Source organism: Pseudomonas fluorescens (assembly GCF_002022275.1).
In the GTDB taxonomy this organism is placed as follows: domain Bacteria; phylum Pseudomonadota; class Gammaproteobacteria; order Pseudomonadales; family Pseudomonadaceae; genus Aquipseudomonas; species Aquipseudomonas fluorescens_AJ.
Genome location: NZ_MSDF01000059.1, coordinates 1 through 100,601 on the forward strand (window position 1 = coordinate 1; position 100,601 = coordinate 100,601).

Sequence of the window (100,601 nt, forward strand, 5' to 3'; positions counted from 1 at the left end):
CAAGCCCCCTCCCACATTTTTTACCGAGTTAACCGCTACGCCGCTGGATGGGCCATATTCAGCGCCTTGTCGACTAACAACTGCACACCTTCCAGCATCCGGCAGATGCCCAGCGCGACATTGCGATGAGCACCTTCGACTTCAAAGGCCAGATGGTTGGCAATGTCGCTGATGGACGCCAGATCCTGAGAGGCATTGACCAGCAACGTTTCCGTGCCCAGCTCTTCGCGCACGGTAAAGAGCCCATCGGTGGGTTCGGAGATGGGTTTTCCGGGGTTGAGGTAGTGGTTGATTGCTCGGTAGGCCACTTCGTGCAGGGTGCTGGTATCGAAGTCCTGCGGGCCTGGGGGGTTTGGGCTGTCTTTGATCATGGTGAATCTCCGTCGACAAGTGAAGCCGCCAACGCTCGCGGTCAAGCGAGGTAAGGTGGCAGCTGTACGCGGGTTGACCGACCGGTTGTCAACGAACCCGGCATACCCGAAGGTATCCCGCGCACAACTACCGCGACACAATACCTCAGGCATAAAAAAAGCGCCTGAGATTGGTGCAGGGGCGTAGCGATTCATTAACAAAGTCGGACGGTCAAATCCGATCGCTGAATTGGCAGCGACGGCGGTGAGGTTAGTCAGCCGCCTTCCGAGCCACAACCTGAAACCTGTGTGGGAAACGTCCGATCAAGAGCCGCTGCTGAAGCCCTCTGGAGATCAAAAACTGTGGGAGCTGGCTTGCCTGCGATGGCGGTCTGTCAGCCAAAAAGTCGTTGACTGACCCACCGCCATCGCAGGCAAGCCAGCTCCCACATATTTCTCACCGCGTTTAAGGCAGGAAGATGATTTTGTCTGCACTGCCGCTGTTCACTTCCCCGTAACACTGCACCCCATCAGCCAATGCCACTTCGCGCAGCCCCGTCGGCAGCGGCAACAACCCTTCATCAAAGAACCGCCCAAACTGCTCCAGCATCACCGCGCACTGTTCGCAGTTGTAGAGCAACGAATTGATCCCCACCACCGAACCGCCCTTGCGGTACAGGGCCAATGCCGGCAGTTGCACATGCCCATCAACCGGGGCGGCGATGATTGCGATGCGCCCGAACGGGGCCAAACCCGCCACAGCCGCGGGCAACCAGAAACCGGTGGTGTCGAAGATCACATCCGCCCCGCCCTTGAACACGGCATTGACCTGCACGCCGAGTTCTTCCGGTTTGCCCAAGGCAATGGCGTCGAAACCCTGCGCCCGCAGCACGTCGACCTGATCCGCCTTGCGCACCGCGCCCAGCACCTCGGCGCCGCGAATTTTCGCCAGTGCCAGCGCCGCACTGCCCACCGCGCCGTTAGCGCCAATCACCAACAAACGCGTGCATTTACCGACACCGCTGCGCTCCAGCGCATCCCAAGCAGTGGTGTACGGCACGCCAAGGCTGGCGGCCTGCGCAAAGCTCAGGTGAGTGGGTTTGTGCGCCACGCCCTTGGCCGACACGGTCAGAAACTCTGCATGGGAACCGTCGGCGAAAAAGCCGAGGTCGCGCCCCGTGCCCCAGACTTCCTGGCCGACCAGCGCTTGCGGGCCGTCCACCACCACCCCGGCAAAATCACGCCCGGGAATGCGTGGCAGCGTGGTGTAGGGAAAACGGCCCAGCACATTTTTCACGTCGCTGGGATTCAGGCCCGCCGCCTTGACCTGCACCAGCACTTCACCGGCAGCAGGGACGGGAGTGGCAACCTCTACGAAGTTCAGGGAAGCGAGGTCGCCAGTGGCGGAAAATTGCAGTGCTTTCATGGCAGATATCCATCGAAGGGAAAAGTGATCAGGACAACCAACCGCTGACCAACTGCCGGCCCATGGGCCACAGCTGTTCGCCCAGCAACATGCCCATCAGGCCGACCAGGGCGATGGCGGGTGGCGCGGGCGAGCGGAAGTCCAAGGCACCGTAGATCACGCCGACAAACAGGCCGATGGCGAGGGATATGAGGTAGTTCATTGGTGGCGCCTTGTAGGTTGATGGGCTCAGTGTAGAGCGCCCATTCCTGAAGCATCGGCCAAAGGCTTCAGGATTTCGGCCAACCCGTCAGCCGATGTACTGCGAGGGAGCCACGCCCAGTTCCCGGCGGAACATGTCGCTGAAACTGCTCGGCGAATAGCCCAGGGACCGCGCGATGCCGCTCACCGACTGGCCCTGAATCAATTCTGCCACTGCCGTGGCCAGTTGTACCTGGCGGCGCCATTCGGCAAAGCCCATGCCGAGGTTGTTCTGAAACAACCGCGCGAGGGTGCGCACGCTGGCTCCGGCGGCTTCGGCGTGGTGCTCAAACGGGATTTCCAGGGATGGCGCTGCGATCACCGCGTGACACGCATTGATCAGGCGGCGGTCAGCCTCCACCGGCATGGCGATGCGAATCTGTGAGCGGCGCGCGCGTTGCAGCTCCAGCAAGGCCAGCCCCACCACGGCGTCGTAATAGGCTGGGTCGCCCTTGTCACCCTGATCGACCAAGGTAACGATCAATTCACGCAACAGCCCACCCACCTCGATCACTTGCACCTGACTGTCCAGCGTCGCCGCCAGCGCCGGGCGCAAGTAGATGTTGCGCATCTGCAAATCCGACACCACGCGAATCCCGTGCTCCACACCCGGTGGCAGCCAGACGGCGCGTTGCGGTGGTACCACGAGGGCTTCGCGGGGCGTCTCGACCCACATCACGCCGCTCATGGCGTAAAGCAACTGGCCCCAGTCATGGCTGTGGGGTTCGATGTACAGCCCGCGCGGGTACGTGCGCGCCAGGGGTTGCACGGGAACGGCGTGATCACTGAGGTCGGGGGGCGCGGCCAGGGCCATGAAGAGCACATCAATAAGGGTGAGCGGCCATGGTAATGACCGCCACCCGACAAACCGAGGGATTTTTTGCGTTTTTAGCCGTGGGCAGACTTGGTGCACTCGCAGCCCGTCGCCGACGCGCAAGGTTCACCGTGCGCATGGTGTTCGGCGCAGCCGTTGCAGCAATAGCCTTTACCGTCTTTCATCACCGCATCAACGCCCAGCACGCATTTGCAGTGGGGGCACGCACAGGTTTTATCAGCCATGTTCAGACTCCTTTTTCATGGTCGTCCCGGTGCAGCGAGCGCCGCACCTTAAGAGATGACTATAGGAGAGCAATCAGGGTTCAGCGCCGTTAATCGGCCAGACGGCTATTGCTGCGGTACATGAACACCAGCGCCAGCGCCAACAGCAACATCGCCACGATCCGGCTGCCCGACAGCTCGATGGCCGGGTTGCCCAGCCAGCCGAAGTTGTCGATCAGCATGCCCATGCCCAACTGCCCGACAATGACCGCCACCGTCGCCACGGCCGTGCCGACCACAGGCACCGCGCCGACCATCACCATCATGTACACCACGCCAAACAGCGCGCCGGTCAGTTGCCATTTCGGCACGTCCAGCAGGCTGATCGCCTGGGCGGGCTCGAAGAAGAAAATCAGCAAGGCAGTGGTGATGGCACCGACTGCAAACGTCAGCAAGCTGCTGCGCAACACCCCGACCGACTGGCCCAAGCGACCGTTAATCGCGGCTTGCACACTCAACACCGCACCGGCGGCAATCACCAGTACCAATAACAGAATCAGATTCATCGCCTTAGCCTCTCGCAATCAGAACAAGTGCCGCCACAATCAACGCCAGGGCTATCCAGCGCTCGCCATTGACGCGTTTACGCGCGGTACCGAACCAGCCGAAATGGTCAATCAGCACGCTCTTGCCGACCTGGCCCGACAAAATCGCGATCATGGTCATGGCAATCCCGATATGCGGCGTGGCCAGGGTCAGCACCACCACGTACATCGGCCCCAGAAAGCCGCCGATCAGTTGCCAGCGTGGCAAGTCGGTCAGCGCCGGGCCCTTCTGCGGGCCGCTGAACAGCAACATCAAAAACAGAATGGCCGTACCCACACCGAAGATGCTCAAGGTTGCCCACAAGTGGCCCACCTGAACCCCCAACGGCCCGAGCAAACCCGCCTCCACCGACAGGCCCATGCCCGCCAGGATCACCAGTGGCAGCAACAGCAGCCGCAGAAAGCTTTTTTTCGGCGTGGCCTGCGCCACTCCCTCGGTAGAACTTGCTTGCATACATCACCCGCACTTCAAGAAAGGAAACATGGCGCGCATTATCCGGTGGCCGTCCTGTGCGATAAATGGGAGCATGCGGATAACACCTTTGCGCATTACGCACAGCATGGAGCCACGATGCAGGGTTTGAATGAATTGAGTTTCAAGGCGCTGCGCCTGTTCGTCGCCGTGCTCGACCATGGCAGTTTTTCTGAAGTGGCGCGCCGTGAGGGCTTGGCGCCCTCCTCTATGGTCCAGTTAATGGAGCAGGCGCTGGGCCAACAGCTGCTCTACCGCCATACCCGCGCGGTCAGCCCGACCGAAGCCGGGCGACTGCTTGGCCATCACGCACGCCTGATGCTGCAACAACTGGAAACCGCGGGTCAGGCCTTGCAGGAACAGGAAGCCGAACCGAGCGGCCTGGTGCGCATCAATGCGCCGATGGTATTCGGCCAGCGCCACCTGTCACCGTGGCTCGGCGAATTGTGCCGGCGCTACCCGAAATTGCAGCTGGATATCCAGCAAACCGACACCTACGTCGACCCCCTGCAAGATGGCACCGACCTGCTGTTTCGCATCGGTGTGCTCAACGACTCCGGCATGCAGGCGCGCATCTTCGCGCCCCAGCGCTTTCGCCTAGCCGCCAGCCCCGCCTACCTCGCGCAGCACGGAGCGCCCAGCCACCCCGACGAGCTGGTCAACCACCAATGCCTGGCCTACAAAGGCATCACCGGCCAGCAACGCTGGTTCTTCCGCCGTGACGGCAGCGAATGGACGCCATACAGCGTCAAGGGTCCCATCACCGGCAACCACGCCGACACCCTCACCCACGCCGCCGAACAAGGCCTGGGGCTGGTGGTGTTTCCATCCTGGCTGATCGGCGAAGGCTTGCGCGCGGGGACGTTAAAGGCGGTGCTGACGGAGTATGAGGTGGCAACCACACTGGAGCCGCAACAGATAGCCGCGCTGTGGCCGGGAAGCCGGCGGTTGTCGCTGAAGGTGCGTACGGTGATTGATTATTTTGTGGAGTGTTTTGGGGGGGTGCCGTATTGGGATCGGTGAGGGGGTTGGGTCACGGCAGACGGTGCTGTTGAGGAAATTTCCCAAGTAAAAAAGTAGTCCCGTTCTGATTTTTCGGGCCACTATTTCATGACTACCTACGCTGCGGCAGACTTTTGCGACTTACCTCCAAGAGAGATGCCATGAACGCGAATGCCACGATGAACACCGTTTCACTGGGACAGCGAATCGGCGCAATGAAGGGAAAACTCATCATTCCTGATGACTTCGACGCTCCACTATCCGACGACGTACTGGCTACCTTTGAGCGCAAGAGGCACATGGCGGCCGGGTCTGGATCTCCGGTCAAAACAACCACTGCCAAATCAACCAGGCATTCGCCCCACTGATCACTGCAAACAAAAACCACGCCAGCAAGCGCGTAGGCAAACGGTTCACAAACGGCCCCATCAACTGCTTGTCGTCGGTCATGCGGATCAGCGGGTACAGCGCGAACGGCAACTGCAGACTGAGGATTACCTGGCTGAGAATCAGCAGCTTGCCAATGGCATCGTCGCCCATCAGCCATACGCCCAAAAACGCAGGGATCAGCGCGAGGCCACGGGTGATCAGGCGGCGTTGCCAGCAAGGAATGCGCAGGTTGAGGTAGCCCTCCATGATCACTTGCCCGGCGATTGTGCCGGTGAAGGTCGAACTCTGCCCGGAGGCCAGCAAGGCCACGCCGAACAGGATGCTGGCGAAAGCACCGCCTACCAGCGGGTCGAGCAGGTGATAGGCGTCCTGGATCTCGACCACATCGGTGTGGCCGGTTTTGTAGAACGCCGCTGCGGCCAGCACCAGGATCGCCGCATTGACGAGCAGCGCCAGGGCCAGGGAGCCGATGGTGTCGATACGCGCCAGCTTGACCGCGTCCTGTTTGCTGGCGAGGTCCTTGCCGATCAGGCGGGTCTGCACAATCGAGGTGTGCAGGTAGAGGTTATGCGGCATCACCGTGGCGCCGAGGATGCCGATGGCCAGATACAAAGGCGCTGCGTCGCTGATGGCTGACAGGGATGGCGTAAAACCACTGAACACGTCAGGCCAATAGGGTTTGATCAGCACCAGTTCGATAAAGAAGCACACGCCGATGGTTGCTACCAGCGCCAGCATGATCGCTTCCAGGCGGCGGAAACCGCGGTTTTGCAGGGCGAGAATCAACAGGGTGTCGAAGGCGGTAATGACAATGCCGGTAGTCAGCGATACGCCGAGCAACAGGTGAAATGCGAGGGCACAGCCGAGCACTTCGGCGAGGTCGGTGGCAATGATGGAGATTTCCGCCAGCACCCATTGCGTACGTGCGGAACGCTTGCTGTAGCGCTCGCGGCACAATTGCGCCAAGTCCTTGCCGGTGGCGATGCCCAACCGCGAACACAGGCACTGCACCGCCATGCCCGCCAGGCTCGCCAGCAATACGACAAACAACAGGCTGTAGCCGTAGCGCGACCCGGCTTCGATGGCCGTGGCCCAGTTGCCCGGGTCCATGTAGCCGATGGAAATCAGCAGGCCGGGCCCGGCGAACATCAGCGCGCGCTTGAAGAACGAGGCCTTGGGGTCAACGATCACGGAGCCGGCCACTTCCGGCGGGCAGAACGGGGCGGTGGCGATTTTCGGCAGGCTGAATTTCACGCGGTATCCCAGGCAAACACACAAGAAAGACCGCAGCTTATCAGTCGGATGCGACCGTGCGCATCACCGTCTCCCGAGGCAGGTCAAAGGTTTCCACCACTTGCACCACCAGGTCCATCTCCTGATTCAGCGCCTCACGCTCCATGCGCTGGCGAATCAGGCCGACCACCAGCACCGCCAAGGTGGTGATTGAATAGGCCGGGCCGGAGAACGCACGTACCCCAGTGACCAGCAGCATCGCCGCCGCCAGCGCCTGGCCCACCACCGGGATGGCCGTGGCAGCACCCCGGCGCAGGATAAACCCGGTGAGCCCCGCCAGCGCCGTGCCGCTGAGCGCGGTGGTTGCCGAGCGGCCGACGTCGATGCGGTTGAACAAGCCCTGTTCCTTTTGTGCAGCGGCCTTGAGCTCAGCGTCGAAGGCCCGGCGGTCGGCGTTGCTGAGTTTGTCCTTGTACTGCTCGATGAGTTTTTCCGCGACCTGCGCCTCAATGTCTGCCAGTGCGACGCTGGCAACCGGCTCATCGAACTTGATCCCAAGACGCTGGGCTACATCTTCAGCGATCTGGCGATAACTCACGCCATGCCCACGGGCCAGGTTCATAAAACTGTCGCCACCCATGCGCTGCAACTCGATGGCCAGTTTCAAGGGTTCACGCACACCCGCGTCAATCGACGCGCTGCGTTTTTGCGCCATCAATTCGGCAAGGAACTTAAGCTCGTCGGGCCGCGCCTGCACCAGGGCCGGGAACAACTCCACGTCTTCCTCGGCAAAACGCACTTCGGTGCTGCGCTGATCGGCGCGAATCATGCCGCGCCGCTCGTGCAACAGGTCGGTGTACTGCACCACCGTCTTCAGTTGCGGCCAGTACGCGGCGTGATCGAAGGTGGTCAGGTGCACATTGGTGACTTTTCCCTTGAGCGCGGGCGTGAGCGCAATCGCATAACGTCCAATGCAGCGCTCGGCATCCGGCTTCATCGCCAGCGCCCAGTCCTTGCTGGAATGGCAGTTGATCACCCTCCCCTTCAGCGGCGCCGACACTTCATCCCAAGGGCTGGACGTGCAGATCGCTCCGCCCATCAGTAACAAATTGTTCAACGGTAATTCGCGCGCGACCTCGGGGCTGGCCAACACACTCTTGACCAGAATGCGCGCGCCGAGGGAATGGCCGATCAGGTTGATACGCCGCACCGGCAGCGCCTCGGCGTGCAGGTAGTCCGCCAACTCAGGCAACAAGGTCCGGGCCACTTCATCCACCCGTGCCTCGACACTTTTGTAATGGTCGAGGAAATAGGCAATCGCCTTGCCCACGCCTACGGTCGCCGCGCCCAGCCCCCCACCGCCGAGCATGGAGGTGATCACGTCCTTGAACGGTGCAAACAGGTTTTCCAGAAAATGCCCCGCCGGCCAGAACAACATCAGGTTGGTCGAGCCTTCGATGCTCGCCAGTTGTTCCTTGAAGTTGCCCAGTTGCTGGCGGTTGAAGAACGCGGAGTAACCGTGAACATAGAGATTGAGCACATCGCCCTGGGGCTCGCCGCACAGTACGAATGTGGGCTTGCGGGTGCGGTGCATTTCCTCCCACTGGTGCTGCATGGGCCGGTGACTCCTGGTGACGATGGACGGCGATAGTAACAAAGCATGGCGACAAGAACGGTGAATCCTGACCGGCGTGGTTCAGAACAGGGAGCCGGCTTTGGATTTGGCCAAATAGCGCGTCGGTGAATCCCCAAGGTTGCGGCGGAACACCGCTGTGAAGGCGCTGGAACTGCTGAATCCCAAATCGAGCGCCACTTCAGTAATCGACACTCCGTGGCTGAGCCGCGCCGTCGCTTCCAACAGGCACACCTGCTGGCGCCAGGCCACGAACGTCATGCCAGTACTTTCATGAAAATGCCGGGTGAAGGTGCGTCGACTCATGTTCGACCATTGAGCCATTTCGTCGAGGGAGATGGTTTGCGTGGGCGCGTCCAGAAAGCGCTGGCATGCCCCCGCCAGGCGTGGCTCGGCGGGCAACGGTGCGTTGAGCGGCAACTCGTGCATGGCACCGATTTCGTCGATCAACAGCGTCAACACACAGCGCCGTCGAACGTCGGAGGTTGCCGTCAGCGCCGCTTCCAGCAGATGCCTGAGCAGCGGCGACACTTCAAATACCTGGCAATGAGCCTGCAAACCAGCGCGTTCGACTGCTTCGCCGTCAAGGTAGGTGTTGAGCATGACCACATCGCCACGCATGTGCATTTCGTGGGGCACGCCCGCGGGCACCCAGATCGCCCGTTGGGGCGGCACCACCCAGTTGCCGAGGTCGGTGAACATTTTCAGGGCGCCCGTTGAGGCGTAGGCGAACTGACCACGTGGGTGGGTATGCCGAGCGAATACGGTGCCGGACGGATATTCCCGCAAGGTCACCACCGCTAAAGGGTCGTTCGAATCAAAGGTAACAATCATGGCCCGATAGTGTCAAATCATGGCCTGACATGGCAAGCGGGCCATTCACTGGCGCCCTAGCATGCACACCTGCAAACCCGCTCAGGAACCACCATGCTGAAGAAACACATCGCCCTTGCCCTGCTGGTCACGCTGGTTTGGGGCCTGAACTTTCCCGTCACGAAACTTGGGTTACGCGGGATCGACCCGTTTGTGCTGACCGGTATCCGCTTCTCCCTCGCCGCCCTGCCCTGGGTGTTTTTTATCAGGCGTCCTGCCGTCAGGTTCCAGTATGTCGCCGCCTACGGCGTGATCTTCGGATTGGGCATGTGGGGCGTGATCAACTATGGCATCCAGTTGGGCGTCAGCCCCGGCATCGCCTCGTTGATCATTCAGCTCAGCGTGTTTTTCACCCTGGGTTGGGGCTGCGTGCTGTTCAAGGAGAAAATCCGCCGCGCCCAATGGGTCGGCGCAGGTTTGGCGCTGAGCGGTTTGGCGGCGATCATCGCTACCCAGCAGGGCAACGCGGCAGTGCTGGGCGTACTGATGATCGTACTGAGCGCCCTGGCCTGGAGCGTCGGCAACGTCATCATCAAAGCGTCGGGGGTCAAGGAAATCCTCTCGTTTATGGTGTGGGCCAGCCTGTTCCCGCCGATTCCACTGTTCCTCATGGCTTGGTGGCTGCACGGCGCGGCAGCATTCGAAGGGTTGCCAGCGGGCCTCGACCTTACAGCGGTTTTGTCGATCCTGTTCCAGGTCTACCTGGCCACGCACTTTGCCTACTGGGGCTGGAATTCGCTGCTCAAAACCTACCCCGTATCCACCGTGGCGCCGCTGTCGTTGTTGATTCCAGTGTTCGGCATTGGCAGTTCGATGTTGATACTCGGCGAGCGCATTTCCACGCCGACGCTGACGTTCATCGCAGTCATCATCCTTGGCTTGGCGGTTGGGCTGTGTCGCCCGCAAATTGTGCACACCCATAGATAGTCATGGCATAAATCCGGGATTTTGTTCGACGATTCAGTCCATTAGCCTTTGCCGGGTCTACTACTGAACCGAGGAAACACCATGAGCAAGCCCGAATTTTTTGTCACCCCAGGCTATGGCGAACAGATGCGCGAACGCCTGCACTATTCCCAAGCGGTAAAAGTCGGAAATCGCGTGGAAACCTCAGGCCAGGGCGGCTGGGACAACGACTTTCAGATTCCCACGGACATCGCGGAAGAAATCGCTCAGGCGTTCGATAACCTCGATCGCACCCTGGCGACCGCCGGTGCGCGCTGGGAGCACGTGATTCACGTCAACTCCTACCACGTCGGCGGTTTCCCACCGGAGGTCAATGAGGCAATGGTCAAGCAATACCGGCGCTACATGCCAGACCATGCGCCGATCTGGACGGAAGTCGGCGTCGAGTCACTCGGTTTGCCGACCATGCGCGTCGAAATCCGTGTGACAGCGATTATTCCCTGACACCGAACGTGCGGATGACCCAATCGGTAAACACCTTGAGTCGCGCACTCTGATGGCGATTGGGTGGGTAAAGGATATGCAGTGGTGAGGCCGGCCGTGACCAGTCCGGCAGCACGCTGACCAACTGGCCGCGGTCGATGTAGTACTGCACGATCGACGTCAGGTGCTGCCCCACGCCAAGGCCGGCGAGCAGCATTTCCTTGAGGCCATTGCCTTCGTTGGTGGAGAAGGCACAGTCGCCCACCTCAATGCGCTGGCCACCCTTCTCGAACACCAACGGCTCCGGCTTGCCCGACCAGGCGAAGAAATAACCGGCTTTCAGGTGGTTATTCTGCAAATCCTCGGGCGAGCCCGGCACGCCCCAACGCTCCAGGTAACTGGGTGCTGCGCACGTCAGGTACTCAAGGTCAGCCACCTTGCGCCCGATCATCGCCATGTCATCGAGCTTGCCCACGCGAATCACACAATCCACACCCTCCCCAACGATGTTCACCGCACGGTCGCTGATGCCCAGGGCGACCGTGATATCGGGGAACTCGCGATGGAAATCCACCAGCGCCGGGATCAACAAGCAATTGGCAAACGACGCCGGTGCATCCACCCGCAGATGCCCGCCGGGCTTGAGGGTTTGCCCGCGTAAGGCGCTGTCCACTTCATCAAGCTCAGCCACCAGGCGCCGGGCATGACTGTAATAATCCAGCCCTTCGGATGTGGGCGCCAACGCTCGCGTGGTGCGGTGCATCAGCTTGATGCCCAAGTGTTTTTCCAGGTCGGTGATCAGCTTGCTGACCGTCGAACGCGGCAGCGCCAACTGGTCGGATGCGCGGCTGAAGGAGCCAGTGTCGACGACGCGCACAAAGGCGCGCATGGCGAGAAGTTGGTTCATAAGGTGTTCCAATACGCCATCAGGAGGCGAAGTTGTCGACTCATATTTATACTGCTGAACCGCCCATTGTGGCGAGCGGGCTTGCCCGCGTTGGGCGCGAAGCGGCCCTGAGAGGATACGCTGCGGTGCATCAGGAGTATGGCGGCGCTCTTATTGGGGCTGCTTCGCAGCCCAACGCGGGCAAGCCCGCTCGCCACAACAAACCCACTTGCCACAACAAGCCCGCTAGCCACAAAGCCTGCTCTCCTCAGAAAGCCTATCCAGATTAACAGTCTGAAAAAAAACCGCCCTTTCGGGCGGTTCAAAGGTGCTCGGCTTTGATCAGAAACCGAGGGAGAAACTGATGGTCATCGCGTGGTCCTTATCGTTGCGCGAGAGTTGGCCCGAGTAGCCCAGGCCCAGCTTGCCGTTCTGGCTGATCTGGTAGTCCACGCCGGCTTCCACCACCGCGCTGTCTTTGGCGATCGGTACGCCTTGGGTGCTGAACGAAGCGCCGCCGTTGATGAAGCTCAAGTCGGCGTCAGGCTTGGTGTCACCGAACGCATGACGCCAGCCGATGCTGCCGCGTGGGGTGATTTTCGAGCCGTTACCCAGGGTGATGGTCTGGCCGATGCGCACGCCCAGGGTAGAGAAGGTCACGTCTTGATGGGCATCGCCGCGCAGGGCGGCGGACCCGCCTTTCTCCTTGAGCGTGTCGCTGTCGTAGTTGACATACGCCAGGCCGGCGAACGGTTCCAGGGCCACACCGCCGGTCTCGAGGGTGTAACCGACTTCACCGAACACTTGTGCGCTGCGCGCCTTGTAGTCGGCTTTGAGGCGTTGGCCTACGCCACCGACGGCCACGTCACGTTTGCTTTCAATGTCATGCCAGCTGTACGCCACGCCCATGCGAGCGGCGAAGGCTTCTTGCTGGTACGCGGTGTAGGCCATCAAGTGGTAGCTGTCGACGTCGGCGCTTGAGTTGCGGCGCTTGGCGTCTAAGTCGCTGCGGGTGTAGCCGGCGGCTACGCCGACGCGCCAGGCGTCATCCACTTGTTTGTCGGTGCCGAGCAGGAAGCCGCCGAGGTTGCGATCCAGTTTGGCGGTGTTGCTGTCGCCGCCCATGTGGCCCCAGGTACCCAGTACGCGCATCCAGCCGACCATTTCACCATGGCAACCGGCGCTGCTCAGGCGGTTTTCGCTGGGTGCAAGGCTGTTGCGCGGGTCATCTTCACGGTAGCAGCCGGGTTGGCGCAGACGCTCGTTGACCGCGTCACGGATGTAACGCGAATCTTCAAGCATCGCGCTGGCGGTGCTGGCGTGGATTTCACCGGACAAGCTGTCAAAGGCTGCACGTGCCCCGGCTGCGTCAGAATTGAGCAGCGCATTCTGCACCGCTGCACCGCCCACTGCCGCACCGCTGCCCAACGCTGTCGCAACACCGCGCTGGTTACGGGTGGCTGCCACGCTGGCGAAGCTGACGTTGTTACGGCTCACCGCCAACGCCACTTGAGTCGGGCTGTAGTTGAGCGAGGTATTGAGGAACGCCAGGTTCTCCAGGTTGGTGGTGCTGAACGTGCCGTTGACCGCGCCGGCCGTCAGCAACGTGTAGGTGGTCGGGCCGGCATAGGGTGCCAGGTTGACCACATTCAAGGTGCCAGCCAGGTTCGCCGTACCGCCGACAGCCAGTGAACTGGCCACCGATGGCGTGATCACCAGATTAAGCGCGCCATCGCTGGCGTTGGTGAAGTTACCCGCCACCGTCAGCTTGCCGTTGTCGGGCGTGACCGCACCATGGTTGACGACAGAGCCGACGCTGCCATTGCCGGTCAGGCCGGCGCCGTTGGCGACAGTGACCTGCCCGCCCAGCACGGCGCCCGGGTTGGCCGCGTTACCCACCTGCAACACGCCTTGATCCACTGCAACGGTACCGCTGAAGGACTGGTTGCCGGTCAGCAACAGCGCGCCAGCACCTTGTTTGACGATGGCACCGGTGCCGGTCAGGTTGCCGTTGAACTGGCCATTGTTGGCCTGCACGAACAGCAAGCGCGCGTTGTTAAAGATCGAGCCGCGCAGGCTGGTGGTGTTACCCGCCAGCGTACCGCCACTGACGGTGGTGCCGCCGGTGTAGGTGTTGGCGCCGGTCAGCAATAAGGTGCCCGCATCGAGTTTGTTGATTGCGCCTGTGCCCACGATCGGCGCCGACACTTCGGTGGTGACCCCCGAATTGACGCGCACCGCCGCCGTGCCGGTGGGCGACAGCGTACCGCCGGCACCTGCGGTCAGGGTGTAGCCGGCGTCGAGGAATTGCAGGCCGGTAAAGCCTTGATTGCCAACCACCGTCACGGAGCCGCCCTGCCCGCCAAATACGGCGAACTGGTTGTTCGTCGCCTGGCCTTGAGTACCGGTCGGGTCGGTCCAGTTGGTACCCGGGCCCCACGTGCCGCTGCCGCCGGTAATGGTGCCGTCCGGGTTGGTGGTGCCGCCGTTCCAGAACTGAATTTGCCCAGGGGTGGTTTGCACCAGCAAGTTGAGTTGATTGGCCAGCGAGGTTTGCAGTGCCAGGCTGCCAAAGCCCGCAGGCAATGAACCCAGCGCGAGACCGTTATCAGTCAAGGTGCCGCCGTAGCGGAACAGTTGATACACGCCGATCCCGAAGCCGCCGGTATCGGTGACATTGAGCGTGCCATCCAGCGTGAGATTGCCCGCCACGTTCACTGCCGTGGTGGACGCACCCGGTGCCCCGAGCGCGAAGTCCAGGGCGGTGCCCGACGACAACGCCAGCGAGCCTACCGACAGGGGCGTCGCCGCTCCCGCCTTGAGGGTCGAACCATCAGCCATGCTCACCGCACCGCCCAGGGTGCCGCTGCCGCCGAGGGTCGCACCGTTGGCAACCTGCACCGCGCCACTGTTCAAGGTGCCGTTGACCAACAGGCTGCCGGCATTCACGTTGGTGTTGCCGGTGAAGGTGTTGTTGCCGCTCAACAGCAAGGCACCGGTGCCGGTTTTGTTCAGCACCCCGGCCCCGGTGAGGTTGCCGGTGTAAGTGCCATCAGCCGCCTGTTCGAAGGTCAGGGTCGCGTTGTTGGCGATTGCTCCTTGCAGGCTGGTAGTGGTGCCGGTGGTGGTGCCGCCATTAAGAGTGGTGCCGCCGGTGTAGGTGTTGGCGCCGGTCAACAACAGCGCGCCGTTGCCATTTTTGACCAGGCTGCCATTGCCGCTGACGACGCCGTTGAGGGCCAGGTCATGGCTGCCGGCCAGGGTCAGCGGGCCGCTCAGGTTGATGGCATTGGCCAGTTGCAGGTCGGTGCCGCCGTCCAGTTGCGCGGCGCCACCCACGCTGAGTGCGCCGGTGCCCAGTGCGGAATTGTTGCCGAGGATCAGTTGCCCGGCGTTCAAGCCGGTGCTGCCGCTGTAGGTATTGGCGCCGTTGAGGGTCAGTGTCGCCGCGCCGTTTTTCAGCAGGCTGCCGGCGCCGCTGATGTCGCCGTTGAGGGTCAGCGCCTGGCTGCCGCCAATCGCCAGGGCGCCATTGAGTAGCGCTGCGTTGCCCAGGGTAACGGCCGCATTGCTGTCCAGCGTGGTGCCGTTGGCGGCGGTCAGTGTGCCAGTGCCCAGCGCGCTGTTGTTGCCGACGACCAACGTGCCGCCGTTGAGCGCAGTGCCACCGGTGTAGGTGTTGGCGCCGTTAAGCACCAGGGTGCCGGTGTCGAGCTTGGCGAGGGTGCCGGCGCCCGCCAGGGTCACGCCAAGGGTGGCGGTGGCATTCGGGTCGACGCGAATCGCCGTATTGCCGGTGCTGCCATTCACCAGATTCAGCACGCCCGCAGTGCCCGACGCGAGGTTGTAGCCGTCAGTGACGAACTGTAGGCCGGTGAGGCTGTGTGTGCCATCCACCGTTACATTGCCCGCCGCGCCCTGGAACACAGCGAAGCTGTTACCCCAGGCCTGATTAAGGGAGCCGTCGACGTTGGTCCAATTGGTGGTGCCAGTGCCCCAGGTGCCGGTGCCGCCATCGATCGCGCCGTTGCCAATCAGGTTGGCGCCATCCCAGAACTGCACAGTGGTGTTGGGCGCTGTCACCAACAGGTTGACCTTGTTGGTGACAGCCGTCTGCACCTGCAGATCGCCCGGTACCACACTGCCCGGCAACGTGCCGAGCGTCAGGCCGTTATCGGTCAGCGCCCCGGTGTAGTTGATGAGGTTGTAGACGCCGCTGCCGAAGCCGCCGATATCGGTGACATTCAGGTTGCCGTCCAGGGTCAGGTTGCCGCCCACATTCAGCAGCGCATTACCACCGCCCACCACCGGCACGCCAAGGCCTACGTCCAGGTTGGCATTGCCGCCCAGCACCAGCGAGCCTACCGACAGCGTGCTGCCGGTGTTCAAGCCGATATGGCCACCGTCGGCCACGGTCACGGCGCCTGCCAGCGAACCGGTGCCGGTCAGTGTCGCGCCGCTATTGACGGCCACTGTAGCGCTGGCCAGCGAGCCACTGACATTCAAGGTGCCGCCGTTGACGTTGGCAGCGCCGGTGATGCCATTGGTTCCAGTCAGGTTGAGCGCGCCCGTGCCGTTTTTGTCGAGGTTGCCGGCGCCGTTCAGCGCACCGGCGAAGGTGTTGTCCAGGTTACTGCCACCCACCGCCAGCGTGCTGCCGCCTGCGACGTGAACCACACCGCTGCCGGCCAGTGTATTGAGGCTGGCATTGCCCCCCAGGTTGAGGCTGGCACCCGCGCCAACGGTGACACCGAACGTATTGCCCAGCGCGCCATTTCCGGCGGTGGTCAGACTACCGCCGGCCACATTCAATGGGCCGGTGAAAGTGTTGTTGCCGCTGAGCAGCAGGTCCGCCGCGCCGTTTTTGATCAGTGCCGCGTTGCCCGCCAGCACACCGGCGAGAGTCAGGTTGTTGTTGCCGGCCACCGTCAGGTCGGCGTTGAGGTTAACGGCATTGGCCAGCACCAGCGGTGCGCTGTTGTCCAGCGTGGCTGCGCCACCCACGGTCAAGGCGCTTGCACCCAATGCCGTGGCATCGCCAACCGTCAGCGTACCGGCGTTGAGAGTTGTACCGCCGCTGTAGGTGTTGGCCCCATTCAGGGTCAGGTTGGCGCCACCGTTTTTGGTCAGGGACCCCGTGCCACTCAACACGCCACCCAGCATCAAGTCGTTGTTGCCGGCAACCGCCAGGCTGGCGTTCAGCACCGCGTTGTTCGCCACACTCAGTGCCGCGTTGTTGTCCAGGGTCGACGCGCCGCCAACGGTCAGGCTACCCAGGCCCAGCGCGCCGCCATTGCCCAGGGTCAGGGTGCCCGCATTCAACGCCACCCCGCCGAGAAAGGCGTTGGCACTGTTGAGGATCAGGTTGGCTGCGCCATTTTTGGTCAGGCTGCCGGCGCCATTCACCGCGCCACCCAGGGTCAGGTCGGCGCTGCCGCCAATGCCCAGGTTGCCCGCAAGGTTGACCGCATTGGTCACACTGATCGCGGTACTGGCGTCCAGCGTAGTGCCGTTTGCCGCGTTCAAGGCAGCGCTGCCCAGCGCCGAGTTGCTGGCCAGAATCAGCCCGCCTGCGTTCAGCGCGACCGGGCCCAGGAAGGTGTTGTTACCGCCAAGCGTGAGGTTGGCTGCGCCACTTTTGATCAGCCCGCCTGGGCCATCGATCACACCATTGAGGGCCAGCGCATTGCTGCCTGCGACGGTCAGGTTGCCATTCAAGGTGACGTTATTGCCCAGCGCGACCGCCGCGTTGCTGTCCAGCGTAGTGCCGGCCGCAGCTGTCAGCTGGCCCGTGCCCAGGGCGGTGTTGCTGCCCACGACCAGGGTCCCGCCGTTGAGCAGCGTGCCGCCGGTGAAGGTATTCGTGCCACCCAGCACCAGGGTCCCGGTGTCCAGCTTGGCCAGGGTGCCCGCACCGTCGATGTTCACGCCAATGGTTGCCGTGGCGCCCGGATCAACCCGCAGCGCCACGTTGCCGCCGGTACCATTGACCGCGTTCAATTGCCCGGCCGCGCCGTTGACCAGGTTGTAGCCATCGGTGACGAATTGCATGCCGGTAAAGCTCTGTGGCCCGTCCACCGTGACGGTACCCGCCGTGCCCTGGAATACTGCGAAATCACTGGCCCAGGTCTGGTTGAGCGTGCCGTTGGCATTCGTCCAGTTGGTACCGACGCTGGTCCAGGTGCCGCTGCCGCCGTCGACGCTGCCGTTGGGGATAGTCTGGCTGCCGTCCCAGTAACGGATAACCGTGTTGGGTGCCGACACTTCGACGTTGATCTGATTGGCCACGCCGGTCTGCACGATCAGATCGCCCAAGCCATAGCCCACCGGCACACCGGTCACGCTCAGGCCCAAATCTGTCAGTGCGCCGGTGTAGTTGATGAGGCGATACACGCCGACCCCGAACCCGCCGGCGTCGGTCACATTCAGGTTGCCGTCCAGGGTTACGTTGCCACCGACATTGAGCAAGGACGTCGTAGACGGCGCGCCCAGCGCCACATCCAGATTGGCCCCCGAGCCGAGCGTCAGGGAACCGGCCGACAAGGTGCTGCCGCTGCTCAGCGCCAGGTGCCCGCCATTGTTGACATTCAGATTACCCAGCAGCGAACCACTGCCGGTCAGGGTGCCGCCGGTGTTGACGTTGACCACAGCGCTGCCCAGGGAACCACTCAGGTTCAGAGTGCCTGCGTTGATCGCCGTATTGCCGATGAGGCTATTGATACCGGTGAGGTTGAGGGTGCCGGTGCCGATTTTGATCAAACCGCCGCCACCACTCAGGTCGCCGTCAAAGGTACTGGTGGTGTTGACCCCGCCGACCGTGAGGTTGGTACCGCCGGCCAGTTGCACGCCACCGGCCCCGCTCAGGCCGGCCAGGCTGGCGTCGACACCCAGGTTCAGGGAAGCACCGGCACTGACGTTCGCACCCGAGCTGTTGCCGAGTGCATTGGCATTCAACAACGAGACGCTGCCGGAAAGGATATCCAGCGCACCGGTGAAGGTGTTGTTGCCACTCAAGGCCAGGTCAGCCAGGCCGTTTTTGATCAGCCCGCCCGTGCCGCTGACCACGCCGCCCAGGTTCAGGTCGTTGTTGCCGGCAAGGGACAGGTTGGCATTCAGCGCAATGTCATTGCCCAGGGTAAAGGCCGCGCTGTTATCCAGGGTGGCCGCGCCGCCGACCGTCAATGCACCGCTGCCCAGCGCGCCTGCCGTACCCAGGGTCAAGCCGCCGGCATTGAGCGTGGTGCCCGCGCTGAAGGTGTTGACGCCATTGAGGGTGAGGTTGCCCAGGCCGTTTTTGATCAACGGGCCGGTACCGCTGACCACGCCGCTGAGGGTCAAACCGTTGGTGCCGCCAAGGGTCAGGCCGGCGTTGAGGTTGATGTTATTGCCCAGCGTGACAGGCGCATTGCTGTCCAGCGTGGCAGCGCCGCCGACGGTCAGGTTGCCCAGGCCCAAGGCCGAGTTGCTGCCGGCAGTCAGAGTGCCCGCGTTGAGTGTGATGCCGCCCAGAAAGTTATTGCCGCCATTGAGGGTCAGGTTTGCCGCGCCGTTTTTGGTCAGGCTGCCAGCGCCATTCACCGCGCCGCCCAGGGTCAGGTCGGCCGTGCCGCCAATACCCAGGTTGCCGGCCAGGTTGACCGCGTTGGTTAACGTGGCCGCCGTGCTGGCATCCAGGGTGGTGCCACCCGCCGCGTTCAACGAGCCGAGACCGAGCGCGCCCGTGGCACCGATCACCAGCTTGCCGGCGTTCAGTGTGGTGGCGCCCAGGTAGGTGTTCGCGTTGTTGAGGATCAGGTCGGCCGCGCCGCTCTTGATCAATCCGCCAGCGCCGGCAATGGCCCCGTCCAGGGTCAGCGCATTGCTGCCGCCGAGGGTCAGGTTGCCAGCCAGGTTGATAGTGTTGCCCAGGCTGACCGCTGCACTCGCGTCCAGCGTGGTACCGGCCGATGCGTTCAGCGCGCCGGTGCCCAGCGCCGTATTGGAGCCGACGATCAACGTACCGGCATTCAGCGCGGTGGCGCCGGTGTAAAGGTTGGCGCCGCTCAGGTTGAGGGTCGATGCGCCGTTTTTGATCAGGCCGCTGGCGCCACTGATCACGCCGCCGAGTGTCAGGGGGCTGGCGCCGCCTGCCGTCAGGTTGGCATTGAGCGTGATCGCGTTGTTGACCGTTAATGCCGTGTTGGTGTTCAGGCTACCCGCGCCCGCCACGGTCAGGGTTCCGGTGCCCAGCGCTGCCGCATTGCCGAGGGTGAGCGTACCGGCATTCAACGTAGTGCCGCCCTGGAAGGTATTGGCACCGTTGAGGGTCACGGCCGCAACACCGTTTTTGATCAGTGCCGATGCACCGTCGATCACACCGCCGAGGGTCAGCGGGTTGGTGCCGATCAGGGTCAGGTCGGCGCCCAGGTTAATGGCATTGGCCAGGTTGATAGCCGCGCTGTTGTCCAGCGCTGCTGCGCCGGTCACGCTCAGCGCACCGGTGCCCAAGGCCAGGTTATTGCCGACACTCAAGGTGCCGCCGTTGAGCGTCGTACCCGCGAGGAAGCTGTTGGCGCCGCTGAGCACCAGCGCGGATGCGCCGTTCTTGGTCAGCCCGCCACTGCCCGTGATGACCCCGGTCAGGCCAAGGTTGTGGGCGCCGCCGATGTTGAGGGTGCCGGCCAGGTTCAGCCCGTTGTTGACGATCAGTGCTGCGCTGGTGTCCAGGGTGGTACCGGCCGCGGCGTTCAAGCTGCCGGTGCCCAGGGCGGTGTTATTGCCGAGGATCAGAGAGCCCGCGTTCAGGTCCGTATTGCCGGCGAAGGTGTTGGCGCCACCCAGCGTCAAGGCGGCGACGCCGTTTTTGATCAGCCCGCCCGCCCCGGAAATGACGCCGCCCAAGCCGAGCGCCTGGGAGCCGCCGAGGGTCAAGTTGCCGGTCAGGTTGACCGCGTTGCCGAGGGTGATAGCGGTGCTGGCATCCAGCGAGGTGCCCGCCGCCGTATTCAGTGCGCCCGTGCCCAGCGCGGTGCCGGAACCGAGCAACAGGCCGCCGGTGTTGAGCGTGGTCTGGCCCGTGCGGGCAGCATTGTTGCCGGTCAGCGTCAACACGCCCGCGCCGCTCTTGATCAGGCTGTTGGCGCCAGACATCACGCCGCTCAGGGTCAGCGGGTTAGTGCCGGTCAACGTGAGGTCGCCCCCCAGGATTACGTTATTGCTCAGGGCCGACGCGCCGCTGGCGTCCAGACTGGCTGCCCCTGTCACAGTCAAGCCGCCGGTGCCCAGGGCGTTGTTATTGCCCAGCAGTAACGTCCCGGCGACCAGGCTGGTCGGGCCGGTATAGCCAGTGTTAATGCCACTGAGCGCCAGGCTGCCGGTTCCGGTTTTGCTGATGCCCGAGGCGCCGGTAATCAGGCCCGACAGGGTCAGGGCCCCCGTGCCGGAGGCCGTCAGGCCACCGTTGAGCGTGATCGCGTTGCCCAGGTTGATGGTACCGGGCGCCGAGAGTGACGTCGCGCCCGTGAAGGTGACCGTGCTTGTACCGAAGGCCGAGTTGTTGCCCAACTGCACCGCGCCGCCGTTGAGGCTGGTATTACCGGCGTAGGTGTTGGCCGCACCGAGAGACAATTGGCCAACGCCAATCTTGGTCAGGCCACCGCCGCCGGAAATGACCCCGGACAAGGTCGTGGCGTTCGAGCCCTGGACAGTGAGACCGCCAGCGCCCAGCGTGACCAGGTTGGCAACGTTCAAACCCGCGTTGCTGGCCTGCAAAATCCCGCCGTTGGAGGTCAGTACCCCGCTGCCGAACGCCTGATTGTTATTGAACAACGCCACACCGCCATTGATCGTGGTGCTGCCACTGACCAGCGGCCCTTGCAGGGTCCACGTACCGCTGTTGATCGCCAGATTGTTGAAGTTGACGTAGTTGGCACTCGATGCCGTGCCGACGCCCGTGGTGCCTCCGCCAAGACCGATCGGGTTTTGCAGGATCAACGTATTGGCACCGCCTGCCCCACCATCGACCGTGCCTGTCGGCCCGAACGTCAGGTTGATGCCGATCAACCCGCCAAGGCCGACGGACACCTGGATACCATCACCGACACTGACGGTCGACCCGGTAATCGCGGTAAAGGTGTTGGTGCTGCCAGCCCCCATCGAAACGCCGCCGGTGATGGCACCTGCGTTGGTAAACGTGTTGCCCGCTGCAGAGGTTTCGAACGCCACGCGCCCGTTAATGACACCGGTGCTGCTGTTCGTCATGTTCACCTGCGAACCGCCATACACGCCCACCACCGGCGTGTCAGCCAGGGTAATCCCCCCGATGGACAGGCCGGTTGAGGTGATGGTGCCGTTGTTGGTGATGCTGGTGGTGCCGGAGGTAGAGTTGTTTACCGCGATGCCCAGGCCGTCGACGCTGGTCAGGTTAAGCCCGAGCAACATCCCGGTGCCCCGAATGATCCCGCTGGCGTTGTTGAGCACGCTGACGGTGCTGGTCGCGCCGGTGCCGATAAACATACCGCCGCTCAACACTGAAACCAGGCCCAGCAGTGCCGGGTCCAGCGTTCCGGAGTTGTTCACCGAAATGTTGGCCCCGGTGAGATCCATCACGTGGCCCCCCAGCGTCGCATTCATCTGCGTACCGCTGTTCACGTTGACGGTGAGGCCGCTGGTAGCACTGGAGAAGTTATTGAGAAACAGCGGCAGGCTCGGCACACCGGTACAGGTCACGGTGGAACCTGCCGTTGAACAGGTGGCCATGGCCTGCGGACTCGCCAGGCCGACCATCAACCCCACAATGCCCAGGCGAATGGCCGTATTCAGAGGGGAAATACGAGAAATTTCGGCAGTAGCAAGTCTTCTTTCCACGTTCAACTCCTTCGTGGTTCAAGCCTTTCATCCATGAATGCGCGAAAGCTCTGCTTATTGTTCTACACGCATCGAATTCGAAATACCTGACCGTGGTGACAACTGATCCAGTTTGTCGAAACGGTAGTAGACCCACGAAAAAGTCATTGAATTAAATGGTATTAATACTTTCGTAAACACCCTGTAAGAATGGGATTACAGCCAACATCCATTGACTGTCGCGGCAAAAATACAAGTTTCCAAATGTTAAAAAGCGCTCTAATGGCGCCCTGTTGATTCGCTTTGAAGATTCTGGAGTTCGCAATGCCCCATGAAGGCAACCTGTTACAAGCAGCCGTGGTTTTCCTGCTCGCGGCGGTACTGACTGTGCCCTTGGCCAAGCGCCTGCAACTGGGCGCCGTGCTGGGCTACCTGTTCGCCGGCGTGATCATCGGCCCGTCGGTGTTGGGCCTGGTGGGTAACCCGCAAAGCGTCGCGCAGTTCTCTGAACTCGGTGTGGTGTTGCTGCTGTTCATCATCGGCCTGGAGCTGTCGCCCAAACGTTTATGGGTGATGCGCAAGGCGGTGTTTGGCGTCGGCCTGGCGCAAGTGCTGCTGACTGGTTCAGTGATGGGCGTGGTTGCGTTATGGCTGTTTGGCCAGTCCTGGAACAGCGCAATTGTGCTCGGCCTGGGCCTGGCGCTCTCCTCCACCGCGTTCGGCTTGCAGAGCCTGGCCGAACGTAAGGAACTCAACCAGCCCCATGGGCGTCTGGCCTTTGCGATTTTGCTGTTTCAGGATATCGCCGCCATCCCGCTGATCGCCATGGTGCCGTTGCTCGCCGGCAGTGATCACCCGGCCAACGAAGCGCAGGGCCTGCAGCACGTGTTGCAAATCCTCGGCAGCATTGCCGTGGTGATCATCGGCGGGCGCTACCTGTTGCGACCGGTGTTTCGCATCGTTGCCAAGACCGGCCTGCGCGAAGTGTCGACCGCCACCGCCTTGCTGGTGGTGATCGGTACGGCGTGGTTGATGGAGCTGGTGGGCGTGTCCATGGCCCTCGGCGCGTTTCTCGCCGGGTTGCTGCTGGCCGACTCGGAATACCGCCACGAGCTGGAGTCCCAGATCGAGCCGTTTAAAGGTTTGCTGCTCGGGCTGTTTTTTATCAGCGTAGGCATGGGCGCCAACCTCAGCCTGTTGCTCAGCTCACCCTTGGTGGTGATCGGGCTGACCCTGCTGTTGATCGGCTTGAAACTGCCCATTCTGTATGCTGTGGGCCGATGGGTGGGCGACCTCAATCGCGAAAGCGCCCTGCGCCTGGGCGTGGTGCTGGCGGCAGGCGGCGAGTTCGCCTTTGTGGTGTTTAAAATCGGCCGCGACCAGGGCCTGTTCGAACCCCACCTCTACGACGTCCTGGTGCTGACCATCACCCTGTCCATGGCCGTGACCCCGCTGCTGCTGTTGGTGTGCCCGAAGCTGTTCAAGCCCAAGGTCAAACCCGTGGAAGTGCCCGAGGAATACCGCACCATCGAAAGCGACGCACCGCGCGTGGTGATTGCGGGCATGGGCCGTATGGGCCAGATCGTCGCGCGAATATTGCGCGCGCAGAACATCTCGTTTATCGCCCTCGACACCTCGGTGGAAACCATCGAACTCACCCGCAGTTTCGGTGGCATGCCGGTGTTCTACGGCGACCCCCAACGCCCGGAGATCCTCCACGCGGCCAAGGTTGATCAGGCGGAGTTTTTTGTGATCGCCATGGACGACCCGGAGATCAACATCAAGACCGCCGAGCTGGTACGCAACCTTTACCCGCACATGAAAATCATCGCGCGCGCGCGTAACCGTCAGCACGTTCATCGCCTGGTAGACGTGGACGCCTCGCCCGTGCGCGAGACCTTCTACTCGAGCCTGGAAATGAGCCGTCGCACCCTCGTCGGCCTTGGCCTGACCCAGGCTCAGGCTGACGCACGCATCACCCGTTTCAAGAACCACGACCTGCAAGTACTCGCGGCCCAGCATGCGGTGTACGACGACGCGGCCAAGGTGATGCAAACCGCCCAGGAAGCACGGACGGAACTGTCGCGGCTGTTTGAGATGGACCGGCTCGAGGAAGAGTCCGACAAGGTGTAAGGCTGCGGATGAACGAGATTGCGAATTTTCTGACAGAATACGCCGCAATCTCGTTCATCACTGGAGCGCTCCATGGCTACTTTCACCAAGACCGCCGTCCTGCTGGCCTTCGCGCTCACCGCCGGCAGCGTGTTTGCAGCGAGCAAACCCGCGACCACCCAGACCATCTCCACCCTGGACGGCAAGTTCACCTTCAGCCTGCCCAAGGCGTACACCGCCGACACCCTGCCCACCGGCAAGACGGAGGATGGCACCGCCAACACCCAAGGCACCCTGTACGCCAACTCAACCACGAAGAGTGTGGTGATCGTCGCCGAAACCGAGCGCAACGACGGGGCCACCATCAAAGACAACGACCCGCAATTTCTGGATGGCGCCGTGGCGGATTTCGTCAAGGACCAGAGCGCTGCGCTGCCGGACTTCAAGAAACAGGGCGAGAAAAAACTGACCTTCAAGGGGCTGGGTTTGCGCCAGGTCGACAGCACCGCGACACAGGGCGGCGGCAAGACCTTGAACTCCACCTTTTTGGGCGGCTCGGGCAATCACTTGCTGGTGATCCAGGCAATTTCCCGGGCGGATGATGTGAAGGGGCATGCGGAGCTGGTGAAGTTGATCACTGGCGGCAAGTAACCCGACCTCTCAATTTCAACTGCCTGGAACACGGATTACCACTGTGTTGATCGTTCCCACGCTCCGCGTGGGAATGCCGCCTTGGACGCTCCGCGTCCCGAACTCGGCGGGTAGTTAAGGTCTTGCGCCAGGTGACGCAGAGCGTCACAGCATGCATTCCCACGCAGAGCGTGGGAACGATCGGCAACGGTGGCGTTAGTGGCATTTCGTCATGGTTTTTAAAGGGCCAGCAAGCCGTGTCCCTTTAAATTGCAGGACGTTTCCGAGACAATCCCTGCCGCCTTGTGCCCGCTGGAATCGATGGCTAGTCTGCGGCCCGTCACTACTCATCAGTGATCGGGATTAGTCGCCCGACCTTCCAGCGCGTGCATGGTCCTCCGTGAGATTTCATGGTGGCTGTGCGCAGGGCACCTTCGGGTGCGCCGGATTTTGCGTGTTGGGCCGGTCGACTAACCTGCGTACAGCCGCCACCCTCGTTTAGTCGCGATGGGTGTCGACCCTAATCCAACGCGAAGGTACACCATGAATAAAATCGTCCCCGACCCACCTCTCAACTCCCTCAAAGACCGCGCCGCCTTCAACCGCGCCATCGACCATTACCTGCCCACCCAAGGTGTTCAAACCGAAGACCTGAGCTTCGAAGACGCCCTTCTCTACACCGCCAGCTTGCTCGACAGTGCTTCGGCCACTGCATTGGATTGCGGCGAGTTACTGCCGCCGCCTGAGCGGGCCAAGGTGCTGGCAGTGTGGCACTTGCTGGTGATGGCGAAGAGCACGGTGGATCGCTCGATAGAATGCCTCAAACCAGAAGCACGGTAAAAAATGTGGGAGCTGGCTTGCCTGCGATAGCGGTGTATCAGTACCAGAAAGGTGACTGATACACCCTCATCGCAGCATAAGTATCTACATAACTTGAGCTAGACGCTTAAACCCCAGTAGACAAGGCTTTCGTGGCGAGCGGGCTTGCCCCGCGTTGGGCTGCGAAGCAGCCCCAGTAAAGAAGAATACGGTGTATCAGACACTTCGTAGTGGCTGGTTCTGGGGCTGCTACGCAGCCCAACGCGGGGCAAGCCCGCTCGCCACAGAGAGATTCGCCAGCCTCTAAAAGTTGTGTAGATACCTATGCTTATCGCAGGCAAGCCATCCCCCATGAGATTGCCTGCTGCCTTGAGTTATTTGGACACTGGCATCGCAAACTCGGCGCCCTGCTCGATGCTCTCCGACCAGCGCTGCATGATCGACTTCTGCTTGGTGTAGAAGCGCACACCCTCCGTGCCATAGGCATGCATGTCGCCAAACAGGCTCTTCTTCCAGCCGCCAAAACCGTGCCAGGCCATTGGCACCGGGATCGGTACGTTGATGCCGACCATGCCCACTTCGATACGCCGCGCGAATTCGCGGGCGATGTTGCCGTCGCGGGTAAAGCAGCTGACGCCGTTGCCAAACTCGTGGTCGTTGACCAGTTTGATCGCCTCGCCGAAGTCATTCACACGCACGCAGGCCAGTACCGGGCCGAAGATCTCTTCGCGGTAGATGCTCATGTCCCGGGTCACGTGGTCGAACAGCGTCGCGCCGAGCCAGAACCCGTTCTCCAGGCCTGCTTCGGTCGGCACGTAATCACGCCCGTCGAGCAGCAATTGCGCGCCGGCTTGCACGCCTTGTTCGATGTAGCCGCTGATGCGTTCAAGCGCAGCACGCGACACAATCGGGCCCATCTCGGCCTTCAAATCGCGGCCATCGGTGATGCGCAGCAGCTTGGCGCGCTCGGTCAGGGCGGCGATGACTTTATCGCCGACATCGCCCACCAATACGGCCACCGAGATCGCCATGCAACGCTCGCCGGCACTGCCGTAAGCAGCACCCATCAGCGCATCCACGGTTTTTTCGATGTCGGCGTCAGGCATCACCACCATGTGGTTTTTCGCGCCGCCCAGGCCTTGCACGCGTTTGCCATTGCGCGCGCCGGTTTCGTAGATGTATTGCGCGATCGGCGTCGAACCGACAAAGCTCAGCGCCTTGACGTCCGGGTGTTCGATCAGCGCGTCCACCGATTCCTTGTCGCCTTGCACCACGTTGAACACGCCTTTGGGCAAACCGGCTTCACGCAGCAACTCGGCCATGAACAGGGACGCGCTTGGGTCAGTCGGGCTTGGCTTGAGGATGAAGGTGTTGCCCGCCGCGATGGCGATCGGGTACATCCACATCGGCACCATCACCGGGAAGTTGAACGGCGTGACACCGGCCACGACGCCCAGCGGCTGACGCATCGTCCAGTTGTCCATGCCTCGGGACACCTGGTCGGAATGTTCGCCCTTGAGCAGGTTGGGAATGCCGCAGGCGAATTCGAGAATGTCGATGCCGCGGTCCACTTCGCCCTGGGCGTCGGTGAAGACCTTGCCGTGTTCAGCGACGATGATGCGCGCCAGGTCGTCTTTGCGTTCACGCAGCAGGTGCAGGTATTCGAACAGCACACGGGCGCGGCGGATCGGCGGCGTGTCGGCCCAGCTGGCGAAGGCAGCCTGGGCAGCGGCCACGGCTTCGGCCACGGTCTGGCGGCTGGCCAGCGCGACGCGCCCGGTGACTTCACCGGTGGCCGGGTTGTAGACGTCCTGATAGCGGTCGTCGCGGCTCACGCGCTGGTCGTTGATGTAATGCTCGATGGTTGTGGTCATGGCAGATGATCCCGGGTCGGTAGCGGTGGAACACACGATAGGCTTTCGGTTTGTTCCAAACCAGAGCAGAATCCAGAACTGATTGTCCTCACAGGCGAACAATAGAACCATGGAAAAGGCAGAAATCGAGGGGCTCTGGACCCACATTCACTGGCTGTCGGTGCTGGAAGAACACGGCACCTACACCGCCGCTGCGGCGCGCCTGGGCGTGAGCAAATCCGCCGTGAGCCAGCGCATCTCGGACCTCGAAAAAGCCACCGGCACGCGGCTGGTCACGCGCACGACGCGCAGCGTGCGGCTGACCGACGCGGGGCAATCCCTGACCCGTGAAGTGCGCAGTGCCTACGCGCATATCGCGCGCAGTTTCTCGTCGGTGCGCGACTCGGCCGGAGAGATTCGCGGCCTGGTGCGCTTGACCGCGCCGGTGGCGTTTGCCAGGCAACAGCTGGTGCCCCATCTGTCGGCGTTTTTGCAGCAATACCCGCAGGTGCGTATTCAGCTGGATGTGTCGGATGCCTTGAGTTCGCTGGCGGCCGAAGGCTACGACCTGGCGGTGCGCCATGGTTTCCAGGTACCGGAAACCCACGTGGCCTGGAAGCTGTGCGACACCGCCTCGGTGCTGGTGGCCACCCGCGAATACCTGCAACGCCACGGTGAACCGCGCAAGCCCGACGACCTCAGCGCCCACAATTGCCTGTTCTACCCGCGCGGCGCCGACCAGCCTGCCTGGACCTTCGAACGCGGCAGCAAAAAAATCGAACGCCTCACCGTGCCCATCGCCGGCAGCTTCGCCACCAACAACAGCGAGGCCCTGCGCGACTCGGCGCTCAACCACCTGGGCATCGCCCTGCTCCCGGACTTCAGCGCCCATGCCGCGCTGGCCAGCGGCACGCTGGTGCAGGTGCTGGAAGACTGGACGCTCAAAGGCGTGTTTGCCGATGAGATTTACTTGATTCGGCCCTATTCGCCCCATGTGCCGAAGTCGGTGAGTGCACTGGTGGGGTTTCTGAAGGAGAAACTGTCGCAAGGGTTTCGCTACACCGCCGGTTGAACCCGCCTCATGCCTGGTGCCCCAACAAACCCAGGCGCACCAGGCTTTCGGCGGTGGCGACAATGGCGTCCTCCTGCGAACGCGGCGCCCAGCCGAGCAAATGTATGGCCTTGTCGCTGCTGGCGTTGAGCTTCACGCCCAGCAACGGCACCATATTGGCGAGGTTCGGGTTACCCCGGGCGAGCAGGCGTATCAACCAGTTGGGCAACACCCGCGTCGACACCTTGTCGGCGGCATGCGTCAGGCGACGCTTGAGCACGCTGGCCACGTCCTTCATCCATAAGCTTTCACCCGCCGAGGCCAGAAATCGTTCGCCCCTTGCCGCCGGATGGGTCATGGCGCGCACGTGCAGGTCGGCGACATCGCGCACATCGACAAAGCAGGAGTTGATCTTCGGGCAACCGCGCTGGCCGTCCATGAGCCGCTGGATAATGCGGATGGAGTGCGAGTAATCCGCGCCCAGCGCCGGACCCAACACTGCCACCGGGTTGATCGCCGACAGCTCAAGCCCACGCCCTTCCCTGGCGATGAAATCCCAGGCCGCGCGCTCCGACAGGGTTTTCGACTTTTGATAGGGCGCCAGGCCTGCCGCCAGGTTGCTCCAGTCTGTCTCGTTGAAGGGTCGGTGCATGGGTGGGTGGCCGACGCCGATGGCACCGAAAGCCGACGTCAATACCACGCGTTTGACCCCCGCCTGCCGCGCGGCGCGCAGTACCCGCAAGTTGCCTTCCACTGCGGGTTTTATCCATTGCTCTTCGCTGGCCTGATCGCCCGACGGCGTGGGCGAGGCGCCGTGCAACACAAACGTGCAGCCTGCAACAGCCTCGTCCCAGCCGCGGTCTTCAGTCAAATCGGCGCGTACTGCAACCAGTCGATCCCCCGCCTCCACGCCGCCGGTTCTGAGATGAGCGCGCACTTCGGCCTCACGCGCTAGCGAGCGCAGCGTGGTGCGCACGCAATAGCCCTGATTCAACAGCGCAATGATGCAGTGTTGCGCAATAAAACCGGTGCCGCCGGTGACAAGCACCCACGTGGGTTTGTCGTGCATGGTGACCTCCTGGGTCGAGTTTCAGCGAATCGGGAAGTGCCCATGATAGAGTCGCGATGCCGGACGTTGAATGCGCCAGCGTGCAGATAACCATCGCGAGAGTACGAACGTGAGCAGTGATCCTTTTTCCGACATCCTGAGGTTGACCCACGCCGAATCGCTGATGACCGGCGGCTTCTGCGCCGGTGGCCCTTGGGCGATCCGCTTTCCACCGCCCACCTCCATCAAGTTCTTTGCGGTGATCAAAGGGCATTGCTTTGTCAGCATTGACGGCGAACCCAAACCGGTGCGGTTTGACACCGGGGACGTCGGCCTGCTGACGGCGGCGCGCGGCTTTGTGCTCTCCAGCGAGCCGACGGTGGAACCCGTGGACGCCATGCAGCTTTTCTCCGGCTCCGGCAAGAACTCCGCGCAACTGGGTGACGGTGAGGATTTCACCTATATCGGCGGCCATGTGCTGCTTGACCCTGTCAGCGGGCGCCTGTTGGCGCAGGTCCTGCCGCCGTGGATTCAAGTGTCGGCAGCGTCGCCCCAGGCCACGGCGTTTCGTTGGTTGCTGGATCAATTGGTGGCGGAACAACAGGCTGGGCTACCCGGCGTGCAACTCGCGTCCGCGCAGTTGTCGCAGCTGTTGTTCATTCAGATCATGCGGGCGCATTTGAGTACGTCCAGCACGTTGCCCGCCGGCTGGCTGCGCACGTTGAGCGATCCGCGTCTGGCCCCGGCCCTGCGCCTGATGCACGAGCAACCCGCGCGCGCCTGGCCGCTTGAAGAATTGGCCGGCGCCTGTGCCATGTCGCGCACCACGTTCGCGTTTCATTTCAAGGCCGTCGCTGGCGTGGCACCGCTGACCTATCTGACTGAATGGCGCATGCACCTGGCCGAGCGGGCTTTGCGTGAAGAAAACACGCCCATCACCGTACTGGCCCACTCCTTGGGCTATGGCTCGGACAGCGCGTTCAGCAACGCTTTCAAACGCGTCACCGGTCGGTCGCCCACCGCGTACCGCAACAGCATGCGCCGCTAGCGCCTCCATCGACTCTCCACACAGCCTCACGGGAACCTCCACCGAGGGCGGGTAACCTGATCAGCCTCCCGTTTAAAGGCGATCGACATGTTGGGCCTCACACCGCGCGTGCTGTTTATGCTTCTGTTGTTGCCCATAGCGCTCTGGACGCAGGACTGCGCCGCCGCACGCGTGAAGAACGACATCCCGCCACGCCTGCAATGGACGGCGAACCACGGTTACTGCGGTGAAGTAGCCTTCATCAGCGCCGGGCTCTATTACGGCCAGTACGTGTCCCAATATGACGCCCGCGCCCTGGCGAGCCCGGGTGTCGACCAATCCAGCGCCAACAGCCAGTTGCTGCCCGGGGTGAACGATGCGGCCGCCGCTGCCCGCATGCACTTGCAGGCGCAGCCATGGAACAGCACCAGCACGCCAAACGCCAACGCCTTCCTGACGTGGGTAAAAGGTAATGTGCTGGCCGGTTACCCGGTGATCATCGGCGTGTATGAAAACATGCACGCCTTCGAAGGCACGGATGACGCCGAGGCTGGCGACCCGCAGTACGACCATATCGTGCCGGTAATCGGCGTCTCGTCGAAATACCCGCTCACATCGCCGCCGCATTATTACGCCGACGACGTGCTGACGCTGAGTGACAACGGCCTCTGGTCCCCCGACGGCGCGCCCGTTTACCGCTACAACTTTCCTTTTGGCGAATTCCAGGCCGACCGCCGGGAAGCGAATGCGCCGGCACGGTCGGTGTATTCCCTGCCGCGCGGCAAGCAGTTCGGCGTGGCCATCACCGGCATTATCGATCACGACGGTGAAACACTGCCGGTGCGGCTCTGGACCGATATAAACGCCGAGGAACCGGCAATGGCGCAACACGCCAATAAACGCCCAACGGCTGCCCCGTTGAAACTGACCGTAACGCTCTCCGGCTTGAAGCCGAACATTGCCTACACCCTGTACCGCTACGACAACTTCACAGCGGTGCCGGACGCCGCCTTCAACGCCAATGCTTCCCGTGCGACGCGGCAATGGAAGATAACGATCAAAACCGGTTCGACCTACACGTTGAAAGAAACCATTCGCTCGGACGAGGTTGCGGTTTATCGCGCCGTTCCAGACTCGGCGCCTTAAACACTCAACGGCTTAAGCGGAATCATTCTCGACAACTAAGCAGTGTTTAAATCGCATATAGCCAGTGGCAATAATCCACGCCAGTGATGCTCGCACTTTGACATTAATTGGTAACTTGCAAAGTCGCTCTTTAACGGGTTATTGACGCGCCCAAATAGTCCATACAACTTGTTGTAAAAGCTCGACAAACATTGATGTTTAAAACCCGCCAAATAGCCTATTTAAAACTCCTTTCCCCGCCGAACTTGCAAAAAAACCACAACCGTCTACGTTCATGAATACCTTCACCGCCGTAGTCAATCGCCCGTTCTACCAGCCCTCCAGGCAGGGTGCTCTGTTGCTCTGAAATAGCGTCGACGACTGAAACGGAACTTGGTCTTTACACTTGAAAAGGGATGCTTTGATGAAGCGCAGCCAGTGGCGTCGTGCGTTTTCGAAAAAGGGGCCGGTCGATCATTTCTGGCTGTCATTGGTTATTTTTTCTGCACTGGTCATCGCCAGCTTTGTGTTATTCGAACAACAGATTCAGCACTTTCTGATCCAACTCAATCAGTTCCAACCCACGTCCTTCAACGGAGCAATGGCGCTCGCACTCTTGCTGATCGCCCTGCTCTCGCTCGACGTAGTGTTGCCGGTGCCATCCAGCATGGTCGCGTTGCTGGCGGTGGCCATTCTCGGCAGCCTCGGCGGCTATCTGGCGATCTTTGTCGGCCTGTGCCTGGGCGCCGGGTTGGGTTATGCGCTGGGGGCCGGTTATTTTCGGCTGCTGTCAGGGCGCCTGGGCCTGCATCAACGCCAACCGGGGCAGTTGGCGTACCGACTCAACACGCTGTCGTTGATCTGCCTGCGCGGGGTGCCGGTGCTGGCGGAAACCTCGGTGGTGGCCGCTGGCATGCAACGCTACCCGCTGCGCGCGTTTTTACTCATCACCACCCTGGCCAACGCGGGCCTGGCACTGGCCTACACCGCCATCGGCACCTTGCTGATCGAGCAGAACGCGCTGCTGGTGGCGGTCCTGGCGAGCATGGTCTTGCCGCTGCTGTTCATGGCCGGGTACAGCCTGTTCAAGACCTTGCGCAAACCGGATGCCGAGAGGCCGTTGCACGGCCGTTTCGAGGTCAGTTACGACTACCCGGTGGTGTTCACCGATCACCTGTTCGACCCGCTTAACCCCTGTCTGCATCAGCAATTCTTGGCCCGGCACAACAGCCCGGTCACGGTGATGGTGTTTGCCGATGAACAACTGCTGGTCAGCGCCCCTCAGTTGCTCGAGCAGATCGACGCCTACTTTAGCCACCACGCCACGGACCTGCATTTGCTCACCGCCCCCATCGCAGTGCCCGCCGGTGAACTGAGCAAAAACGCGCAAGTGCTGGAACAGCTTTACACCGACATGCTGCAGCACGGCCTCGACCGGCATTGCTACGTGCTGGCCCTGGGCGGCGGCGCGGTGCTGGATTCGGTGGGCTACGCCTGTGCAACCTTCCACCGGGGCATCCGGTTGATCCGCATCCCCAGCACCGTGCTGGCGCAGAACGACGCCGGTATCGGCGTGAAAAACGGCATCAATGCCTTCGGCCAGAAAAACCTGCTCGGCGCCTTCTACCCCGCCACGGCGGTGATCAACGATTTCCAATTACTCACCAGCCTCACCCATCGCGACCAGATCGCCGGCCTGGCCGAAGCGGTCAAGGTGGCGTTGATCAAGGACCAGGCGTTTTTCGAGTGGATGGAACACCACGCCGACGCCCTCGCCCGCTTCGATCACCCGGCCAGCCGCTACGCGATTCGCCGCTGCGCCGAGCTGCACCTGGGGCACATCACCGGTGCCGGCGACCCGTTTGAACGCGGCAATGGCCGCCCCCTGGATTACGGGCACTGGGCCGCGCACAAGCTGGAAAACCTCAGCCACCACCGGTTGCGCCACGGCGAGGCAGTGGCGGTGGGCATGGCGCTGGACGGGCTGTACGCGAATGCCTTGGGCTTGCTGAGCGATGCCGACACGCAACGGGTGATGAACCTGTTGCAAACGTTGGGCTTCAATTTGTGCCCGCCGGAATTGAGTTTGAAAGATGCACAGGGGCGCTCGCGGGTATTGCTCGGTCTGGAAGAGTTTCGTCAGCATTTGGGCGGGCAGCTGTCGATCCCGATGCTCAACCGGATCGGCCAGTCGGTAGACCTGCATGAAATCGATGACGCGCAGATGGAGTGGGCGCTGCACCAACTGGCGACCCGCAGCGACATGGCCCTGCGCCTGGGCTACGCACAATGAGCCAGACAGACGTAAAGACCTGGCTGACCCTGGGCCGCGTGTCCAACCTGCCCACGGTGTGGACCAACACCCTGGCTGCCGCCCTGCTCGCCAGCAGCGCCGGCGCGCTGGCGCCACCGTCGTCGCTGGTGTGGGGGCTGCTGCTGATCACGCTGTCGCTGCTGTACCTGGCGGGCATGCTGTTGAACGATTGGCTCGATGCCGACTGGGACCTTCAACACCACAACCCGCGCCCGATCACCCTGGGCCTTGCAAGCCGTCAACAGGTCGGCCTTGCCACGGCACTGTTGCTGATCCTCGCCGCCGCCACCGTGCTGGGCCTGAGCCGCCTGATCGACCAGCCCCACTGGCTGCTCGGCGGCGTGGTGCTGCTGGTGGGCTGCATCTTCGGCTACAACCTGCTGCACAAGAAATACGCCCACAGCGTGTGGCTGATGGGCGCCTGCCGCTCGGCGCTGTACCTCACCGCGGCCGCCAGCCTCGCGGTGCCGCCGGAGCCGATCTGGCTCTGCGCGATTCTGCTCGGCGTGTACATCAGCGGCCTGACTTACCTCGCGCGCCAGGAACATCGCAACCAGTTGATCAGCCGCCTGCCGTTGGTGCTCATGCTCAGCCCGCTGGCCTTGGCGATCTACTCCAACAACCTGTGGTTCTGGCCGGTGCTGGTGCTGTGGCTCGGCTGGCTGGGCCGGCATTACTGGAAACACCTCGCCAACCCGCAACAACGCAACGTGCGCGCGTTTATCGGTGCGGGTCTGGCGGCGCTGCCGCTGTTCGATGCGTTGGTGCTGGCGGTGGCTGACCAACCCTTGGGCAGCTTGCTCTGCGTGCTGGTGTTCTTTGTGCTCCCCCACTTTCAGCGCTGGATCAAACCTACATGAACATGCGCCAGGAATGCCTCGCCGACTATCGCCAAGCCCTCGCCCAACAGCTGGACGCTACGGAACTGCAGTGGTGGCAACAGGCGCAGGCGCAACTCACTCAACAACCGGGCGCCACCACCACGGCGCTGTTGAGCGGCCAATTCAAGCGTCATCTCAGGCGGCCAGTGGCTGAGCTGGCGCGCGCCTTGTTGCTGGCCCAAACGTTGGAACACACCCCGGACGCCGAGCACGTCTCGACCGTGCGCCAGTTGTTCCTGTGGGGCGACGACCACGAGAAAACCGCCCTCCTCAAGGCCCTCGACTGGCTCGACAGCGACGGCCTGTGCCTTGAGCTGGCCTTGCAGGCCGGGCGCACCAGCAACCCGCAAGTGTTCGCCGCCCTCGCCCTCGACAGCGCCTACCCGTCGCGTCATTACCCGGAGCGCGCCTTTCACCAGTTAGTGCTCAAAGCGCTGGGCATGGGCCTGGATATCGGCCGTGTCGTCGGCCTGCCGCAACGCCACGGCGTCACGCTCAATCAGCTGGCCCTGGACTTGCTGGACGAACAACTCGCTGCCAAACGCCCCGTGTCCCCCGGCCTGCCAGACGCTATCGCGTTCTCCCTGCTCAGCCCCGCGCAACGCCAGCGCCTCGGCGGCCTGCGCCTGCCGCCGGAATGGCACGCACACCTGAACTGAACCGCTCACCGCCTGCGCCCTTTCCTTGACGAGGATTCACCATGCTCAAGTACTTCGATCCGCATATTCACATGGTCAGCCGCACCACCGACGACTACCAGAACATGGCCGCCGCCGGCATCACCGGGGTGATCGAACCGGCGTTCTGGCAAGGTCAGGCGCGCACCAGCGTCGGCAGTTTCGTGGACTACTTCGACACCCTGCTGGGCTGGGAGCGCTTTCGCGCCAGCATGTTCGGCATCCACCATTACTGCACCATCGGCCTGAACCCCAAGGAAGCCAATGACCTGTCGATCGCCAACGAAGTGCTGGAGATTCTGCCGCGCTATCTGGTGAAAGACGGCGTGGTGGCCGTGGGCGAAATCGGTTACGACGACATCACCCCCGAAGAAGACCGCTTTCTTGCCGCGCAGCTGGAGCTAGCCAAACAATTCAACCTGCCGGTGCTGGTGCACACGCCGCACCGCGACAAGATCGGTGGCACCAAACGCACCCTCGCCGTGATTCGTGAAGTGGGGATTGCCGAGCACCTGGTGATCATCGACCACCTCAACGAACTGACCCTGCCGCTGGTGCTCGACAGCGACTGCTGGCGCGGCCATTCGATCTACCCCAACACCAAAATGTCCGAGCAGCGCATGGTCGCGTTGCTGCAGGAATACGGCACCGAAAAAATGGTGGTTAACAGCGCCGCCGACTGGGGCATCAGCGACCCGCTCAAGGTGCCGAAGACCGGCCAGGCGATGTTGGCGGCAGGCTTCAGCGAAGCTCAGGTCGAGCAGGTGCTGTTCCACAACCCGGTGGACTTCTTCGCCCAAAGCGGCCAACTCGACAAAGCCCTGGTCAGTACCCCGCTGCCCATCGACCAGCGCAAGCAATGGCAGGAAAACTCGGCCCTGCGCGGCCAGGACCCGGTGGTCAAATGAGTGCCGTCAGCGGCTGGGCCGCCTCCCAGGTCGGCTATTGCAGCAACGTGCACCCCACCCGCGACCTGGCCGGGTTGCGCGCCTCCATCGAGCAGCATTTTCAAGGTGTGCGCTGCCTGCGCGGGCTGGACGAACAGGACAGTGGCCTATGGATCTGTGCCCGCGCAGCCGCCGAATTGCAGCATGAATCGGCGCGCGCGCACTTTCTGAAACTGCTGCACACCAGCGGGCTGCGCCTGACTTCGCTGAATGGCTTTCCGTACGGCGAGTTCCATGAGGGCGCGGTGAAAGCCGAGGTCTACCTGCCCGACTGGGCCGACCCGCAACGGCTGGCCTACAGCCTCGATCTGGCGCGCATCCTCGCCCACGCCTTGCCCGCCGACTGTCGTCAGGGGGTGATTTCCACGGTGCCGCTGGGCTACGCCGCGACCTGGACACCTGCCTTGCAGGCACGCGCCGACGAGCAGCTCAGCCAGCTCACGGCAGCCTTGGCCAGCCTGCACCGGGAAACCGGCAACAAAATCGTGTTTTGCCTGGAGATGGAACCCGACTGCGTGCTGGAAAACACCGAGCAGACCATCGCCTTCTTTCAGCGTCGGCAAGCCATCGACCCCAACCACGGATACCTGGCGCTGTGTTTTGACGTGTGCCATCAGGCCGTGATGTTTGAAGACTGCTACCAATCCCTCGACCGGCTGCGCCACGCACGGGTGCCAGTGGGCAAGATCCAGCTGTCCAACGCGATGATTTGTCGCTTGCCGGCCGACGATGAGCGCCGCCGCGAACAGGTGTTGAAGACGTTGGCCACCTTCGCCGAAGCCACCTACCTGCACCAGGTCAAAGCCCTCGACTTCCATGGCCGTCGCGTGGCGTGGCCCGACCTGCCTGCCGCCCTGGAAAACTGCGCAGGTTTCACCGAGCTGCGCATTCATTTCCACGTTCCGCTGTTCAGCGAACACCTGCTGTTACCCGAACTGAGCGGCAGCCATGTCGCCCTGGCGCAGACCTTCGACTATCTGGCGGCCCATGGCGATTTCCGCCCGGTACTGGAAGTGGAGACTTACAGCTGGGGCGTGCTGCCCGCGCAACTGCGCCCCTCCAGCGAGCTTGCACAACTGGAAGGCATCGCTGCCGAATTGCGTTGGGTCGAAGACCAACTGCGCCGGCGCAACCTGCTGCAAACGCTGGTACGCGAGGCCTACGCCGATGCCCTCTGAGCAACCGCTACTGTTGATCAATGTGGTGGGGCTCACCCCGTCGCTGTTGGGTGAAGCCACGCCGCATATCAACGCGCTGCTGAAGACCGCGAAAATGGCCACGCTGCAACCGGTGTTCCCGGCGGTGACCTCGACGGTGCAAGCATCGATTCTCACCGGCGCGCCACCGTCGCAACACGGCATCGTCGGTAACGGCTGGTACTTTCGCGAGCAGGCCGAGGTGCGTTTCTGGCTGCAACCCAATGCGTTGATCGAGGGTGAAAAGGTCTGGCACACGCTCAAGCGCGAGATGCCGGGCTTTCGCTGCAGCCAGTTGTTCTGGTGGTACAACATGTACGCCGACGTCGACGCCTCCATCACCCCGCGCCCGCATTACCCGGCGGATGGGCGCAAGCAGTTTGGCTTGTACTCGTCGCCACCCGGGTTGCATGAACAGATTGAACAGCAGATTGGCGCGTTTCCGTTCCCGGGTTTCTGGGGGCCGGCGGCGGGCATTGCCTCGAGCCGCTGGATCGTTGATTGCGCCATGGCCGAGTTCAAGATCAGCCGGCCGCATTTGCAACTGATCTACCTGCCCCACCTCGACTACAGCCTGCAACGCGTGGGGCCGGACCACCCTTCGATACCTGATGAAGTGCGCGCAATCGACAGTGAAGTCGGGCGCCTGCTGGCCTTTGCCGAGGCGCAAGGCGCGGCAGTGATGCTGCTCTCCGAATACGGCATCGAAGCCGTCGAGCAATCGGTGTCGATCAACCGCGTATTGCGTGCCGAAGGCCTGTTGCAGGTGCGCGAATCCCTGAGCTGGGAATTGCTCGACCCCGGCGCCAGCGCAGCGTTTGCGGTGGCCGACCATCAAATCGCACATGTCTACGTGAAACGCGCCGAGGACATCCCGCGCGTCAAAGCCTTGTTGCAATTCCAGCCGGGCATCGAGCAGGTGCTGGACAAGGCCGAGCAACGCGCCTGGCAGCTCGACCATCCGCGCAGCGGCGAGCTGGTGGCCGTGGCCGCCAAGGGGTTCTGGTTCGATTACTACTACTGGCTGGATGATCGCAAGGCGCCGGATTTTGCGCGCACCGTGGACATCCACCGCAAGCCCGGCTACGACCCGGTGGAGCTGTTTATCGACCCGGCGATCCGTTTCCCCCTGCTGAAAGTCGCGCGGCGCCTGCTGCAAAAGAAACTCGGCTTTCGCTACTACATGGACCTGATCCCGCTGGACACCGCGCTGGTCCGTGGCAGCCATGGCCGCCTGCCGGCCAGCACACAGACCGGCCCGCTGCTAATCACCAATTGTGATCTGCCGTTACCGCACCACCTTGCGGCCACGGCAGTGAAACAACTGCTCCTGGAACACTTCCTGGGGCGCCCTGACACCGAACTGGCCACAGCCAAGGAGCTTCCATGCGGCGAGCCTTATCTATAACGGTACTGAGTGCACTGGCCGGATTGGCCCAGGCCCAGACCACCAGCCCCTTCGATTGCAGCAATTTCATGCGGTTTGGAGGCGACATCGACAAAACGCGAACCACCTTCACCCAGAGCCCCGAGACCCTGGCCTGGAACTGGTTCGCCTGCCTGAACCAACCCGCGGCGGCGCAGAGCCCGGACCTGGTCTGGGAAACCCTGAAGCCGTCCGACCAGGTCTACCTGGCCAAAGGCGCCGCACCCCTGCCCTACGCCCAGCGCACGCCGGTGCCTGCCGCGGTGCTGAGCCAGGCCCAGGCGATGGGCATGAACACCAGCCGTATGTTCCACAACCTCAACGCCACGCAACAGGTGGACGGGCTGATCCTGGAAATGGGCGGCCAGGTGCCGCAGGCCGAGCAAGGTCAGGCGGTGCGCTTCCAGCTGCTGATGGGCGAAGACACCTTCAACTACATCGTGCAGCAGAAGGTCTACAACGTGAACGGCCAGGCCGCCTTGACAGGCGACCTCAACTTCCCCTTCACCGCCTGGGAACTCAAGGCCGCGTGGCTGTGGATCGGCAACAACCCGACCTATCAGCAGCAACTGGCCAAAGACGGCTACTACATCGCCCAGACCTACTACCAGCAAGGCACGCAATACGTGGTGGGCTATGCCGCGCTGAGCGGCCTGCATGTGATCAACAAACTCAACCCGGATTGGGTGTGGACCACCTTCGAGAATCGCAACAACGGCAAATACACCGTGACCAATGCGATCCCGCCCACGCCGATGACCAACAGCACCGGGCCGACGGCAGCGGCGCAACCGGTTAACACGGCGTTTCAAGCGCAGTTTCCGGCGCTGGCCCAGTACGAGCTGATCGGCGTGCAGTCCAACACCAACCCGACGCTGTTGGCCAACTCCCAGCTGGAGTCGGCGTTCCAGAGCCAGTCCTCATGCTTCGCCTGCCACGGCACGGCCGCGTACTCGGCGAAGAAGGGCTACTTCAATTTCGCCCTCAATAAAGGCGGCGGTATTGAATACCCCACCGCAGCGCTGCCGGCCTCCGACTTTGTCGGCTATCACAAACTGGACTTTGTCTGGTCGCTCAAACGCGCCCAGTGGCAACGCTAAGGAGCCTGACATGAGCGTATTGAATTTTCCGCGTATCTACGTCGGTGGCCATATGTTCTGGAACCCGCCGACCGGTAACAACAACGATATGTACCCGCTGTACGACGCGGTGAAGATGGAGATGAACTGGCGGTTTCTCAAGTACTACAACATCACGCCCGAGAATGCCGCCAGCAACCTTCTACCCTGGGCGATCACACCGCGGGTGTTGCACGAAGCCCCCGATTACGTCACGCAGGTGCCGGGCAACGTTGTGCAGAACCCGCCGATAATGATTCCCGGAGAATGGAACCTGTTTGGCGACAATGCTTGCGGCAACGTCAGCTATAACCAGACCCAATCCGTGATCACCGGCGGCGAACTCCCGGCTGGTGGCTACGTGGGTCAAGACGCCCTGATCAACCAGAGCTACAACCTGCTCGGCAACCCGTTCGGCGGCCCGGGCCCGACCCCGGCGCGCTTTGTCGACGTTAGCCCGTGGCAGAACACCTTCACGGCGTTGTACTTCGACAAACTGGTACTGGGCAGCGATCAATGCGGCCTGACACTCAAGCGCCAACACCGGATGCTGGACCGTTTTCTGAACTTCAACTGGGCCAATCTGGGTGGCCTGATTTATGTGACCACGACCTGGCAAACCTGCTTTCCGAAAGAACACCTGACGTGGGCGACCGGCAATTCAGCCTTGCTGAAAAACCTTCAGGAACAGATGGACCAACAAAACGCCCAAGGCTTGATGTTCCGGTTCTCCACCTACCTGACCTGCTACGACAAGAACGGCATTTTCAACGACTACCCGCCCATCAACACACGCTCCACGGCCCCGCTGGACATGGCCAAAGTGCAGGATATGTATCAGAAGGGCCTGACCAATGTCGGCAGTATCTTCTTTAACCCGGCCTACAGCCGTACCGTCGGTACGTTGGGCCTGTGGCTCAAGGACGAATTTCCCACTGCCCCGGCGGGACGGCGTCTGGTACCCGTCAACAACGTATCGCTTGTAAAACCGGGCGCCGCCCCCACCGACATGACGCTGGGTGTCGTCTCGGCCCAAGCCCATGGCGATACCTTGTCGCTGGATTTGGGCAACACCTTTCCGTGCTACCCGATCGACAAGACCGCGGCTATCCCGGTGGCGGAAAAATTTGATGCCGGCAACTACGAGTTGGGTGTACGCCAGGACGGGCAATTCACACCGTTGGCCAGTTTCGGCTTCGCGGACTACCAGCAGGCGGCGTTCGACAAACGCTCCGGCATCCTTGACCTGCCCCTCAGTGCCGAGGCAAAAAAACAGCTCCAAAGCGGCGCACTGGAACTGCAATGCGTGGGCACGCCCGCGGTGCAGGCCGCAACCCAGCAAATGTGGACCGCTGAAGTGGTTGAGAGCGCCAGTTTCATCGACGTGGGCGACAGCAAGACGCTGCAGATCATGGTGCAGTACGACGGCCTGCGCGCCCCGGCGGGCACGACGCTGTGGGTGGCGGAATATGGCAACGCCTACATGATGTGCACCACCGATTACTACCTGGCGTTCAGCAACCCAGCCGACTTTACGCTGTTCTTCGACGACCCCGACAACCGTGCGAATAACCATTCCAACCTGCTGCAATTCATCAATACCCCGGCATTGGCCCGCGAGGTGACCGAGGGAACTGGCCGTCGGCTGACGGCAACCCGTGCGGCCGCCCCATCCGACTCGTCGGTGCCTGTGAGCTATCTTCAGTACCTGCCCACACCGGGCTCGGTGGCCCTGAGCCCTTGCCTGACGTTCGAGAATGCCGAGCAGAGGGAAGGCACCCTGCAAGACCCGCAGAACAGCACCGTGCACTACAGCGTGGCGCAGATCCGGACCGACGCCAACGGCATCGCGTTACTCAACGTCAGGGCCACCGCGCCAGGTTTCCCGACCTTGCGTTTCTTCGTACAGCCAGGCGAACAGGCCCCCGCCATCCCCTTCAGCTTCAAGCTCGCGGAGGCTTACAACGACTTCCTCGCCCCCCTGCGCGTCCTGCCACAGGAACCACAAATGCAGCAGGATTTCGTCAATGCCTGGAACCTGATCTACCAGCGCGATGACGCGGGGCAAGTAATCTGGGAGACCTTCATCTACCCCTTCATCCTCCAGCCGTTCTATTACCTGTACCCGATCATGAGCAAGTACATGCCGCTCAATAACCTCACGCGCATCGAAGGTGCCGTCGACCAGTTGATCGTGCTGATCAGCAAGGCGTACCAGGAAGAAAGCACCCTCGCGATGCCCATCACCCGCGACATGCCGCAAAGCCGTCGCGCCGTGCTGGAGCTGTGGGCGCAGGCGCTGGTCAAGCGCAATTACCCACCCGTCCTGCTCAGCATGAGTGACTACACCTAACGCCACACACAGGACCACCGGGTGACGCCTGTCACCCGGCTTTCAAAGGAGTGTCTTATGAACGCCAGCCTCTTGAGTCGACTGCTGTTGCTGATGCTGCTTCTTAGCCCCGCCGCATTTGCTGCGGATGACAGCGGCGCCGTGTACTTCACCAACGGGGTGCACAACACCGAAGGGTGCAACGCGCAAAACGGCAATTGCATCGCCACGCGCCTGCCCGGCGAACCGTCCGATCCGTTCTTCCCCGCGCAGTGGATCAGCAACTGGACCATGTACCGGGTGATGACGAACTACGAGAAAAACCCGCCGCCTTACAGCAGCCCGCCGTCCACTTTGAAGCCGTCTGACTACACGGTGTCCAGGGGCACCAGTTACTACGACAGCACCTACATCCCGGCGGATGGCGACGGCTTCGGCGCGATGCTGGAGCACTACGAGAAATACTGCCTGCCGATCTTCCCGATCAAGAACAACAACTACAGTTGCTCGTTTGTGTCCCTGGGCAACAAGGCCTACTTCCTGACCTACCCCGAGGACCGCCCGAAAGACATGCCGGCGTGCTGCATGTTCTCGCCGATGAACCACCCGCCGCGCCAGGATTTCGTTCAGCACCTGCCTTATAGCGTTGAGCGCAGCAAAAACCTCGGTGGCAGCGTGCAGGCCTATGCGCTGGACCTGCAATCACCGTCCGGGCCGATTCTGTTCGGCTACGCGTTCAACAAACAACAGACGGGCAAACCGCCCTACCGGCTGCCGCAGTCGTTCTTCTTTTCCGGTGACACCAGCGTGGCCAACGCGCCGATTGTCAGCCAGAACTACACGAACTTTCGCATCGCCAAACCCGACCCCGCCCAGACCTGGGCGCAAGTGGCCGCCATGTGCCCGACGAACCCGCCGCAATGCCAGTTGTTTGAGCCGCCAGCGTCCCAGAGCAATGGACGCAAGGCCCAGTGGAACCAGCTCATGCCGCGCAAACCCTGACGGGTGAGGAAGGATCGCGATGAAAAATCTACTCAGTTTTTGCCTGATGGCCCTCGGGCTGATCGGCCTGTCGGTGCAAGCGCGCGAAGAGCCGCAACCGGCCACTCTGGCCACCCAATTGAACTGCCAACCGCCCAGCAGCGCACCCGCCGCCAACGCCAGCCAGGACCAGTTCGATCAATACAGCTGGCAAATGTTTATTGCCATGAACTGGCCCGCGCAGGACGGCCAGCGCGGCGCGCCCAATTGCAGCAAACAGCCGGGCGACTCCGGCTACACCGTGTGGCAAACCTACAAGACCGTCAGCGAAATCTTCCTGCCGGGGGCTGCCAACCCGGGGCCGTGGAACAGCCCGCTGAGGGCCAAAAGCCTGGGCATCATTAACATTGCCGCGCTGAAGAACAGCACGCTGGTCAACTCCATCGACCAGGCGGTCGGCGGCTGGCTGATCGACCAGGCGGGCAACCCGACCTACTACGATATTTCAGCTAACCAGGCGTCCTACAACTACATCGTCGGCAACACGTTCTACAACGCGAATGTGGTGTCCAAAGCCAACAACATCAACTTCCCCAACGGCGTGATCGAAATCAAATCCAGCTGGCGCATCCTGACGCCGCGTGACAACGCCAGCCATTACCTGACCCAGTTTGCGCGCGTGGCGCGGTTCAACAGCCAGGGCCAGAAAATTGGTGTCAGCGAGGCCTATTTAGGCCTGGTGGGGCTGCATATCATCACCAAGGTCAACGGCTACCCGCAGTGGATCTGGTCGACCTTCGAGCAAATCGAAAACGTGCCGCCCAAGGCCAAGGTCAACGGCCAGTGGGTCGACCAACCGGTGCCGGGTACGGCGTATTCCTACTTCAACGCTGCGGCCCCCGCCGCCGCGCTGAACCAGTCGCCGTGCAACTGGCGAACCCAGGGCACACAACTGGTCTGCGTACCCAAACCTGGCACTACGTTCCAGACGCCAAACCCGTTGAACCGCGTAACGCCGATTGCTGACGTCACCAACTGGGTCAACAACAACTACCGCGCCAACCCCGGCCTGCAGCGCAGCGTGATGAAGTACTACCAGCTCGTCACCACCCAACGCCCGCTGATGCCGAACAACCCGAGCAACCCGCTGGGCCAGCCGACGCCCGCCCTGTCGGCCAACGTGACGATGGAAAGCTACATCCAGCCCAACAGCAGTTGCATGAACTGCCACTCCATGGCGACGCCGGTGAAGAGCCCGTTCAAGTCGGACTTCTCCTACCTGTTCAAATTCGCCAACCCGCCTCTCGCCCCTCACGCCACGGACAAGGAATAGACCATGAGCATCCTCAATGGACCACGACTGAATTTCTGGGGCGGCATTCGCACGGACGTGAGCTTGCCGAACAACTCGCCGACCATTCCTTTCAACGGCCAGAAGAATTGGCCGCTGTTTGACCTGACCACCTCGACTCTGGCGCCGGGCGCGCAGTCCTATACCGACGACCAACTCAACAACATGATCAACGCGCCCGCCGGCAACTACTATACCGCCGGCGGCTGGAACCACTACGGGCAGCATGTGGTGGACATGCAGAACGCCTTGATCAGCTCGCAAGGCACCCCCGGCAACATCGGCACCACCGGTGACCTGATCGGCCAGCCGGTGTACCTGCTCGGCTCGGTCGACCCGGTGACCGGCCAGGGCCCGGTGTCCGGGCCGATGATGGTCGACCTCGACCCGACCTCCTCGGTGACCACGCAGATCTTTGTCGGCGGCCTGCAAATTGGCGACAACAACAATGTTCAGTTGCTGATTCGCAGCAATGCGGTGTGCAGCAGCTTTGACGTGACTGGCCGCGTACTTGACCCGCCGAAGATGGACGCACCGGGTTCGTTCCATGCCAGCGGCACGTTCCAGCTCACCTTCCCGTTGAGCAGCATCGTCAGCTGGAACAAGAACAGTGCTGGCTTGGCGTCGATCATCAACGCACCTGGCGCCACGGGGATTGTGTTGCGCTTTGTGATGTTCGAGATGTGCCCGCAGATGACCACACCGCAGTTGGATGCCGATTATGCGGCGGGAAAATACACACCCAACCCGAGCATCGGCCGGGTGATCGGCACGCTGGCCCCGGCCTTTGCCGGCGAGCCACTGAGCTGCCAGCCGGGCCGACAAATCGTCAACCTGACCACGGGCAACGCCGCCTATGCAGCGCTGGGTAACAACGGTTTGCTGAGCCTGGACATGGTGAACGTCATTCCCAAACAGACCTTCCGCACCGTGCGAGACGACATCACCAGCCCCATCGGGCCGAATGCCAATTACGGCCCGGTAACGATCGCGGCCGGCAGCACCGTGCTGACCACCCTGAACCCGACGGCCAGCCCTTTGGTCAATTACTACGTGTACGGCGGCATCGTCGATGTGCCTTTAAGCACCAGCCAACAGCAAGTCGTGCGGACCACCGCACTGGCCATCACGGGCCCAACGCCGGTGGGCGGCAAGACGCTTAACGCCATCGAATCGACCTATCGGGTGTATGCCGATCAACGCAACGTGTACCTGGAGGATTACCCCAACGGCCTGACGATCAATGTGCAGGTCCGCTACTTGGGTGGCCCGGTTCCCAATGCCACGAAAATCAGCGTGGCGGCCAGCGCACCGGGGACTTACGAGGGCAAGCCATACACTGACTTTCTCAACTTTCCGACGTCAATGACGCTGAACGCGGGCCAACAGACGCTGAGCTTTCCCGTCACGCTGAAAGCCGGCAGCGCCGCTCAGGCGGGCTTTGTCTCGCTGACCTGCACGGCCAACGGCGTGGACAACGGCGCGTTTTTCACCAACTTCCGCAAATATGCACAGACCGACTTCGGCATCGCCAAGGGCAGCATCATCACTTGGCAACAGGTGTACCCCAACGTCCTGCGTTTTCACTACCTGGCCTTCCCGGCCATGTCGCGCTACGTGCCGCTGAACCAGCCCGATGCAATCATGGCCGCGAAAAACGCCATCCTCGCGCGCACCGCAGACGCCTACAAAGGCACCACGCTGTTCATGCCGGTGGTGCGCTCGATGTCACCTGCGCAGCGTGCATTGCTGCGGGCCTACCTCACCGGCAGCCCATGGCAGCCGCCGCAATAGGAGCCAAACCCCATGACCTTGCATATTCCTGCGCAGCCCATTGAAAACCTGCGCCCGAGTACCTTGATTGCCGAAGGCCTGCTCAACCCGCGCGGCCTGTGCCTGCAAGACGATGGCAGCCTGTTGCTGGCGGAGGCCGGCTCGGGGTTGCCGGACCAGCCGTTCAGTGGCCGCATCAGCCGATTGATTTCCGACCCGGAGCGGCCCGGCGCTTACCTGCCCAGCGAAACCGTTGCCAGAGGTTTTCGCGCAATGAACATGCAGGCGCGCATGTTGCGCGATGAAATCATGGGGGTGTCGGACATTGCCTGCGGTGACGGGGTTTGCCTCGTCAGCCAGACCGATTATGTCGGTGGCTCCAAATTGCTCAATCTGCAATACAGCCCGCCGGAGCCGGTTTTTCACAGTCGCGGCAACCTGAACGCACTCTGCTTCCACCCGACGCGGCACAGTTGGCTGGCGGTCAAACCCGACACCAACCAGTTGGTGGAATTTCGCGGCGGTGAAGAGGAATGCGTGCTCGCGCAGCTCCCCGAACTGGACCAGGATCAAGAAGCCGTGCCTGTCACCCTGGTGTACGAACCCGAGACCGACGCGGTGCTGATCAGCCTGTTTTCCGGGGAGCTGCACGCTGACCCGGCGCGCAAGGGCATCGACTTTGCCGACTTTGCCGGTCAGGTGATCCGCGTTCACCCGGCCACTGCGCAGATCGAGGTGGTTATCCGCGGCCTGCAATTGCCCACCGGACTGGCGCTGTGCCCCGACGGCAACCTGCTGGTGCTGGAGCTGTGCAGCCACCTGCAGCAACCCCTGGCAGCGGACTGGAATGGCGAGCCGCTGCATGGCGGCTTCACCCGGTTCAGCGGGCGCCTGTTGCGTTGCAACCTGCACAGTGGACGGGTCGAAATACTCGCGCGCGGGCTGGATACGCCGTCCAACCTGTGCCTGGTGCCGGGGGCCGTAGTGGTGAGTGAGGGCATGGGGTTGACGGGGCGGCAGGTGCCCGCGCCCGACAACAAAGTGGTGCCGTTGAGTGGCAGATTGCGGCGGGTGGAACTGTAAAGTCGGCTGGATTCAGGCCGACAACACCGCAGCGTCCAGCAGCAAAACGCTCGCCGGCCCGGTGCGGAAAGACGGGTTGTGCCTGGCCGCTTCCACCATATGCGCCGCCACGTGATGGGCATCCAGGGCCGCTTTGGATGCCCACTTTTCGATCAGTACAAAGCTGTCCGGGTTGCCAACCACCGGATGCAAATCGTATTGCAGGCAGCCGTCTTCGGCTCGAACCTGAGGCGCCAGCCTCCCAAACGCCGCCAGCTGTTGCGGCCCTTTGCCGGGCTGGGTAGTGATAATGACGACAAGCCGAACTTCATCTGACATGAAAACCCCGTTGCACAGAATGGATGAGAGGAAAGCACACTACGTCAGCGCCTGGCCCCGATGCAAAAAACATTGTGGGCACATTAATTTCACGTGGTTTTCACAGTTGGGCGCCTAGTCTGAACTCAGCTCCTAAGTGAACACCTTTTAAGCCCGCGCCCCCATCGTGGGCTTTTCTTTGTCTGTGGTTTGGCTGTCCACTCTGTGCTCCCCCCAAGCGCTTTTGCGCAAGAGATCTTTTGGAAAGGTTTCAGGGGGGGTAACCAATCAAACGTTCAAAACGCGGGAACGAGAGTGAACGTTGAGTGCCAGACAGGCCACGCGCAGGAAGGTAAATCGAGCCCATGAAAAACCCGACGCGGCGGCCGGGTCAGTTGAGAGGCAATCCATCAGTTATCGGGATGCTCGCTGGCCACCGAATCGGCAGCGTCCACGTCCGACATATCTTCTTCAAGAGGCGCCTCGTCGTCCGGCGGCAAAGGGGCGGCGTCCTCGTCACGCTTCGGATCGTGCCCTGTCTCGTTGTCTGTGCCGCGGGTTACGGCCTGCTGTGAAATATTGCCTGGGGCATTTTCATTGATTTCCATGCTGGCACTCCGTTCTTTCGCTCGGGTTATCCGCGCTTAAACATGTGAGGCAGCGGATGGCAGCGAGTGCCAGACAGTGGACGAACGGTGAGCACAAACAAGCCCGGCACACTGCCAGGCTTGTTTGGCGCTTTGCGACCTCACTGTGAAGCCGCCTGCGCTTTCTCGATTCTGCCTTATGGCGAAGCGAGCCTTTCACCAAAGATGGAAGTCCTGTTTAAAGCTTCCCTGACTGGCAAAAGACGCAGCCTGACGTGGAATCATTATTTGGCTTGGCGAAGCACCAGCTCCGACAGACGGGTCTTAACCCGGAAGCAGAACTCACGAATTTGAAATTGATAAGCGGGCATGACCATGTAGTTTAAATCAGGACCCAATGAGTCTTTGATTTCCATGTATTTAGCAGTCTTGGCAGCAATGCCCTGGTATTCCGCCTCATATTTGTTGTAAGACACTTTGTTGTAAACCTTTAAAACATCCAGCTCTTTACGGCACTGCTCAGCGCGATTCTGATTCAAGTTTGTTTCTGATTCTGACTGAGCGGCATCTGACGAGGCAGGGTTCGAGGCATCAGCATGGGCGTTCGCAGGTGCAGCCTCATAACGCACAGTCCAGTTTTCGGGTGTCGGATGAGCGGCTTCAGGGGGGGCTTCCTGGACGACGGCAGGAGGTGGAGCCACGTTAGGTTTTTCTGGAGTTTTCGTAGCGCATCCCGAAAGGGCCAGTCCTACCACTACAACGATGCCACACATTTTATCCATCGGTTCCACCAAGAGGTCGTTACGGTTGGCTGAGTCGTTAGGTTCTGGGTAAAAAGCAATAACTCACTCAATGTTCGAGTGTAAATTTTCTACCAGCCTCAAGGTGCTCAGTCGCTCTTCCTTGAGTACGCAGATGGGCAATAGTAGTAAAAAAACAAAAAGATGACGAGGAAAAGCTCGTCAGAAAAGACACAAATTTAATTGGATAATGATTGCGGGACCACGCTGCGCATGCACCCTGATGGTCTCGCGTGCGAATCGCACAGCATTACCGGATGCCAGAAATACGAAAGCCCCGCTTTCGCGAGGTGATATAGCTCGGCCTTCTGTCGTGATAGCAGGGTGGCCACCTTGTCCCGAGCCTGAGCGGATTTTGTCGCGAGTAGACGGGCAACACTCGGGGGGATTCGAGCTATATCCGGTGTGGATTCAGCGGGTTTAAGACAGCGAGATTACTTTCGCAGATAAGCAAACATGTGCTGTACATAATCGGCTTTCCCGAGAGGTACACCGTTATTGCGCAAGATGTTGTAAGCCGTAACCAGGTGGAAGTAAAACTGTGGAGTAGCCCAGTTCACGGCGTATTCGCTGCCGGTCATATCGAACGCCATGCCATTTGGTAATTCGATAGCGATTTCGCGCTCCGCCCCTTCCTCTATCTGAGCGCGGTCCGCTGATTCAAGAACTACCAAAGTGCGTTCGATTAGCTCCTTCGCTGCCGCCATATTTTCCGGAGGGGCGAGCGAACTAACCGGCCGTAGTGTAAGTCGCTGCACCGCCTCCTGAGCTTGAGTGCAGGCGTACTGAATTTGTCGGGCCAGATCGTGCATATCAGGTGCTAGTCGAGCGCCAAGCAGAATTTGCGGGTCATAACCGCGTTCCAGAGCTGCGGTCTCACCCTTAGACAAAAGAGCCGATAACGATCGCAGCATTTGCGCGAAACACGGGATGGTAACTGAGTAAACCGACATATCTTTTCCCTAAGTAGTCATTCATAGCGGGCAGAAAGGATCAGCCTTTCTCCCGAATACCGCCTTGAATCCTAGCAGACTGTTGACCTTCCTCTGCGAACATTCCCGCAACCCCTTCCCCGTCTTTATTACGTCAGCACTCCTCCCCCGCGCCCATCGGCAACCAGCGGGAGGAATGAGTGTTTACGAATACAGGTGAACCAAATCCACGGAGCAAATTATGAGTAAAGAAATCACGTTCAACGCTGAGGGCTTCCATTGCGGCCCTGCTGGCCGAAATGCAGTAGAGATCACGGCTTATGTCGAGCCTGCTTCGGTCATCGCCTGCTTCGATATTGAAGAAATCACCGAAGACAAAACGGCTGACTCGCTTCTCATGCATATCGGTATTGAGCAAGTGCGCAAATGGCTTGAAGCTAACGAGTATTTGACCGGCCAGCGTCCAGCGGGCGTGATCATTATGCGCAGCGATGATACAGAGGGAGATTACTTCCTGGTCACGCAGGGCAAGACCGGTCTAAAGCTGCGGATCTTTATGCGCACAGAGGCGGTGGAAAACAGTCTTGGGCGGTTAATTGGGGAAATTACAGAGAGGAATGCGCACCACTCTTCGAAATACCTGCTGATCAACAAGCACGGCAAGTGGATGACGAAGGGGATGTTGCGCTTGCGCTGGGATAAAGCGCGGGAGAAGGCGCAGCAGAAAGCAATTGACCAGGGCGACCCTTTGCTCGCGGCGAAGATAGGCGGGTTTCAGTTTCGTGACATCCGGCCTAAAGCGGCCTCGGAAATCCTCGACATCGGTGATGCAAGCCTCCTGCTCGGGCACAGCAAACAGGAGATCACGAAGAGGGTCTACAGGAGGATCGGCGCGACCGCCAAGCCATCCAAATAGGAAAAATTTCGGAACCCCTGCCAGAAAGTTTCGGAACGCCTGCCGTTCGGGCCACTCTCAAGACGAAGCCTCAGAAACACAAAAGCCCCGCTTTCGCGAGGCTTTCGTTTGAATCTTGGCGGGAAACCAGGGATTCGAACCCTGGAGACGCTATTAACGTCCGCCGGTTTTCAAGACCGGTGCATTCAACCACTCTGCCAATTTCCCTTGTGCATCACAGGATTATAGTAGCCCATCCTGTCTCAGCGGGCGCCATAATACCCGAATGAAACACACTGTCAAACTCTCGCCATGGCTTGTTACAGAGCGTCTGTTATGATCTTTGCGACTGAACGTTTCAAAACTGAAGGAGTGTCGCCATGCGCGAACAGAATTACGCAGTGAATGGTAACGCGCAGGCTGAGCAGCTTGAAGTCAGCCGCGTGTTGCGCAATACCTATGGCTTGCTCGCCCTGACCCTCGCATTCAGCGGCGTGATGGCGTTCATGGCTCAGCAGATGCACGTGCGCTACCCGAATATCTTTGTGGTGCTGATCGGCTTCTACGGTCTGTTCTTCCTGACCAACAAGCTGCGTGACTCGGCGTGGGGCCTGGTGTCGGCGTTCGCCTTGACCGGTTTCATGGGCTTTATCCTCGGCCCTATCCTCAACCGTTACCTCGGCATGGCCGGTGGCGCGGAAGTGGTCAGCTCGGCATTCGCCATGACGGCGTTGGTGTTTGGTGGTCTGTCGGCCTACGTGCTGATTACCCGCAAGGACATGAGCTTCCTGGGCGGCTTCATCACCGCAGGTTTCTTCGTGTTGCTGGGCGCTGTGGTTGCCAGCATGTTCTTCCAGATCAGCGGCCTGCAGTTGGCGATCAGCGCCGGTTTCGTGCTGTTTTCCTCCGTGTGCATCCTGTTCCAGACCAGCGCCATCATCCACGGCGGTGAGCGTAACTACATCATGGCGACCATCAGCCTGTATGTATCGATCTACAACCTGTTCATCAGTCTGTTGCAGATCTTCGGCATCATGAGCCGTGATGACTGATCTCTAGCGGCATAAAAAATGCCCCGTATCGAAAGATGCGGGGCATTTTTATTGGCTGACGTTTAGTACTTAGTACTTGTTGGGTTCCATTTCCAGATCAACCTTAAAGCGCCTGGCGATATCCTGCTGGATACGCAACGCGAGGTTCGCAATGTCGTGCCCGGTGGCAGCGCCATAGTTGACCAGCACCAGCGCCTGCAGCTTATGCACGCCTGCGTCACCGTCACGAAAGCCCTTCCAGCCCGCCTTATCGATCAGCCAGCCGGCCGCGAGCTTCATCTGCCCGTCGGGCTGCGGGTAGGCCACCAGGTCCGGATACAGCGCTTGCAGCTCGGCCGCCAGCGCCTGGGAGACCAATGGGTTCTTGAAGAAGCTTCCGGCGTTCCCCAGCTCGGCAGGGTCCGGCAGTTTTTCGCGACGAATGCTGCAAATCGCTCGGCTGACGTCACTCGGCGTCGCCTCGGTGATCCCCTGTGCAGCCAGCCGCTGTTGGACGGGGCCATAGTCGAGCTTCAGGTGGTTGGCACGGCTCAAGGCAAAACGCACGCGCAGAATCAACCAGCGCCCGGTTTCGTGTTTGAACAGGCTGTCACGGTAGGCGAAGTTACATTCTTCCAGGCTGAAGTTCCGCAGCTCGCCGGTTTGACGATCCAGGGCCGTGAGGCCAGAAAACACATCCTTGATCTCGACACCATACGCACCGATGTTCTGCATTGGCGCCGCACCGACGGTGCCGGGTATGAGGCTGAGGTTTTCCAGGCCGCAGAAGCCGTGTTCCAGGGTCCATAGCACAAACGGGTGCCAGGCCTCGCCCGCTTCAGCCTCGACCACGACGTGCACGCCATCATCGTGCAGCACCCGTATGCCTTGGGTTGCCATGCGCAGTACCAGCGCAGGAATGTCCTGTGTCAGCAGCAGGTTGCTGCCACCGCCGATAACAAGCAGCGGCAGCGCCTGTGCTTCTGCATACACCAGCGCTTCACGCACATCGGCGTCGCTGTGAGCCTCGGCGAACAGGCGGGCGCGTACGTCGATGCCAAAGCTATTGAATGGCTTGAGCGATACCTGCGAGAGCACTTGCAAGGTCATAACCGGCCCTTCAATTCGATCACCAATAAATCACAGGCGCTTTCGATCAGGTCCAGGACCCGCTCAAAGCCTTGTTCACCTTCATAGTAAGGATCCGGCACCTCGTCCACTTCAGCGTCGTAGCGACGCAGGAACAAATCCAGCTGCGCCTTGCCCTGCCCCGGCTGCATGGCCTTGAGGTTGCGAAGGTTGCTGTGGTCCATGGCCAGGATCAGGTCATAACGCGAGAAATCTGCGCGGGAAACCTGCTGGGCACGCTGGGCCGACAAATCATAACCGCGCGCCAGCGCTGCCTGCTGGCTGCGCCGGTCAGGCGGGTTACCGATATGCCATTCGCCGGTCCCGGCAGAAGCTACTTCGATCTGGCCAGCCAGGCCCGCCTCGCGCAACTTATGGCGCAAAACACCTTCAGCGGTGGGCGAGCGGCAGATATTGCCCAGGCAGACAAACAGAACCTCCATCAAGCCCCCAGCAGGCGACGGACGCGCTCAAGGTCTTCCGGGGTGTCGACGCCCGCCGGCGGTGCTTCCAGAGCGTCGCCTACATGAATGCGCACGCCGTGCCACAGGGCACGCAGTTGCTCCAGGGACTCCGTGTTTTCCAGCCAGCATGGGCCCCAGCTGACGAAGTCGTGCAGGAAACCGGCGCGATAGGCGTAGATACCGATGTGGCGGCGATACGGCACGCCTTCCGGCAACACATCGCGGCTTTTGGCAAAAGCATCACGCGCCCAAGGCAAGGTGGAGCGACTGAAGGTCAGCGCCAGGCCGTTGATGTCGGTGACCACTTTCACCACGTTCGGGTTGAACAGGGTGTCGATGTCTTCGATGGGTTCGGCCAGGGTCGCCATGCGCGCTTCGCCGTGGGCGGCCAGGTTGGCGGCGACCTGGTCAATCACGCTAGGCGGGATCAGCGGCTCATCACCCTGCACGTTGACCACGATGGCATCAGGCGCCAGGCCCAGGTGCGTGGCGACTTCGGCGAGTCGGTCGGTACCGGAGTTGTGGTCTTCGCGGGTCAACACCGCTTCAGCGCCAAAGCCTTTGCAGGCCTCGATGATGCGCGGGTCATCGGTAGCGACCACTACTCGTTCGGCGCTGCTTTTGCAGGCCTGCTCCCACACCAGCTGGATCATCGGCTTGTTGCCGATCATTTGCAGCGGTTTGCCCGGCAGGCGGGTCGATGCGAAGCGCGAGGGAATGACAACGGTAAAGGCGGTGGTCATTTATCCAGACGCTCATCGGTGGTCAGGGTACGGGCTTCGCTTTCCAGCATCACCGGAATGCCATCACGGATCGGGTAAGCCAGGCCAGCACCTTTACTGATCAGCTCGGTTTTGTCGGCGCTGAGCTTGAGCGGGCCTTTGCAGATCGGGCAAGCAAGGATGTCGAGCAGTTTGGTGTCCATGAGTATTTCCTGGAAAAAAGCGGTTTAAGGCAAAAGACGGGCGGGCAACAGGCGCATCAGCTGTGTGTCGAACCAGGCGACAAACGCTGGCGACGGCACCGCATCCACTGCAAGGTACCACCAGTCGGGCCGGGCAAAAGCGCGGCACTTCACCGCATCTTTTTCGGTCATGACCAGTGGCAATGACGGCGTGAAGCTCAAGACCTCAGCACTGTAAGGCGCGTGGTCGGCAAAAGCATGGGGTATTGGCTGCCAGTGTAGCGTTTCAAGGGTATTGAAGAAACGTTGCGGGTTACCAATGCCGGCGACCGCGTGCACCTGCTGGCCGGCCGGGAAATAATCGATCGGCTGGCGTTCAGCGGTTTTCAGATTAACCAATGCGCCAGGCACCAGGCGAAAGGCGAAGCCATCCTCACGATCAGCCACCGCGCCGTTGTAGAGCAGCGCATCGACATTCTGCAAGCGCTCAACCGGCTCCCGCAGCGGCCCCGCAGGCAGGCAACGGCGGTTGCCGAGGCCGCGCGCAGCGTCGATCAGCACCAGTTCAAGGTCGCGGGCCAGGCGATAATGCTGCAACCCGTCATCGGAGAGGATCAGATCTAGCGGCTCACTGGCCAGCAGCGCTTTGACCGCGCGACTGCGATCGGGATCAATCATCAGTGGTACGCCGCAACGTTGCACGATCAGCAATGGCTCATCACCGGCCACTTGCGCGCTGTGATCGGCCTCGACCCGCCACGGCAGTTGCGGCGGCTTGGCACCGTAGCCACGACTGACCACCCCGACACGCAAGCCACTGCGGCGACAGTGCTCGATCAGCCACAGAATCAACGGCGTCTTGCCGGTACCGCCCACCGTAATGTTGCCTACCACCACTACCGGCACCGGCGATTGATAGATATCGCCCTCGCCCGCCAGGAAACGCGCGCGCTTGCGCTGCACTACGCGGCGATACAAGGACTCCAACGGCCGCAGGAGCGTGAGGGCTGGATGGCCTTCGTACCAGGCCTTGAGCAATTGATCGGACATGGCCATCAGGGTGGGCTCGCCGCCTCGACGGTGGTCATGCGCAGATGGCTGAAACCGAGCTTGCCGGCAGCGTCCATTGCGGTGATCACAGCTTGATGCTGGGTTTTTCCATCAGCACTGATAGACAGTGGCAGGTTGGTATCGCCGCCGGACTCTTTCTGCAGGGCTTCCATCAGGCTGGCGAGGTCGTTTTTCTCCAGCAACTGGTTATTCACCGAAAACACCCCGTCGGCGCTGATGGCGATATCCAGTTGTTTGGTTTCCTGATCCTCGGCCGGCGAGCCGCTTACCGCTTCCGGCAAGTCGACACGCAGCTGGGTTTGCCGGGTAAACGTGGTGGTGACGACAAAAAACAGCAGCAGGATAAACACCACGTCGATCAGCGACGCGAGGTTGATATCAACGTTTTCCCGTCTCTTGCGGCGAAACTTCACACTCGGCCCTCGACGAAATCCACATCACGGTCGCCCTGCACCACTTCCACCAGTTTGATGGCTTCCTGCTCCATGCCAACCACCAGTTCATCGATGCGTCGTTGCAGGAAACGGTGGAAGAACACTGAAGGAATACCGACCATCAGGCCCGCCGCCGTAGTGATCAACGCCTTGGAGATACCCCCCGCCAGCACGGCGGCGTTGGTGGTCATGCCCGAGCCCATGAACGAGCTGAAAATGTCGATCATCCCCAACACCGTGCCCAGCAAACCCAGCAGCGGCGCCATGGCCGCGATGGTGCCGAGCGCATTGATGTAGCGCTCCATCTCATGGATGACCCGGGCGGCGGCCTCTTCAATGCACTCTTTCATGATCTCGCGGCCATGCTTGGAGTTCGCCAGGCCCGCAGCGAGGATTTCACCCAGGGGTGAATTGGCGCGCAGCTCCTTGAGCTTTTCCTTGTCCAGCTGCTTGTTCTTGATCCAGCCCCAGACTTGCCCCAATAGATGGTCAGGCGTGATACGGCTGGCGCGCAGGGTCCACAGGCGTTCGGCAACGATGCCGAGTGCGGCGATGGAGCTCAAGATGATCGGCAGCATCATCCAGCCGCCGGATTTGACCAATTCCCACACAGTGAATGTCCCCTCGAAAAAGTGCGCCACTTTACCATATAGGTTCAGTCACGGGGCTCGTCCGCCATCGACCCGCCCGTCACAGGCTCGGGTCTTTGGTAACGCTGGATTACGGTAACGCTTCGCGCCAGAAACGGCGTTGACTGCGCGCAACAACGGGGGGGTTGAAAGGCACCCAATTGCACGCGTACGGCCCCCTGCTCGGCACTGTCATACACTCGGCTGCCCAATGCCTGATAACGCGCCATCACTTGCGGATGAGGATGGCCGAATGCATTGCCCCGGCCACGGGAAACCAGCACCGAACCCGGCGCCAGACGCTGCACAAAAGCCGCAGAGGAAGAACTGCGGCTGCCGTGGTGGGGCGCTTGCAGCCAGTCAGTTCGGACAGCCAGGGGGGACGCCAGGAAAGCCTGTTCAGCAGCGCGATCAATGTCTCCAGTCAACAGCAGGCGTTCACCGTTGGCTTGAACCCGCAACACGCAGGATTTGGGATTGCTACTAGTGGCGCCAGGCCACTGCCACAATTCGAAGGACACACCGTCCCACGTCCATCGCTCATTACTGACACACGCTTGAATGTCGAGAGACGCCGGCAAGCCTTCGGTTTCTCCGCCGACTACCCGCATAACCCGCACCCCGCGAGCAACGGCCGCCGCACCGCCTGCATGGTCCGCGTGGCCATGGCTGAGCACCATTATGTCCAACGCCGATACGCCCAGTTTCTGCAACGATGGCAGCACCACACGTGCACCCAGGTCAATCGCACCCGAGCGCGGCCCAGCGTCGTAGAGCAACGTGTGATGGCGGGTGCGCAAGATCACTGCCTGGCCCTGCCCGACATCGAGTTGCACCACCTCCACCTGCCCATGGGGCACCTGCTCCTTGGGAGGAAAGATCGCCAACAACAGCATCGGCCAGCCCAGCAACCGAAACGGTACACCGTTGGGCAACAGCAATAACGTCGCGCCCGCCAGGCTAATAAGCCAATACCCCAAGGGCACCTCGGCGGGTATCCAGGCCGGTCGTTGCCCGGCTAAAAGTTTCAACCCGCCGAACAACCCCTCCAGCGCCCCGCCGGCCAACCAAAGCAGGCCCTCGCCTACCAGAGGCACCGCCAACAGCGCAGTCCCCAGCAGTGCCAAAGGCAACGCCACCAGGCTAATCCACGGCACGGCAAACAGATTGGCCAGGGGCGCGCTCAGACTGATCGGCAGCCCCAGCACCAGCAATACCGGGAACATCCCGAGGGCAATCAACCACTGTGCACGGGTCCAGATCTGCCAGAAACGCCAAGGCCCCAGGCGCCCGCCAAAGGCCAGAACCAGTATTGCCACCGCCTCGAACGATAGCCAGAACCCCGGCTGCAAACTCGCCAATGGCTCCAGCACCAACACACCATTGAATGCCAGCAACAGCGGCAGCCAGGCGCCCAAGTGCCGAAAACGCAAACGCCAGAGCAACACCAGCCCGACCATCACGCACGCCCGCTGCACCGGAACACCTGCCCCCGCCAGCAAGCCGTAACCCAACGCCGCCGCAAATGCGAGGCCGCAGGCCCACGGTAGCCAGGGCAAGGTGCGAGGCCAGCAACCATAACGTGCCAGCCCCGCGACCAAACCGTAGATCAGCCCGGCCAGTAAACCGATGTGCTGGCCGGATATAACCAGCAAATGCACAGTGCCGGTGTCTTGCAGGACCTGCCAGTCTTCAGTGCTCAGCCCGGAACCGTCCCCGAGTACCAGCGCCGCGACCGCCGCTTCGCGGCCTTGGGCATCGGTTGCCATCACCCTCTGTCGAACCGGGTCGCGCCAGGCATTGCGAGCCGGCGCCAGACGCTCACCATCCTTCACCGACGCAGTGGCACCAACGCGCTGGGCCAGCAACCACGCTTGATAGTCAAAGCCATGAAAGTTGAGCAGCCCGGACGGCCGCTTGAGCGTCAGCGCCAGACGCCAGCGCTCGCCGCTGTTCACCGGCGGCCCGCCATGCCAGGACACGCGAATCTGTTTGGGCAACCGAGCATGACGCGACCGGTTGTCGGCCAGTACGAAGCGCACGCCGGTTTCCGTCTGCTGCGGCAACCCGATGACACGCCCCTCCACCCAGCGTGTCTGCCCGTCCAGCGCCGGGTTGAGACGATCATCCAGCGCCGACTGCGCACTCAGGCACGCCCAGCTCAAACCCAGCAGGAAAAACGCCAACGGGTACGTGCGAAACGGCAGCAGCATCAATGCGACCACCGGCATGGCCAGCAACCCACCGGTCGGCGGCAAAGAGGGTAAAAATCGCAGTGACAGCAAGCCAAGTCCGAGCGCGAACATTGCTGTTCTCATGAATCATCCTTTTCAAGTGATCCACTCAGTCTTAGACGGGCACGGCGCACGGCCTATGATGTTTTGTCACAAAGTCTGAATTTTCTGTTTATAGAATGCGGGCATACTTGGCCCTCGAACTGACCTGGACCCCTTATGCCCCGGCGCTTATTCAAACGGTACATGCCCGACCCCAGCAGTATCCGGGAACACAAGTCATTACAGTTTCTCGGCACACTGCTGCACGACCCCAACCTCTGGCACCTGAACCGGCACTCTGTCGCGCGCGCCATGGCAGTGGGTTTGTTCGCGGCATTTATTCCGATTCCGCTGCAGATGCTGTTGGCGGCCATCCTCGCGATCATCGTGCGCGGCAATATGCCAATTGCCGTCAGCCTGGTGTGGCTGACCAACCCGATCACCATGCCGGTGGTGTTTATTTGCACTTACATGACCGGGGCGTGGCTGATGAATGTGCCGCCACGCAGTTTGCCCGACAACCTGACCTGGGAGTGGATCAGCGGCCAGTTGAGCACTCTGTGGCAGCCGTTCCTGTTGGGTTCTGTGGTGTTGGGGCTGGTGCTGGGTGCGCTGGCCTACCTCCTGACCATGGGCTATTGGCGCTGGTGGGTGGCGCACCAATGGAAAAAGCGCAAAAAGCGCCGTGCCGGAAGCTAACGGGCCAGCAGCTGCAGATGCACCCGCAGGCCCAGCTCGGTATTTTCCGCCCACACGCGGCCACCCTGACGCTTCACGGCGTTGCGGGCAATGCTCAAGCCAAGGCCGAAACCGCCATCCCCGGGGCGTGATCCTTCCAGGCGGGTAAACGGCGCGAAGATCCGCTCCAAATCCTGCTCATCAATACCCCCGCCCTGATCTTCCAGCCAGAGATGCCAATAATCACCGTCGCGGCAGCCGTCCAGCTTGACCAGCCCGTGAGCGGGAGAGTGCCGTATGGCATTGCGCAGGATATTTTCCAGCGCCTGAGCCAGCGCGTTCAGGTTACCGCGCACCCAGCAGTCGGACGGCAACAGGCAAGGCAAACGCGACGCTGGCCAGCCACTTTCAAAGCAGGCGTTTTCTCGCAGCATGTCCCACAGCGCCTGTAGCTGAATGTCTTCATCTGGCAGCGGCGCGCGCTCGCTGTCGAGCCAGGCCAGTTGCAAACTGTCTTCTACCAAACGCTGCATGGCGTCGATTTCACGCCCCAACCGCTCACGCAATTGCCAGAGGTCATTCTCACTGTCGCAGGCCACCCGCAAACGGCTCAGCGGCGTGCGCAGCTCATGGGACATGTCACGCAGCAATTGTTGCTGCAGCACCACGGTGCCTTGTAAGCGCTCGGACATGTGGTCAAACGCCCGGCTCAGCTCGCCCAACTCGTCCTTGCGACTGGTGGCTTCGCGGGACATGCGCGTATGCAACTGGTCGGCACGCCAGGCATTGGCCTGCTCGCGCAGTTGGTTGAGAGGCATGATGAGCAGCCGATAAAGACCGATGCATAAAAACAAGGTGAACACGCCGGGAATCACCCCATTGGTCACCATTCGCCAGAACAGCTGATAACGCCCCGGCATAAAGCGCTTCGGCAGTTCGATTACCAGGGAACCCGCGTCAGGGTCCACCGGAAACGGGATTTTCAACCACGGCAGGCCTTTGACATGCCGGCTGACCGGCCACTCCAACCCCCGCAAAAAAGTCAGACGCTGGCTTTCCTTATCACTCAACGGCGCACTGCTGAGCGATTGCAGATCATTGCCGATCACGCCGATCCAGGTCTTTTCGCGCGTGGCCATCACCTGCAGCCAGGCGTCCACCCCGGCGCTGCCCTGGGTCGTCCACGCCAGCTCGGCACCCGCGGCATAGCCGCGCAGAATCTCGCGAGACTCTTCGGCCACGTAGGCATTCTGCTCTTCCATGTACCGGCCCCAGGACCAACTGAGCCAGATCATCAACAAACAGAAGGCAATCAGCAGGCAGGCCAGCTTCCAGAATAACGAGTGCTTGCCGGGCAGCCGTTTAAAGCCCTTCATCTTGGCCGCTCAGTACGTACCCTTTGCCCCACACCGTGCGCACCTCGCGCTCGTTGTAGCCGATGGCTTTGAGCTTGCGGCGAATCTGGCTGATATGCATGTCGAGGCTGCGGTCATGGGGGGCATAACCGCGCTGCAACACATGCTGATAAAGAAAGGCTTTGCTGAGGACTTCCTCCGTCTGGCGGTGCAAGGTCTCCAGCAGGCGGTATTCGCTGCGGGTCAGCCCGGCCCAGTGGTCCTGGTGGAATACATCGCACTGCTCATCATCAAAACGCAGCGCGCGAGCATCATCGCGCGCGGGTAAACGGGCAGGCAGTGGGCGCCGGTCCAGGGCCACTCGGCGCAGGATGGCCTCGATGCGGACTCGCAGCTCGATCATGCTGAAGGGCTTGGGCAAGTAGTCGTCGGCGCCAAGGCGAAAACCACTGACACGGTCCGCTTCGGCGCCCAGGGCCGACATCAGGATCACCGGGATCGAATGGCTCTGACGCAAATGGGTCAGGATCGACAGCCCGTCCAGCCCCGGCAGCAGAATGTCCATCAACACTACATCGAAGGCCTGGTCACGCGCCATTTGCAAACCCTGCTGGCCATTCTGGCACCAGGTGACCTGAAAACCACAGCGCCCCAAGTGCTCATGGACATAGGCGCCCAGCACGGGGTCATCTTCGATGGTCAGGATGCTGGGTAGGCCAATTGCTGCGGGATTCATTAGCGTCTGCAAGTCATTCTCAATGGCTGATTATTCAAGATTAAACGGCCGCAGGCAATCGCCAGCCGGCGGCCAATGGCCGGAAGATTGCGGCACGTCATCAATTTGCAAGATTCTGAAGCCAGCAAATGGCTACACTGCGCAGGTGGCGCGGGCCGGATGCCCGTGCGGATAATTGATAACAGTGTGGTAGCAGGAGAGTGGCGTGCTTAGAAGAATGGGGATAAAAGGCCGCGTACTGTTGCTGACCTTATTACCGACCAGCCTGATGGCCTTGTTGTTGGGGGGCTATTTCACCTGGATGCAGCTGTCGGAGTTGCAGACCCAGTTGCTGCAACGCGGCGAAATGATTGCCGAGCAATTGGCGCCGCTGGTAGCGCCTGCCCTGAGCGTCAAAAATACCGACTTGCTTGAGCGTATCGCCACCCAGTCCCTGGAGCAGCCGGACGTGCGCGCCGTGTCGTTCCTCGCGCCGGACCGCTCGCCCCTGGCCCACGCCGGCCCGACCATGCTCAACCAGGCGCCCGTGGGCAACAGCTCGCACCTGCTGCAGCGCACTGGCAATGACGCCACGCGCTACCTGCTGCCGGTATTCGGACGCCATCGCAACCTCGCCGGTGAACTGATTCCCGACGAAGCCGACCGCCTGCTGGGCTGGGTCGAGGTGGAACTGTCCCACAACGGCATGCTGCTGCGCGGCTACCGCAGCCTGTTCGCCAGTCTGCTGTTGATCGCCATCGGCCTGATCTGCACCGCCGCGCTGGCGCTGCGCATCAGCCGCACGATCAATTCGCCGATCGGCCAGATCAAGCAAGCCGTCGCCCAGCTCAAGGACGGCAACCTCGAAACCCGCCTGCCGCCCTTGGGTAGCCAGGAGCTGGACCAGTTGGCCTCGGGCATCAACCGCATGGCCGAAACCCTGCAAAATGCCCAGGAAGAATTGCAGCACAGCATCGACCAGGCCACCGAAGACGTGCGCCAGAACCTGGAAACCATCGAAATCCAGAACATCGAGCTGGACCTGGCGCGCAAGGAAGCCCTGGAGGCCAGCCGCATCAAGTCCGAGTTCCTGGCCAACATGAGCCATGAAATCCGCACCCCGCTCAACGGCATCCTCGGTTTCACCCACCTGCTGCAAAAAAGCGAGCTGTCGCCGCGTCAGCTGGATTACCTGGGCACCATCGAAAAGTCCGCCGACAACTTGCTGGGCATCATCAACGAGATCCTCGACTTCTCGAAAATCGAGGCCGGCAAGCTGGTGCTCGATAGCGTGCCGTTCAACCTGCGCGATTTGCTGCAAGACACCCTGACCATCCTCGCCCCCGCCGCCCATGCCAAGCAGCTCGAACTGGTCAGCCTGGTGTACCGCGACACCCCGCTGGCGCTGGTGGGCGACCCGCTGCGCCTCAAACAGATCCTGACCAACCTGATCAGCAACGCGATCAAGTTCACCCGCGAAGGCACTATCGTCGCCCGGGCGATGGTTGAGGACGAGGAGGAAGACAGCGTTCAACTGCGCATCAGCGTGCAAGACACCGGCATCGGCTTGTCCAACCAGGACGTGCGCGCACTGTTCCAAGCGTTCAGCCAGGCAGACAATTCGCTGTCGCGCCAACCCGGCGGCACCGGGTTGGGGCTGGTCATATCCAAACGCTTGATCGAGCAGATGGGCGGCGAGATCGGCGTGGACAGCACGCCGGGCGAAGGCTCGGAATTCTGGATCAGCCTGAGCCTGCCCAAAACCCGCGACGACGTTGACGACCTGCCCTCCGCGCCGCTGCTCGGCCGTCGCGTGGCAGTACTGGAAAACCACGAACTGGCGCGCCAGGCCCTGCAACATCAGTTGGAAGACTGCGGCCTGGAAGTCACCCCGTTCAATACCCTCGAAAGCCTGACCAATGGCATCACCAGCGCCCATCAGACCGAACAGGCGATTGACCTGGCGGTACTCGGCGTCACCGCCAATGACATACCGCCCGAACGCCTCAACCAACACCTGTGGGACCTCGAACACCTGGGCTGCAAGGTGCTGGTGCTGTGCCCGACCACCGAGCAGATGCTGTTCAACCAATCGGTGCCCAACCCTAACAGCCAGTTGCAGGCCAAACCTGCGTGTACACGCAAGTTGCGCCGCGCCCTCGCCGACCTGATCAGCCCGCGCCCGCTGCGCAACGAGCCTGGCGAGCCCCTGTCCAGCCGGGCACCGCGCGTGTTGTGCGTGGACGATAACCCGGCCAACCTGCTGCTGGTGCAAACCCTGCTTGAAGACATGGGCGCCAAGGTGCATGCCGTGGAAAGTGGCTATGCCGCCATTGATGCGGTCAAGCAGGAAACCTTCGACCTGGTGCTGATGGACGTGCAGATGCCCGGCATGGACGGTCGCCAAAGCACCGAAGCGATCCGCCAATGGGAAAGCGAGCGCCACGGCACACCGCTACCGGTGGTGGCCCTCACCGCCCACGCCATGGCGAACGAGAAACGCGCATTGCTGCAAAGCGGCATGGACGATTACCTGACCAAACCGATCAGCGAGCGGCAATTGGCTCAGGTGGTACTGAAATGGACCGGCCTGGCCCTGCGCAATCAAGGCCCGGAGCGCAACACCGATAATCTGGGGCCTGGCGTGAAACTGTTGGTGCTGGACCACGAAGAAGGTCTGCGCCTGGCTGCCAACAAGTCCGACCTGGCCGCCGATATGCTCGCCATGTTGCTGGCCTCGCTGGAAGCTGACCGTCAGGCCATCACCATCGCCCGCGAAGCCAAGGACAACAACGCGCTGATCGAACGCGTACACCGCCTGCACGGCGCCACCCGCTACTGTGGCGTGCCGCAATTGCGCGCCGCCTGCCAACGCGCCGAGACGCTGCTCAAGCAGGACGACGCCAAGGCCATGGCGGCGCTGGATGAACTGGACATGGCGATAGCCCGGCTGGCCAGTGAGGCACGGGTCAACGCGTAGACTTTCTGTAGGGAATGGTTTTCTGTAGGGAATGGGCTTTTTCTGTGGGAGCTGGCTTGCCTGCGATGCAGACGACTCGGTATGCCTGTCAAACCGAGGCGAGGCTATCGCAGGCAAGCCAGCTCCCACAGGGTGATGGGTTTATTTCAGTGAGTGCAGGGAGCTTTTTGATGCGCGTCATTCTTTTCAGCAGTCAGACCTACGACCGCGACAGCTTTCTCGGCGAGCCGCTACCGGCGGGTGTGGAGCTGCACTTCCAGCCCGCCCGCCTCAACCTCGACACCGCGGCCCTGGCCGAACACCACGAGGTGGTCTGCGCGTTTATCAACGACGACCTCAGCGCCCCGGTGCTGGAACAGCTGGCGAAAGGCGGTACCCGCCTGATTGCCTTGCGCTCGGCCGGTTACAACCATGTCGACCTGGCCGCCGCCAAACGTCTGGGCCTGAGTATCGTGCGTGTTCCGGCTTACTCGCCCCACGCCGTCGCCGAACATGCCGTCGCACTGATCCTCGCCCTCAACCGCCGCCTGCACCGCGCCTACAACCGCACCCGTGACGGCGATTTCAGCCTGCATGGCCTCACCGGCTTCGACCTGGTGGGCAAGACCGTCGGCGTAGTCGGCACCGGGCAGATCGGCGCGACGTTCGCCAACATCATGGCCGGTTTCGGCTGCCGGTTGCTCGCACATGACCCCTTTCCCAACCCGCAGGTCGAGGCGCTTGGCGGCCGCTACGTGGGCCTGCCCGAGCTGCTGGCCCAGGCGCAGATCATCAGCCTGCACTGCCCGCTGACTGACGACAGCAAACACCTGATCAACGCCGAGTCTCTGGCCCATATGCAGCCCGGCGCGATGTTGATCAATACCGGGCGCGGCGGGTTGGTCGACACGCCCGCGCTGATCGAAGCCCTCAAGAACGGCCAGCTCGGCTATCTGGGGCTGGATGTGTATGAGGAAGAAGCGCAGCTGTTTTTCGAGGACCGTTCCGACCTGCCCCTGCAGGATGACGTGCTCGCGCGCCTGCTGACCTTCCCCAACGTGATCATCACCGCGCACCAGGCCTTCCTCACCCGCGAGGCCCTGGCAGCGATTGCCGGCACCACCCTGGCGAACATTGCCGCGTGGGCAGAGGGCCAGCCGCACAACCTCGTCGAAGGATGATCAGCGGTCACATACAGCGCTCATGATGAGCCGGCACCCGTGATAGGATGCCGCGCCTATTTGGAGGATCCATGGCCGAACACGATTTCCGCTTCAGCTTGCTGAGCCCGCAACACACCCTCATCGAATGCCGCGCCCTGGTGCCGGGCCGTTACCAGATCACCGGCAATGGGGGTTCGATCAAGCATGGCGACGTACTGATCGTCACTCTGCGCGGCAGTAAAACCCTGTCGATGCGCCTGACCGTCGAAGGTGATGCGCGCTACTCCATCCGCCCGGCGGGCCAGTGGGTCGCCATGGCCCAGGGGCCGAAGTTCGGCGAGTTGGAGATTCACACCTGGAAAGTTAACTGCGACAGCTGCGACACCGTGCTCGACTTTGAATTTGCGGTGGAAACCAAGCTGAGCAAAGAGCCGCTGCAACCGGCCGCCAATGCGCGCATCAAGGAATTGGGCTGGGCCACCGCAGGCGACAAGCACCGCTGCCCGAAATGCCAGCAGGCCGGGCAATGAAAGGCCTGCTCGTGCTGGCCACCGTCGGGGTTGGCCTGACTGGTTGTGCGGGCGATGCGGTGAAGCTGGAGCAGGATCACAGCTACGTGGTGGAATGGATTGGCGAGCGACCGCTGATGGATTACGCGCACCTGACCGTCACCCTCGGCGCTGACGGCCGTGCCTACGGCAATGGCGGTTGCAACCACTGGTTTGCGCCCTACACCGTCGAGGGCGACAAGCTCAGCTTCGGCAAGGTCGGCAGCACCCGCAAACTCTGCGCCGAGGCCCTGATGGAGCAGGAACAGCGCTTCTTCCAGGCCCTGCAAGGTGTCGAGCGTTGGGACATTTCGCCGATTGAGCAGGCGCGCTTCTGGCCGGCCGAAGGCAAGCCGATTCGCCTGTGGCTTGAAGAAGGCTGACAGTACCAACTTCAGGATTGAGCGAGGTCAAAATGTGGGAGCGGGCTTGCTCGCGAATGCGGTGGATCAGTCATAGATGTGTTGTCTGATCCGGCGCTTTCGCGAGCAAGTCGAATCGTCGCACCGCCGCTCCCACATTGGTTTTGTGTTGTTGCTTTAACCGCGCAAGGCCTTGAGCTTGGCCAGCACGCCTTCCGCCGTCTGCTCACCCATCAACTGCTCACGCACCTTGCCCTTGTCATCAATGATGTAGGTCACCGGCAGCGCCTCACTGCGCGGAATATCGAAAATCTCTTCCGGGTTCTGCGCCAGCACAGTGAACTTGATCCCCAGTTTCTCACTGGCGGCCTTGAGTTCTTCACCCTGCACATTATCGAAGTTGACCCCGAACACGCCCACATTCTGCCCTTTCAGCTGTTCGGCCAGCGCATTCAGCTCGGGAATCTCCGTGCGGCACGGGCCACACCATTCGGCCCAGTAATTGACCACCACCCACTGTTTGTCCAAGCGCTCGGCCTCTACTTTCTTGCCATTTTGGTCAACGCCGTAATCGTTACCGCAGCCGCTGAGCAGCAGGGTTGTGATGATCGCCAATGCACCGATCAGTCGACTTGTCATGGGGTAATCCTTCGTAAAAATGAACGTTGGCTGCGACCTGTCGCCTCTTACGGTTTAAGGACGGGGCGCAGCCCGGGTAGAATACCCGCCACCTTACGCAAGATGCGACCCGCACATGACCGATCTGACGCTTTATCACAACCCGCGCTGCTCGAAATCCCGCGGTGCGCTCGAACTGCTCGAAGCCCGCGGCCTCACGCCAACCGTGGTGCGCTACCTGGAAACCCCGCTGACCGCCGCGCAGTTAAAGGCCCTGCTCGGCAAACTCGGCATCAGCGCGCGCCAACTGTTGCGCACCGGTGAAGACGAATACAAAGCCCTCAACCTGGCGGACGCCAGCCTCAGCGAAGCGCAACTCATCGCTGCCATTGCTGAACATCCCAAGCTGATGGAGCGCCCGATCCTGGAAACTGCCAGCAAAGCCATCATCGGCCGCCCGCCGGAAAACGTGCTGGAGATTCTGCCGTGAGTACGCCCTATGTGCTGGTGTTGTATTACAGCCGCAACGGCTCGGTGAGCGAAATGGCGCGTCAGATTGCGCGCGGCATCGAGCAGGCCGGACTGGAAGCGCGCCTGCGCACGGTGCCGGCGATTTCCACCGAGTGCGAGGCCGTGGCGCCGAGCATCCCGGACGAAGGGGCGCTGTACGCCAGCCTCGACGACCTGAAAAACTGCTCGGCCCTGGCGCTCGGCAGCCCGACGCGCTTCGGCAACATGGCCGCGCCGCTCAAGTACTTTATCGACGGCACCAGCAACCTGTGGCTCACGGGCGCCCTCGTTGGCAAGCCGGCCGGGGTGTTCACCTCGACTGCCAGCCTGCACGGCGGCCAGGAAACCACGCTGATGTCGATGCTGCTGCCACTGCTGCACCACGGCATGCTGATCACCGGCCTGCCTTACAGCGAACAGGCCTTGCTCGACACCCAAGGCGGCGGCACGCCGTATGGCGCCAGCCACCACGCGGGGCCGGATGGCAAGCGCATGCTGGATCAACATGAAATCGCCCTGTGCCGGGCCCTGGGCCTGCGCCTGGCGAAAACCGCGATCCTGCTGGAGAACGGCCGTGGCCAGGAAGCCTAAGGTCCTGCCCTCCCAGGCGTGGCTGGCGCCACGGGTGAAGGTCGCGCGAGTGCTGAGCCTGCTGGCGTTTTTGAGCCTGGTGGGGTTGTTGTGCGGGTACTACCTGTTTGTCGCCGACCTGCACGGTGCGCGCCCGTGGGTGATCCTGCTGATCGAGCTGGTGCCGCTGCTGGTGTTGGCGCCAGGGATGTTGCTCGGCAGCGCACGCGGGCATTCGTGGATGTGTTTTGTGGTGAATTTGTATTTCATCAAAGGCGCGCTGGCGGCGTATGACCCGAACCGGCAGTGGTTTGGCGTGTTGGAAATGCTGGCGAGTCTGGCGGTGTTTTGTACGGCGCTGTTGTATGTGCGCTGGCGGCATCAGTTGAATCGGCGCTTGGCTGAACCTGTGGTGGCCTGAAAATCGCTATCGCAGGCAAGCCAGCTCCCACATTGGAATGCATTCCCCTGTGGGAGCTGGCTTGCCTGCGATAGGTCCACCTCGGTCTCAATGATTCACTGTATAGGCCAGCATCATCGACAACTGACACATCGGCCGCCCACTCTCGGCATGCCATTGATTGAAAGCTGCCTGCACCGTCGCCAAATCCCGCAGGCTGGTCGGCGCCTTGTCGACGATCTTCTGCGCATTCAACGCCGCCACCACGTCATCACTTGGCACAAACGTATCCTTGCCCACCATCCGCAGGAAACGCGGGGCTGACAGACCGCCCAGCTGGTGGCCGTGTTTGCTCAGGTATTTCCATAACCCGACGATATCGGTGACCGGCCAATCAGCGATAAACGCGCCGAAACTGCCTTTTTCCTGCTCGATATCCAGAATCATCTGCGCATTGCGCGGCACACTCTTGAGTTTGCCCAGGTGACGGATGATGCGCGTGTCCTGCATCAGGCGTTCGAGGTGCTCGGCGCCCATCAACACCACTTTTTCAGGGTCGAAACCGAAGAATACCTGCTCAAACGCCGGCCACTTGGCATCCACCACGCTGTGTTTCAAACCGGCGCGAAATACCCGCAGCGCCAGGGTCGACAGGTAACGGTCATCGCTGATCTTGCGCAACTGCGCCGGGGTCTTGGGCACAGCGAGGTGGGCGTCCAGCTTGGCGGCTGAGCCGAAGCGGTTCAGACAATATTCGTGCAGCCACTTGTAATCGCGCATGCCCTCTCCCGGGAATTGAATTGAAAACGGCGCCCGCAAGCGCCGTGTGTCAGAGCATTGAAATGGCTTAGAGGTTCACTACATTGACGAAGCGCGAGGCGGCGCTCTCGTCGATCTTGAGGCCTGTGAAGTCGAACAGGTTGCGGTCAGCCAGTTGCGACGGCTGCACGTTCTGCAGGCTGCGGAAGATGCTTTCGGTACGGCCCGGGGTCTTGCGCTCCCAGTCCAGCAGCATGTCCTTGACCACCTGGCGCTGCAGGTTTTCCTGAGAGCCGCACAGGTTGCACGGGATGATCGGAAACTGCTTGAGGTCGGAGTAGGCCTGGATGTCCTTCTCGTTGCAATACGCCAGCGGGCGGATCACCACGTTGCGCCCGTCGTCTGCGCGCAGCTTGGGCGGCATGGCCTTGAGGGAGCCGTTGAAGAACATGTTGAGGAAGAAGGTTTCAACGATGTCGTCGCGGTGATGACCGAGGGCCATCTTGGTTGCGCCAATCTCATCGGCGAAGGTGTAGAGCGTGCCGCGACGCAGGCGCGAGCACAGCGAACAGGTGGTCTTGCCTTCCGGGATCAGTTCCTTGACCACCGAATAGGTGTCTTTTTCAACGATGTGGTAGTCCACGCCCAGTTCTTTGAGGTAGGCCGGCAGCACCTGTTCGGGAAAGCCCGGTTGTTTCTGGTCCATGTTGACGGCAACGATCTCGAATTTGATCGGCGCGACCTTTTGCAGGTGCAGCAGCACATCGAGCATCGTGTAGCTGTCTTTGCCGCCGGAGAGGCACACCATGACCTTGTCGCCGTCTTCGATCATGTTGAAATCGGCGACCGCTTCACCGGCCAGGCGACGCAGGCGTTTTTGCAGTTTGTTCTGGTTGACCGTAAGAGTGCCCATGGCGCTTGGATCCGCTAAAGGTGTGTGACGAAAAGCCGGGCATTTTAGCGTTATGAGCGACCGAGTTCCAATCTGGGAGCTGGCAAGCCAGCTCCCACCCCAATCGAGGTGACCTCTGACAGACCCCACCGCGATTAAGCCCAGTGTTTACAGCGCGATTTGCTCTAAAGGCCCTACAGTTTTTCCGGGCATCACTTCCTATACTGCGACTTGAGGTCGCACATATATCCAGACCTTTCAGGCCATCTGGCCGGTGGGCGCTCCGATGGGGGGCGATGGTAATAACGACAGGAGTGACTGGCATGATCCATCACGTCGTGGGGCTGTTTACCCATCCCGACAGGGAATGGCGGGAAATTCGTGGCGATAAGGAAGAAAGCATCAGCCACATGTACCTCACCCATACGCTGATTCTTGCGGCGATCCCCGCCGTATCCGCCTTTATCGGTACCACCCAGGTGGGCTGGGTCATCGGCAGCCGTGCCCCGGTGATGCTGACCGTGGAAAGTGCGTTGTGGATGACCCTTATGTCGTATGTCGCCATGCTCGGCGGCGTGGCGGTGATGGGCGCGTTTATTCACTGGATGGCCCGCACCTACGATGCCAACCCCAGCATGGCGCGTTGCGTGGCGTTTGCCACCTACACGGCTACTCCCTTGTTTATCGGCGGACTGTCAGCGCTCTACCCGCATATGTGGCTGGGAATGGTCGTGGGCACGGCCGCCATCTGTTACACGGTGTACCTGCTGTATGTGGGGCTGCCGACCTTCATGAACATCGACCCGGACGAGGGTTTCCTGTTTTCCAGCTCGGTGCTGGCGGTGGGGCTTGTGGTTCTGGTGGCGATCATGGCGTTTACCGTGATCGTCTGGGGCCTGGGCGTAGGCCCGATCTACACCAACTGAGTCATTAAAAACCGCAGCCAAAGCCACCGAAAGGTGGCTTTGTGCATTCGACATGACCATTCGGCGCCTGACAGATTCGGAAACACTCAGCTTTGCGGCATACTCGGGGTCTCTGGAGATATGGTCAGCATGCCCGAGCAACTCAATACCCGCGTCGAAGATTGTTTCCTGCAAGCCGAATCCTTTTTTAAACGAAGCTTCAAACGCCCCCAGGTCAGCCTCAAGCTGCGGGGCCAGAAGGCCGGTGTCGCGCATTTGCACGAGAACCTGCTGCGTTTCAACCCCCAGTTGTACCGTGAAAACAGCCAACACTTCCTGAAACAGACCGTGGCTCACGAAGTGGCGCACCTGATCGCCCACCAGTTATTTGGCGAGCGTATCCAGCCCCATGGCGAGGAATGGCAATTGATCATGCGCGGAGTCTACGAACTGCCGCCGGATCGCTGCCATACCTATGAGATCAAGCGACGGCAGGTGACCCGGTACATCTACCGATGCCCGTGTGCGGACAGTGATTTTCCGTTTTCGTCGCAGCGCCATGCGCTGGTGAGTCAGGGCAGGCGGTATTTGTGCCGGCGGTGTCGGCATACCTTGGTGTTTACCGGGGAAACCCGGGTGGAGTGAGGGCCTCATCGCAGGCAAGCCAGCTCCCACAGTTGACCGGTGATCGGCCGGACAACACAGTCCAATGTGGGAGCGGGCTTGCCTGCGATGGCGCCCGCTCAGTCACCCCACCACTCTGGCCTGCCGCAACTCGGCTATCCGCTGAGCACTCATCCCCAACTCCGCCAACACCTCATCACTGTGCGCCCCCACCGCAGCCCCAATATGCCGAGGCGCCGGCAAACCCTTTGAAAACTTCAGCGGGCAGGCAATCTGCGCCTGCGTCGAGCCATCCCCCCTGGGCACCTGGCTAACCAGTTCCCGCGCTTTCAACTGCGGATGCTCCACCGCTTCACTCAGGCTCAGAACCGGCTCAACACACGCATCCACCCCGGCAAACAGCGCACGCAGTTCCGCAAAGCTGCGCTTTTCAAACTCCACCTGCAGCGCCAGTTTGAGGGCCTTCTGATGCTCGGGCTTGAGGCTTTGCGCGGCCAACTCAGGCCTTCCCAGCGCTTCACACAATGGCTGCATAAACGCGGGTTCCAGGCTGCCGACCGACATCCAGCGTCCATCGCGGGAACGGTAATAATCGTAAAAACTGCCACCATTAAGCACATGGGTTTCCCGATCCGGTTCCACGCCACAGGCCAGATAACCCGCGCCGGCCATGGCGTTCAGGCTGAACGAGCAATCGGTCATGCTCACATCCAGGGATTGCCCGACCCCGCTGTGCTGGCGCGCGATCACTGCCGCAAGTAATCCCACCACCGCATGCAGCGAACCGCCAGCAACGTCAGCCAACTGCACGCCCAGCGGCAGAGGCCCGCTGTCCCGGCGCCCGGTATGACTGGCCACGCCCGCCAGCGCCAGGTAATTGATATCGTGCCCGGCGCGGTCCTTGTAGGGCCCGGTCTGGCCGTAACCGGTGATCGACACATAAATCAGCCGGGGATTGATCGCCTTCAGCGCCTCATAACCCAGGCCCAGGCGCTCCATCACGCCGGGGCGAAACTGCTCGAGGACAATGTCATAGTCCTTCACCAACTCGCGCACGATCTCCAGCGCCTCGTTCTTTTTGAGATCCAGCGCCAGGCTGCGTTTATTGCGATTGAGATAGGCGTGGCTCGCCGAGGTCCCCTGATCATGGGGCGGCAACACCCGCAGCAGGTCCATGCGCGTGGGTGACTCGATGCGCAGCACCTCGGCGCCCATGTCCGCGAGCATCAGGGACGCAAACGGGCCGGGCAGCAAGGTGGAAAAATCCAGCACTTTGAGGGACGCCAAGGGACCTGACATGGGGGCTCCGTTTCCGTTTTGAATGCCCACAGACTAGGCACGCTTTGACCTGCGGGCAATCGTCAGAACGATCAACCACAGTGACCGTTTTGATCACGGCGGGCTTTTTCGCGGCGGCGGCTTTATCATTGGCCCACGTTTGCGCTCAGAGTGTTCCATGAAGTTTGCGATTGCCGTGTTTTCCGCCGCCCATGCGCCCTCCTCGCGCCGCGCCCTGCTGTTCGCCCAGGCAGCGTTGGCCGGCGGGCATGAGATTGTGCGGCTGTTTTTTTATCAGGACGGCGTGTACAGCGCCGCCAATAACCTCGTTACGCCGCAGGATGAGCAGGACATTGCCCGCCAGTGGCGCGAGTTTGTCAGCGCGCACCAGCTAGACGGCGTGGTGTGCATCGCCGCCGCCTTGCGCCGTGGCGTGCTTAACGGCGAAGAAGCCACGCGCTATCAGCGCACTGCGGTCAACCTTGACGCGCCGTGGGCGCTGTCGGGTCTGGGTCAATTGCACGACGCCGTGCAGACCGCCGACCGCCTGATCTGTTTTGGAGGGCCGTGACATGTCCAAATCCTTGTTAGTCATCAGCCGCCAAGCCCCGTGGTCCGGGCCGGGCGCGCGGGAAGCGCTGGATATCGTGCTGGCCGGTGGCGCGTTCGACCTGCCGATTGGCCTGCTGTTTATGGACGACGGCGTGTTCCAGCTGGCACCCCATCAGGACGCCAAAGCCCTGCAGCAAAAAGACCTCAGCGCCAACTTGCAGGCGCTGGGCCTGTTCGGCGTCGATGACGTGTTCGCCTGCAGCCATAGCCTGGCCGAGCGCGGTCTCGCCTCGCCCGCCAGCGCTCAACCCCTGAACAGCGCAGAAATCTCCACGCTGATTGACCGTTACGACCAGGTGATGACCCTCTGATGTCGACTTTACATGTGGTGTCCCACTCCCCGTTTACCGACAGCCGTCTGGCCAGTTGCCTGCGTGTTTGCGCCAGTCAAGACGCAATACTGCTGTGCGGCGACGGCGCCTACGGCCTGCACAACCCGGCCCTGCAAACCAGAGGCGTGAAGGTCTTTGTGCTGGCCGAGGACATGCAGGCGCGCGACCTGCCCCTGCCGGACTGGGCCGACAGCGTGGACTATCCAGGTTTTGTGCAACTGTCGATCGACTACGACAAGGTCAATACCTGGCTATGAACACCCTGACCGTAGGCGAACACACCCTTGAGCTGGACAAGGACGGCTACCTCGTCGACCTGAACCAATGGTCCACCGACGTAGCCAATGCCCTGGCCGCCGCCGAACCCTTGGAGTTGACCCCGGCCCATTGGGAAATCCTTGAGCTGCTGCGCCAGTTCTACACCGAATTCCAGCTGTCCCCCGCCACGCGCCCGCTGATCAAGTACACCGCCTTGAAGCTGGGCGCGGAAAAGGGCAACAGCCTGCACCTCAATAAACTGTTCAACGGCACTCCCGCCAAACTCGCCGCCAAGCTGGCGGGCCTGCCCAGGCCGACGAATTGCTTATGACCGACTTTGCCCCGCTGACCCTTGAAACCCCTGCCGAGCACCCGTTTGCGCAGTTCGTGCGCATCCTGGGCAAAGGCAAACGCGGCGCGCGTAACCTCACTCGCGAGGAAGCCCGCGAAGCCATGGGCATGTTGCTCGACGAAAAAGTCGAAGACACCCAGCTCGGCGCCTTCCTGATGTTGCTGCGCCACAAAGAAGAAAGCCCGGAAGAGCTGGCCGGTTTCACCGAAGCCGTGCGCGAACGCCTGCACGCCCCGGCGCTGAACGTGGACATCGACTGGCCGACCTACGCCGGCAAAAAACGCCACCTGCCGTGGTACCTGCTGGCCGCCAAGTGCCTGGCGCAAAACGGCGTGCGCATCCTCATGCACGGCGGCGGCGCGCACACGGCCGGGCGGTTGTACACAGAGCAACTGCTGGAAGGTTTGCAGATCCCGCTGTGCCGCAACTGGCAGCAGGTCGAAGCGGCCTATGAACACGCTAACCTGGCCTTTATCCCGCTGGGCGACTGGGCGCCGCAACTGCAACGCATGATCGACTTGCGCAATACTCTGGGCCTGCGCTCGCCGATTCACTCGCTCGCGCGCCTGCTTAACCCGCTCAACGCACGACTTGGCCTGCAAAGCATTTTCCATCCGGGCTACCAGGGCGTGCACCGCGATGCCAGCGGCCTGCTCGGCGACAATGTGATTGTGGTGAAGGGCGATGGCGGCGAGATCGAGATCAACCCCGATTCCGTGAGCCACCTGTACGGCACCACCGGCGGCGAAAGCTGGGACGAAGAGTGGCCCGCCCTCTCCGCCCAGCGCCACGTCAAACCGGCCAGCCTGGAGCCCGAACACTTGAAGGCCCTGTGGCGCGGTGATGTGCAAGACAGCTACCCGCAACTGGCGCTGATCGCCACCATGGCGTTGGCCTTGCGCGGCCTCGGCCACGCGCGGGAGCAGGCATTTGAATTGGCCAAGCAGTATTGGGACGCGCGGGATAAATCGATTTAATCGATGATTGAGCCCCGCTCTTTGCGCTTTTAGTTCGAACTCATCCCTTTAGACTGGGCTCCAACGCTTATTAGCCGAGGAGCCAGTCATGGGTTTGCTGATCGAAGGACACTGGAAAGACCAGTGGTACGAAAGTAGCGCAGATGGCGCATTCCAGCGCGAACAGGCCCAGCGCCGCCATTGGGTGACTGCCGATGGCGCGCCCGGGCCGAGCGGCGAAGGCGGCTTCAAGGCCGAGGCCGGGCGCTATCACCTCTATGTGTCCCTCGCCTGCCCGTGGGCCCATCGCACCTTGATTATGCGCAAACTCAAAGGGCTGGAAGGCCTGATCGACGTGTCCGTGGTCAGCTGGCTGATGCTGGAAAACGGCTGGACCTTCGACAAGGCCCACGGCTCAACCGGCGACAAGCTGGATCATTTCGACTTCATGCACCAGCGCTACACCGCCGACACTGCCGACTACACCGGCCGCGTAACCGTGCCGGTGCTGTGGGATAAAAAGCTGAAGCGCATTGTGAGTAATGAGTCAGCGGAGATTATCCGCATGTTCAACAGCGCGTTTAACGCGTTGACCGGCAATACACTGGATTTCTACCCCGAGGCGCTGCGTCCGGCTATCGACGCCTTGAACGATCGCATCTATCCCGCCGTGAACAATGGGGTTTATCGCGCAGGCTTCGCCACTTCGCAGCAGGCGTATGAAAGTGCGTTTGATGATGTGTTTGCTGAGCTGGATCACCTGGAACAGCATTTGGCTGACCATCGTTACCTGGCCGGCGAGTACCTGACCGAAGCCGATGTGCGCCTGTTTACCACGCTGATTCGCTTTGATGCGGTGTATTACAGTCACTTCAAGTGCAACTTACGCAGGATTGCCGATTATCCGAACTTGTCGAACTGGCTAAGGGAGTTGTATCAGTGGCCGAGGGTAGCCGAGACGGTGGATTTTGCGCATATCAAGGGGCATTACTATGCGAGTCACCGCACGATCAACCCGACGGGGATTGTGCCCAAAGGCCCGATGCAAGCGTTTGATGCCGAACATGATCGGGAGCGATTGAGCGGTAAAGGCGTCTGGAACTGATACCACCCTATCCCTGTGGCGAGCGGGCTTTCTGTGGCGAGCGGGCTTGCCCCGCGTTGGGCTGCGTAGCAGCCCCAATAAAAACACCGCGTTCTGTCTGGCAGAACGCGGTGTCTGGTTTTAGGGCTGCTACGCAGCCCAACGCGGGGCAAGCCCGCTCGCCACAGGAAGCCCGATCGCCACAACAGGCGCTCTCGTCATACCAGCAGTGTTAAACCTCAGACTGAGCGCCTTCAAACCACTTCAGCTTCTCACGCAACACCACCACTTCACCCACGATCACCAGTGTCGGCGCATGCACTTCATGCTCCGCCACCATGCGCGGCAAGTCCGCCAGGGTGCCGGTGAACACGCGTTGGTTTGACGTGGTGCCCTGCTGGATCAACGCCGCCGGGGTATCTGCGGCACGTCCATGCTTGATCAGCTGTTCGCAGATGATCGGCAAACCGATCAAACCCATGTAGAACACCAGGGTCTGCGAAGGCCCAACCAGGTCATTCCAAGGCAGGTCCGAGGTCCCGTCCTTCAAGTGCCCGGTGATAAACCGCACGGATTGCGCATAGTCACGGTGGGTCAGCGGTATCCCGGCATACGCCGCGCAACCACTGGCCGCCGTAATGCCCGGCACCACCTGGAATGGAATACCGTGGGCTGCCAATTCCTCAATTTCTTCACCACCGCGCCCGAAGATAAACGGGTCACCGCCCTTGAGGCGCAGCACGCGCTTGCCTTGTTTGGCCAGGTCCACCAATTGCTGATTGATCTGGTCTTGCGGCACCGCATGATCGGCGCGGCGCTTGCCGACATACACACGCTCGGCGTCGCGACGGCATAGCTCAAGAATCGCAGGCGCCACCAAGCGGTCATACAGCACCACGTCGGCTTGCTGCATCAAGCGCAGGGCACGAAAGGTCAGCAGGTCCGGATCACCCGGGCCTGCGCCCACCAGGTAAACTTCACCTGGCGCATGCGGCGGCTTGCCGTTGACCTTTTCGATCAACAGACGCTCGGCTTCATGACCCTGCCCGGCCAACTGGCGGTCAGCAATCGGGCCTTGAAACACCTCTTCCCAGAACGCGCGGCGTTGCTGCACATCCGGGTACAACCCTTTGACCTGGGCACGAAAACGCGCCGCCAACCCGGCCAATTGGCCGTAGGTGGACGGAATCCAGGTTTCCAGCTTGGCCCGAATCAAGCGTGCCAGCACCGGCGCATCGCCGCCGCTGGACACAGCAATCACCAAGGGTGAACGGTCGACAATTGCCGGGAAGATCACGCTGCACAAGGCGGGCGCGTCCACCACATTGACCGGCACGCAACGGCGCTTGGCATCACCAGAGACTTGCGCGTTCAGTGGCTCGTCGTCGGTGGCCGCGATGATCAGGGTGCAACCGTCGAGGTCGGCCTCCTGATAACCGCGCATCATCAATTCCCCGCCACTGCCCAGCACCAGTTCACGCAACTGGTCTTCAATCTGGGGAGCAACCACCCGCAGCAACGCACCGGCGTCGGCCAGCAGCCGGGATTTGCGCAAGGCAATCTCCCCGCCACCGACGACCAACACACGACTGCCGCGCAGGTTATGAAACAGCGGCAGAAATTCCATTTAGCCGATGACCTCAACGCCCGCCATGTAAGGCTTGAGCACCTCAGGTACGCGGATCGAACCGTCAGCCTGCTGGTAGTTTTCCAGCACGGCCACCAGGGTACGGCCTACGGCCAAACCGGAACCGTTAAGGGTGTGCACCAGCTCCGGCTTGCCGGTTTCCGGATTACGGAAACGCGCCTGCATGCGACGCGCCTGGAAATCACCACAGTTGGAGCACGACGAAATTTCGCGGTACTTGTCTTGGCTCGGCACCCACACTTCGAGGTCGTAGGTCTTCACAGCGCTGAAACCCATGTCGCCGGTGCACAGCGCCAATACGCGGTACGGCAGCTCCAGCAGTTGCAGGACGCGTTCGGCGTTGGCGGTCAGGCCTTCCAGGGCTTCCATCGAGGTCGACGGCTCAACCACTTGCACCATCTCGACCTTGTCGAACTGGTGCTGGCGGATCATGCCACGGGTGTCGCGACCCGACGCGCCAGCTTCACTACGGAAGCACGGGCTATGGGCCACAAATTTGATCGGCAGTTGCTTGGCGTCGAGGATCTCGCCGGCCACGATATTGGTCAGCGAGACTTCGGCCGTCGGGATCAGGTACAGGTCAGCTTCACCGTCGCGGCTGATCTTGAACAGGTCTTCTTCGAATTTCGGCAACTGGCTGGTGCCCATCAGTGCCGGGGCCTGCACCAGGTACGGCGTGTAGGCTTCTTCGTAGCCATGTTCGGCGGTGTGCAGGTTGATCATGAACTGCGCCAGGGCACGGTGCATGCGCGCGATCGGGCCTCGTAGCAAGGCAAAGCGTGCGCCGGACATTTTTGCCGCGGTTTCGAAATCCAGGCCACCGGTCAATTCGCCCAGGGCGACGTGGTCCTTGATCTCGAAATCAAAGGCTTTCGGCGTGCCCCAGCGGCGCACTTCGACGTTGCCGTCTTCGTCTGCACCAACCGGCACGGAGTCGTGCGGGATGTTAGGGATGCCCAGCAAGATCGAGTCCAGCTCGGTCTGGATCTTGTCCAGCTCGACCTTACCCTCGGACAGCTCGGTGCCCATGCGCTCGACGTCAGCCATCAGCGGCGCGATGTCTTCGCCGCGCTGCTTGGCCTGACCGATGGATTTGGAACGTGCATTGCGCTCAGCCTGCAGTGCTTCGGTGCGGGTCTGGACGGTCTTGCGCTGTTCTTCCAGCGCTTCGATGCGCGCGACATCCAGGGCAAAGCCACGGGAAGCCAGGCGGTCCGCTACGTCCTGAAGGTTGCTACGTAACAGTTTGGAATCGAGCATGTCGGTCTCTCGTTTATCAAAGTTTGGTCAAGGACAGGCCAGCCCAGGTGGCGAGCAGCCCGCCGAACACGCTGATGCCCAGGTAACCGAAAGCTACCAGGGCTTGCCCGCTTTCGAGCAGGCGCAGCGTGTCCAGTGAAAAGGATGAAAAGGTCGTCAGACCGCCTACAAAGCCGACAATCAAGCCGGCGCGAATTTCAATCGGCACTTCCGGGCGCAACAGGAACCAGCCGTACAGCAAGCCGATGATCAAACAGCCCACCAGGTTGACCGCCAGGGTCGCCGCATAAAAATGCTTCGGCCAATTGGCGCTGACCCACGTACCGGTGGCGAAACGCAATAATGTACCAGCGATGCCGGCTACGGACACGGCAAGAATCGTCTTGAGCACTACTTTCTCCGCTGTTTGGGACTGAGTCGATCGAGTTGCGCGAGATGGTTGAGCTTTTCACCGATCTTCAGCTCCAGGCCACGGGGCACTGGCTGGTAGAACGGCTGCGGCTCAAGGTCATCGGGGAAGTAGTCTTCACCGGCGGCATAGGCGTCCGGTTCATCGTGGGCATAACGGTATTCGTCGCCGTAGCCCAACTGTTTCATCAGCTTGGTCGGCGCGTTGCGCAGGTGCAGCGGCACTTCCAGCGAACCGTGTTCGGCCGCCGCGCGCAGTGCGGATTTGAAGCCCATGTACACCGCGTTGCTTTTCGGCGCGCAGGCCAGATACGTAATGGCCTGGGCCACCGCCAGCTCGCCTTCCGGGCTGCCGAGGCGCTCCTGCACTTCCCAGGCGGCCAGGCACAAACTCAGGGCGCGCGGGTCGGCGTTGCCGATGTCTTCGCTGGCCATACGTACTACGCGGCGCGCGAGGTACAGCGGGTCGCAGCCGCCGTCGATCATGCGTGCAAACCAGTACAGCGCGCCGTCGGGGTTGGAACCGCGCACGGATTTGTGCAGTGCAGAAATCTGGTCGTAAAAGGCTTCGCCGCCCTTGTCGAAGCGCCGGCGCGTGTCGCCGAGCAAGCTTTGCAGGAGGTCGACGCCAATCTCGCTGTTGTCTTCGGCCAGGTCGGAGGCGTTCTCCAGCAGATTCAGAAAGCGGCGCCCATCGCCATCGGCGGCGCTCATCAGAATCTTGAAGCCTTCGTCGCTCAGGCTCAGTTGGCGCTTGCCCAAGCCCTTGTCTTCGCTCAACGCGCGCTGCAACAGCTTGCGCATCGCCGCTTCGTCCAGGCTCTTGAGCACATAGACCCGCGCCCGCGACAGCAAGGCGTTATTGAGTTCAAACGAAGGGTTTTCAGTGGTGGCGCCGATAAAAATCAGCGTGCCGTCTTCCACATAAGGCAAAAACGCATCCTGCTGCGACTTGTTGAAGCGGTGCACTTCGTCGACGAACAGGATGGTGCGCTTGCCGTATTGCCCGGCCTGCTGCTTGGCCACCTCAACGGCTTGGCGAATCTCTTTGACACCGGCGAGTACGGCCGAGACGGTTTCGAAGTGCGCATCCGAGACTTTCGCCAGCAGCCGCGCCAGGGTGGTCTTGCCCACGCCCGGCGGCCCCCAGAAAATCATCGAGTGCAGCGCACCCTGCTCCAGGGCTTCGCGCAGAGGTTTGCCGCGAGCGAGCAGGTGTTCTTGCCCGACGTACTCGTCCAGGTTGGTCGAGCGCAAGCGCGCGGCCAAAGGTTGAGAGATCGGGTCAGTTCGAAACAGGTCCATGGGCAGCGTTTGAAACCTCTGAGCGGGTTATTCCTGGATCACGTCGGCACCCTTGGGGATGACGAACTTGAACTTGGAGGCATCGACAACACCATTGGCCTTGACCCCGGAGAACAGGATATCGGTGCGCTGGCCGACGCTGTCGATCAGGCGCATGTTGTTGATCACACCGTTGCTGAATGACAGGTTCAGGCTGTCAAACAGCGTGTCCTTGGATTTGGGCTTGAGGGTGAACTCAATCACGTTGCTGGTTTGCTTGGCGGTGATGTCAAAGCTGTCGCTGATCTTCGACACATCGCCCGACAGCAGCAGCGCCGGGGTCTGGTTCAGGCGCGGGTCAAGCTTCTTGATGGTTGCCTGCTCCAGGTCCGGGTCCCACAGAGTGACTTTCTGGCCGTCGGAGACGATGGTCTGCTCGTTTGGCGCGTCGGTTTTCCAGTAGAACAAACCCGGGCGCTGTACGGCCATTTCACCGGCCGTTTGCTGCAACTGAGTGCCGCCGCCGTCCAGGGTGAGCTGGGAGAAGCGCGCCGTCAGGGTCTTGGATTTGTCCAGCAGGTTGGTCAGGCTGGCGACGGAGGCCGGGTCGGCGTGCGCCGAAACAGCGGTCAGGGCCAGTGCCGGCAACAACAGCATGCGGATAAGACGCATGGGAGTCCTCATTGAGTGGTCAAGGCACGCCGCGTGCTGCCACGCGGCGCGGGATCAGTCGCGCATCTGCCCGGGGGCGATGACTTCACGCGAGCCGTTGGTGTTCATGGCGGTTACGACGCCCGCGTTTTCCATCGATTCAATCATGCGGGCGGCGCGGTTGTAGCCGATCTTCAGCTTGCGTTGCACCGCAGAAATGGACGCACGACGACTTTCGAGCACGAAGGCCACGGCCTCGTCGTACAGCGCGTCGGTTTCAGCATCGTCGTCACCACCACTGCCGCCGTCGAAGCCGCTGCCGGCCTCTTCAACACCGGCGAGGATGTCGTCGTTGTATTCAGGCGCGCCGCGCAGTTTCCAGGCTTCCACCACACGGTGAACTTCGTCATCGGACACGAAAGCGCCGTGTACACGGATCGGAAGGCTGGTGCCGGGTGGCATGTAGAGCATGTCACCGTGGCCCAGCAATTGCTCGGCGCCGCCCTGGTCGATGATGGTCCGCGAGTCGATCTTGCTCGACACCTGGAACGCCATACGCGTCGGAATGTTGGCCTTGATCAGACCGGTGATGACATCTACCGACGGACGCTGGGTCGCGAGAATCAAGTGAATACCGGCGGCACGCGCCTTTTGCGCGATACGGGCGATCAGCTCTTCAACCTTCTTGCCGACGATCATCATCATGTCTGCAAATTCGTCGACCACCACCACGATGGTCGGCAGCTTGGTCAGCAGCGGCGCTTCGTCGTGAATGCTTTCGCGCTTGTACAACGGGTCGCTCAGCGGCGTGCCAGCGTCCTGGGCTTCCTTGACCTTGGCGTTGAAGCCGGACAGGTTTCGTACGCCCATCTTCGCCATCAATTTGTAGCGCCGCTCCATCTCGGCCACGCTCCAGCGCAGGGCGTTGGCGGCGTCTTTCATGTCTGTCACAACCGGGCACAACAGGTGCGGAATGCCTTCGTAGATCGACAATTCAAGCATCTTCGGGTCGATCATGATCAGCTTGGCGTCATCCGGGCCGGATTTGAACAGGATCGACAGGATCATCGCGTTCACACCCACCGACTTACCGGAACCGGTGGTACCGGCGACCAGCAAGTGCGGCATTTTCGCCAGGTCGGTGATCACCGGCTTGCCGCCGATGTCGTGACCCAGGGCCAGGGTGACCGGCGATTTGAAGTTGTCGTATTCCGGGGTCGACAGCACTTCGGAAAAGCGCACGATCTGGCGGTCTTCGTTGGGAATCTCGATACCCACGGTGGTCTTGCCAGGAATGACTTCCACCACACGCACGCTGGTCACGGCCAGGGAACGCGCCAGGTCTTTTGCCAGGTTGGAAATGCGGCTGACCTTGACGCCGGCGGCTGGCTGGATTTCGTAACGGGTGATCACCGGGCCGGGGTGGATCGAATCCACCGTGACTTCAACACCAAACTCCTTGAGTTTGATTTCCAGCAGGTGGCCTACGGCCGCCAGGGATTCCGGGGAATAGTTGAGCTGTTTCTTTTCGGCCGGGTCGAGGATCGAGATTGGCGGCAAGGTGCCTTCGACGGCGCTGTCGACAAACAGCGGCGCCTGTTTCTCTTTCTGCACGCGGGCACTCGGCTCGGGGGCCTTGGTTGGTGCCGGGGCGATGACTGGCGGCACCTGCTTCTCGCGGTCCGACATGTGCTTGCTCAGGGCCTGCTCGCGCTCGATCAAGCGTTCCTTGACCTTGGCCTGCTCGCGCCGGTCCGGCGTACTCGGGGCCACCACTTCGTTGACGCGGGTATCGACCTCGCGCAATTGCGCAACCATACGCTTACGGTCGACCCGGGCCGACCACCAGCGGTTGGCTGCGCCCTGAAACAATTCCAGCAGGTCGAGGGTGATCTTGCCGGTCACGTCCATCACCTTGAACCACGACAGGTCGGTGAACACCGTGAGGCCGAACAGGAACAGCGCAATAAACATCAGCGTGCTGCCCTGGATATTCAGGGTTCTGCGCGCCAGGTCGCCGAGGCTTTCGCCCAGGGCGCCACCCGCGCCGGCAGGCAGGCCGGTGGGTGCGTGGAAATGGATATGTGCCAGGGCCGCGCCGGACAACACCAGGAACACCAGGCCGATCAGGCGCCAGGAGAACAGCCAGCCGCTCCACTGCCACGGCTCGTGACGCTGGCGGAAGATCTGCCAGGTCTTGATCGCCAGCAACAGCGGGAAGATGTAAGCGAAGTAACCCAGCACCATAAACAGGATGTCGGCGCTGTAGGAGCCGGCAGGCCCGCCGAAGTTCTGCACGTCTTCGATCTTGCTGTTGTGGCTCCAGCCCGGATCGTCCTTGCCATAGGTGAGCAAGGCCATCATCAGGAACAGGCACAGGGCGCCGATGGCGATCAGCGCGCCTTCCTTGAGTCGGTAATGCAGGTGCTGGCGCCAGGCCGGCACAACTGCTGCTTTAGGTGTTGCGGCGGATTTCTTCAAAACGGGTCTATTCCTGCGCCTTTAGCGCGTCCATCTGTTGAATGACTGCAAATACTGCCCACTCCGGGCAGGTGAAAAATGAACGAGCGTCGTTGAAACTACTTTTAACACCGGGTGATGAATCGGTGAAATGGCGATAACGCCACAATGGCCGCATTGTACGGGTTTGCGTCGGCGATGCCACGTACTTGCCCCTCACCCGGCAGCATAGACAATCAAGCTGTCACAGCCTGTTCAATTTGAGCATGCATTGTCTTTGCTGACAAAGGCTTATGAGCTGTTTTTAGCAATCAAGGCCAGCTTGGCAAATAGCCTGCACCCCGCGGACCCGATTACGACCACGCCTCAGGCACAGAGTTGCAGAAACACCCGTTCACGCTAATCCTCGCCGATACCCGATTCGGGCTGGCCCCAGAGCGCTGCGTCGACAATAATCCCCCCCACGGCGGCAGGTGAGAGTGCTGCCACTCCCCTCCCCTACCGTAAGCCTGGATGCCATGCTGACCTGGTTGCAACGCGACTCCCTGACATTTCCGCCGCTGGCCAAGGCCATGCGCGAACCCAATGGCCTGCTGGCCGCCGGCGGCGACCTGTCGGCCGAGCGGCTGATCCAGGCCTACCGCCATGGCTGCTTTCCGTGGTTTTCGGAGGGCCAGCCGATTCTGTGGTGGTCGCCCGACCCACGCACAGTGATATTCCCCGACGAACTGCATGTGTCGCGCAGCCTTGGCAAATTATTGCGCCAGCAGCGTTACACCGTGACGTTCGACCAGGACTTCGCAGCCGTCATCCAGGCCTGCGCGGCGCCGCGCGCGTATGCCGATGGCACCTGGATCACCGAAAGCATCCAGAACGCCTACCTGGAGCTGCACCGGCGCGGCTATGCGCACTCGGTTGAGGTGTGGGACAACGACGAACTGGTGGGCGGCCTCTACGGCCTGGCAATGGGCCAATTGTTCTTTGGCGAATCCATGTTCAGCCGCGCCGACAACGCCTCCAAATTCGGCTTCGCTACCCTCACCCGGCAATTGCAGGCGTGGGGCTTTGTGCTGATTGACTGCCAGATGCCCAATGATCACTTGCATAGCCTCGGTGCCCGCGCCATACCACGGGATGACTTCGTGGGCTTTTTACACGACCATCTGGATCAACCCAGCTCTGGACCGTGGGTTTCCTAGGCGACTTCCCCGCACCTGGCTTACACTTATTTCAAAGCTTATCCCGAGGGTTGATCATGACCGAGCTGGCGCGCTTGAAGTTCTATGCCACTCAAGCCCACTCTTGCAGCTATCTGCCCGACGAGCAGGCCACCACGTTGTTCCTGGACCCCAGCCAGCCCATGGACGTGCACGTGTACGCCGACCTTTCGGAAATGGGTTTTCGGCGCAGCGGTGATCACCTGTACCGCCCACACTGCCAAAACTGCAATGCCTGCGTTCCTGCGCGCATCCCTGTCGCGCAGTTTTTGCCGGACCGGAATCAGAAGCGCATTCTCAAGCGCAATGCCGACCTGACGGTGACTGCGACCAAACCGCACTTCAGCGAAGAATATTTCGACCTTTACCAACGCTACATCGAACAGCGCCACGCCGACGGCGATATGTTCCCGCCCAGCCGCGACCAGTTTTCGACATTCCTGGTGCGTGACCTGCCGTTTTCACGCTTCTATGAATTTCGCCTCGACGGCCGCTTGGTCGCTGTCGCTGTGACCGATTTGCTGCCCAACGGCCTCTCGGCGGTCTACACCTTCTACGAGCCTGCCGAAGAACGCCGCAGCCTGGGGCGCTTTGCCATCCTGTGGCAAATTGGCGAAGCACTGCGTCTGGAACTGGAGGCGGTGTACCTCGGTTACTGGATCAAAAACTGCAAAAAGATGAACTACAAGACCCAATATCGCCCCATAGAACTGCTGATTAATCAAAGATGGGTCACGCTTAACTAGAACCCCTTGGCTTGAACACCCTTTTTCGGGCACAATGCACGCCGCTTTTGCCTGGCGCAGTTGCACCGGGCCATTCACTGGATACCGAGGGCTTTACTGCATGTCGAAAGAAGACAGCTTCGAAATGGAAGGCACTGTCGTCGACACCCTGCCCAACACCATGTTTCGTGTGGAGTTGGAAAATGGGCACGTCGTAACCGCGCATATCTCCGGCAAGATGCGCAAGAACTACATTCGTATTCTTACCGGTGACAAAGTGCGCGTCGAGCTGACGCCCTATGACTTGAGCAAAGGGCGCATCACTTACCGCGCTCGCTAAGCAAGTCAATACAAAACGCCCGGTTATGCCGGGCGTTTTTGTGTGCGTGGGATTTATCAGACACCAAATGACCCATGTGGGAGCTGGCTTGCCTGCGATAGCGGTGTGTCAGCCAAATAGTTCTTCTCTGACCGACCGCCATCGCAGGCAAGCCAGCTCCCACATTTAGTCTCTATTGTCTTGAGGGCCACACTCCAAAATATAGAGGCAGCAAAAAGGCGCCTTTCGGCGCCTTTGCTTTTTCAGCTATCGATCAGGCCATCTCAGCCGTGGTTTCGAATTCGAAGGTCAGCTCGCCGTCCTTCAAGTCGATATGCACCACGCCACCATGGTCCGAAAGCTCGCCAAACAGGATCTCTTCGGCCAATGGCCGTTTGATCTTGTCCTGGATCAGACGTGCCATTGGGCGTGCGCCCATTGCCGCGTCGTAGCCACCTTCGGCGATCCAGCTGCGCGCCGCTTCCGTCACATCCAGCTGCACGCGCTTGTCTTCCAGCTGCGCTTGAAGCTCGGTGAGGAACTTGTCCACCACGCTTTTGATGACCTCATGGCTGAGGCGACCAAACTGGATAATGGTGTCCAGACGGTTGCGGAATTCCGGCGTAAAGCTCTTCTTGATCACTTCCATGGCATCGGAAGAGTGATCTTGATGAGTAAAGCCGATGGAAGCCCGCGCGGCCGTTTCGGCACCGGCGTTGGTGGTCATGATCACGATCACGTTGCGGAAGTCCGCTTTGCGCCCGTTGTTGTCGGTCAGCGTGCCGTGGTCCATCACCTGCAGCAGCAGGTTGAAGACTTCCGGGTGCGCCTTCTCGATTTCATCGAGGAGCAATACGCAATGCGGCTGCTTGGTGATCGCCTCGGTCAACAAACCGCCCTGATCAAACCCGACATAGCCCGGAGGTGCACCGATCAGGCGCGACACGGTATGGCGCTCCATGTACTCGGACATGTCGAAACGCACCAATTCAATGCCCATGGCCTTGGCCAACTGACGCGCCGCTTCGGTCTTGCCGACGCCGGTCGGGCCTGCGAACAGGAACGAACCCACGGGTTTGTCTGGCGACTTGAGGCCCGCACGCGACAGCTTGATCGCGGTGGACAACGCGTCGATGGCCGCATCCTGACCAAACACGGTCAGCTTGAGGTCACGTTCCAGGTTACGCAGCAGTTCTTTATCGGAACTGTTGACGTGTTTAGGCGGAATACGCGCGATCTTCGCCACGATGTCCTCGACCTGAGGCACGTCGATGCGTTTCACACGTTTCTCGACCGGCTGCAGACGCTGGTAAGCACCCGCCTCGTCGATCACGTCGATGGCTTTGTCGGGCATATGGCGATCGTTGATGTAGCGCGACGCCAGCTCAGCCGCTGCACGCAGCGCTTCATCGGTGTATTCGATGCCATGGTGCGCTTCGAAACGCCCCTTGAGCCCACGCAGGATACTGATGGTGTCTTCAACCGAAGGCTCGGACACGTCGACTTTCTGGAAGCGACGCGCCAGGGCACGGTCTTTCTCGAAGATGCCGCGGAATTCCTGGAACGTGGTCGAACCGATGCAGCGGATATCACCCGACGACAGCAGCGGTTTGAGCAGGTTGGAGGCATCCATCACGCCACCGGACGCCGCACCGGCGCCAATAATGGTGTGAATCTCGTCGATAAACAGGATCGCCTGCGGGCGTTTTTTCAGTTCGCCGAGCAGCGCCTTGAAGCGCTTCTCGAAATCGCCACGGTACTTGGTCCCGGCGAGCAAGGCGCCCAGGTCCAGGGAGTAGACGACACTGTTGGCCAACAGGTCAGGCACCTGGTTGTCGACAATGCGCTTGGCCAGGCCTTCGGCAATCGCGGTTTTACCCACGCCCGCCTCACCCACCAGCAACGGATTGTTCTTGCGACGACGCGCGAGGATCTGCGCTACGCGCTCAACCTCAAGCTCACGCCCCACCAGCGGATCAATCCGCCCCTGGCGCGCCAGCTCATTGAGGTTGCTGGCATAGGCATCCAGCGGGTTGCTTGAAGAAGAAGACTCACCGCCCTCGTCGTCCTGCATATCCTGCTCACCCTCGGAGTGATCGCCGTGCCCAGGCACTTTGGAGATACCGTGGGCGATGTAGTTGACGACATCGATCCGGGCAACGCTCTGCTGTTTAAGCAGGAACACTGCCTGGCTTTCCTGTTCGCTGAAAATCGCCACAAGCACGTTGGCGCCTGTGACTTCTCGCTTACCGGAGCTCTGCACATGGAACACGGCACGCTGAAGCACGCGCTGGAAGCCCAGGGTTGGCTGGGTTTCACGGTCTTCATCGTGGACGGGAATAAGTGGCGTAGTGGAGTCGATAAACTCCTGCAGGTCATGCTTGAGTTTGTCGAGGTTGGCGCCGCACGCACGCAAAACGGTGGCGGCAGCTTCATTATCCAAAAGTGCCAGCAGCAGGTGCTCGACGGTCATGAATTCATGACGCTTCGAACGGGCCTCCTTGAAGGCAAGATTGAGGGTGACTTCGAGCTCGCGGTTTAACATAGCTTCACCTCATACCCAAGTGGTCGGCGTTAACCGTCCTTCTCGATTTCACAGAGTAGCGGATGCTGGCTTTCCCTGGCGTACTGGTTGACCTGCATGGCCTTTGTCTCGGCGATGTCGCGGGTAAACACTCCACATACTGCCCGTCCTTCTGTGTGAACGGCCAGCATTACCTTGGTCGCCAACTCGCGGTTCAGGTTAAAAAACACCTCGAGCACTTCGACGACGAAATCCATCGGTGTGTAGTCATCGTTGAACAAAACCACCTTGTACATAGGCGGCGCCTGTAAAGCAGGTTTGGCCTCCTGAACAGCAATGCCTGCAGAACCGTCGTCATCGTGTTCCTGATCCGGGCGATCCTGATTGAATGTTAGTCGAATCTGGCTGTTTGCATGCATGGAAAGAATGGTTCGTCAGTGGTTCAAATACGGTGATGGGGGCGACCTGTCAGAATTTCAACTCTGACCGTCTGGTCGCCTTGACTATCGGTGAAACGGTGTTACAACCAATAGAACCCACAGTGGGTAAAAAAGGTCCGCGCAGTCAACCTTAATTTATTCGGGTTAGGACGGATAAACTGGATGATACTCCAGTGATGGAGTCTGGTGCAGAGGGATATGGCTATGGCTAGCGGTAAGGTCAAGTGGTTCAACAACGCCAAGGGTTACGGCTTCATCAACGAAGACGGCAAAGAAAGCGAAGACTTGTTTGCGCATTACTCGGCGATCAAATTGGAAGGATATAAAACGCTAAAAGCCGGCCAAGCGGTTTCATTTGAGATTACTCAAGGGCCGAAGGGCTTGCACGCTGTGAATATCCAGGCGCTCATCTCCACCGGCGCCTCCCTGGAAGGCCACGCTCAAAAATCAGAAAAGCAACTGGCTTGATCAGCCACTGAGCGAGCACCCATTAAAAAGCCAGCCACTCCATTTCACAGGGGTGGCTGGCTTTTTATGCTCTTACATTACATATGCGAAATCAGCGCATCCCCGAAGCCCGACGACGACACCAACTTGGCGCCGTCCATCAGACGCTCGAAGTCATAGGTCACCGTCTTGGCCGAAATCGCGCCATTGGTGCCCTTGATAATCAAATCAGCCGCTTCGGTCCAGCCCATGTGCCGCAGCATCATTTCTGCCGACAAAATCAGCGAACCCGGATTTACTTGGTCCTTGCCCGCGTATTTCGGCGCAGTGCCGTGGGTAGCTTCGAACATCGCCACGGTATCGGACAAGTTAGCGCCCGGCGCAATACCGATACCACCCACTTCTGCCGCCAGCGCATCGGACAGGTAGTCGCCATTGAGGTTAAGGGTCGCAATCACGTCATATTCGGCCGGGCGCAGCAGGATCTGCTGGAGCATCGCATCGGCAATGGCGTCCTTGACCACCACATTCTTGCCGGTTTTCGGGTTCTTGAACTGCATCCACGGGCCGCCATCGAGCAGGGTCGCGCCGAATTCCTTCTCGGCAATACCGTAGGCCCATTCTTTAAAGGCACCCTCGGTAAACTTCATGATGTTGCCTTTGTGCACGATGGTCAGCGAATCGCGGTCGTTATCCACTACATATTGAAGGGCTTTACGCGCCAGGCGCTCGGTACCCTCTTTGGAAACCGGCTTCACGCCAATCCCGCAGTCCTGATCGAAGCGGATCTTGGTCACGCCCATCTCTTCTTTCAGGAACTTGATGACCTTGATCGCTTCCGGTGAACCGGCTTTCCACTCGATCCCCGCGTAAATGTCTTCGGAGTTTTCACGGAAGATGGTCATGTCCACATCGCCCGGCTTCTTGACCGGGCTGGGCACACCTTCAAACCAGCGCACCGGGCGCAGGCACACATACAGGTCGAGCTGCTGACGCAGAGCCACGTTCAGCGAACGGATACCGCCCCCGACCGGCGTGGTTAGCGGGCCCTTGATGGACACCACGTAATCCTTGACCGCATCCAGGGTTTCCTGGGGCAGCCACGTATCCTGGTCGTAAACTTGCGTAGCCTTTTCGCCCGCGTAAACCTCCATCCAGGAGATTTTGCGCTTGCCGCCGTAAGCCTTTTCAACGGCTGCGTCGACCACCTTGATCATCACCGGACTGATGTCGACGCCAATACCGTCGCCCTCTATATAAGGGATGATCGGCGTGTCAGGAACATTGAGAGAATGGTCTGCATTGACGGTGATCTTCTCGCCGACTGCCGGAACCTGAATCTTCTTGTATCCCATGTTGGACTCCATCTATGGATTGAACATCTGGCTGCGTTCGAGCCTACTCCAGATAAATGGCGACTGAAACCTCACGCCAGGCTCATTTGCATCGAAAACAGCACGTTTAGTCGCCTACAAGCCTGAGTCAGAGGGCAAAATCGCCAATCTTGAGCACATCGTGCTCTCGCGAGCACCAGCACCTGCCTGCGACCTTTAGACCAATGGACGACACACCTTTTGTATGAAGGCTCGGCGTAAGCATAGTGACCTATGTATAATGCCGCCGCTGACCCAAGAGTCACGACGGCGGACCGCTCTAAATCGAAGCCTTCCGCCAGAAAGCAGGACTATTACAATAGTCCACCCGCTTGACGCTCGACTGATGCAACCCAACATCACCGCGAAGAAACCTCGACATTTCGCTCATGGATGACTTTGAACGAACGCGCTCCACCCGGCGCATCTCGAGTTTCTGCGCACGCTTTCAGCAAAGAAGAGAGTTAATCCGAATATGCCCACCCGCTCGAAGATCATCTACACCTTCACTGACGAAGCCCCAGCCCTCGCCACCTATTCACTGCTGCCTATCGTAGAGGCCTTCACCGCTTCAGCTGATATTGCTGTGGAAACCCGCGACATCTCCCTTGCCGGGCGCATCCTCTCAAGCTTCCCCGAGCAACTGGGTGCCAAAGCCGTACCGGACCACCTCGCCGAACTGGGCGACCTGGCCGTGACGCCTGAAGCCAACATCATCAAGCTGCCTAACATCAGTGCCTCGACCCCTCAGCTGCAAGCTGCGATCAAGGAACTGCAGGCCCTGGGCTACGCCCTGCCGGACTACCCGGAAACCGTAACCACCGACGCGGAAAAAGAAACCCGCGCACGTTACGACAAGGTCAAGGGCAGCGCCGTGAACCCGGTACTGCGCGAAGGCAACTCCGACCGCCGCGCACCGCTGTCGGTCAAAAACTACGCACGCAAGCACCCGCACAAAATGGGCGCCTGGGCTGCAGACTCCAAGTCGCACATCGCGCACATGAGCAACGGCGACTTCTACGGCAGCGAAAAAGCCGTGCAGATCGACGCCGCTGATGCTGTCAAAATCGAGCTGATCGCTCAGGACGGCACCGCGACCGTTCTGAAAGAAAAGACCTCGGTACAAGCCGGCGAGATCATCGACACCGCCGTATTGAGCAAGAAAGCCCTGCGCGCATTCATCGCCGCTGAAATCGACGACGCCAAGAAACAAGGCGTACTGCTGTCGGTTCACCTGAAAGCCACCATGATGAAGGTCTCCGACCCAATCATGTTCGGCCAGATCGTTGCCGAGTTCTATAAAGACGCCCTGGCCAAGCACGCTGACGTGCTGGCCCAGATCGGCTTTAACCTGAACAACGGCATCGGCGACCTGTACGCTCGCATTAAAGCCTTGCCGGCCGAGCAACAAGCGCAGATCGAAGCTGACATTCAGGCGGTCTACGCCGCTCGCCCATCGCTGGCGATGGTCAACTCCGACAAAGGCATCACCAACCTGCACGTGCCGAGCGACGTGATCGTTGACGCCTCGATGCCGGCCATGATCCGTGACTCCGGCAAAATGTGGGGCACCGACGGCCAGCTGCACGACACCAAGGCCGTGATCCCGGATCGCTGCTACGCCACCATTTACCAAGCGGTCATCGAAGACTGCAAGGCTAATGGCGCTTTCGACCCGACCACAATGGGCAGCGTGCCAAACGTTGGCCTGATGGCGAAGAAAGCCGAAGAGTACGGCTCGCACGACAAGACCTTCCAGATCAAGGCTGACGGCGTAGTCCGCGTCACCGACAGCAAGGGCACCGTGCTGATGGAACAGGCTGTTGAAGCCGGCGACATCTTCCGCATGTGCCAGACCAAAGACGCGCCGATCCAGGATTGGGTCAAACTGGCCGTCAACCGTGCCCGCGCCAGCAACACCCCGGCCATTTTCTGGCTGGACCCACAGCGCGCACACGATGGCGTCGTGGTCGAAAAAGTTCAGGCTTACCTGAAAGACCACAACACCGAAGGCCTGGACATCCGCATCATGTCGCCGGTCGACGCGATGAAGTTCACCCTGGAACGCACCCGCAAGGGCCTGGACACCATCTCGGTGACCGGTAACGTGCTGCGTGACTACCTGACCGACCTGTTCCCGATCATGGAACTGGGCACCAGCGCCAAGATGCTGTCGATCGTGCCGCTGATGAATGGCGGTGGCCTGTTCGAAACCGGCGCCGGTGGTTCGGCGCCGAAACACGTGCAGCAGCTGGTGGAAGAGAACTTCCTGCGCTGGGATTCCCTGGGCGAGTTCCTGGCCCTGGCCGCCTCCCTTGAGCATTTGGGCGTGACGTACAACAACCCGAAAGCCCTGGTACTGTCCAAGACCCTGGACCAGGCCACCGGCCAGTTCCTCGACAACAACAAGTCGCCATCGCGTAAAGTCGGCAACATCGACAACCGCGGCAGCCACTTCTACCTGGCGCTGTACTGGGCTCAAGCCCTGGCTGCCCAGACCGAAGACACTGCACTGCAAGCGCAGTTTGCCGAGCTGGCCGAAACCTTGACCGCGAACGAAGCAACCATCGTTGCCGAGCTCAACGCGGTACAGGGCAAGCCAGTGGACATCGGCGGTTACTACTCGCCGAACCCTGAGCTGACAAGCAAAGCCATGCGCCCAAGCAACACCCTCAACGCGGCCATTGCCAAGTTGAAGTAAGGTTGTAAGGATGCAAAGAAGCCCCGGCCCCGTGCCGGGGTTTCTGTTTCCGGACACTGCAGTCTCACTGAATAAACCGGTTCAAAATGTGGGAGCGGGCTTGCTCGCGAATGCGGTGGATCAGTCAACATTTGCAGTGACTGACACTCCGCCTTCGCGAGCAAGCCCGCTCCCACACTGACTGCAATCCAACCCAAAGACTGCATCACATCTTGAACCGAGGTTTTAAATGATCTGGCAACCCCACATCACCGTCGCCACCATCGTCGAAGACAACGGCCGCTTCCTCATGGTCGAAGAACTCAAGGGCGGCCGCGCCGTACTCAACCAGCCCGCCGGCCACCTCGACCCGAACGAAACCCTGACCGACGCCGCCGTACGCGAAACCCTCGAAGAAACCGGCTGGGACGTCGAAGCCACCGGCATCGTCGGCATCTACCTGTATACCGCCCCCAGCAACGGCGTGACCTACCAGCGCGTGTGCTTCATCGCCAAAGCCCTGAAACACCACCCGGATTATCAACTCGACGAAGGCATCCTGCGCGCCCGCTGGCTGACCCGCGACGAGCTCATGGCCTTGCGCAGCGACTGGCGCAGTGAACTGATCATCCGCTGCATCGATGATTATTTGGCTGGCCAGCGCCACAGCCTCGAATTGATCCGCCCTTCTCTTTAGCCTTGAAGGCCTGAGCCTGATAGAATCGCGTCCTTTTTCAAGACACCCGTTGAAACCCTATGCGTGATCCAGCCCCTTCTGACATACAAAAGAAGCGCGTCATCGTCGGCATGTCCGGCGGCGTGGATTCTTCCGTTTCCGCCGTTCTGCTCATGGAGCAGGGTTATGAGGTGGAAGGCCTGTTCATGAAGAACTGGGAAGAAGACGATGGAACGGAATATTGCACCGCCATGGACGACCTGGCAGACGCCCAGGCCGTGTGCGACAAGATCGGCATCAAGCTGCACACCGCCAACTTCGCCGCTGAATACTGGGACAACGTGTTCGAGCACTTCCTGGCCGAATACAAGGCTGGCCGTACGCCGAACCCGGACATCCTGTGTAACCGCGAAATCAAGTTCAAGGCGTTCCTCGACTACGCCATGATCCTTGGCGCCGACCTGATTGCCACTGGCCACTACGTGCGCCGCCGCGACATCGATGGCCGCACCGAGCTGCTCAAAGGCCTGGACCCGAACAAGGATCAGAGCTACTTCCTGCACGCCGTCGGTGGCGAACAGATCGCCAAGACGCTGTTCCCGGTCGGCGAGCTGGAAAAGCCCGAAGTGCGCAAGATCGCCGAACAACACGGCCTGGCCACTGCCAAGAAAAAGGATTCCACCGGGATCTGCTTTATCGGCGAGCGCCGTTTCAGCGATTTCCTCAAGCAATACCTGCCGGCGCAACCGGGCGAAATCAAAACCACCGAGGGCGACGTTATCGGCCGCCACCATGGCCTGATGTACCACACCATCGGCCAGCGCCAGGGCCTGGGCATCGGCGGCTTGAAAGACGCCGGTGAAGAGCCGTGGTACGTGCTGGTCAAGGACCTGGAACACAACGAGCTGATCGTTGGCCAGGGCAACGAGCACCCGCTGTTGTTCTCCGGCGCCCTGCTCGCTTCGGACATCTACTGGGTCAACCCGATCGACCTGAGCACGCCGCGTCGCCTGACGGCCAAAGTGCGCTATCGCCAGAGCGACCAGCCGTGCACCCTGGAAAAAACCGCCAGCGGCTACCGCGCCACGTTCGATGACCCGCAACGCGCGGTCACCCCTGGCCAGTCCGTGGTGTTCTACGACGGCGAAATCTGCCTGGGCGGCGGCGTGATTGAAATCGCTGAAGCCTGGAGCAACCCGGCATGAGCCCGACCCAGGAGCAGTTGACGGCACTCGGCGGGGTTTTCCTCGCCGCCGTGCTGGTGGACAAGATCGCCAAGACCGGCCAGGTTACGGAAGCTGGCCTGACGTGCATGCTCGGCAGCCTGCTGATCCGCGACCCCAAGGACACCCTGGAAGTCTACGGCGGTGATGACCTGGCGCTGCGCGAAGGTTACCGCGCGCTGGTCGGCGCCCTGGAGCGCGACCCCAGCACCCTGCAGCGCGAACCATTGCGCTACGCCCTGTCGATGCTGGGCCTTGAGCGCCAGCTGGCAAAACGTGATGACCTGCTCGAAACCATCGGCAAGCGCCTGCCGCAGATCCAGTCACAGGTGGAACACTTCGGCCCGGCCCACGAAAACGTGGTCGCAGCCTGCGGTGCGCTGTACCAGGACACCTTGAGCACCCTGCGCCAGCGCATTCAGGTGCATGGCGACATGCGCAACCTGCAGCAACCGAACAACGCCTCGAAAATCCGCGCCCTGCTCCTGGCCGGTATTCGTTCGGCACGGTTGTGGCGCCAGTTGGGCGGTCATCGCTGGCAGCTGGTGATCAGCCGACGCAAATTGCTTAAAGAGCTTTACCCGTTGATGCGCAACGAATAAGTCGCACCGACAGAACATTTCAAGCCGTTACGCGTAATACGCCGGTCAGTTGGCAACGGACCGGCGGATTTTTTCATGTATGATACGCGCCCCATTTCGTTGCCCGACTGTCCGAGAACACCCCATGCAGCTCTCTTCGCTCACTGCGGTTTCCCCTGTTGACGGCCGCTACGCCGGCAAAACCCAGGCCCTGCGCCCTATTTTCAGCGAATACGGCTTGATCCGTGCTCGTGTTCTGGTTGAAGTGCGCTGGCTCCAGCGCCTGGCCGCTCACCCTGCCATCAGTGAAGTGCCGGCGTTTTCCGCCGAAGCCAACGCTGTATTGAACACCCTGGCAGAAAACTTCTCCCTGGAGCACGCCGAGCGTGTGAAAGAGATCGAGCGCACCACCAACCACGACGTAAAAGCCATTGAGTACCTGCTCAAAGAACAAGCGGCCAAACTGCCGGAACTGGCCCAGGTCAGCGAGTTCATCCACTTTGCCTGCACCAGCGAGGACATCAACAACCTGTCCCACGCCTTGATGCTGCGCGAAGGCCGTGATGACGTGATGCTGCCGCTGATGCGCCAGACCGCCAATGCCATCCGCGAACTGGCTATCCGCTTTGCCGACGTGCCAATGCTGTCGCGCACCCACGGCCAACCGGCTTCGCCGACCACCCTGGGCAAAGAGCTGGCCAACGTGGTGTACCGCCTGGAGCGTCAGATCGCTCAAGTCGCCGCCGTGCCACTGCTGGGCAAGATCAATGGCGCCGTGGGCAACTACAACGCCCACCTGTCGGCCTACCCGGAGATCAACTGGGAAGAAAACGCCCGCGCCTTCATCGAAGACGAGCTGGGCCTTGGTTTCAACCCTTACACCACGCAGATCGAGCCGCACGACTACATCGCCGAGCTGTTCGACGCGATTGCGCGCTTCAACACCATCCTGATCGACTTCGATCGCGATATCTGGGGTTACATCTCCCTGGGCTACTTCAAGCAGCGCACCATTGCCGGTGAAATCGGTTCGTCGACCATGCCGCACAAGGTCAACCCGATCGACTTCGAAAACTCCGAAGGCAACCTCGGCATCGCCAATGCCCTGTTCCAGCACCTGGCCAGCAAGTTGCCGATCTCCCGCTGGCAGCGCGACCTGACCGACTCCACCGTCCTGCGCAACCTCGGTGTGGGCTTCGCTCACAGCGTGATCGCGTACGAAGCCAGCCTCAAAGGCATCAGCAAGCTGGAGCTCAACGCACAGAAAATCGCCGCTGACCTGGACGCGTGCTGGGAAGTCTTGGCCGAGCCGATCCAGACCGTGATGCGCCGCTACAACATCGAAAACCCGTACGAAAAGCTGAAAGAATTGACGCGCGGCAAGGGCATTACCTCTGAAGCGCTGCAAACTTTCATCGATGGCCTGGACATGCCAGCCGCGGCCAAGGCCGAGTTGAAACTGCTCACCCCGGCCAACTACATCGGCAACGCTGTAGAGCAAGCCAAGCGCATCTGATCATCGCAAGACCCTTTGAGACGCCCGGCCGCGCCGGGCGTTTTTATTCCAGTCTGAAAAGTGCTCTCTTTCAATAGGTTACACATGAATCCTGATATCCCTCTTCAACTTCTGGGCGGCATCACGGCGCGGGAATTCCTGCGCGACTACTGGCAGAAAAAACCGCTGCTGATCCGCCAGGCCATCCCGGATTTCGAAAGCCCGATCGACGCCGACGAACTGGCAGGTTTAGCCCTGGAAGAAGAAGTCGAATCGCGCATGGTGATCGAGCACGGCGAGCGTCCTTGGGAGCTGCGCCGTGGCCCGTTTGCTGAAGACGCATTCAGCACCCTGCCCGAGCGCGAGTGGACCCTGCTGGTGCAGGCCGTCGACCAGTTCGTACCGGAAGTGGCCGAACTGCTGGAGCAGTTCCGCTTCCTGCCAAGCTGGCGCATTGACGATGTAATGATCAGCTTCGCCGCACCCGGCGGCAGCGTGGGCCCGCACTTCGACAACTACGACGTGTTCCTGCTGCAAGCCCAGGGCAAGCGCAACTGGAAGATTGGCCAGATGTGCAGCTCCGAAAGCCCGCTGCTGCAGCATGCCGACCTGCGCATCCTCGCCGACTTCGAAGAAAGCGCCGAATGGGTGCTGGAACCGGGCGACATGCTCTACCTGCCGCCGCGCCTGGCGCACTTCGGGATTGCCGAAGACGACTGCATGACCTACTCGGTGGGCTTTCGCGCACCGAGCGCCGCTGAAGTACTGACCCACTTCACCGACTTCCTCAGCCAGTACCTGACGGACGAAGAGCGCTACACTGATGCTGACGCACAGCCTGTCAGCGACCCGCACCAGATTCAGAGCGATGCCCTGGACCGCCTCAAAGGCCTGCTGGCCGAGCACATGAGCGACGAGCGCATGTTGCTGACCTGGTTCGGCCAGTTCATGACCGAGCCGCGCTACCCGGAAATGGTGGCAGGCGAGGAACTGGGCGAAGACGAGTTCATCAGCGCCCTGCAAGACGGCGCCATCCTGGTGCGCAACCCAAGTGCACGCATGGCCTGGTCGGAAGTCGACGATGACGTGCTGCTGTTCGCCAGCGGCCAGAGCCGTTACCTGCCAGGCAAGTTGCGCGAACTGCTGAAAATGATTTGCGCCGCCGACGCCCTGCATGCCGAAAACCTCGGCCCGTGGCTCGCGGATGAAGATGGCCGTGATTTGCTGTGCGAACTGGTCAAGCAAGGAAGCCTGGGTTTTGCCGATGAATAGACTTCACGTAAGTGTCGCGGACTGGCGAAAGGATATCGACGAGATTCGGCGCATTCGTGAGGCGGTGTTTATCGCCGAACAATCGGTTCCACCGGAGCTGGAATGGGACGCCGAAGACGCGGGTGCGGTGCACTTCCTCGCGTTTGAAGGCGACTTTCCGATAGGCACGGCGCGCTTGCTGCCCACCGGCGAAATTGGCCGCGTGTCGGTCCTCAAGGATTGGCGCGGGCTGAATGTCGGCGACAAGCTGATGGACGCGGTGATCGGCGTGGCCGAGAAACGCGGGCAAACCACGCAGTTCCTCAGTGCGCAGGTGTATGCGGCGCCGTTCTATGAGCGGCTGGGTTTCAAGATTGTCAGTGATGAGTTTCTTGAAGTCGGCATTCCGCATGTGGATATGGTGCGCGAGGGCTGACCTGACTCCCTGTGGCGAGC

Annotated in this window: 90 protein-coding genes, 1 tRNA gene and 2 pseudogenes; 51 read left to right on the forward strand and 42 right to left on the reverse strand. The window is 61.1% G+C overall.

Annotation, left to right across the window (positions count from 1 at the left end; all coding sequences use genetic code 11):
- Window positions 1-35: 35 nt before the first annotated feature.
- From BFW87_RS29360 to BFW87_RS29390, 7 genes are all read right to left on the reverse strand, one after another.
- Window positions 36-371, reverse strand: a complete 336-nt coding sequence (locus BFW87_RS29360; protein ID WP_078743219.1) for a DUF6124 family protein — start codon at window positions 369-371, stop codon at window positions 36-38.
- A gap of 445 nt (window positions 372-816) precedes the next feature.
- A complete protein-coding gene (locus tag BFW87_RS29365; protein WP_078743220.1) occupies window positions 817-1,776 on the reverse strand; it encodes a quinone oxidoreductase family protein in 960 nt (319 codons plus the stop codon).
- A 28-nt stretch (window positions 1,777-1,804) separates the two neighbouring features.
- The gene (locus tag BFW87_RS29370; RefSeq protein WP_074851542.1) at window positions 1,805-1,978 is read right to left on the reverse strand and encodes a DUF1427 family protein; all 174 of its coding nucleotides are present in this window, start codon (window positions 1,976-1,978) and stop codon (window positions 1,805-1,807) included.
- Between the two features lie 87 nt (window positions 1,979-2,065).
- Window positions 2,066-2,830, reverse strand: coding sequence for an AraC family transcriptional regulator (locus tag BFW87_RS29375; RefSeq protein ID WP_078743221.1), 765 nt, complete (start codon window positions 2,828-2,830; stop codon window positions 2,066-2,068).
- Window positions 2,831-2,904: 74 nt separating this feature from the next.
- Complete coding sequence (locus BFW87_RS29380; protein ID WP_078743222.1) at window positions 2,905-3,075, reverse strand: metallothionein; 171 nt, start codon at window positions 3,073-3,075, stop codon at window positions 2,905-2,907.
- An 89-nt stretch (window positions 3,076-3,164) separates the two neighbouring features.
- On the reverse strand, window positions 3,165-3,620 hold the full coding sequence (locus tag BFW87_RS29385) for a DMT family transporter (protein WP_078743223.1): 456 nt from the start codon (window positions 3,618-3,620) through the stop codon (window positions 3,165-3,167).
- A gap of 4 nt (window positions 3,621-3,624) precedes the next feature.
- Entirely contained in the window at window positions 3,625-4,113 is a 489-nt protein-coding gene (locus tag BFW87_RS29390) for a DMT family transporter (protein WP_078743224.1), read from the reverse strand.
- A 117-nt stretch (window positions 4,114-4,230) separates the two neighbouring features.
- Here BFW87_RS29390 and BFW87_RS29395 point away from each other — a divergent pair, with 117 nt between their 5' ends.
- Together BFW87_RS29395 and BFW87_RS32415 are read left to right on the forward strand one after the other, a co-directional pair.
- Window positions 4,231-5,154, forward strand: a complete 924-nt coding sequence (locus tag BFW87_RS29395; RefSeq protein ID WP_078743225.1) for a LysR family transcriptional regulator — start codon at window positions 4,231-4,233, stop codon at window positions 5,152-5,154.
- 176 nt (window positions 5,155-5,330) lie between these two features.
- A pseudogene (locus tag BFW87_RS32415) lies at window positions 5,331-5,420 on the forward strand (type II toxin-antitoxin system prevent-host-death family antitoxin); the annotation flags it as partial.
- Between the two features lie 37 nt (window positions 5,421-5,457).
- Here the strand turns inward: BFW87_RS32415 and BFW87_RS29405 are convergent.
- The 3 genes from BFW87_RS29405 to BFW87_RS29415 form a co-directional block, all read right to left on the reverse strand.
- Window positions 5,458-6,777, reverse strand: a complete 1,320-nt coding sequence (locus BFW87_RS29405) for an Nramp family divalent metal transporter (RefSeq protein WP_078743226.1) — start codon at window positions 6,775-6,777, stop codon at window positions 5,458-5,460.
- Between the two features lie 40 nt (window positions 6,778-6,817).
- Window positions 6,818-8,371 (reverse strand): DUF726 domain-containing protein, encoded by a 1,554-nt coding sequence (locus BFW87_RS29410; protein WP_078743227.1) that lies wholly within the window; start codon window positions 8,369-8,371, stop codon window positions 6,818-6,820.
- 81 nt (window positions 8,372-8,452) lie between these two features.
- Entirely contained in the window at window positions 8,453-9,223 is a 771-nt protein-coding gene (locus BFW87_RS29415; protein ID WP_078743228.1) for an AraC family transcriptional regulator, read from the reverse strand.
- A 93-nt stretch (window positions 9,224-9,316) separates the two neighbouring features.
- Between BFW87_RS29415 and BFW87_RS29420 the strand changes: the two genes are divergently transcribed.
- Both BFW87_RS29420 and BFW87_RS29425 read left to right on the forward strand, forming a co-directional pair.
- Window positions 9,317-10,189 carry an EamA family transporter gene (locus BFW87_RS29420; RefSeq protein ID WP_078743229.1) on the forward strand — a complete coding sequence of 291 codons (873 nt, stop codon included), beginning with the start codon at window positions 9,317-9,319 and terminating at the stop codon, window positions 10,187-10,189.
- Between the two features lie 81 nt (window positions 10,190-10,270).
- A complete protein-coding gene (locus BFW87_RS29425; RefSeq protein WP_078743230.1) occupies window positions 10,271-10,672 on the forward strand; it encodes a RidA family protein in 402 nt (133 codons plus the stop codon).
- On the opposite strand, the gene BFW87_RS29430 is transcribed toward BFW87_RS29425, so the two are convergent.
- Together BFW87_RS29430 and BFW87_RS29435 are read right to left on the reverse strand one after the other, a co-directional pair.
- Complete coding sequence (locus BFW87_RS29430) at window positions 10,662-11,558, reverse strand: LysR family transcriptional regulator (protein ID WP_078743231.1); 897 nt, start codon at window positions 11,556-11,558, stop codon at window positions 10,662-10,664. The genes BFW87_RS29425 and BFW87_RS29430 overlap by 11 nt on opposite strands.
- Window positions 11,559-11,879: 321 nt before the next feature.
- On the reverse strand, window positions 11,880-22,382 hold the full coding sequence (locus BFW87_RS29435) for an autotransporter-associated beta strand repeat-containing protein (RefSeq protein WP_078743232.1): 10,503 nt from the start codon (window positions 22,380-22,382) through the stop codon (window positions 11,880-11,882).
- A gap of 303 nt (window positions 22,383-22,685) precedes the next feature.
- Between BFW87_RS29435 and BFW87_RS29440 the strand changes: the two genes are divergently transcribed.
- The 3 genes from BFW87_RS29440 (at window position 22,686) to BFW87_RS29450 (ending at window position 25,943) form a co-directional block, all read left to right on the forward strand.
- On the forward strand, window positions 22,686-24,494 hold the full coding sequence (locus BFW87_RS29440) for a monovalent cation:proton antiporter-2 (CPA2) family protein (protein WP_078743233.1): 1,809 nt from the start codon (window positions 22,686-22,688) through the stop codon (window positions 24,492-24,494).
- A 72-nt stretch (window positions 24,495-24,566) separates the two neighbouring features.
- A complete protein-coding gene (locus BFW87_RS29445; RefSeq protein WP_078743234.1) occupies window positions 24,567-25,124 on the forward strand; it encodes a hypothetical protein in 558 nt (185 codons plus the stop codon).
- Window positions 25,125-25,646: 522 nt separating this feature from the next.
- A complete protein-coding gene (locus BFW87_RS29450; RefSeq protein ID WP_078743235.1) occupies window positions 25,647-25,943 on the forward strand; it encodes a DUF6124 family protein in 297 nt (98 codons plus the stop codon).
- 353 nt (window positions 25,944-26,296) lie between these two features.
- Here BFW87_RS29450 and BFW87_RS29455 read toward each other — a convergent pair whose 3' ends face one another.
- Window positions 26,297-27,796: a CoA-acylating methylmalonate-semialdehyde dehydrogenase gene (locus tag BFW87_RS29455; protein WP_078743236.1), complete on the reverse strand. Its 1,500-nt coding sequence runs from the start codon at window positions 27,794-27,796 to the stop codon at window positions 26,297-26,299.
- 109 nt (window positions 27,797-27,905) lie between these two features.
- Here BFW87_RS29455 and BFW87_RS29460 point away from each other — a divergent pair, with 109 nt between their 5' ends.
- Complete coding sequence (locus BFW87_RS29460) at window positions 27,906-28,847, forward strand: LysR family transcriptional regulator (RefSeq protein WP_078743237.1); 942 nt, start codon at window positions 27,906-27,908, stop codon at window positions 28,845-28,847.
- A gap of 7 nt (window positions 28,848-28,854) precedes the next feature.
- On the opposite strand, the gene BFW87_RS29465 is transcribed toward BFW87_RS29460, so the two are convergent.
- The gene (locus tag BFW87_RS29465) at window positions 28,855-29,895 is read right to left on the reverse strand and encodes an SDR family oxidoreductase (protein ID WP_078743238.1); all 1,041 of its coding nucleotides are present in this window, start codon (window positions 29,893-29,895) and stop codon (window positions 28,855-28,857) included.
- A gap of 109 nt (window positions 29,896-30,004) precedes the next feature.
- Here BFW87_RS29465 and BFW87_RS29470 point away from each other — a divergent pair, with 109 nt between their 5' ends.
- The 14 genes from BFW87_RS29470 to BFW87_RS29535 all read left to right on the forward strand — a co-directional run bounded on the left by BFW87_RS29470 (window position 30,005) and on the right by BFW87_RS29535 (window position 48,105).
- Complete coding sequence (locus BFW87_RS29470; RefSeq protein ID WP_254865972.1) at window positions 30,005-30,922, forward strand: AraC family transcriptional regulator; 918 nt, start codon at window positions 30,005-30,007, stop codon at window positions 30,920-30,922.
- Between the two features lie 87 nt (window positions 30,923-31,009).
- Window positions 31,010-32,047, forward strand: coding sequence for a hypothetical protein (locus tag BFW87_RS29475; protein ID WP_078743240.1), 1,038 nt, complete (start codon window positions 31,010-31,012; stop codon window positions 32,045-32,047).
- A gap of 403 nt (window positions 32,048-32,450) precedes the next feature.
- The gene (locus tag BFW87_RS29480; RefSeq protein WP_078743241.1) at window positions 32,451-34,319 is read left to right on the forward strand and encodes a 3-dehydroquinate synthase; all 1,869 of its coding nucleotides are present in this window, start codon (window positions 32,451-32,453) and stop codon (window positions 34,317-34,319) included.
- A complete protein-coding gene (locus tag BFW87_RS29485; RefSeq protein ID WP_078743242.1) occupies window positions 34,316-35,200 on the forward strand; it encodes a UbiA family prenyltransferase in 885 nt (294 codons plus the stop codon). Before BFW87_RS29480 ends, BFW87_RS29485 begins: the two co-directional genes overlap by 4 nt.
- Window positions 35,197-35,880, forward strand: a complete 684-nt coding sequence (locus tag BFW87_RS29490; protein WP_078743243.1) for an EboA domain-containing protein — start codon at window positions 35,197-35,199, stop codon at window positions 35,878-35,880. Before BFW87_RS29485 ends, BFW87_RS29490 begins: the two co-directional genes overlap by 4 nt.
- A 41-nt stretch (window positions 35,881-35,921) precedes the next feature.
- Window positions 35,922-36,806, forward strand: a complete 885-nt coding sequence (locus BFW87_RS29495; RefSeq protein ID WP_078743244.1) for a TatD family hydrolase — start codon at window positions 35,922-35,924, stop codon at window positions 36,804-36,806.
- Window positions 36,803-38,023: a metabolite traffic protein EboE gene (gene eboE, locus BFW87_RS29500; protein ID WP_078743245.1), complete on the forward strand. Its 1,221-nt coding sequence runs from the start codon at window positions 36,803-36,805 to the stop codon at window positions 38,021-38,023. The genes BFW87_RS29495 and eboE overlap by 4 nt, the downstream gene beginning before the upstream one ends.
- Entirely contained in the window at window positions 38,013-39,449 is a 1,437-nt protein-coding gene (locus BFW87_RS29505) for an alkaline phosphatase family protein (RefSeq protein WP_078743246.1), read from the forward strand. Before eboE ends, BFW87_RS29505 begins: the two co-directional genes overlap by 11 nt.
- A complete protein-coding gene (locus tag BFW87_RS29510) occupies window positions 39,428-40,567 on the forward strand; it encodes a hypothetical protein (protein WP_078743247.1) in 1,140 nt (379 codons plus the stop codon). The genes BFW87_RS29505 and BFW87_RS29510 overlap by 22 nt, the downstream gene beginning before the upstream one ends.
- Before the next feature lie 10 nt (window positions 40,568-40,577).
- On the forward strand, window positions 40,578-42,938 hold the full coding sequence (locus BFW87_RS29515) for a hypothetical protein (protein ID WP_078743248.1): 2,361 nt from the start codon (window positions 40,578-40,580) through the stop codon (window positions 42,936-42,938).
- A gap of 57 nt (window positions 42,939-42,995) precedes the next feature.
- On the forward strand, window positions 42,996-43,919 hold the full coding sequence (locus tag BFW87_RS29520) for a hypothetical protein (RefSeq protein ID WP_078743249.1): 924 nt from the start codon (window positions 42,996-42,998) through the stop codon (window positions 43,917-43,919).
- A 19-nt stretch (window positions 43,920-43,938) separates the two neighbouring features.
- On the forward strand, window positions 43,939-45,231 hold the full coding sequence (locus tag BFW87_RS29525; RefSeq protein WP_078743250.1) for a hypothetical protein: 1,293 nt from the start codon (window positions 43,939-43,941) through the stop codon (window positions 45,229-45,231).
- Between the two features lie 3 nt (window positions 45,232-45,234).
- Window positions 45,235-47,043 (forward strand): hypothetical protein, encoded by a 1,809-nt coding sequence (locus tag BFW87_RS29530; protein ID WP_078743251.1) that lies wholly within the window; start codon window positions 45,235-45,237, stop codon window positions 47,041-47,043.
- Between the two features lie 12 nt (window positions 47,044-47,055).
- A complete protein-coding gene (locus tag BFW87_RS29535; protein ID WP_078743252.1) occupies window positions 47,056-48,105 on the forward strand; it encodes a hypothetical protein in 1,050 nt (349 codons plus the stop codon).
- Between the two features lie 12 nt (window positions 48,106-48,117).
- Here BFW87_RS29535 and BFW87_RS29540 read toward each other — a convergent pair whose 3' ends face one another.
- The 4 genes from BFW87_RS29540 to BFW87_RS29555 form a co-directional block, all read right to left on the reverse strand.
- Window positions 48,118-48,423, reverse strand: a complete 306-nt coding sequence (locus tag BFW87_RS29540) for a putative quinol monooxygenase (RefSeq protein WP_078743253.1) — start codon at window positions 48,421-48,423, stop codon at window positions 48,118-48,120.
- Between the two features lie 389 nt (window positions 48,424-48,812).
- Complete coding sequence (locus BFW87_RS29545) at window positions 48,813-49,010, reverse strand: hypothetical protein (protein WP_078743254.1); 198 nt, start codon at window positions 49,008-49,010, stop codon at window positions 48,813-48,815.
- Between the two features lie 263 nt (window positions 49,011-49,273).
- Window positions 49,274-49,780 (reverse strand): hypothetical protein, encoded by a 507-nt coding sequence (locus tag BFW87_RS32420; protein ID WP_254865973.1) that lies wholly within the window; start codon window positions 49,778-49,780, stop codon window positions 49,274-49,276.
- A 443-nt stretch (window positions 49,781-50,223) separates the two neighbouring features.
- Entirely contained in the window at window positions 50,224-50,742 is a 519-nt protein-coding gene (locus BFW87_RS29555) for a DUF1993 domain-containing protein (protein ID WP_078743255.1), read from the reverse strand.
- Window positions 50,743-50,962: 220 nt separating this feature from the next.
- Between BFW87_RS29555 and BFW87_RS29560 the strand changes: the two genes are divergently transcribed.
- Window positions 50,963-51,637 carry a tyrosine-type recombinase/integrase gene (locus BFW87_RS29560; protein ID WP_368483952.1) on the forward strand — a complete coding sequence of 225 codons (675 nt, stop codon included), beginning with the start codon at window positions 50,963-50,965 and terminating at the stop codon, window positions 51,635-51,637.
- A 116-nt stretch (window positions 51,638-51,753) separates the two neighbouring features.
- On the opposite strand, the gene BFW87_RS29565 is transcribed toward BFW87_RS29560, so the two are convergent.
- Window positions 51,754-51,844, reverse strand: a tRNA-Ser gene (locus BFW87_RS29565).
- 152 nt (window positions 51,845-51,996) lie between these two features.
- Between BFW87_RS29565 and BFW87_RS29570 the strand changes: the two genes are divergently transcribed.
- Window positions 51,997-52,668 carry a Bax inhibitor-1/YccA family protein gene (locus tag BFW87_RS29570; RefSeq protein ID WP_078743256.1) on the forward strand — a complete coding sequence of 224 codons (672 nt, stop codon included), beginning with the start codon at window positions 51,997-51,999 and terminating at the stop codon, window positions 52,666-52,668.
- A gap of 69 nt (window positions 52,669-52,737) precedes the next feature.
- Here the strand turns inward: BFW87_RS29570 and murB are convergent, their stop codons facing one another.
- The 8 genes and pseudogenes from murB to BFW87_RS29610 form a co-directional block, all read right to left on the reverse strand.
- The gene (gene murB / locus BFW87_RS29575; protein WP_078743257.1) at window positions 52,738-53,757 is read right to left on the reverse strand and encodes a UDP-N-acetylmuramate dehydrogenase; all 1,020 of its coding nucleotides are present in this window, start codon (window positions 53,755-53,757) and stop codon (window positions 52,738-52,740) included.
- Complete coding sequence (locus BFW87_RS29580) at window positions 53,754-54,218, reverse strand: low molecular weight protein-tyrosine-phosphatase (protein ID WP_078743258.1); 465 nt, start codon at window positions 54,216-54,218, stop codon at window positions 53,754-53,756. The genes murB and BFW87_RS29580 overlap by 4 nt, the downstream gene beginning before the upstream one ends.
- Complete coding sequence (gene kdsB, locus BFW87_RS29585) at window positions 54,218-54,982, reverse strand: 3-deoxy-manno-octulosonate cytidylyltransferase (protein ID WP_078743259.1); 765 nt, start codon at window positions 54,980-54,982, stop codon at window positions 54,218-54,220. The genes BFW87_RS29580 and kdsB overlap by 1 nt, the downstream gene beginning before the upstream one ends.
- Window positions 54,979-55,164, reverse strand: a complete 186-nt coding sequence (locus BFW87_RS29590) for a Trm112 family protein (protein WP_003174668.1) — start codon at window positions 55,162-55,164, stop codon at window positions 54,979-54,981. The genes kdsB and BFW87_RS29590 overlap by 4 nt, the downstream gene beginning before the upstream one ends.
- 24 nt (window positions 55,165-55,188) lie before the next feature.
- On the reverse strand, window positions 55,189-56,199 hold the full coding sequence (gene lpxK / locus BFW87_RS29595; RefSeq protein WP_078743260.1) for a tetraacyldisaccharide 4'-kinase: 1,011 nt from the start codon (window positions 56,197-56,199) through the stop codon (window positions 55,189-55,191).
- Window positions 56,199-56,627, reverse strand: a complete 429-nt coding sequence (locus tag BFW87_RS29600; protein ID WP_078743261.1) for an ExbD/TolR family protein — start codon at window positions 56,625-56,627, stop codon at window positions 56,199-56,201. The genes lpxK and BFW87_RS29600 overlap by 1 nt, the downstream gene beginning before the upstream one ends.
- Window positions 56,624-57,259 carry a MotA/TolQ/ExbB proton channel family protein gene (locus BFW87_RS29605; RefSeq protein ID WP_078743311.1) on the reverse strand — a complete coding sequence of 212 codons (636 nt, stop codon included), beginning with the start codon at window positions 57,257-57,259 and terminating at the stop codon, window positions 56,624-56,626. Before BFW87_RS29605 ends, BFW87_RS29600 begins: the two co-directional genes overlap by 4 nt.
- A 109-nt stretch (window positions 57,260-57,368) precedes the next feature.
- Window positions 57,369-59,595, reverse strand: a pseudogene (locus BFW87_RS29610) (DNA internalization-related competence protein ComEC/Rec2).
- 135 nt (window positions 59,596-59,730) lie between these two features.
- Between BFW87_RS29610 and BFW87_RS29615 the strand changes: the two are divergent.
- A complete protein-coding gene (locus tag BFW87_RS29615) occupies window positions 59,731-60,252 on the forward strand; it encodes a DUF2062 domain-containing protein (protein ID WP_078743262.1) in 522 nt (173 codons plus the stop codon).
- On the opposite strand, the gene BFW87_RS29620 is transcribed toward BFW87_RS29615, so the two are convergent.
- A complete protein-coding gene (locus tag BFW87_RS29620) occupies window positions 60,249-61,607 on the reverse strand; it encodes a sensor histidine kinase (RefSeq protein ID WP_078743263.1) in 1,359 nt (452 codons plus the stop codon). The genes BFW87_RS29615 and BFW87_RS29620 overlap by 4 nt on opposite strands.
- Window positions 61,594-62,322 (reverse strand): response regulator transcription factor, encoded by a 729-nt coding sequence (locus BFW87_RS29625; protein WP_078743264.1) that lies wholly within the window; start codon window positions 62,320-62,322, stop codon window positions 61,594-61,596. Before BFW87_RS29625 ends, BFW87_RS29620 begins: the two co-directional genes overlap by 14 nt.
- A gap of 205 nt (window positions 62,323-62,527) precedes the next feature.
- Here BFW87_RS29625 and BFW87_RS29630 point away from each other — a divergent pair, with 205 nt between their 5' ends.
- The 4 genes from BFW87_RS29630 to BFW87_RS29645 all read left to right on the forward strand — a co-directional run bounded on the left by BFW87_RS29630 (window position 62,528) and on the right by BFW87_RS29645 (window position 67,354).
- Window positions 62,528-65,281, forward strand: coding sequence for a response regulator (locus BFW87_RS29630; protein WP_078743265.1), 2,754 nt, complete (start codon window positions 62,528-62,530; stop codon window positions 65,279-65,281).
- Window positions 65,282-65,451: 170 nt separating this feature from the next.
- Window positions 65,452-66,441, forward strand: coding sequence for a 2-hydroxyacid dehydrogenase (locus BFW87_RS29635; RefSeq protein ID WP_078743266.1), 990 nt, complete (start codon window positions 65,452-65,454; stop codon window positions 66,439-66,441).
- A gap of 71 nt (window positions 66,442-66,512) precedes the next feature.
- Window positions 66,513-66,953, forward strand: coding sequence for a hypothetical protein (locus BFW87_RS29640; RefSeq protein WP_078743267.1), 441 nt, complete (start codon window positions 66,513-66,515; stop codon window positions 66,951-66,953).
- Window positions 66,950-67,354 (forward strand): META domain-containing protein, encoded by a 405-nt coding sequence (locus BFW87_RS29645; protein WP_078743268.1) that lies wholly within the window; start codon window positions 66,950-66,952, stop codon window positions 67,352-67,354. The genes BFW87_RS29640 and BFW87_RS29645 overlap by 4 nt, the downstream gene beginning before the upstream one ends.
- Window positions 67,355-67,510: 156 nt before the next feature.
- On the opposite strand, the gene BFW87_RS29650 is transcribed toward BFW87_RS29645, so the two are convergent.
- Entirely contained in the window at window positions 67,511-67,972 is a 462-nt protein-coding gene (locus tag BFW87_RS29650; RefSeq protein ID WP_078743269.1) for a TlpA family protein disulfide reductase, read from the reverse strand.
- A gap of 115 nt (window positions 67,973-68,087) precedes the next feature.
- Here BFW87_RS29650 and arsC point away from each other — a divergent pair, with 115 nt between their 5' ends.
- Genes arsC through BFW87_RS29665 form a run of 3 tightly spaced genes read left to right on the forward strand, consistent with a single transcriptional unit; the run spans window position 68,088 to window position 69,452 of the window.
- On the forward strand, window positions 68,088-68,441 hold the full coding sequence (gene arsC, locus BFW87_RS29655) for an arsenate reductase (glutaredoxin) (protein WP_078743270.1): 354 nt from the start codon (window positions 68,088-68,090) through the stop codon (window positions 68,439-68,441).
- Window positions 68,438-69,052, forward strand: coding sequence for an NAD(P)H:quinone oxidoreductase (gene wrbA, locus BFW87_RS29660; RefSeq protein WP_078743271.1), 615 nt, complete (start codon window positions 68,438-68,440; stop codon window positions 69,050-69,052). The genes arsC and wrbA overlap by 4 nt, the downstream gene beginning before the upstream one ends.
- On the forward strand, window positions 69,036-69,452 hold the full coding sequence (locus BFW87_RS29665) for a DUF2069 domain-containing protein (protein WP_078743272.1): 417 nt from the start codon (window positions 69,036-69,038) through the stop codon (window positions 69,450-69,452). Before wrbA ends, BFW87_RS29665 begins: the two co-directional genes overlap by 17 nt.
- An 87-nt stretch (window positions 69,453-69,539) precedes the next feature.
- Here the strand turns inward: BFW87_RS29665 and BFW87_RS29670 are convergent, their stop codons facing one another.
- Together BFW87_RS29670 and ttcA are read right to left on the reverse strand one after the other, a co-directional pair.
- On the reverse strand, window positions 69,540-70,211 hold the full coding sequence (locus BFW87_RS29670) for a DNA-3-methyladenine glycosylase I (RefSeq protein WP_078743273.1): 672 nt from the start codon (window positions 70,209-70,211) through the stop codon (window positions 69,540-69,542).
- Between the two features lie 67 nt (window positions 70,212-70,278).
- On the reverse strand, window positions 70,279-71,103 hold the full coding sequence (ttcA, locus tag BFW87_RS29675; protein ID WP_078743274.1) for a tRNA 2-thiocytidine(32) synthetase TtcA: 825 nt from the start codon (window positions 71,101-71,103) through the stop codon (window positions 70,279-70,281).
- Between the two features lie 302 nt (window positions 71,104-71,405).
- On the opposite strand from ttcA, the gene BFW87_RS29680 reads away from it, so the two are divergent.
- Both BFW87_RS29680 and BFW87_RS29685 read left to right on the forward strand, forming a co-directional pair.
- Window positions 71,406-72,008 carry a Yip1 family protein gene (locus tag BFW87_RS29680; RefSeq protein WP_078743275.1) on the forward strand — a complete coding sequence of 201 codons (603 nt, stop codon included), beginning with the start codon at window positions 71,406-71,408 and terminating at the stop codon, window positions 72,006-72,008.
- Window positions 72,009-72,137: 129 nt separating this feature from the next.
- Window positions 72,138-72,632, forward strand: a complete 495-nt coding sequence (locus BFW87_RS29685; protein ID WP_078743312.1) for a SprT family zinc-dependent metalloprotease — start codon at window positions 72,138-72,140, stop codon at window positions 72,630-72,632.
- A 102-nt stretch (window positions 72,633-72,734) separates the two neighbouring features.
- Here the strand turns inward: BFW87_RS29685 and BFW87_RS29690 are convergent, their stop codons facing one another.
- Complete coding sequence (locus BFW87_RS29690; protein ID WP_078743276.1) at window positions 72,735-73,910, reverse strand: CaiB/BaiF CoA transferase family protein; 1,176 nt, start codon at window positions 73,908-73,910, stop codon at window positions 72,735-72,737.
- Window positions 73,911-74,067: 157 nt separating this feature from the next.
- On the opposite strand from BFW87_RS29690, the gene tusD reads away from it, so the two are divergent.
- From tusD to BFW87_RS29720, 6 genes are all read left to right on the forward strand, one after another.
- The gene (tusD, locus tag BFW87_RS29695; protein WP_078743277.1) at window positions 74,068-74,460 is read left to right on the forward strand and encodes a sulfurtransferase complex subunit TusD; all 393 of its coding nucleotides are present in this window, start codon (window positions 74,068-74,070) and stop codon (window positions 74,458-74,460) included.
- 1 nt (window position 74,461) lies between these two features.
- Window positions 74,462-74,812 carry a sulfurtransferase complex subunit TusC gene (tusC, locus tag BFW87_RS29700; RefSeq protein WP_078743278.1) on the forward strand — a complete coding sequence of 117 codons (351 nt, stop codon included), beginning with the start codon at window positions 74,462-74,464 and terminating at the stop codon, window positions 74,810-74,812.
- A complete protein-coding gene (gene tusB / locus BFW87_RS29705; protein ID WP_078743279.1) occupies window positions 74,812-75,090 on the forward strand; it encodes a sulfurtransferase complex subunit TusB in 279 nt (92 codons plus the stop codon). Before tusC ends, tusB begins: the two co-directional genes overlap by 1 nt.
- Window positions 75,087-75,422 carry a TusE/DsrC/DsvC family sulfur relay protein gene (locus BFW87_RS29710; protein ID WP_078743280.1) on the forward strand — a complete coding sequence of 112 codons (336 nt, stop codon included), beginning with the start codon at window positions 75,087-75,089 and terminating at the stop codon, window positions 75,420-75,422. The genes tusB and BFW87_RS29710 overlap by 4 nt, the downstream gene beginning before the upstream one ends.
- On the forward strand, window positions 75,419-76,420 hold the full coding sequence (locus tag BFW87_RS29715) for a glycosyl transferase family protein (RefSeq protein ID WP_078743281.1): 1,002 nt from the start codon (window positions 75,419-75,421) through the stop codon (window positions 76,418-76,420). Before BFW87_RS29710 ends, BFW87_RS29715 begins: the two co-directional genes overlap by 4 nt.
- 88 nt (window positions 76,421-76,508) lie before the next feature.
- Window positions 76,509-77,504: a glutathione S-transferase family protein gene (locus tag BFW87_RS29720; protein WP_078743282.1), complete on the forward strand. Its 996-nt coding sequence runs from the start codon at window positions 76,509-76,511 to the stop codon at window positions 77,502-77,504.
- Between the two features lie 211 nt (window positions 77,505-77,715).
- On the opposite strand, the gene cysG is transcribed toward BFW87_RS29720, so the two are convergent.
- The 6 genes from cysG to BFW87_RS29750 are packed head-to-tail and all read right to left on the reverse strand — an operon-like array spanning window position 77,716 to window position 85,215.
- Window positions 77,716-79,110: a siroheme synthase CysG gene (gene cysG, locus BFW87_RS29725; protein ID WP_078743283.1), complete on the reverse strand. Its 1,395-nt coding sequence runs from the start codon at window positions 79,108-79,110 to the stop codon at window positions 77,716-77,718.
- Window positions 79,111-80,391 (reverse strand): serine--tRNA ligase, encoded by a 1,281-nt coding sequence (gene serS, locus BFW87_RS29730; RefSeq protein ID WP_078743284.1) that lies wholly within the window; start codon window positions 80,389-80,391, stop codon window positions 79,111-79,113.
- A gap of 16 nt (window positions 80,392-80,407) precedes the next feature.
- Window positions 80,408-80,782 (reverse strand): fluoride efflux transporter CrcB, encoded by a 375-nt coding sequence (gene crcB, locus BFW87_RS29735; RefSeq protein WP_034098661.1) that lies wholly within the window; start codon window positions 80,780-80,782, stop codon window positions 80,408-80,410.
- Complete coding sequence (locus BFW87_RS29740; RefSeq protein ID WP_078743285.1) at window positions 80,782-82,104, reverse strand: replication-associated recombination protein A; 1,323 nt, start codon at window positions 82,102-82,104, stop codon at window positions 80,782-80,784. Before BFW87_RS29740 ends, crcB begins: the two co-directional genes overlap by 1 nt.
- 27 nt (window positions 82,105-82,131) lie before the next feature.
- Window positions 82,132-82,755 (reverse strand): outer membrane lipoprotein chaperone LolA, encoded by a 624-nt coding sequence (lolA, locus tag BFW87_RS29745; RefSeq protein WP_078743286.1) that lies wholly within the window; start codon window positions 82,753-82,755, stop codon window positions 82,132-82,134.
- 54 nt (window positions 82,756-82,809) lie between these two features.
- Window positions 82,810-85,215 carry a DNA translocase FtsK gene (locus BFW87_RS29750; RefSeq protein WP_078743287.1) on the reverse strand — a complete coding sequence of 802 codons (2,406 nt, stop codon included), beginning with the start codon at window positions 85,213-85,215 and terminating at the stop codon, window positions 82,810-82,812.
- Between the two features lie 497 nt (window positions 85,216-85,712).
- Here BFW87_RS29750 and aat point away from each other — a divergent pair, with 497 nt between their 5' ends.
- The 3 genes from aat (at window position 85,713) to infA (ending at window position 87,476) form a co-directional block, all read left to right on the forward strand.
- The gene (gene aat, locus BFW87_RS29755; protein WP_078743288.1) at window positions 85,713-86,393 is read left to right on the forward strand and encodes a leucyl/phenylalanyl-tRNA--protein transferase; all 681 of its coding nucleotides are present in this window, start codon (window positions 85,713-85,715) and stop codon (window positions 86,391-86,393) included.
- A 56-nt stretch (window positions 86,394-86,449) separates the two neighbouring features.
- Complete coding sequence (locus BFW87_RS29760; RefSeq protein WP_078743289.1) at window positions 86,450-87,157, forward strand: arginyltransferase; 708 nt, start codon at window positions 86,450-86,452, stop codon at window positions 87,155-87,157.
- A gap of 100 nt (window positions 87,158-87,257) precedes the next feature.
- Entirely contained in the window at window positions 87,258-87,476 is a 219-nt protein-coding gene (gene infA, locus BFW87_RS29765; RefSeq protein ID WP_002553999.1) for a translation initiation factor IF-1, read from the forward strand.
- Window positions 87,477-87,729: 253 nt separating this feature from the next.
- Here the strand turns inward: infA and clpA are convergent, their stop codons facing one another.
- Together clpA and clpS are read right to left on the reverse strand one after the other, a co-directional pair.
- The gene (gene clpA / locus BFW87_RS29770; protein ID WP_078743290.1) at window positions 87,730-90,000 is read right to left on the reverse strand and encodes an ATP-dependent Clp protease ATP-binding subunit ClpA; all 2,271 of its coding nucleotides are present in this window, start codon (window positions 89,998-90,000) and stop codon (window positions 87,730-87,732) included.
- A 29-nt stretch (window positions 90,001-90,029) separates the two neighbouring features.
- Window positions 90,030-90,398, reverse strand: a complete 369-nt coding sequence (gene clpS / locus BFW87_RS29775; RefSeq protein ID WP_005789091.1) for an ATP-dependent Clp protease adapter ClpS — start codon at window positions 90,396-90,398, stop codon at window positions 90,030-90,032.
- A 219-nt stretch (window positions 90,399-90,617) separates the two neighbouring features.
- On the opposite strand from clpS, the gene cspD reads away from it, so the two are divergent.
- The gene (gene cspD / locus BFW87_RS29780; protein WP_303047339.1) at window positions 90,618-90,887 is read left to right on the forward strand and encodes a cold shock domain-containing protein CspD; all 270 of its coding nucleotides are present in this window, start codon (window positions 90,618-90,620) and stop codon (window positions 90,885-90,887) included.
- Between the two features lie 77 nt (window positions 90,888-90,964).
- Here cspD and icd read toward each other — a convergent pair whose 3' ends face one another.
- Window positions 90,965-92,221, reverse strand: a complete 1,257-nt coding sequence (icd, locus tag BFW87_RS29785; protein ID WP_078743292.1) for an NADP-dependent isocitrate dehydrogenase — start codon at window positions 92,219-92,221, stop codon at window positions 90,965-90,967.
- 493 nt (window positions 92,222-92,714) lie between these two features.
- Between icd and BFW87_RS29790 the strand changes: the two genes are divergently transcribed.
- The 7 genes from BFW87_RS29790 to BFW87_RS29820 all read left to right on the forward strand — a co-directional run bounded on the left by BFW87_RS29790 (window position 92,715) and on the right by BFW87_RS29820 (window position 100,581).
- Entirely contained in the window at window positions 92,715-94,940 is a 2,226-nt protein-coding gene (locus tag BFW87_RS29790) for an NADP-dependent isocitrate dehydrogenase (RefSeq protein ID WP_078743293.1), read from the forward strand.
- 229 nt (window positions 94,941-95,169) lie between these two features.
- Window positions 95,170-95,616, forward strand: a complete 447-nt coding sequence (locus BFW87_RS29795) for an NUDIX hydrolase (protein WP_078743294.1) — start codon at window positions 95,170-95,172, stop codon at window positions 95,614-95,616.
- Between the two features lie 59 nt (window positions 95,617-95,675).
- Window positions 95,676-96,800, forward strand: a complete 1,125-nt coding sequence (gene mnmA, locus BFW87_RS29800) for a tRNA 2-thiouridine(34) synthase MnmA (RefSeq protein WP_078743295.1) — start codon at window positions 95,676-95,678, stop codon at window positions 96,798-96,800.
- Window positions 96,797-97,420, forward strand: a complete 624-nt coding sequence (gene hflD, locus BFW87_RS29805; protein WP_078743296.1) for a high frequency lysogenization protein HflD — start codon at window positions 96,797-96,799, stop codon at window positions 97,418-97,420. The genes mnmA and hflD overlap by 4 nt, the downstream gene beginning before the upstream one ends.
- Window positions 97,421-97,544: 124 nt before the next feature.
- The gene (gene purB, locus BFW87_RS29810) at window positions 97,545-98,915 is read left to right on the forward strand and encodes an adenylosuccinate lyase (RefSeq protein WP_078743297.1); all 1,371 of its coding nucleotides are present in this window, start codon (window positions 97,545-97,547) and stop codon (window positions 98,913-98,915) included.
- Window positions 98,916-98,999: 84 nt separating this feature from the next.
- Window positions 99,000-100,166 (forward strand): ribosomal protein uL16 3-hydroxylase, encoded by a 1,167-nt coding sequence (locus tag BFW87_RS29815; protein ID WP_078743298.1) that lies wholly within the window; start codon window positions 99,000-99,002, stop codon window positions 100,164-100,166.
- Window positions 100,159-100,581: a GNAT family N-acetyltransferase gene (locus tag BFW87_RS29820; protein ID WP_078743299.1), complete on the forward strand. Its 423-nt coding sequence runs from the start codon at window positions 100,159-100,161 to the stop codon at window positions 100,579-100,581. Before BFW87_RS29815 ends, BFW87_RS29820 begins: the two co-directional genes overlap by 8 nt.
- Window positions 100,582-100,601: the final 20 nt, after the last annotated feature.

What these genes read in the sequence shown, in the direction of transcription:
- BFW87_RS29385 (WP_078743223.1), bottom strand. Translation starts at nt 3,620, where the DNA reads ATGAATCTGATTCTGTTATTGGTACTGGTGATTGCCGCCGGTGCGGTG.
- BFW87_RS29720 (WP_078743282.1), top strand. Translation starts at nt 76,509, where the DNA reads ATGGGTTTGCTGATCGAAGGACACTGGAAAGACCAGTGGTACGAAAGT.
- BFW87_RS29570 (WP_078743256.1), top strand. Translation starts at nt 51,997, where the DNA reads ATGCGCGAACAGAATTACGCAGTGAATGGTAACGCGCAGGCTGAGCAG.
- BFW87_RS29620 (WP_078743263.1), bottom strand. Translation starts at nt 61,607, where the DNA reads ATGAAGGGCTTTAAACGGCTGCCCGGCAAGCACTCGTTATTCTGGAAG.
- BFW87_RS29520 (WP_078743249.1), top strand. Translation starts at nt 42,996, where the DNA reads ATGAACGCCAGCCTCTTGAGTCGACTGCTGTTGCTGATGCTGCTTCTT.
- arsC (WP_078743270.1), top strand. Translation starts at nt 68,088, where the DNA reads ATGACCGATCTGACGCTTTATCACAACCCGCGCTGCTCGAAATCCCGC.
- serS (WP_078743284.1), bottom strand. Translation starts at nt 80,391, where the DNA reads ATGCTCGATTCCAAACTGTTACGTAGCAACCTTCAGGACGTAGCGGAC.
- BFW87_RS29560 (WP_368483952.1), top strand. Translation starts at nt 50,963, where the DNA reads ATGAGTAAAGAAATCACGTTCAACGCTGAGGGCTTCCATTGCGGCCCT.
- lpxK (WP_078743260.1), bottom strand. Translation starts at nt 56,199, where the DNA reads ATGGCCATGTCCGATCAATTGCTCAAGGCCTGGTACGAAGGCCATCCA.
- BFW87_RS29515 (WP_078743248.1), top strand. Translation starts at nt 40,578, where the DNA reads ATGAGCGTATTGAATTTTCCGCGTATCTACGTCGGTGGCCATATGTTC.
- purB (WP_078743297.1), top strand. Translation starts at nt 97,545, where the DNA reads ATGCAGCTCTCTTCGCTCACTGCGGTTTCCCCTGTTGACGGCCGCTAC.
- murB (WP_078743257.1), bottom strand. Translation starts at nt 53,757, where the DNA reads ATGACCTTGCAAGTGCTCTCGCAGGTATCGCTCAAGCCATTCAATAGC.
- ttcA (WP_078743274.1), bottom strand. Translation starts at nt 71,103, where the DNA reads ATGGGCACTCTTACGGTCAACCAGAACAAACTGCAAAAACGCCTGCGT.
- BFW87_RS29490 (WP_078743243.1), top strand. Translation starts at nt 35,197, where the DNA reads ATGAACATGCGCCAGGAATGCCTCGCCGACTATCGCCAAGCCCTCGCC.
- aat (WP_078743288.1), top strand. Translation starts at nt 85,713, where the DNA reads ATGCTGACCTGGTTGCAACGCGACTCCCTGACATTTCCGCCGCTGGCC.
- BFW87_RS29440 (WP_078743233.1), top strand. Translation starts at nt 22,686, where the DNA reads ATGCCCCATGAAGGCAACCTGTTACAAGCAGCCGTGGTTTTCCTGCTC.
- hflD (WP_078743296.1), top strand. Translation starts at nt 96,797, where the DNA reads ATGAGCCCGACCCAGGAGCAGTTGACGGCACTCGGCGGGGTTTTCCTC.
- BFW87_RS29510 (WP_078743247.1), top strand. Translation starts at nt 39,428, where the DNA reads ATGCGGCGAGCCTTATCTATAACGGTACTGAGTGCACTGGCCGGATTG.
- lolA (WP_078743286.1), bottom strand. Translation starts at nt 82,755, where the DNA reads ATGCGTCTTATCCGCATGCTGTTGTTGCCGGCACTGGCCCTGACCGCT.
- cspD (WP_303047339.1), top strand. Translation starts at nt 90,618, where the DNA reads ATGGCTATGGCTAGCGGTAAGGTCAAGTGGTTCAACAACGCCAAGGGT.
- BFW87_RS29680 (WP_078743275.1), top strand. Translation starts at nt 71,406, where the DNA reads ATGATCCATCACGTCGTGGGGCTGTTTACCCATCCCGACAGGGAATGG.
- BFW87_RS29580 (WP_078743258.1), bottom strand. Translation starts at nt 54,218, where the DNA reads ATGGAGGTTCTGTTTGTCTGCCTGGGCAATATCTGCCGCTCGCCCACC.
- BFW87_RS29650 (WP_078743269.1), bottom strand. Translation starts at nt 67,972, where the DNA reads ATGACAAGTCGACTGATCGGTGCATTGGCGATCATCACAACCCTGCTG.
- BFW87_RS29710 (WP_078743280.1), top strand. Translation starts at nt 75,087, where the DNA reads ATGAACACCCTGACCGTAGGCGAACACACCCTTGAGCTGGACAAGGAC.
- BFW87_RS29425 (WP_078743230.1), top strand. Translation starts at nt 10,271, where the DNA reads ATGAGCAAGCCCGAATTTTTTGTCACCCCAGGCTATGGCGAACAGATG.
- BFW87_RS29375 (WP_078743221.1), bottom strand. Translation starts at nt 2,830, where the DNA reads ATGGCCCTGGCCGCGCCCCCCGACCTCAGTGATCACGCCGTTCCCGTG.
- clpA (WP_078743290.1), bottom strand. Translation starts at nt 90,000, where the DNA reads ATGTTAAACCGCGAGCTCGAAGTCACCCTCAATCTTGCCTTCAAGGAG.
- BFW87_RS29815 (WP_078743298.1), top strand. Translation starts at nt 99,000, where the DNA reads ATGAATCCTGATATCCCTCTTCAACTTCTGGGCGGCATCACGGCGCGG.
- BFW87_RS29380 (WP_078743222.1), bottom strand. Translation starts at nt 3,075, where the DNA reads ATGGCTGATAAAACCTGTGCGTGCCCCCACTGCAAATGCGTGCTGGGC.
- BFW87_RS29670 (WP_078743273.1), bottom strand. Translation starts at nt 70,211, where the DNA reads ATGCGCGATTACAAGTGGCTGCACGAATATTGTCTGAACCGCTTCGGC.
- BFW87_RS29635 (WP_078743266.1), top strand. Translation starts at nt 65,452, where the DNA reads ATGCGCGTCATTCTTTTCAGCAGTCAGACCTACGACCGCGACAGCTTT.
- BFW87_RS29530 (WP_078743251.1), top strand. Translation starts at nt 45,235, where the DNA reads ATGAGCATCCTCAATGGACCACGACTGAATTTCTGGGGCGGCATTCGC.
- BFW87_RS29365 (WP_078743220.1), bottom strand. Translation starts at nt 1,776, where the DNA reads ATGAAAGCACTGCAATTTTCCGCCACTGGCGACCTCGCTTCCCTGAAC.
- BFW87_RS29645 (WP_078743268.1), top strand. Translation starts at nt 66,950, where the DNA reads ATGAAAGGCCTGCTCGTGCTGGCCACCGTCGGGGTTGGCCTGACTGGT.
- BFW87_RS29410 (WP_078743227.1), bottom strand. Translation starts at nt 8,371, where the DNA reads ATGCAGCACCAGTGGGAGGAAATGCACCGCACCCGCAAGCCCACATTC.
- BFW87_RS29615 (WP_078743262.1), top strand. Translation starts at nt 59,731, where the DNA reads ATGCCCCGGCGCTTATTCAAACGGTACATGCCCGACCCCAGCAGTATC.
- BFW87_RS29625 (WP_078743264.1), bottom strand. Translation starts at nt 62,322, where the DNA reads ATGAATCCCGCAGCAATTGGCCTACCCAGCATCCTGACCATCGAAGAT.
- cysG (WP_078743283.1), bottom strand. Translation starts at nt 79,110, where the DNA reads ATGGAATTTCTGCCGCTGTTTCATAACCTGCGCGGCAGTCGTGTGTTG.
- BFW87_RS29415 (WP_078743228.1), bottom strand. Translation starts at nt 9,223, where the DNA reads ATGATTGTTACCTTTGATTCGAACGACCCTTTAGCGGTGGTGACCTTG.
- BFW87_RS29420 (WP_078743229.1), top strand. Translation starts at nt 9,317, where the DNA reads ATGCTGAAGAAACACATCGCCCTTGCCCTGCTGGTCACGCTGGTTTGG.
- BFW87_RS29715 (WP_078743281.1), top strand. Translation starts at nt 75,419, where the DNA reads ATGACCGACTTTGCCCCGCTGACCCTTGAAACCCCTGCCGAGCACCCG.
- BFW87_RS29505 (WP_078743246.1), top strand. Translation starts at nt 38,013, where the DNA reads ATGCCCTCTGAGCAACCGCTACTGTTGATCAATGTGGTGGGGCTCACC.
- BFW87_RS29485 (WP_078743242.1), top strand. Translation starts at nt 34,316, where the DNA reads ATGAGCCAGACAGACGTAAAGACCTGGCTGACCCTGGGCCGCGTGTCC.
- BFW87_RS29790 (WP_078743293.1), top strand. Translation starts at nt 92,715, where the DNA reads ATGCCCACCCGCTCGAAGATCATCTACACCTTCACTGACGAAGCCCCA.
- icd (WP_078743292.1), bottom strand. Translation starts at nt 92,221, where the DNA reads ATGGGATACAAGAAGATTCAGGTTCCGGCAGTCGGCGAGAAGATCACC.
- BFW87_RS29760 (WP_078743289.1), top strand. Translation starts at nt 86,450, where the DNA reads ATGACCGAGCTGGCGCGCTTGAAGTTCTATGCCACTCAAGCCCACTCT.
- BFW87_RS29360 (WP_078743219.1), bottom strand. Translation starts at nt 371, where the DNA reads ATGATCAAAGACAGCCCAAACCCCCCAGGCCCGCAGGACTTCGATACC.
- BFW87_RS29685 (WP_078743312.1), top strand. Translation starts at nt 72,138, where the DNA reads ATGCCCGAGCAACTCAATACCCGCGTCGAAGATTGTTTCCTGCAAGCC.
- infA (WP_002553999.1), top strand. Translation starts at nt 87,258, where the DNA reads ATGTCGAAAGAAGACAGCTTCGAAATGGAAGGCACTGTCGTCGACACC.
- BFW87_RS29590 (WP_003174668.1), bottom strand. Translation starts at nt 55,164, where the DNA reads ATGGACACCAAACTGCTCGACATCCTTGCTTGCCCGATCTGCAAAGGC.
- BFW87_RS29740 (WP_078743285.1), bottom strand. Translation starts at nt 82,104, where the DNA reads ATGGACCTGTTTCGAACTGACCCGATCTCTCAACCTTTGGCCGCGCGC.
- BFW87_RS29465 (WP_078743238.1), bottom strand. Translation starts at nt 29,895, where the DNA reads ATGCACGACAAACCCACGTGGGTGCTTGTCACCGGCGGCACCGGTTTT.
- BFW87_RS29545 (WP_078743254.1), bottom strand. Translation starts at nt 49,010, where the DNA reads ATGGAAATCAATGAAAATGCCCCAGGCAATATTTCACAGCAGGCCGTA.
- BFW87_RS29475 (WP_078743240.1), top strand. Translation starts at nt 31,010, where the DNA reads ATGTTGGGCCTCACACCGCGCGTGCTGTTTATGCTTCTGTTGTTGCCC.
- tusC (WP_078743278.1), top strand. Translation starts at nt 74,462, where the DNA reads ATGTCCAAATCCTTGTTAGTCATCAGCCGCCAAGCCCCGTGGTCCGGG.
- BFW87_RS29445 (WP_078743234.1), top strand. Translation starts at nt 24,567, where the DNA reads ATGGCTACTTTCACCAAGACCGCCGTCCTGCTGGCCTTCGCGCTCACC.
- BFW87_RS29480 (WP_078743241.1), top strand. Translation starts at nt 32,451, where the DNA reads ATGAAGCGCAGCCAGTGGCGTCGTGCGTTTTCGAAAAAGGGGCCGGTC.
- kdsB (WP_078743259.1), bottom strand. Translation starts at nt 54,982, where the DNA reads ATGACCACCGCCTTTACCGTTGTCATTCCCTCGCGCTTCGCATCGACC.
- mnmA (WP_078743295.1), top strand. Translation starts at nt 95,676, where the DNA reads ATGCGTGATCCAGCCCCTTCTGACATACAAAAGAAGCGCGTCATCGTC.
- BFW87_RS29540 (WP_078743253.1), bottom strand. Translation starts at nt 48,423, where the DNA reads ATGTCAGATGAAGTTCGGCTTGTCGTCATTATCACTACCCAGCCCGGC.
- BFW87_RS29525 (WP_078743250.1), top strand. Translation starts at nt 43,939, where the DNA reads ATGAAAAATCTACTCAGTTTTTGCCTGATGGCCCTCGGGCTGATCGGC.
- BFW87_RS29495 (WP_078743244.1), top strand. Translation starts at nt 35,922, where the DNA reads ATGCTCAAGTACTTCGATCCGCATATTCACATGGTCAGCCGCACCACC.
- BFW87_RS29455 (WP_078743236.1), bottom strand. Translation starts at nt 27,796, where the DNA reads ATGACCACAACCATCGAGCATTACATCAACGACCAGCGCGTGAGCCGC.
- BFW87_RS29430 (WP_078743231.1), bottom strand. Translation starts at nt 11,558, where the DNA reads ATGAACCAACTTCTCGCCATGCGCGCCTTTGTGCGCGTCGTCGACACT.
- eboE (WP_078743245.1), top strand. Translation starts at nt 36,803, where the DNA reads ATGAGTGCCGTCAGCGGCTGGGCCGCCTCCCAGGTCGGCTATTGCAGC.
- BFW87_RS29820 (WP_078743299.1), top strand. Translation starts at nt 100,159, where the DNA reads ATGAATAGACTTCACGTAAGTGTCGCGGACTGGCGAAAGGATATCGAC.
- BFW87_RS29795 (WP_078743294.1), top strand. Translation starts at nt 95,170, where the DNA reads ATGATCTGGCAACCCCACATCACCGTCGCCACCATCGTCGAAGACAAC.
- BFW87_RS29370 (WP_074851542.1), bottom strand. Translation starts at nt 1,978, where the DNA reads ATGAACTACCTCATATCCCTCGCCATCGGCCTGTTTGTCGGCGTGATC.
- BFW87_RS29460 (WP_078743237.1), top strand. Translation starts at nt 27,906, where the DNA reads ATGGAAAAGGCAGAAATCGAGGGGCTCTGGACCCACATTCACTGGCTG.
- BFW87_RS29390 (WP_078743224.1), bottom strand. Translation starts at nt 4,113, where the DNA reads ATGCAAGCAAGTTCTACCGAGGGAGTGGCGCAGGCCACGCCGAAAAAA.
- BFW87_RS29395 (WP_078743225.1), top strand. Translation starts at nt 4,231, where the DNA reads ATGCAGGGTTTGAATGAATTGAGTTTCAAGGCGCTGCGCCTGTTCGTC.
- BFW87_RS29535 (WP_078743252.1), top strand. Translation starts at nt 47,056, where the DNA reads ATGACCTTGCATATTCCTGCGCAGCCCATTGAAAACCTGCGCCCGAGT.
- BFW87_RS29690 (WP_078743276.1), bottom strand. Translation starts at nt 73,910, where the DNA reads ATGTCAGGTCCCTTGGCGTCCCTCAAAGTGCTGGATTTTTCCACCTTG.
- clpS (WP_005789091.1), bottom strand. Translation starts at nt 90,398, where the DNA reads ATGCATGCAAACAGCCAGATTCGACTAACATTCAATCAGGATCGCCCG.
- BFW87_RS29640 (WP_078743267.1), top strand. Translation starts at nt 66,513, where the DNA reads ATGGCCGAACACGATTTCCGCTTCAGCTTGCTGAGCCCGCAACACACC.
- BFW87_RS29555 (WP_078743255.1), bottom strand. Translation starts at nt 50,742, where the DNA reads ATGTCGGTTTACTCAGTTACCATCCCGTGTTTCGCGCAAATGCTGCGA.
- tusB (WP_078743279.1), top strand. Translation starts at nt 74,812, where the DNA reads ATGTCGACTTTACATGTGGTGTCCCACTCCCCGTTTACCGACAGCCGT.
- tusD (WP_078743277.1), top strand. Translation starts at nt 74,068, where the DNA reads ATGAAGTTTGCGATTGCCGTGTTTTCCGCCGCCCATGCGCCCTCCTCG.
- BFW87_RS29450 (WP_078743235.1), top strand. Translation starts at nt 25,647, where the DNA reads ATGAATAAAATCGTCCCCGACCCACCTCTCAACTCCCTCAAAGACCGC.